At 42.2% G+C, this 115,343-nt stretch carries 126 protein-coding genes, 1 tRNA gene and 2 pseudogenes (2 of these 129 only partly in view); 7 read left to right on the top strand and 122 right to left on the bottom strand.

All coding sequences use genetic code 11. The annotated features are described in order from the left end of the window. Positions 1 to 776: the 5' portion of an HsdM family class I SAM-dependent methyltransferase gene (locus WD019_RS02420; RefSeq protein WP_425710532.1), read on the bottom strand. 469 nt of this gene lie to the left of the window's left edge; the window shows 776 of its 1,245 coding nt (coding positions 1-776); it begins with the start codon at positions 774 to 776; its stop codon lies off the left edge, out of view. Positions 777 to 1,164: 388 nt separating this feature from the next. On the opposite strand from WD019_RS02420, the gene WD019_RS02415 reads away from it, so the two are divergent. Further along, positions 1,165 to 1,539 carry a hypothetical protein gene (locus WD019_RS02415; protein ID WP_425710531.1) on the top strand — a complete coding sequence of 125 codons (375 nt, stop codon included), beginning with the start codon at positions 1,165 to 1,167 and terminating at the stop codon, positions 1,537 to 1,539. Between the two features lie 174 nt (positions 1,540 to 1,713). Here WD019_RS02415 and WD019_RS02410 read toward each other — a convergent pair whose 3' ends face one another. From WD019_RS02410 to WD019_RS02280, 27 genes are all read right to left on the bottom strand, one after another. Further along, positions 1,714 to 2,238 (bottom strand): dephospho-CoA kinase, encoded by a 525-nt coding sequence (locus tag WD019_RS02410; RefSeq protein ID WP_425710530.1) that lies wholly within the window; start codon positions 2,236 to 2,238, stop codon positions 1,714 to 1,716. 41 nt (positions 2,239 to 2,279) lie between these two features. After that, complete coding sequence (locus tag WD019_RS02405; RefSeq protein WP_425710529.1) at positions 2,280 to 2,870, bottom strand: HNH endonuclease; 591 nt, start codon at positions 2,868 to 2,870, stop codon at positions 2,280 to 2,282. After that, positions 2,870 to 3,061, bottom strand: coding sequence for a hypothetical protein (locus WD019_RS02400; protein WP_425710528.1), 192 nt, complete (start codon positions 3,059 to 3,061; stop codon positions 2,870 to 2,872). The genes WD019_RS02405 and WD019_RS02400 overlap by 1 nt, the downstream gene beginning before the upstream one ends. Further along, positions 3,061 to 3,756, bottom strand: coding sequence for a hypothetical protein (locus WD019_RS02395; RefSeq protein ID WP_425710527.1), 696 nt, complete (start codon positions 3,754 to 3,756; stop codon positions 3,061 to 3,063). The genes WD019_RS02400 and WD019_RS02395 overlap by 1 nt, the downstream gene beginning before the upstream one ends. Positions 3,757 to 3,876: 120 nt before the next feature. Next, positions 3,877 to 4,671 (bottom strand): FAD-dependent thymidylate synthase, encoded by a 795-nt coding sequence (thyX, locus tag WD019_RS02390; RefSeq protein WP_425710526.1) that lies wholly within the window; start codon positions 4,669 to 4,671, stop codon positions 3,877 to 3,879. Beyond that, positions 4,672 to 4,857 carry a hypothetical protein gene (locus WD019_RS02385; protein ID WP_425710525.1) on the bottom strand — a complete coding sequence of 62 codons (186 nt, stop codon included), beginning with the start codon at positions 4,855 to 4,857 and terminating at the stop codon, positions 4,672 to 4,674. Next, positions 4,854 to 5,351, bottom strand: coding sequence for a dUTPase (locus tag WD019_RS02380; protein ID WP_425710524.1), 498 nt, complete (start codon positions 5,349 to 5,351; stop codon positions 4,854 to 4,856). Before WD019_RS02380 ends, WD019_RS02385 begins: the two co-directional genes overlap by 4 nt. A gap of 118 nt (positions 5,352 to 5,469) precedes the next feature. Further along, complete coding sequence (locus tag WD019_RS02375) at positions 5,470 to 6,192, bottom strand: PhoH family protein (protein ID WP_425710523.1); 723 nt, start codon at positions 6,190 to 6,192, stop codon at positions 5,470 to 5,472. A 60-nt stretch (positions 6,193 to 6,252) separates the two neighbouring features. Then, positions 6,253 to 7,179 (bottom strand): hypothetical protein, encoded by a 927-nt coding sequence (locus WD019_RS02370; RefSeq protein ID WP_425710522.1) that lies wholly within the window; start codon positions 7,177 to 7,179, stop codon positions 6,253 to 6,255. 358 nt (positions 7,180 to 7,537) lie between these two features. Next, positions 7,538 to 8,773, bottom strand: coding sequence for a hypothetical protein (locus WD019_RS02365; protein WP_425710521.1), 1,236 nt, complete (start codon positions 8,771 to 8,773; stop codon positions 7,538 to 7,540). Continuing rightward, positions 8,770 to 8,991 carry a hypothetical protein gene (locus tag WD019_RS02360; RefSeq protein WP_425710520.1) on the bottom strand — a complete coding sequence of 74 codons (222 nt, stop codon included), beginning with the start codon at positions 8,989 to 8,991 and terminating at the stop codon, positions 8,770 to 8,772. The genes WD019_RS02365 and WD019_RS02360 overlap by 4 nt, the downstream gene beginning before the upstream one ends. Beyond that, on the bottom strand, positions 8,991 to 9,350 hold the full coding sequence (locus WD019_RS02355) for a hypothetical protein (RefSeq protein ID WP_425710519.1): 360 nt from the start codon (positions 9,348 to 9,350) through the stop codon (positions 8,991 to 8,993). Before WD019_RS02355 ends, WD019_RS02360 begins: the two co-directional genes overlap by 1 nt. A gap of 7 nt (positions 9,351 to 9,357) precedes the next feature. Then, positions 9,358 to 9,942 carry a crossover junction endodeoxyribonuclease RuvC gene (locus WD019_RS02350; protein ID WP_425710518.1) on the bottom strand — a complete coding sequence of 195 codons (585 nt, stop codon included), beginning with the start codon at positions 9,940 to 9,942 and terminating at the stop codon, positions 9,358 to 9,360. Beyond that, on the bottom strand, positions 9,935 to 10,144 hold the full coding sequence (locus WD019_RS02345; RefSeq protein WP_425710517.1) for a hypothetical protein: 210 nt from the start codon (positions 10,142 to 10,144) through the stop codon (positions 9,935 to 9,937). Before WD019_RS02345 ends, WD019_RS02350 begins: the two co-directional genes overlap by 8 nt. Beyond that, positions 10,141 to 11,226 carry a hypothetical protein gene (locus tag WD019_RS02340; RefSeq protein ID WP_425710516.1) on the bottom strand — a complete coding sequence of 362 codons (1,086 nt, stop codon included), beginning with the start codon at positions 11,224 to 11,226 and terminating at the stop codon, positions 10,141 to 10,143. Before WD019_RS02340 ends, WD019_RS02345 begins: the two co-directional genes overlap by 4 nt. Beyond that, entirely contained in the window at positions 11,223 to 11,720 is a 498-nt protein-coding gene (locus tag WD019_RS02335; protein WP_425710515.1) for an AP2 domain-containing protein, read from the bottom strand. The genes WD019_RS02340 and WD019_RS02335 overlap by 4 nt, the downstream gene beginning before the upstream one ends. Further along, positions 11,674 to 13,815, bottom strand: a complete 2,142-nt coding sequence (locus WD019_RS02330; protein WP_425710514.1) for a DNA polymerase — start codon at positions 13,813 to 13,815, stop codon at positions 11,674 to 11,676. The genes WD019_RS02335 and WD019_RS02330 overlap by 47 nt, the downstream gene beginning before the upstream one ends. Before the next feature lie 5 nt (positions 13,816 to 13,820). Further along, complete coding sequence (locus WD019_RS02325) at positions 13,821 to 14,507, bottom strand: HNH endonuclease (protein WP_425710513.1); 687 nt, start codon at positions 14,505 to 14,507, stop codon at positions 13,821 to 13,823. Further along, the gene (locus WD019_RS02320) at positions 14,507 to 14,929 is read right to left on the bottom strand and encodes a hypothetical protein (RefSeq protein ID WP_425710512.1); all 423 of its coding nucleotides are present in this window, start codon (positions 14,927 to 14,929) and stop codon (positions 14,507 to 14,509) included. The genes WD019_RS02325 and WD019_RS02320 overlap by 1 nt, the downstream gene beginning before the upstream one ends. After that, the gene (locus WD019_RS02315) at positions 14,930 to 15,931 is read right to left on the bottom strand and encodes a hypothetical protein (RefSeq protein WP_425710511.1); all 1,002 of its coding nucleotides are present in this window, start codon (positions 15,929 to 15,931) and stop codon (positions 14,930 to 14,932) included. Then, a complete protein-coding gene (locus WD019_RS02310) occupies positions 15,932 to 16,111 on the bottom strand; it encodes a hypothetical protein (protein ID WP_425710510.1) in 180 nt (59 codons plus the stop codon). Further along, a complete protein-coding gene (locus tag WD019_RS02305) occupies positions 16,112 to 16,261 on the bottom strand; it encodes a hypothetical protein (protein ID WP_425710509.1) in 150 nt (49 codons plus the stop codon). It lies immediately after the preceding gene. 12 nt (positions 16,262 to 16,273) lie between these two features. After that, entirely contained in the window at positions 16,274 to 17,008 is a 735-nt protein-coding gene (locus WD019_RS02300; RefSeq protein WP_425710508.1) for a hypothetical protein, read from the bottom strand. 526 nt (positions 17,009 to 17,534) lie between these two features. Continuing rightward, positions 17,535 to 17,705 carry a hypothetical protein gene (locus tag WD019_RS02295; protein WP_425710507.1) on the bottom strand — a complete coding sequence of 57 codons (171 nt, stop codon included), beginning with the start codon at positions 17,703 to 17,705 and terminating at the stop codon, positions 17,535 to 17,537. Between the two features lie 177 nt (positions 17,706 to 17,882). Further along, the gene (locus WD019_RS02290) at positions 17,883 to 18,509 is read right to left on the bottom strand and encodes a sigma-70 family RNA polymerase sigma factor (RefSeq protein ID WP_425710506.1); all 627 of its coding nucleotides are present in this window, start codon (positions 18,507 to 18,509) and stop codon (positions 17,883 to 17,885) included. A gap of 265 nt (positions 18,510 to 18,774) precedes the next feature. After that, the gene (locus WD019_RS02285) at positions 18,775 to 18,909 is read right to left on the bottom strand and encodes a hypothetical protein (RefSeq protein WP_425710505.1); all 135 of its coding nucleotides are present in this window, start codon (positions 18,907 to 18,909) and stop codon (positions 18,775 to 18,777) included. Between the two features lie 22 nt (positions 18,910 to 18,931). Beyond that, a complete protein-coding gene (locus WD019_RS02280; RefSeq protein WP_425710504.1) occupies positions 18,932 to 20,065 on the bottom strand; it encodes an AimR family lysis-lysogeny pheromone receptor in 1,134 nt (377 codons plus the stop codon). Between the two features lie 120 nt (positions 20,066 to 20,185). Between WD019_RS02280 and WD019_RS02275 the strand changes: the two genes are divergently transcribed. After that, the gene (locus tag WD019_RS02275; protein WP_425710503.1) at positions 20,186 to 20,383 is read left to right on the top strand and encodes a helix-turn-helix domain-containing protein; all 198 of its coding nucleotides are present in this window, start codon (positions 20,186 to 20,188) and stop codon (positions 20,381 to 20,383) included. A 41-nt stretch (positions 20,384 to 20,424) separates the two neighbouring features. Beyond that, complete coding sequence (locus WD019_RS02270) at positions 20,425 to 20,673, top strand: helix-turn-helix domain-containing protein (RefSeq protein WP_425710502.1); 249 nt, start codon at positions 20,425 to 20,427, stop codon at positions 20,671 to 20,673. Here WD019_RS02270 and WD019_RS02265 read toward each other — a convergent pair. The 15 genes from WD019_RS02265 to WD019_RS02195 form a co-directional block, all read right to left on the bottom strand. Next, entirely contained in the window at positions 20,670 to 21,704 is a 1,035-nt protein-coding gene (locus tag WD019_RS02265; RefSeq protein WP_425710501.1) for a toprim domain-containing protein, read from the bottom strand. The genes WD019_RS02270 and WD019_RS02265 overlap by 4 nt on opposite strands. A gap of 116 nt (positions 21,705 to 21,820) precedes the next feature. Continuing rightward, complete coding sequence (locus tag WD019_RS02260) at positions 21,821 to 23,152, bottom strand: AAA family ATPase (protein WP_425710500.1); 1,332 nt, start codon at positions 23,150 to 23,152, stop codon at positions 21,821 to 21,823. 40 nt (positions 23,153 to 23,192) lie between these two features. Next, positions 23,193 to 23,408 carry a hypothetical protein gene (locus WD019_RS02255; protein ID WP_425710499.1) on the bottom strand — a complete coding sequence of 72 codons (216 nt, stop codon included), beginning with the start codon at positions 23,406 to 23,408 and terminating at the stop codon, positions 23,193 to 23,195. A 3-nt stretch (positions 23,409 to 23,411) separates the two neighbouring features. Beyond that, complete coding sequence (locus WD019_RS02250) at positions 23,412 to 24,011, bottom strand: hypothetical protein (RefSeq protein WP_425710498.1); 600 nt, start codon at positions 24,009 to 24,011, stop codon at positions 23,412 to 23,414. Between the two features lie 61 nt (positions 24,012 to 24,072). After that, on the bottom strand, positions 24,073 to 24,255 hold the full coding sequence (locus WD019_RS02245; RefSeq protein WP_425710497.1) for a hypothetical protein: 183 nt from the start codon (positions 24,253 to 24,255) through the stop codon (positions 24,073 to 24,075). After that, positions 24,252 to 24,638, bottom strand: coding sequence for a hypothetical protein (locus WD019_RS02240; protein WP_425710496.1), 387 nt, complete (start codon positions 24,636 to 24,638; stop codon positions 24,252 to 24,254). Before WD019_RS02240 ends, WD019_RS02245 begins: the two co-directional genes overlap by 4 nt. Further along, positions 24,635 to 25,459, bottom strand: coding sequence for a DNA replication protein (locus WD019_RS02235; RefSeq protein ID WP_425710495.1), 825 nt, complete (start codon positions 25,457 to 25,459; stop codon positions 24,635 to 24,637). The genes WD019_RS02240 and WD019_RS02235 overlap by 4 nt, the downstream gene beginning before the upstream one ends. 17 nt (positions 25,460 to 25,476) lie before the next feature. Then, positions 25,477 to 26,367 carry a hypothetical protein gene (locus WD019_RS02230; RefSeq protein WP_425710494.1) on the bottom strand — a complete coding sequence of 297 codons (891 nt, stop codon included), beginning with the start codon at positions 26,365 to 26,367 and terminating at the stop codon, positions 25,477 to 25,479. A gap of 27 nt (positions 26,368 to 26,394) precedes the next feature. Next, positions 26,395 to 26,808 (bottom strand): hypothetical protein, encoded by a 414-nt coding sequence (locus tag WD019_RS02225; protein ID WP_425710493.1) that lies wholly within the window; start codon positions 26,806 to 26,808, stop codon positions 26,395 to 26,397. A gap of 201 nt (positions 26,809 to 27,009) precedes the next feature. Continuing rightward, positions 27,010 to 27,393 carry a hypothetical protein gene (locus WD019_RS02220; RefSeq protein WP_425710492.1) on the bottom strand — a complete coding sequence of 128 codons (384 nt, stop codon included), beginning with the start codon at positions 27,391 to 27,393 and terminating at the stop codon, positions 27,010 to 27,012. 148 nt (positions 27,394 to 27,541) lie between these two features. Beyond that, positions 27,542 to 27,955, bottom strand: coding sequence for a DUF1642 domain-containing protein (locus WD019_RS02215; RefSeq protein WP_425710491.1), 414 nt, complete (start codon positions 27,953 to 27,955; stop codon positions 27,542 to 27,544). Between the two features lie 13 nt (positions 27,956 to 27,968). Next, on the bottom strand, positions 27,969 to 28,193 hold the full coding sequence (locus tag WD019_RS02210; RefSeq protein ID WP_425710490.1) for a hypothetical protein: 225 nt from the start codon (positions 28,191 to 28,193) through the stop codon (positions 27,969 to 27,971). A gap of 98 nt (positions 28,194 to 28,291) precedes the next feature. Beyond that, positions 28,292 to 28,570 (bottom strand): hypothetical protein, encoded by a 279-nt coding sequence (locus tag WD019_RS02205; RefSeq protein ID WP_425710489.1) that lies wholly within the window; start codon positions 28,568 to 28,570, stop codon positions 28,292 to 28,294. A 280-nt stretch (positions 28,571 to 28,850) separates the two neighbouring features. Then, positions 28,851 to 29,264 (bottom strand): helix-turn-helix domain-containing protein, encoded by a 414-nt coding sequence (locus tag WD019_RS02200; RefSeq protein ID WP_425710488.1) that lies wholly within the window; start codon positions 29,262 to 29,264, stop codon positions 28,851 to 28,853. A 3-nt stretch (positions 29,265 to 29,267) separates the two neighbouring features. Next, entirely contained in the window at positions 29,268 to 29,735 is a 468-nt protein-coding gene (locus WD019_RS02195; RefSeq protein ID WP_425710487.1) for a group I intron-associated PD-(D/E)XK endonuclease, read from the bottom strand. Between the two features lie 286 nt (positions 29,736 to 30,021). Between WD019_RS02195 and WD019_RS02190 the strand changes: the two genes are divergently transcribed. Next, positions 30,022 to 30,104: transfer RNA gene (locus WD019_RS02190), tRNA-OTHER, on the top strand. Positions 30,105 to 30,154: 50 nt separating this feature from the next. Further along, on the top strand, positions 30,155 to 30,580 hold the full coding sequence (locus tag WD019_RS02185) for a DUF2621 domain-containing protein (RefSeq protein ID WP_026677758.1): 426 nt from the start codon (positions 30,155 to 30,157) through the stop codon (positions 30,578 to 30,580). Positions 30,581 to 30,601: 21 nt separating this feature from the next. On the opposite strand, the gene WD019_RS02180 is transcribed toward WD019_RS02185, so the two are convergent. The 12 genes from WD019_RS02180 to yneA form a co-directional block, all read right to left on the bottom strand. Continuing rightward, positions 30,602 to 31,093 carry a CcdC family protein gene (locus WD019_RS02180; RefSeq protein ID WP_051291449.1) on the bottom strand — a complete coding sequence of 164 codons (492 nt, stop codon included), beginning with the start codon at positions 31,091 to 31,093 and terminating at the stop codon, positions 30,602 to 30,604. Positions 31,094 to 31,145: 52 nt separating this feature from the next. Next, the gene (locus WD019_RS02175) at positions 31,146 to 31,856 is read right to left on the bottom strand and encodes a cytochrome c biogenesis CcdA family protein (protein WP_026677760.1); all 711 of its coding nucleotides are present in this window, start codon (positions 31,854 to 31,856) and stop codon (positions 31,146 to 31,148) included. Between the two features lie 111 nt (positions 31,857 to 31,967). Further along, a complete protein-coding gene (locus WD019_RS02170) occupies positions 31,968 to 32,771 on the bottom strand; it encodes a M15 family metallopeptidase (RefSeq protein ID WP_322786407.1) in 804 nt (267 codons plus the stop codon). A gap of 139 nt (positions 32,772 to 32,910) precedes the next feature. After that, positions 32,911 to 34,689 carry an ABC transporter ATP-binding protein gene (locus WD019_RS02165; RefSeq protein ID WP_026677762.1) on the bottom strand — a complete coding sequence of 593 codons (1,779 nt, stop codon included), beginning with the start codon at positions 34,687 to 34,689 and terminating at the stop codon, positions 32,911 to 32,913. 2 nt (positions 34,690 to 34,691) lie between these two features. After that, entirely contained in the window at positions 34,692 to 36,440 is a 1,749-nt protein-coding gene (locus tag WD019_RS02160; RefSeq protein ID WP_425710486.1) for an ABC transporter transmembrane domain-containing protein, read from the bottom strand. A 343-nt stretch (positions 36,441 to 36,783) separates the two neighbouring features. After that, the gene (locus WD019_RS02155) at positions 36,784 to 36,996 is read right to left on the bottom strand and encodes a YneF family protein (protein ID WP_026675782.1); all 213 of its coding nucleotides are present in this window, start codon (positions 36,994 to 36,996) and stop codon (positions 36,784 to 36,786) included. A gap of 80 nt (positions 36,997 to 37,076) precedes the next feature. After that, a complete protein-coding gene (sirA, locus tag WD019_RS02150) occupies positions 37,077 to 37,517 on the bottom strand; it encodes a sporulation inhibitor of replication protein SirA (RefSeq protein ID WP_425710485.1) in 441 nt (146 codons plus the stop codon). 134 nt (positions 37,518 to 37,651) lie between these two features. Then, positions 37,652 to 39,649: a transketolase gene (gene tkt, locus WD019_RS02145; RefSeq protein WP_425710484.1), complete on the bottom strand. Its 1,998-nt coding sequence runs from the start codon at positions 39,647 to 39,649 to the stop codon at positions 37,652 to 37,654. Positions 39,650 to 39,805: 156 nt separating this feature from the next. After that, a complete protein-coding gene (locus WD019_RS02140) occupies positions 39,806 to 40,090 on the bottom strand; it encodes a HesB/YadR/YfhF family protein (RefSeq protein WP_425710483.1) in 285 nt (94 codons plus the stop codon). A 131-nt stretch (positions 40,091 to 40,221) separates the two neighbouring features. Continuing rightward, positions 40,222 to 40,461: a DUF896 domain-containing protein gene (locus WD019_RS02135; protein WP_026675785.1), complete on the bottom strand. Its 240-nt coding sequence runs from the start codon at positions 40,459 to 40,461 to the stop codon at positions 40,222 to 40,224. A 47-nt stretch (positions 40,462 to 40,508) separates the two neighbouring features. Beyond that, on the bottom strand, positions 40,509 to 41,165 hold the full coding sequence (locus tag WD019_RS02130) for a YneB family resolvase-like protein (RefSeq protein ID WP_026675786.1): 657 nt from the start codon (positions 41,163 to 41,165) through the stop codon (positions 40,509 to 40,511). Positions 41,166 to 41,174: 9 nt separating this feature from the next. Next, positions 41,175 to 41,459: a cell division suppressor protein YneA gene (gene yneA, locus WD019_RS02125; RefSeq protein ID WP_026675787.1), complete on the bottom strand. Its 285-nt coding sequence runs from the start codon at positions 41,457 to 41,459 to the stop codon at positions 41,175 to 41,177. Between the two features lie 156 nt (positions 41,460 to 41,615). Here yneA and lexA point away from each other — a divergent pair, with 156 nt between their 5' ends. Beyond that, entirely contained in the window at positions 41,616 to 42,236 is a 621-nt protein-coding gene (lexA, locus tag WD019_RS02120) for a transcriptional repressor LexA (protein WP_026675788.1), read from the top strand. Between the two features lie 62 nt (positions 42,237 to 42,298). Here the strand turns inward: lexA and glnA are convergent, their stop codons facing one another. The 6 genes from glnA to WD019_RS02090 all read right to left on the bottom strand — a co-directional run bounded on the left by glnA (position 42,299) and on the right by WD019_RS02090 (position 48,483). Beyond that, positions 42,299 to 43,633, bottom strand: a complete 1,335-nt coding sequence (gene glnA, locus WD019_RS02115) for a type I glutamate--ammonia ligase (RefSeq protein WP_026675789.1) — start codon at positions 43,631 to 43,633, stop codon at positions 42,299 to 42,301. Positions 43,634 to 43,667: 34 nt separating this feature from the next. Continuing rightward, positions 43,668 to 44,069, bottom strand: a complete 402-nt coding sequence (locus tag WD019_RS02110; protein WP_026675790.1) for a MerR family transcriptional regulator — start codon at positions 44,067 to 44,069, stop codon at positions 43,668 to 43,670. A gap of 116 nt (positions 44,070 to 44,185) precedes the next feature. Beyond that, the gene (locus WD019_RS02105) at positions 44,186 to 45,454 is read right to left on the bottom strand and encodes an aminotransferase class I/II-fold pyridoxal phosphate-dependent enzyme (RefSeq protein ID WP_425710482.1); all 1,269 of its coding nucleotides are present in this window, start codon (positions 45,452 to 45,454) and stop codon (positions 44,186 to 44,188) included. Between the two features lie 23 nt (positions 45,455 to 45,477). Then, a complete protein-coding gene (gene hflX, locus WD019_RS02100) occupies positions 45,478 to 46,710 on the bottom strand; it encodes a GTPase HflX (protein WP_425710481.1) in 1,233 nt (410 codons plus the stop codon). A gap of 81 nt (positions 46,711 to 46,791) precedes the next feature. Next, positions 46,792 to 47,709, bottom strand: coding sequence for a stage V sporulation protein K (gene spoVK / locus WD019_RS02095; protein WP_035349815.1), 918 nt, complete (start codon positions 47,707 to 47,709; stop codon positions 46,792 to 46,794). Positions 47,710 to 47,913: 204 nt separating this feature from the next. Continuing rightward, the gene (locus WD019_RS02090) at positions 47,914 to 48,483 is read right to left on the bottom strand and encodes a YhcN/YlaJ family sporulation lipoprotein (protein WP_425710480.1); all 570 of its coding nucleotides are present in this window, start codon (positions 48,481 to 48,483) and stop codon (positions 47,914 to 47,916) included. A 105-nt stretch (positions 48,484 to 48,588) separates the two neighbouring features. Between WD019_RS02090 and WD019_RS02085 the strand changes: the two genes are divergently transcribed. Next, on the top strand, positions 48,589 to 49,575 hold the full coding sequence (locus tag WD019_RS02085) for a tyrosine-type recombinase/integrase (RefSeq protein WP_425710479.1): 987 nt from the start codon (positions 48,589 to 48,591) through the stop codon (positions 49,573 to 49,575). 51 nt (positions 49,576 to 49,626) lie between these two features. On the opposite strand, the gene hfq is transcribed toward WD019_RS02085, so the two are convergent. The 61 genes and pseudogenes from hfq to WD019_RS01780 all read right to left on the bottom strand — a co-directional run. Continuing rightward, complete coding sequence (gene hfq / locus WD019_RS02080; protein WP_026675796.1) at positions 49,627 to 49,857, bottom strand: RNA chaperone Hfq; 231 nt, start codon at positions 49,855 to 49,857, stop codon at positions 49,627 to 49,629. Between the two features lie 38 nt (positions 49,858 to 49,895). Then, a complete protein-coding gene (gene miaA, locus WD019_RS02075; RefSeq protein ID WP_026675797.1) occupies positions 49,896 to 50,831 on the bottom strand; it encodes a tRNA (adenosine(37)-N6)-dimethylallyltransferase MiaA in 936 nt (311 codons plus the stop codon). Positions 50,832 to 50,932: 101 nt separating this feature from the next. Beyond that, positions 50,933 to 52,780, bottom strand: coding sequence for a DNA mismatch repair endonuclease MutL (gene mutL, locus WD019_RS02070; protein ID WP_425710478.1), 1,848 nt, complete (start codon positions 52,778 to 52,780; stop codon positions 50,933 to 50,935). 11 nt (positions 52,781 to 52,791) lie between these two features. Continuing rightward, a complete protein-coding gene (gene mutS, locus WD019_RS02065) occupies positions 52,792 to 55,359 on the bottom strand; it encodes a DNA mismatch repair protein MutS (protein ID WP_026675799.1) in 2,568 nt (855 codons plus the stop codon). 101 nt (positions 55,360 to 55,460) lie between these two features. Next, on the bottom strand, positions 55,461 to 56,033 hold the full coding sequence (locus WD019_RS02060) for an outer spore coat protein CotE (protein ID WP_026675800.1): 573 nt from the start codon (positions 56,031 to 56,033) through the stop codon (positions 55,461 to 55,463). Positions 56,034 to 56,222: 189 nt separating this feature from the next. Next, positions 56,223 to 56,660, bottom strand: coding sequence for a RicAFT regulatory complex protein RicA family protein (locus WD019_RS02055; protein WP_051291162.1), 438 nt, complete (start codon positions 56,658 to 56,660; stop codon positions 56,223 to 56,225). After that, positions 56,657 to 58,180 carry a tRNA (N6-isopentenyl adenosine(37)-C2)-methylthiotransferase MiaB gene (miaB, locus tag WD019_RS02050; RefSeq protein WP_035349707.1) on the bottom strand — a complete coding sequence of 508 codons (1,524 nt, stop codon included), beginning with the start codon at positions 58,178 to 58,180 and terminating at the stop codon, positions 56,657 to 56,659. The genes WD019_RS02055 and miaB overlap by 4 nt, the downstream gene beginning before the upstream one ends. Before the next feature lie 88 nt (positions 58,181 to 58,268). Next, entirely contained in the window at positions 58,269 to 59,135 is an 867-nt protein-coding gene (locus WD019_RS02045; protein WP_425710477.1) for a 2-oxoacid:ferredoxin oxidoreductase subunit beta, read from the bottom strand. Beyond that, positions 59,136 to 60,872: a 2-oxoacid:acceptor oxidoreductase subunit alpha gene (locus WD019_RS02040; RefSeq protein WP_026675803.1), complete on the bottom strand. Its 1,737-nt coding sequence runs from the start codon at positions 60,870 to 60,872 to the stop codon at positions 59,136 to 59,138. Positions 60,873 to 61,014: 142 nt separating this feature from the next. Continuing rightward, the gene (locus tag WD019_RS02035) at positions 61,015 to 61,938 is read right to left on the bottom strand and encodes a dipeptidase (protein WP_026675804.1); all 924 of its coding nucleotides are present in this window, start codon (positions 61,936 to 61,938) and stop codon (positions 61,015 to 61,017) included. Positions 61,939 to 62,071: 133 nt separating this feature from the next. Then, positions 62,072 to 62,332: a stage V sporulation protein SpoVS gene (gene spoVS / locus WD019_RS02030; protein WP_010193268.1), complete on the bottom strand. Its 261-nt coding sequence runs from the start codon at positions 62,330 to 62,332 to the stop codon at positions 62,072 to 62,074. Between the two features lie 93 nt (positions 62,333 to 62,425). Next, complete coding sequence (locus tag WD019_RS02025; protein ID WP_425710476.1) at positions 62,426 to 63,220, bottom strand: TIGR00282 family metallophosphoesterase; 795 nt, start codon at positions 63,218 to 63,220, stop codon at positions 62,426 to 62,428. An 89-nt stretch (positions 63,221 to 63,309) separates the two neighbouring features. Then, the gene (rny, locus tag WD019_RS02020; RefSeq protein ID WP_026675806.1) at positions 63,310 to 64,875 is read right to left on the bottom strand and encodes a ribonuclease Y; all 1,566 of its coding nucleotides are present in this window, start codon (positions 64,873 to 64,875) and stop codon (positions 63,310 to 63,312) included. A gap of 257 nt (positions 64,876 to 65,132) precedes the next feature. Beyond that, positions 65,133 to 65,567 (bottom strand): annotated as a pseudogene (locus WD019_RS02015) (recombinase RecA); the annotation flags it as partial. Positions 65,568 to 65,836: 269 nt separating this feature from the next. Then, entirely contained in the window at positions 65,837 to 66,034 is a 198-nt protein-coding gene (locus tag WD019_RS02010) for a hypothetical protein (protein ID WP_035349711.1), read from the bottom strand. An 82-nt stretch (positions 66,035 to 66,116) separates the two neighbouring features. Then, positions 66,117 to 66,725: pseudogene (gene recA / locus WD019_RS02005) on the bottom strand (recombinase RecA); the annotation flags it as partial. A gap of 117 nt (positions 66,726 to 66,842) precedes the next feature. Beyond that, complete coding sequence (locus WD019_RS02000; protein ID WP_425710475.1) at positions 66,843 to 68,087, bottom strand: competence/damage-inducible protein A; 1,245 nt, start codon at positions 68,085 to 68,087, stop codon at positions 66,843 to 66,845. Between the two features lie 59 nt (positions 68,088 to 68,146). Next, on the bottom strand, positions 68,147 to 68,725 hold the full coding sequence (pgsA, locus tag WD019_RS01995) for a CDP-diacylglycerol--glycerol-3-phosphate 3-phosphatidyltransferase (RefSeq protein WP_425710474.1): 579 nt from the start codon (positions 68,723 to 68,725) through the stop codon (positions 68,147 to 68,149). Between the two features lie 34 nt (positions 68,726 to 68,759). Further along, on the bottom strand, positions 68,760 to 69,641 hold the full coding sequence (locus WD019_RS01990) for a helix-turn-helix domain-containing protein (protein ID WP_425710473.1): 882 nt from the start codon (positions 69,639 to 69,641) through the stop codon (positions 68,760 to 68,762). Positions 69,642 to 69,666: 25 nt separating this feature from the next. Continuing rightward, on the bottom strand, positions 69,667 to 70,440 hold the full coding sequence (locus WD019_RS01985; protein ID WP_026675810.1) for a DUF3388 domain-containing protein: 774 nt from the start codon (positions 70,438 to 70,440) through the stop codon (positions 69,667 to 69,669). Between the two features lie 221 nt (positions 70,441 to 70,661). Further along, entirely contained in the window at positions 70,662 to 70,907 is a 246-nt protein-coding gene (locus tag WD019_RS01980; RefSeq protein WP_026675811.1) for a DUF3243 domain-containing protein, read from the bottom strand. Positions 70,908 to 70,986: 79 nt separating this feature from the next. Next, positions 70,987 to 71,715, bottom strand: a complete 729-nt coding sequence (ymfI, locus tag WD019_RS01975; RefSeq protein ID WP_026675812.1) for an elongation factor P 5-aminopentanone reductase — start codon at positions 71,713 to 71,715, stop codon at positions 70,987 to 70,989. Positions 71,716 to 71,765: 50 nt separating this feature from the next. Next, the gene (yfmH, locus tag WD019_RS01970) at positions 71,766 to 73,055 is read right to left on the bottom strand and encodes an EF-P 5-aminopentanol modification-associated protein YfmH (protein WP_026675813.1); all 1,290 of its coding nucleotides are present in this window, start codon (positions 73,053 to 73,055) and stop codon (positions 71,766 to 71,768) included. Next, complete coding sequence (gene yfmF, locus WD019_RS01965; RefSeq protein WP_425710472.1) at positions 73,036 to 74,337, bottom strand: EF-P 5-aminopentanol modification-associated protein YfmF; 1,302 nt, start codon at positions 74,335 to 74,337, stop codon at positions 73,036 to 73,038. The genes yfmH and yfmF overlap by 20 nt, the downstream gene beginning before the upstream one ends. A 142-nt stretch (positions 74,338 to 74,479) precedes the next feature. Further along, on the bottom strand, positions 74,480 to 75,442 hold the full coding sequence (locus WD019_RS01960) for an ABC transporter permease (protein WP_026675815.1): 963 nt from the start codon (positions 75,440 to 75,442) through the stop codon (positions 74,480 to 74,482). After that, the gene (locus WD019_RS01955; protein ID WP_026675816.1) at positions 75,442 to 76,503 is read right to left on the bottom strand and encodes an ABC transporter permease; all 1,062 of its coding nucleotides are present in this window, start codon (positions 76,501 to 76,503) and stop codon (positions 75,442 to 75,444) included. Before WD019_RS01955 ends, WD019_RS01960 begins: the two co-directional genes overlap by 1 nt. Next, on the bottom strand, positions 76,494 to 78,023 hold the full coding sequence (locus WD019_RS01950) for an ABC transporter ATP-binding protein (protein WP_425710471.1): 1,530 nt from the start codon (positions 78,021 to 78,023) through the stop codon (positions 76,494 to 76,496). Before WD019_RS01950 ends, WD019_RS01955 begins: the two co-directional genes overlap by 10 nt. Positions 78,024 to 78,123: 100 nt before the next feature. Then, positions 78,124 to 79,188, bottom strand: coding sequence for a BMP family lipoprotein (locus WD019_RS01945; RefSeq protein WP_425710470.1), 1,065 nt, complete (start codon positions 79,186 to 79,188; stop codon positions 78,124 to 78,126). Between the two features lie 102 nt (positions 79,189 to 79,290). After that, entirely contained in the window at positions 79,291 to 80,016 is a 726-nt protein-coding gene (locus tag WD019_RS01940; RefSeq protein ID WP_026675819.1) for a GntR family transcriptional regulator, read from the bottom strand. 183 nt (positions 80,017 to 80,199) lie between these two features. Beyond that, entirely contained in the window at positions 80,200 to 82,524 is a 2,325-nt protein-coding gene (locus WD019_RS01935) for a DNA translocase FtsK (RefSeq protein WP_425710469.1), read from the bottom strand. A gap of 83 nt (positions 82,525 to 82,607) precedes the next feature. After that, entirely contained in the window at positions 82,608 to 82,841 is a 234-nt protein-coding gene (locus WD019_RS01930; RefSeq protein ID WP_425710468.1) for a YlzJ-like family protein, read from the bottom strand. Then, on the bottom strand, positions 82,838 to 83,575 hold the full coding sequence (locus WD019_RS01925; RefSeq protein ID WP_026675822.1) for a ClpP family protease: 738 nt from the start codon (positions 83,573 to 83,575) through the stop codon (positions 82,838 to 82,840). The genes WD019_RS01930 and WD019_RS01925 overlap by 4 nt, the downstream gene beginning before the upstream one ends. Positions 83,576 to 83,683: 108 nt before the next feature. Next, the gene (locus WD019_RS01920) at positions 83,684 to 85,354 is read right to left on the bottom strand and encodes a ribonuclease J (protein WP_026675823.1); all 1,671 of its coding nucleotides are present in this window, start codon (positions 85,352 to 85,354) and stop codon (positions 83,684 to 83,686) included. Between the two features lie 190 nt (positions 85,355 to 85,544). Next, entirely contained in the window at positions 85,545 to 86,414 is an 870-nt protein-coding gene (dapA, locus tag WD019_RS01915; protein ID WP_425710467.1) for a 4-hydroxy-tetrahydrodipicolinate synthase, read from the bottom strand. A gap of 43 nt (positions 86,415 to 86,457) precedes the next feature. Then, a complete protein-coding gene (gene dapG, locus WD019_RS01910) occupies positions 86,458 to 87,681 on the bottom strand; it encodes an aspartate kinase (RefSeq protein WP_026675825.1) in 1,224 nt (407 codons plus the stop codon). A gap of 18 nt (positions 87,682 to 87,699) precedes the next feature. Then, positions 87,700 to 88,749: an aspartate-semialdehyde dehydrogenase gene (asd, locus tag WD019_RS01905; RefSeq protein ID WP_425710466.1), complete on the bottom strand. Its 1,050-nt coding sequence runs from the start codon at positions 88,747 to 88,749 to the stop codon at positions 87,700 to 87,702. 127 nt (positions 88,750 to 88,876) lie between these two features. Next, positions 88,877 to 89,464 carry a dipicolinate synthase subunit B gene (dpaB, locus tag WD019_RS01900; protein WP_026675827.1) on the bottom strand — a complete coding sequence of 196 codons (588 nt, stop codon included), beginning with the start codon at positions 89,462 to 89,464 and terminating at the stop codon, positions 88,877 to 88,879. Continuing rightward, complete coding sequence (dpaA, locus tag WD019_RS01895; RefSeq protein WP_425710465.1) at positions 89,461 to 90,363, bottom strand: dipicolinic acid synthetase subunit A; 903 nt, start codon at positions 90,361 to 90,363, stop codon at positions 89,461 to 89,463. The genes dpaB and dpaA overlap by 4 nt, the downstream gene beginning before the upstream one ends. A 394-nt stretch (positions 90,364 to 90,757) precedes the next feature. Beyond that, positions 90,758 to 91,996, bottom strand: coding sequence for a M16 family metallopeptidase (locus WD019_RS01890; RefSeq protein WP_425710464.1), 1,239 nt, complete (start codon positions 91,994 to 91,996; stop codon positions 90,758 to 90,760). Between the two features lie 90 nt (positions 91,997 to 92,086). Next, positions 92,087 to 93,076 carry a polysaccharide deacetylase family protein gene (locus tag WD019_RS01885; protein ID WP_026675830.1) on the bottom strand — a complete coding sequence of 330 codons (990 nt, stop codon included), beginning with the start codon at positions 93,074 to 93,076 and terminating at the stop codon, positions 92,087 to 92,089. 113 nt (positions 93,077 to 93,189) lie between these two features. After that, positions 93,190 to 95,307, bottom strand: a complete 2,118-nt coding sequence (gene pnp, locus WD019_RS01880) for a polyribonucleotide nucleotidyltransferase (RefSeq protein WP_425710463.1) — start codon at positions 95,305 to 95,307, stop codon at positions 93,190 to 93,192. A gap of 129 nt (positions 95,308 to 95,436) precedes the next feature. Continuing rightward, the gene (gene rpsO / locus WD019_RS01875; protein WP_026675832.1) at positions 95,437 to 95,706 is read right to left on the bottom strand and encodes a 30S ribosomal protein S15; all 270 of its coding nucleotides are present in this window, start codon (positions 95,704 to 95,706) and stop codon (positions 95,437 to 95,439) included. Between the two features lie 126 nt (positions 95,707 to 95,832). Continuing rightward, a complete protein-coding gene (gene ribF, locus WD019_RS01870) occupies positions 95,833 to 96,768 on the bottom strand; it encodes a bifunctional riboflavin kinase/FAD synthetase (RefSeq protein WP_425710462.1) in 936 nt (311 codons plus the stop codon). A 26-nt stretch (positions 96,769 to 96,794) separates the two neighbouring features. Further along, positions 96,795 to 97,706, bottom strand: coding sequence for a tRNA pseudouridine(55) synthase TruB (gene truB / locus WD019_RS01865; protein ID WP_281172138.1), 912 nt, complete (start codon positions 97,704 to 97,706; stop codon positions 96,795 to 96,797). 77 nt (positions 97,707 to 97,783) lie between these two features. Then, the gene (gene rbfA / locus WD019_RS01860) at positions 97,784 to 98,152 is read right to left on the bottom strand and encodes a 30S ribosome-binding factor RbfA (protein WP_026675835.1); all 369 of its coding nucleotides are present in this window, start codon (positions 98,150 to 98,152) and stop codon (positions 97,784 to 97,786) included. Between the two features lie 66 nt (positions 98,153 to 98,218). After that, positions 98,219 to 100,420: a translation initiation factor IF-2 gene (infB, locus tag WD019_RS01855; RefSeq protein WP_425710461.1), complete on the bottom strand. Its 2,202-nt coding sequence runs from the start codon at positions 100,418 to 100,420 to the stop codon at positions 98,219 to 98,221. A 4-nt stretch (positions 100,421 to 100,424) separates the two neighbouring features. Continuing rightward, a complete protein-coding gene (locus tag WD019_RS01850; protein WP_026675837.1) occupies positions 100,425 to 100,739 on the bottom strand; it encodes a YlxQ family RNA-binding protein in 315 nt (104 codons plus the stop codon). Between the two features lie 6 nt (positions 100,740 to 100,745). Continuing rightward, positions 100,746 to 101,006, bottom strand: a complete 261-nt coding sequence (gene rnpM / locus WD019_RS01845; protein ID WP_026675838.1) for an RNase P modulator RnpM — start codon at positions 101,004 to 101,006, stop codon at positions 100,746 to 100,748. 18 nt (positions 101,007 to 101,024) lie between these two features. Continuing rightward, positions 101,025 to 102,185, bottom strand: a complete 1,161-nt coding sequence (nusA, locus tag WD019_RS01840; RefSeq protein WP_026675839.1) for a transcription termination factor NusA — start codon at positions 102,183 to 102,185, stop codon at positions 101,025 to 101,027. A gap of 18 nt (positions 102,186 to 102,203) precedes the next feature. Continuing rightward, positions 102,204 to 102,677, bottom strand: a complete 474-nt coding sequence (gene rimP, locus WD019_RS01835; protein ID WP_026675840.1) for a ribosome maturation factor RimP — start codon at positions 102,675 to 102,677, stop codon at positions 102,204 to 102,206. 139 nt (positions 102,678 to 102,816) lie between these two features. Next, positions 102,817 to 107,118: a PolC-type DNA polymerase III gene (locus WD019_RS01830; RefSeq protein ID WP_425710460.1), complete on the bottom strand. Its 4,302-nt coding sequence runs from the start codon at positions 107,116 to 107,118 to the stop codon at positions 102,817 to 102,819. 65 nt (positions 107,119 to 107,183) lie between these two features. Beyond that, entirely contained in the window at positions 107,184 to 108,458 is a 1,275-nt protein-coding gene (gene rseP / locus WD019_RS01825) for an RIP metalloprotease RseP (RefSeq protein WP_425710459.1), read from the bottom strand. Positions 108,459 to 108,473: 15 nt separating this feature from the next. Beyond that, positions 108,474 to 109,622, bottom strand: coding sequence for a 1-deoxy-D-xylulose-5-phosphate reductoisomerase (gene dxr / locus WD019_RS01820; protein ID WP_026675843.1), 1,149 nt, complete (start codon positions 109,620 to 109,622; stop codon positions 108,474 to 108,476). A 55-nt stretch (positions 109,623 to 109,677) separates the two neighbouring features. Continuing rightward, on the bottom strand, positions 109,678 to 110,475 hold the full coding sequence (locus WD019_RS01815) for a phosphatidate cytidylyltransferase (protein ID WP_026675844.1): 798 nt from the start codon (positions 110,473 to 110,475) through the stop codon (positions 109,678 to 109,680). A 46-nt stretch (positions 110,476 to 110,521) separates the two neighbouring features. Further along, positions 110,522 to 111,280, bottom strand: a complete 759-nt coding sequence (locus WD019_RS01810; protein WP_026675845.1) for an isoprenyl transferase — start codon at positions 111,278 to 111,280, stop codon at positions 110,522 to 110,524. Between the two features lie 134 nt (positions 111,281 to 111,414). Beyond that, a complete protein-coding gene (frr, locus tag WD019_RS01805) occupies positions 111,415 to 111,972 on the bottom strand; it encodes a ribosome recycling factor (RefSeq protein WP_026675846.1) in 558 nt (185 codons plus the stop codon). Continuing rightward, positions 111,972 to 112,697, bottom strand: coding sequence for a UMP kinase (gene pyrH, locus WD019_RS01800; protein ID WP_026675847.1), 726 nt, complete (start codon positions 112,695 to 112,697; stop codon positions 111,972 to 111,974). The genes frr and pyrH overlap by 1 nt, the downstream gene beginning before the upstream one ends. Positions 112,698 to 112,782: 85 nt before the next feature. Continuing rightward, positions 112,783 to 113,670 (bottom strand): translation elongation factor Ts, encoded by an 888-nt coding sequence (gene tsf, locus WD019_RS01795; protein ID WP_026675848.1) that lies wholly within the window; start codon positions 113,668 to 113,670, stop codon positions 112,783 to 112,785. A gap of 85 nt (positions 113,671 to 113,755) precedes the next feature. Then, positions 113,756 to 114,481, bottom strand: coding sequence for a 30S ribosomal protein S2 (rpsB, locus tag WD019_RS01790; protein WP_026675849.1), 726 nt, complete (start codon positions 114,479 to 114,481; stop codon positions 113,756 to 113,758). 157 nt (positions 114,482 to 114,638) lie between these two features. Next, positions 114,639 to 115,028 (bottom strand): DUF6115 domain-containing protein, encoded by a 390-nt coding sequence (locus WD019_RS01785; RefSeq protein ID WP_026675850.1) that lies wholly within the window; start codon positions 115,026 to 115,028, stop codon positions 114,639 to 114,641. Positions 115,029 to 115,056: 28 nt separating this feature from the next. Beyond that, positions 115,057 to 115,343, bottom strand: partial view of a FliA/WhiG family RNA polymerase sigma factor gene (locus WD019_RS01780; RefSeq protein ID WP_425710458.1) — the end only. The gene runs 481 nt beyond the window's last position; only the last 287 of its 768 coding nucleotides appear in the window; its start codon lies beyond the right edge, outside the window; it ends in the stop codon at positions 115,057 to 115,059.

The raw sequence follows: 115,343 nt of genomic DNA, 5'->3' as shown, positions 1-115,343 counted from the left end.
GAGCTCCATCGTTTTGTTGCCGGTTCTATTAAACGAGCGTTAGGCGTAACCTTTCGCAAAATAAGAATCTGCGTTTCTATTGTTGTGCCAACGTGTTGAAACGTTTCACCGGGCAACGTAATCGTGGCTACTTGCCAGCACGTTTCGTACATTAATCTGCGTAATTTAGCTGCGTACTGTGCGTAATTCAAACCTTTCGGTAGAACAAACGCAATGTAACCGCCAGGCTTTACGGTCTTGATCGCGAGTTCAATGAACGCTACTTCCGATTTACCTCCGTAAACTCCCTTCTTTTTAGTTAACGTCCACTCGTCATCAGATTCGAAACTAACCGAAACGCCGTACGGAGGGTTTCCGATTACTAGGTCATAGTAATCTCGCCGCAGGTGTGTCAGCGCATCCCCTTCGATTATTTCCGTGCTAGGATACAATAGCGAAGTTACTTTTGCGCTTGTTTGGTCGAGTTCAAGCGCTGTAATTTCGGCGTCTTGTGGCGCATGTTCGAGAAAAACACCTGCCCCGACCGAAGGCTCTAAGATCTTCGCATTCTGCGGCAACTTCGGCTTGAGTATGTCCCATATAAATTTCGCAACATGAGTCGGTGTGAAAAACGCACCACCTGAGAAAGCGTTCGGTAATAACCCGCCTGCTGACGTGTAGTTTTGACGCAAAAACTCAACATCTTCTGCCGTTATTTGTTCGCGTGGCTTTGCGATAATTTCCATTGATTTAACGTTGCCTTCCCACCGTTTACGATCTGCTTTTCCTATAACCATCGCACCCTTTCGTTAAATTTGTTTTTATTTGTCGAATCATTTTCGTTTTATTTTTCGTGTTTTTTGCGTATAATGATAAATACCGATAAATAACGTTGGAGTCCGTTTCTTTATGGAAATCGAAATTTATCACGGATACGACCTCGTTTTAAGTCGTGAGTTCCTCGGTCATGTTTGGTACTTACATGCGTTTAATGATACGGTAAAGATTGCGCGAAAAGGCGATGTTAAGTTCGATTCGCGTTTATATCGTAGGCTTGACGCTACCCATTCGCGCTACTTCGAAATTTGGCGTTACGGCAAAGCGCAAAGCATAACCGTAGGACATTACGTATTTTCACACCGAGCGAACGGTTGGTACGTATTTAGAAAGGACGGTGAAGGAACGATGCCTTTAGTACCGATTTCTAGCGATCAATCCCGCAGTCGCGGTAAATATATAACGCTCGATAAGTTCGGACGCTTAATGCTATCGTCCGATTTGCGTAAGGAATTCAATATTAACGCAATGTATCCGTATTTACACGTTGCTTACGACGTTGAAAACCACCGTATCGGTATTCAGAAGCCGGACTTAGTGCGCAAGTCAGCTACGGGCATTGAACCGTTTAAGTTCGACAAACGCGGCTACACTTACGCACGAAATATCGTTGACAAGTCCGGGCTGCCGAAAAACCAAACGTTTAAGTTCGTTGATGCCGGACACGAGTTCGTTGAGGGCGAGCGTTGGCGATTGTTCGAATTGGTGCGTGACAAAAATTAACCCTCGCAGCGCTCGCAGTAGACCGTTAAGTTAATCGGTAACTCAACCCCGCATTCGATACAGCATTGCGGGGCTTCTTCGGGTTCAACCGTGTCGTCGTCGAATTGTAGTACGCGTAAGTCTTCGCCATCCGGCTCAAAACGTGCTAGTTCACGGAATTGGTACGTCACATCGTCACATCCCTTCGGCTTTAGATATGCCTAATTCCCGCATAATTACGTCAAATTTGCCGTACATTTCGTGTAATGTGCCGTCATTAACGATTTCGTAATCTACCGCAAAGCCATCGATATGCTGCTCGGTTTCATGTTCGAGGTCTTCCGGGTTGAACGCGTCGCCTGCCTGTCGCGCACGTTCTAGTCGGATTTCAAGCGGTGCGGTTACGCGAATAATCGTAAAGCCTTTTTGTCGCAAGACTTCGTACTCTCTCGGTTTCCTTAAATCCGTAATCATGACGCGGGATTCTCGGCAGCATCGACGTTCGATGTACGAATCTGCTTTTCGTAGAGTCGCATCAATCCAAACGTCTTTGGCGCCTTCTACGTCAAGTTTCGTGATCCCATCGATAACCTCTTGATAATATTTTCGAGGTTTGGGGCTTGACGGTAAATCCGGGAATAACTGATGTACTAATCGTTTACCTTCGTCTGCGAAAGCGAAAGGTTGGAAATCGTAGAACAATGTCGCGTATCCTGCCACCGTGTCTTTGCCGCTTCGGAGTTTACCGGTCAGGGCGAGTTTTAAAACCATACGTAATCCTCTCCTCTACAGAATTCCTCTTCGGTTAAGGATGAGTCCCTGTTTTGTGCCGTATGGAATGCGCGATGTGCTGCGTGTCCGTAAAAGATAAACAAATTACTAGGCTCGTTGTTCAAAGGGTTTCTATCTCGGTGATGAACTATCTCGTCTTCAGTAAGATATCTCCCTAGTAGTTTTTCACAAACCAATCGATGTTCAAAAACATAACCATTTGCGTCGCAGTAAGGATGTTCCGGCATTAGAAATTTCCGATAGCCTCTATTACCTTTTTCACTTACGCCGCCGCGATACCCAGGCGCATTCTCTCCGCGTTTAGTCCATTTCTGATAGTTTCCTTTCATTCCGTGATTCCATGTAGGCTTTCCTTTTGCTCGTTCTGATATATACTTACGTATGCTTTTTGTTATTTTGTTAGAGCCGTTTCGACGAGGAATATCAAATTTGTTCATATAGTATTGAATTGTCTTTTCAGATACTCCGCATAATTTACTAATCTGCATCATACTTAATTCTTCTATGGTATATTTATTGAACAACCATTCGCGATCTTTATAATCGCTTTTTACCTCCATTACTCCGCCTCCTTTACATCGATTAGTACCGCAACCATTCGGCGATACCCGTCTTTAGGGTTATGCCACGTTGATTTATCGTCCTGCCCCGCAAATCTGCGAATCTTTTTACCATTCGACCAAACATTTACTACGTTGATAACATCGAGTCCGGTTTCAGAAATCTTTTTCGTAATTTCACCCTTCGTCATCACTCCGCCTCCTTTATCGCTTGTTCGCGCTCACTCTGCAACCGTTCTGCTTCGACAATCAACGTAAACTTCACGTCTGTCGGCGCATCTGCCCGTAGGATTGCGAGTTGTAGCGGAGTAAGTTCGGATTCCAACCGCTGTTTGTCTAAGAACGCAATGTCATTCGTATTGGCTTCCGTTTGCTTTTCGAGTTCCGTTACTCTACGCGCAAGGTTCGCTACTAAATCGAGGACAGATTTCGGGTCGTCTGCACTGGCGTGCGGGCCTGGCGGTTCTTCGGTGGCGGTGTCGATTGGTTCGAGTACAACATACTCCTTTCGTTTAAGATAACCTTCTGTATTGTAGTCTGTTTTAGGCACTTCCCTAGAATATACACCGTTATGGTCTGTACCCGTAATTCGGAAAACGTCTCCGACCTTAAATTTTTCACATTCTGCAACTTCGACGAGAATAATCTTAACGAGATCCCCAATGTTAGCTTTTCGCTGGACTTCGCGATACAGCCGTCCTTCGTGCTCGATGACTGGTTCGCAGTCGTCATAACTTACAAAATGCTCATCGGTTGTCTCGTTCACTTTTACGAAACAGTCATTTACCATTTCTTTGGTCACTTCGAAAATTTCACCGATTCTGTCTGCGTACCAGTACGTTGGCATACTCGCCTTTGTAATACGAATCTTTTTAACGTCGCTCATTTTATCGCTCCCTTTTCGTTTTAGTCGTTTTTAACGCCAACGCTCCGCCTTCATAACGATCAGTTCCCGGTATAGACAGCGTGTGTTTCCCATTGCAGCGGAGTGTTTGCGTTGTTGTACTTAAACTTGCGCGAAAAACTGATCGGTCCACGGCTCGGCTTCAACGACTGCCTTCCGTAGTTCTTCCGCGAGTTGAGTGATTTCGTGCTGTGCTCCGTTGCCAGGCCGTCTTTTTTCATAAAAATCGAGCAAAGCCCGCAAGTTAGCCGTCATGACAAGGTTCGTGGCTGTGGCGTTTGGCAAGACCGCCCTGGCATCTTCGGCGGGTACGCCTGCTTTGCGAAGTTTATCGTAGGTAGACTGTGCTTCACGCATAAAGCTTTCGAACACCTCATATGCCTTGTAATTTATCCATTTACCGTCGTCAAACCATTGATAGTCCGGCACCTCGTTTTCCCCGATTTTTTCCGGCCTTACATAGTCGAATCCGCCACTCTTATCGTCACTTCCTAATTTGACGTACCGTTGACTCTGTACGCTAAAACTAAATCCGACCCGATGCCGTGTGAGTTGAGCCAACAGCGCACGACTGACGCCTTCTATCGCAAAGGTGAACGAAAGATGCTCGAGCGTGGACGTGTGGCCGCTGCGTACGATATGGCGAAACAATCGGTCAGCGTCCGTGCCTCCTTCGCCGTCTGTCGCTTGTGCGCCGAAATACTTTGCGCCTTCCTTTGCAACGATTTCCGTTGGGTTGTTTGCGCTGTAGCATGTGCGGATTGCGGTGAGAGCTACCGCTTGGCCGTCCGTTGGTTCTATTCGTTGTTCAAACGCCAAATTATCGAGAACCTGTCGGTAATTGTGAGTGACTTGCGTGTGTGCCAGTAAGGTAACGTTCATTTTGGTTTCCGCCATTTATTCGGCCTCCTTTACTTCGGTTACATTCGTCAACGTAAGCTCACCGATCTCCACTTTTAAGCCGTTTCTTACGAAACGCAACGATTCCTTTTCGGCTCGTTCGCGACTCTTATACGTCCGAATCGATGAATCACGCAGATATAAGTCGCCGTTTATGGTTACGATGAACAACTTTTCGATCATTCTGCGTTCACCTCGTACCCTTCTTTATCGCTTTTACCATCCTGCCGCGCATGGTTCTCCGCATTCTTTTCGCGATACACACGGTAAACATCTGCCGGCGTTAGCCCGACCTTTTGCGATAAACTAACGAGGAAGTGCCACATATCAATAACCTCGCCTTGCAACGCTTTACGATCGATTTCCTTCGGATTCTTCCACCATTTCCAATTGACTTCGCGTCTAATTTCATCTATTTCCGATTCCATTGCGAGTGTGATTCCGATAACCCATTCGTCTAGCCCTTTGTTAATACCGCGTTCCTCTATAATGCGTTTATCTAACGCGTACTGCATATCGAAAATGGCTTCGAGTCGGTCATCGTAATGGCTGGCGTCACCTGTTTTCGCTAGTTCACGAAATACTTCCGCGTGTTGTTCGCAAGTCTTTCGTATCTTTTCCTTTCGCCCGTCCTGTTCGTTAGCCCATCGCCATTGTTCTTCGTTTGAATACGTCATTTTATCGACTCCCTTTTAAAGTTTCGTCTAAACGTTTTATTATCGAGTCAAACCGTTGTCGGTAATCGTCTAGCTTTCGTTGACGAATGCGGTTGATTTCCTCCCACGTCTTTTCGTTTCAAGTTACCGCCTCCACACTTCCACGTGCCTCCAGTGCCTCGAACTCCGCAGCCATTTCGTGGTTACGCAAGATTTCTTCGACAACTTGAATCGCTGGGTGACGCACAACTTCTGCTAAATTGACGTGATCGAAGTATTCGTGTCTACCGGCTTCGTACAATCCGTTTAGCAATTGGTACAAACCGTTCCTTCGATGGTCACGCAGCTTCACGTTGTCAATTTGCGCAAAGTTTCCACAGAATATCATTTTCGTATTTTCGCCTAACCGAGTGGCTACACCGTGCATTGTTGCGACATCGAGATTTTGAACTTCATCAACGATGACGTATGATTGGTGAAACGTTCCGCCGCGCATCGTCTGAATCGGATCGAAGTAAATTTTCGATTTATCACCCGACATGAAATACGCGATCATTTGTTTTGCGCTGTCGCTCATGACTTCGAGATTGTCGAGGAACGGGCGGATAAACGGGTAAGTCTTTTCGTTAATGTCGCCAGGTAATGCGCCAACGTCCATTCCGAGCTGTGCTTGCAAACGGGTGTATACGAGTTTACGATACTTGCGTTCTTCTATCGTGTGTTCCAGTCCGACAGCTTGCGCGATTAACGATTTTCCTGTTCCGGCAGGACCCGTCAAGAATACGTATGGCTTATCGTTCATTAACACTTGCATCGCACGTTTTTGCGATTCATTGCGTGAAGTAATTCCGAAAAATGCCATATTATCGCTCCCTTTAGGCTAGTTTCGGGAAGGCCGCGCAAGCCCTCCCGTTTACTGCGATCATTTAATAGGACATTGTCCCCCGATACATTCGCCTACTACGTCTTCTATTTCGTCATCTTCCGCTTTTATCGCTCCGTCAACGACTTCCCACGGGCGAGCCTTGATTTTTGCGACCATCTGATCGTATTTTTCTTTTGCAATCTCTTCGTACGGCATTTGCGGGTAAGTATCGGTCGCGTGCGGTAATAGCGATGTCGATTTAATTACGCCTTTATAACGATCGAGTACATCCGTAATTTCTTCGATTACCGCGTCTTCGTCACGTTTATCGATTTTATATTCGGGTTGACCGAATTTATCGAGTAACATCGTTCCGTCTTCGAAATAAACCGGCTTCGGTTGCGCCTTCTTAAACGATAGAGTTGCGGATACCGCATTGTCGGACCAGTACGTAGCGAGTAGCGCTTGTAATGCCGCTTGTTCGCGAAGTGGCACGTCGCCGGCAGATTGGAAATTCGGATGTTCAGCGGTTGGCGCTTTAACCGGGAACTCTACGACAACCGTGTTGTAATCGTATTGGTAAGAGCCGTCTGCGTTCCAACCTTTAATTGCGGGCTCCATGTAATAACCGCATTCTTGTAAAACGGGTACTAACGGCGCATTAGCCGCCATTCTTACGCGACGAATCATGTAAGGCGCCCAGTGGTAATGTTGACCGGGCGATACGCCCATTAATAACGAAATGGTTCCCGAAGGTTTAACGGTGGTCACCTTTATCGAAGGATTAGCGTTAAGGTCTTTGGCTTGCGCAATATTCGTTTCTTTGACGTATTGGTACAGTTGATCGAGCGCAGTACAAACGTCAACGTTAAAGTATGGTGTTCCGTCAGGTGCGAAACCGGTTATCGCTTTTTCACCGAAATTCATGAGAACCCAATCGGTGATTCCCGTAATGCCAACGCCTAGCCTCCGGTGTCTGTACACAACGTCTCGCGTTACTGACCATTCGTACGGACGGAACGTCACGCGGTAAGCGTAACGAGCAGCTAGGTACGCCGCTTCTTCGTAAAGGGATGCCGGTTCGATCCCTTTTTCGATAAATTCGTGTATTCTCGGTAAATTAATTTCGAATAGATTGCACGGTGACCCGTTAGGTAACGTTATTTCTCCACCAAACTGTTAATCTCGTATTTCTACGAGTGTCGGACTATCGCATAACCTTTCGGTCCCGAATCGCTTAGTCTCTCACGCTGGCATTACCCTTGCGCCCTGTTGCCCTCGACTTTACGTTAGGGTTCCAAGTCAATCAGATTCGGTTTTAAATCCGCATGGCAACGTTAGCTTACGGATTAAACACTTCTACTTCGCCGTCGACGTCTTTTTGGAAGCCGTCTATGATACGCCCAAAGTTTCGCGATAATTCAACATTCACGTACCCAGGCTCACCGTTATAGTAGATATTGACGGCCATTCCGCGTAAGGTTTCACGGTCAGTATCTACGCCGATGTCTACGCTATTATTCGAAGCCCAACGCCACTGCGACGCCTCGGTATTCTGCGGTAGCGAATAATTCTTCGATTCTACGAATTCCTTGTCGTCTTGGTCACCGATTAAAATTAACGCAGTCCTGCGCACATTTCCGGCCACAACGCAAGTACCGATCAATTGAATAACATCGCCCCATTCGGTAGGAGTCACGTAATCTCCGACTCTACGATTAAGAATTGCGTTAACTTTCGTCAACATTTCGACTAACGGCGCTGGTCCTGATGCGACACCGCCGAAACCTTTAATATCGGAGCCACGTGGACGAATGTCGGAAATATCGATAACTAATTCGGTCTGCCCTTCGTAATGTGCGTCGATTACTTTTCCGAGCGCTTCCGCCCAGCCTTCGCGCGAATCGGGAACTACGTAAGCACGATCAAGTTCCGCCGACTGTTGTCCTGTTAAGTCGACCGTTTTCTTTCTGACTCCGGACTTTAGTTCTAAGAGTTCGTCAATATCACCGTGACGACCATCTACATAGAATTTTAAGCTTAGACGGTTGTTAACCTTCGGTATCTTCTTGACATACTTGCGTTGAACATTGACGCCAACCCCGCCGCCCTTCATCGCCTGATCGAACGTAAACACTGGCGCAAAACTCACTTTCGGCATACCGTCGCCTAATACGTATTCTTGCGGTCGCATCGATACGCCCCAGCAATTGTTTTCGGCATCCCCGACCTTTTCCGCGTAAGGTGTTCCGGACATCCATAATCCACGGCCAGGCGGTGTTAGTACGAGATTAAACGCAAGGTGATAAAACCGTTCCATTTCTTCGTTTAGTTGCTTCACGCGATCATCAGTTAGTTTTCCGATTTCTTCGAGTCGTTTCGCTTCAATTCGGAAATTACCCTCGGTAAATCTTCGAACGGTTTCCGACCAGTTTTCGAGCGTGCCGTCTTCTTTTTTACGCGCATAGGTTCGTAGATAAATAATGTAACCGAGTCCTCCGAATCCCCATTTCGGTTGCTTGCCGTTATATTGCGATAGGAATTTTTCTGATAATTTGACGTTGCTTATTTTCGTCAATCAACATCGCTCCCTTTTCGTTGTTCTTCGAGTTCCTTAACTGCCGATTTCCATTCGTCAACTTTACGTTTAGCTTCCGCAAGTTGCGCCTCGACCGCGTTAAGGCGACGGAGCGCCATTTTGCGGTCGTATTCGAGGCCTGCGACTTGCTCTTCGTAACCTTCTACGATTCGGTTGGCGCGAACCCAACGGGCAAAGTCGTAATCGAATTCGGTCATTATTTACCACCAAACGCGTCAAGTATTTCTTTAATTGCGTAGTATTCCGGGTTTATCAATTCGCCGATTCCGAAATATAGAGATATAATCGCGAGTGCAAATGCTACTAATCCGATAAACAATACGAATGGCGCGTAACTTTCAAACTCGAATGCCTCATCCGAGGTAGTTAACCATTTAGATAGTCGCACTAATCCGTATGTGACCGCTCCTAAAACTAACGCGAGAATTATATCTCTTATTCCGCTAACAATCGCATGTTTAACTAATATATCGTAAACATGTTCGGCAGCTACGCCGAGTTTCGAGGCAATAGCATCGATGTATTCCGTCGCTTTATCAACAAGTTTATCGTTCATTATCCGATCACTCCTTTTTCGTTTTCTTCCGTTTACTTTTCGCCTTCGGCTTTTTCTCGCGTTCAATCACATCATCAATCAATCCGTTTTCTAACGCCCAGCTTAACGCAATTCCCACGGCGTCGGATTCATCGTCTTTTTTAAACGCGAACCCAACGGGCAGCTCGATAAACTTACGTACGCCATCTTCGACTTGCTGTTTCGTTACTTTTCGCGTTTGATCCGTCATTAACCGTTTAACCGTCGTCGGCGAGATCGATTTTTCAACGATTACATAACCGAAGTCATACAACACGCGATCAACCGACGCCCAGGCGCTAAACACCGGATAATTTGAACTTTCGAATTTTGCGTTGAATCCTTCGCGAACAATTACGTCAAACGGGCGGTGTTGCCTTACGAAAAGATGTAGCCAGCTTTCGATGTGTTTCGTTCGCAAGACGTATGGTTCGTCTCCGCGGGGTTTAACGTGGTCGACGGCCACCAGCTTAGGTTTACGATTGCGTATTTCAACTACCGCAAAGCCTGGTGAGCTTAACGATGTGTCTATCGAGAGTATACGCAGGACTTCGGCGGGCTTGCGTTTAGTCATTGTCATTAATAACCTTTGTCTCCACGCTATTCGGAATTTCTAAGTAATCCAAGCCCTCGAAGAATCCCTCGATTTTAGAATCGATTTTGTTGTGGTACTCGTCGCCGCTCATAACGACATTGCCTTGCTCATCGTATAAAGTTACGATTTCCCCATCTTCTCCCCACTCTAAATCCCGTACAATTGTAAACTTTTTTATCATTCGCCCACCCCTTCACGTACTGATTTAATGTAATCGTAAGCATCCGTATAAATACGTTTCTTCCACTCAGGTAATCTCGACTTCAACGCCTGTTTCGCTTGGCCTTCGACTAACGCGAATTCTTCATCGGTTATTGACAACGCAATACTGTGTTTATAAGCGTTGTATGTCCACGTGGATAAATCTAGCGGCGGTGGCGTATTTTCACGGGCAGCCTTCGTTACTCTCGCGAATTTAGCTAGAATCTCATTTCGGTCATCTTGCGTAATATAGCGACCGAACGCTTTATTTCTAACGATGTCTTCGCGCTTCCAATCGACTCCATACGTAAGGTGATAAAGTATGATGTAATAATCGAGACCGTACATTTCCGAATACACTGTCGTTTGTAACACGTGATCCTCTTTCGGTTGGTTTAACGATTTGAACGCAGACCATCCTTTTTGAAACGACTTGACTTCGAGTCCAACGCGTAAAATTTCACCGTCGTCAGTTACGTAATGAAGAATACCGTCTGGCAGTCCGTTAAGTCCGAACTTCTCACCGTTGAAATCAACTTCGTGAATTACCTTTTTGAAATGTTCGAATGCCGGTTCGTTACGTTCCGTACGCTCAAACTTAAATCGTGGTTCTTTACCGGTTAATTTCTTGAAGTGACGTTCCGATAACATTATTTCGCGTTGAATATAACCTCCCACTTGCGATCCCAGAGCCGACCAGTTTCGCTGATTAATTGACGGCGGATTGTTGTCTGGTTTAGATCGTTTAATCTTTTCGTAAAGCTCCCGGTCTGATTTCGCTGCTCCACTTGGCGCGAAAGTAGGCCGGGGCGTTCCATCAGGTGCCGTCTTCCAATTAAAGTAACCCCACTCCGATTGTTCTCGTAAAATCCGCGCATATTGCTCGTAAAATTCTGCGTCCATTAAGTCGTCGTACGGCTGGCTATGCGAGTGGAATTCGTTTAGAAAATCGATAAAGTCATCGGCAATTTTTTGCGCCGTTGTGTACCCGGCGACTTCTGCGGTTTGTTGTCGTAGTTTTTGTGCTGCTGATTTGTTCGTGATATTTGTGATAATCCTCACGCTCCCCTTCTGTTATTATCAATTTCGTTTATTCTTGCGAATTCCCCGAATAATTCTAGCGCCTTTTTGTTGTATGCTAATGCTGCTTCTATTTCGCAATCGAATGTGCCTATGTGAATTTGTTTTCCTCCTGTGCTAATACAAGCCCGCCAACGCTGATTATTTCTAGTTCTGTAGACCCCTTTATATCCATTCTTTTTTCTTTGTACTGTATTTCTCGCATTTCCCTTGTAATCCGATATTCTTAAGTTCTTTTTTCTGTTGTCTAATCTGTCCCCGTTGATGTGGTCTACTATTTCACCTGCCTTAGCGCCAATTATTTGCCGATGAAGAAGGATAATACCTCGTTTGGGTTTCCAAATTGCTCTTGCTGCGTATCCCTCACCGTGTGTAAACCACTTATACCTCGACAATTTTTCATAATCTTCCTCATCAACTATTGCGACCTTACCTTTTGTTAATGGAATCTCTCGAAAACCACTCTTCGATTCCAACGCCATCCCCCCATCGTTTCATCAACTCTATATCGGTCTTGTTCTTTACGTTTCCGAACCGATAACTTTCGAGCATCACTTTCTCAAATTCCGCGACATCTTCACGTGTAATCGTATCGGGCACCAACAGAAGCGCTTCGTCATGGACCACGCACCACATGCGCCATCCTTTACGTTTACAAAGTTCGTGAAGTTTTATCATCGTGGCTTTCGTTTGTATTGCGCTAGTGCCCTGGATCACTGCGTTCGGCCCTTGCCGTAATGCGCGCATTATTTCTCCACGATTCTGCCATCCTTTCGGCTGTTGCTTCGCGTCGGGCAGTCGTCGCTTGCGCTGTTGTTTATCGAGCCAAACGAAGCCATTTTTACGGCAAAACTCTTTTGTTTCGTCAATCCACTTCTTAACGTTAGGTAGACGTTTGAAAAAGTCGGCAATGAACGCTTCTGCCTCGTCTTTTGTAATTCCGAGTTGTTGCGCAAGTGTTGTCGGGCCAGTACCGTACATGCACGAAAGCACCCCGACTTTCATCGCTTTACGTTCGAACGTACCATCGCCGCATTCTTCGTAAGGCTTGCCGTACACTTCGCTTGCCATCGATGCGTAAACGTCTTTTCCGTTCGCATAAGCCTCTAGTAACGTAGGTTCTTGCGTGAAATACGCTAAGCAACGGACTTCTTGTTGCGACCAGTCGCCGCCCATAATCGCCCACCCTTCGGGAGCTACGAATAATTTACGGGCTGACTTCGGTTGGTTTTGAAGGTTAACGCCTCCGCCTCCGCTAGAGAAACGGCCAGTACGTGCACCCATCGGATTAAACCGGCCGTGCAAACGTCCTGTCTTCGGGTGAATAAGCTCGGGCAGTACCGAAATGTAAGTCGAGTAAAGCTTCGTTAGTTCCTTATATTCGAGCAGTTCCGCGATAACCGGGTATTTGCCGGCTAACGGTTTTAACACTTTTTTCGCGTCAGTTGATTCAAGTTTCTGCTTCGTTACTTTTTCGAGTGCTGGCTTAAGTTGCGTGGGACTGTTTAAATTGATGTCGCCAAGTTGCGCAAGTATCGATTTCTCTTTCGTCTCAATGTCGCGTTTCATCTGCTCGCCGTACTCTTTCGCGTACTCTACGTCAATCACGAAGCCAGTACGTTCCATGTCAACCACTGCGTATAACAACGGAATTTCGATTTCCTCGCAGTACTTTAACACCGACGGCATTTTTTCCATGTGCATACGTTGAAACTCGTAAAGTCGCCAGGTTAAATCGGTGTCTTTTGCTGCGTAAACTAACGCAATGTCTAACGGTATCTCAGCGAATGCAGCGTTTTTTCCGAATAACTCCGAAAACGTATCTGACGGTTCTTTCAAATACTTGGTCGCGAGATTTTTTAATGCAAAGCTCGATTCGTTCTCGTTGAGTAACGACATAGCGATCTGCGTATCCCATTTCAATCCGTTAAGCATGATGTTGTAACGCAAAAACATGTGAATATCGAACACCGCGTTATGCAACACCTTACCGATGTTTTCGTCTTCAATAACCGGCCGTAATTTCGTTAATACATAATCACGGTCTAGTTGTTCGTCTTCAACGTGTCCGCACGGAATATAAACGTGATAGTTTGCGCGAGGTAATGTCAACGAAATCCCTACGATATGGTCCGAATAAACATCTACGCCAGTCGTCTCGGTATCAACCGCGATAATCGGTTCTTGCGCTAAGTCCCGTAATAATTGATCCAACGTTGCCGCGTCGGTAATCAATCGGTAGTTCTCCGGCGTCTTCTCGACTAGTTCCCGTAATTTAGCTTCGCGTTGTTGCTCGTTCAGTTGCCGCCAAATTCGGAGGGCTTCCGCCTTCGAAAAACGTTTGCCGGCATCGGACGGATGCCTGCCTGCCGCACCCGTCTCCATACAGCGTTTTACTTCGAGCAGTCTTTCGAGATCTGCTGGACTATTTTTCATTGCGAGAATCCGCAACCAGGCCTCGTCGAGAGTTTCGGTTGCTTTATTTTTCGCTTCTGTTGCGGCTTTCACGCGATCTTTGGCGCCGTTGTCCGCTGTAGGTTGTCTTATGTTTAGTTGTAGTTTAGGTGTCAACCACATCACTCCCCTACTATCTTATTAATCTTTGCGGATTCTCCAAATAACTCCAAAGCCTTACGGTTATAAGCTCGCGCAGCCTCCATCTCTGTCGCAAAATTTCCAATATGAATTCGTTTACCATATTGATAGATTCCGGCCTGCCATCGTTTCCCTTTTTTACTAACTCCTTTATACTTAGAAGAAAGCGGCTTTTTCTCAGGGATGCTAAATTCTTCATGATTTACATCATTTAATCTCGCGAAATCGCCAAACAATTCAAGTGCTTTTATGTTGTATGCTTTTGCGGCATCCTCTTTAGTTTTGAACACACCTATATGGATTTTCTCACTATTTAAATGAATGGATGCTCTCCACCCCTTTTTACTTTTTGTTACTCCTTTATATCCCGAAGTGTTATGAGAAGGTGTTTTTATGTTACGGCTGTTTTCTGCTCTATTGGCGATTCTAAGATTGTTCCGTCTATTATCTAATGAATTTCCGTTAATGTGATCTACTTCGTGTCGGGGATCAACTTGTAAAATTAATCTGTGCATCAAGACTGTTTTTCGTTTACCGTCTTCGTGGAAAAAGGAACTTCTGTTGATCGCATAACCTTTAGAGTAATGCCAGGGAAAATTCGATAAATACTCGTAATCACATTCATCAACAATTGCTACAAAACCTTTAGTTAAAGGAATCTCTGCCACTACACCGCCTCCTTGTTCTCCCCGTACACCGACCGATTCAACGCGATAGGTAGTTCGACCCATCGCTCGACCGCCCGCTGTTCCGTTGCCCAGTACTCGCGATTGCCCGCATTCTCGAACATGAAAACGCGCGGGGTTTCGCCTTCTGGCGCTAGCACGCCGATAAAATAGTCAACGTCATCTTTCGCGTAAGTCTTACCGCTGCCATTCGTAGCATAAACTACCCATTCGTTATTACGATCGCTACGCTTACGAATCGTCTTCACCTGTATCTTGTACTCGCAACCATTTACCGGGTCTTCCGCTTTAAAGTCGAAGGGTTCTGCGGTTCTCGTCCGAGATACCGTAAACCCGTTCGCCATTAGCGCTAGTTCTGCAACAAGTTCCGAGTACGTTCCTACTACATCCGTTATATGCGCCATTTAATCACGCTCCTTTGCGAGCCCTTTTCGTAATCCTTCGGCTATTTGTTGCGCAATCTGATCGATGTTGATGTCGTTAATATTGACGGTTACTGTGACGCTGATTGGTTGCGGGGCGGGTTCGAGTTCCGAAGGACTTACGTACCAGTGATCGCTCCCGTCGAGGTGTTCTACTCGATAGTTCCCGGTCACGTCACTCCGGTGAATGATTCGGACTTTCTCGCCGATTTCGAACTCGTGATTGCTTGTATTCGAGGTAACTACCGCTAAGTCTCCGATTTTGTATTCGTGATTTTCCGAATCCTCATTCTGTTTCACCGGAACAAGAACCATATACTCGTGATGATCCAACGAACAATTTTTTTCTTTTGTAATCGGCATTCCAAGACAACCTAGTCGTTTCACAGTATAGACGTTGTATAATCCGTGTTTGCCTTCATCTAAAATTGTGATAATCTTCTCGCCTACCCTCGCCTTTCGCGATTCTAACGTATATTCAACGCCATCAATCGTCAGTTTATCGCCGACTTTCGGTGTGTATGGTTCAAGGTGCTCTTTCTTAAAAATATCGCTAAGTGATCCGTTTTTTAATCTAATACCCCGATAAGGGTATCTAGCGCAACAATTGATTTTGGTGATGCGGATTATTTCACCGTTAGAAGCGTGATATTTTTGTATAACACGAACCAAATCCCCGACTTTAAACTTCGGCACTTCCGATTTATTTTTGGAAACGAGGGCGAAGACAATGAACATTTTTTCATAATAAGTAATAGTATGGTAATCGTTCAAATCGTCCTCGTACGCAAACCCAAAAGAATCAGTGTTTATTACTTCGTAAAATCTTCCTTTTGTTGTGTCTAAAAAATCTTCTATCGCCATTATTAAATAGCCTTCTCTCGGGCTTTGGTCAACCCTCTCGTACTGCTTACCGTCAACCTCAATTTTCGTAATCACACCGTCTTTCGCATCGATAACCTTAACGTTTTCTAATGCCGCCATTTATTCGTCCTCCTTCGATAATAAATAACCGAGTCCTGATAAAAACGTAATTGCTGCGATAAAGCTGTACGCAAGCCCAGCCGTAAAGGCGTCGACTTGTTTTCCGATGATAAGATTAACAAGGACAATCGTCCACAATATTGACGCAATGATTAACTTAACGCCCTGAATAATCCGCATTCACTCACGCTCCCTTTTCGCCTTAACAAGGAACAACACGCAAGCTACCGAAACCATTGCGTCAGCTATTCCGTAAAGTGTTTCGTTACCTACGAACGAAACGACCGCCATTATTGCGTAAAATATTGCTGCTACGCCCCAAAACGCCATTCTATCGCCTCCTTAAAACGGCAATTCTTCGTCTTCAATGTCGACTGTACCGTCTTTTTTCGGTGCTTCCAGCCCGATCAAACTTACGTCAAAGCCCGCCTTAGTCAATAATTCTACTTGCTCATCTTCGTCCGCTTCGTAAAGCAAGCCTTCAAATAGCGACATGTCGAACTGCTCCGGCGCTTTGTCGAAGTTTTTGCGCTGCTCAGGCGTTAAATCTTCGTCCATATCGATGATCGGCGTTAAAGTAACGGTCGTGCTTGTTCCGTTGCCGACTTTCGATAATTCGAACGCCAATTTGTCGAGCTTTTTCTCGTACTTTTTAATGACATCATGCACGCCCTGCGCTTGCTTTTTCGATAAATCAACGATAATCGGCTCGCCGCTTGTTAAATCGAAAAAGCCCATTGCGAAACGTTGCTTGCAGCGATATTTCGCGGCTTCTTGCGAATGTTCGTCGCCAAAATCTTTCGAACGGTCTTTGTGGTATTTCCAGGCTAAATCCCAAGGCGTTAGATCTTCGACTGGATAGCCGTTGCGCGATTTCTTTGACGGATTTTTCGCTACAAAACTATTTACTTGCTTATAGATTCCGTAAGAATAAAACGTGATAAGATCCGCGGTACCAAGCACTCTAACAACGTAAGTAGTGCCGGATTTAAAACTGGCAAATTCCGCGTTGCTACCTCCCTCATCGCTTGCATTTAGCGCGTTTAAAGCGTCTGCGCCCGCTTGATAGTTCGTCAATTGTTCGTTCCCCTTTCGGTTGATTAGTAGATTTCGAGCGCCGGATATTCGGAATCGGTGAGCGCTCAATTCGCCGGGCTATTACGCTCTCGTTACGAATTACGTTCCGATTCCTATTCCACCGTTCGCGATGCCAATATTTCGTTCCATAGGACTGGTGCGCCCAGAACGTTCCCTACCGTTCATCTATTCTCGGATACACCGAGGGGCGTTCCTATTTCCCTACTCTATCGACACGGCGGACTGTTCCCGCGCCCGTCGCAAGCTACCGAAACCGTCCCAGCCCGATAACCTCCGATGGGCGTGCGAATTACTTCGCAGCCGCTTTCGATTGCAACTCCATTTGTTCCGCAATAATTTTATCAATATTTTCTATTACCGCCACTTTCTCGGTTTAAGGACGTCCGAGTCGCCCTAATCGTTGGCGCCGTAAACTAGCGCCCCTTTCGCCTAATTTCGAAATTATCGATAAAACAACCGCCAGCTATTACGCATATTAACCACGCAAACATTAGCGTTATTACCGTCATGCCAGTCGTACCCCTTTCGGTAAGGCTTTCGTATAGTAATCGGCCGGGTCTTCGTCGGCTTGAAAGCCGCCGTTGTACGCTGCGTACGGGTTGATACGGTCTAGTTCGATTAGACGTTTAGATTTACGAGAATCGGGTATAATATTACGGGAATGTTTCAGTTTCATTTCAATTCCCACCTCCACACTTGAGTTCTGATCCGAATTTCGTTATTATTAAGACGAGCAGATTTACGAAATATCGTTAATTTGTTCGTTATTAAAACAACATGTAATCGCATATAATGTGATTAAGGTCCTGCCGCCAGGGTTTAATGCCTGAAAACCCCGACGGAGAATATAGACCTATTGCGCAACCAAATAGTCACGGTAATCGCCGAATCTATTTGCGTCAAACTTGCCGGCCAGGCGTTTGAGTGCGCGTATAACAGTTGAGTGGTGTAAGCCTAACTTTTCACCGATTGCCGTCGGTGTTGGTTTATCGCTTTCTAAGAACGCTTCAACGATTGCCGTCGTTTTTGCGTCCGCACCGCTCAGAAGGAAGTCGATCAGTTGCCGCTGGTCGTCTTCTTTTTTATTTACAATCGATGCAAACGTTGTGTCTTTCGTGTTTCCGATGTTTGCGATATGTTCGAAACTTACGTCATCTTCTAGTTGTTGTTCGTATAACTCGCGTTTTCTTCGCGTCTTCGTTTTTCTTAATAGATATGCTTTCGTTTTATTCATGGACCCTTGAACGTATTTTACTATATCATCGTTAGGGTTACGTGCTAACATCTTCACTCCATTCATCACTGCTTCATCGAATTGTTCGAGAACTTCTGACTGATCTAAGTCTTTGATTGATTGAAGTCTAACATTATTTTCTTTGGTGATCTTTTTTCGTAGCTCTACGTACATTTCGCTAAATACTTCGTCAGACTTCGTTTTGATGTACTCCAATGCCATGTTATTAATTCGTTGTTTTTCCATTAGTTCACTCTCCTGTTTTTCATCCTCACTATATACATTGCATTAGTGAATGGTTCCGCGCGCATTTTAATATTATTTTTTTATTTATGTAAAGTTCATCATTTGGCGTACTTTTAATATACATTAGAGGATTCGGTTTGTAAGGAAATTTGAATGAATTAATTTTTTTGAGAAATATTCAAATGCTTTACAATTACAAGTAATTTTTAACGATATAAAAAGGACGCCCCTAACAGACGTCCTTGATACTAAATTATGTTTTTGTTTATCCGATTGGTGGTCTAGGATCTGACATTATGCGCAGTTCGCTGCTGTTTTGTTTTGTCATATTAACAACTCCTGAAAACCCCGCAAACACTATGAAGGCAGAAGCCAAAATTACAATTAATTTTTTTTTCATCGTTTTCCCTCCAATAAAGTTTTTAGCAAAAAAAAGCATCAAGAATAAATGATTCTTCTCCCATTTTTTCTAACGCTAGTTTTGGAAGTTGTGCGAAGAAAAGGTCACCTTTGGCTCTGAATTCTCCAAGTGATGCGTACAAAGTTTTACGACACTTAAGAGCGATCCCTCTATAATATTTCTTAAATGCCGAATCTCCTTCAATTTTAACACACTCATCGAGTAACTTTAAAGCTTTTTCGGTATTTCCTTTCTTCGCTTCAAGATGCGCTCTTTCATCTAAATCATCAAGTTCAACCTCCTCGCCAAAATGAATTAGGGCAAAGTTTAGGTTGTGTTTTGCGACTTCGGCCTTTTCGTTCACCCCGTATTTATCGAGAATGTCGTAAGCTGCTCGTAAGTTGTCGATACATTTTCGTTTATCTTCGAACAGAAATGACATCCCTATAATATACATTGCGTTAGATGACAACTTCGCGCAAAAATTCTTATTCTTTATTTCTTCAGCTAATTCTCGTGCGTTATGTATCTTAAGTTTTAATAAAGAACAATGTGCTTTTACTTCGTTAACTCTTAGCTGGTAACATTCTTTGAAAAAACCATCTTCAATTGCCGAGAGATAATGTTCTAAAATATCCAAAAGTTGAAAAACTGTAGGATAGTTACCGCTTATAAAATGCGCATAGACTTCAAGCAGACTAAGCGCAGTAACGAGTTCTGGAGGCAGTTTGCTTTTAGTTTCTTTTACTTTTTTAAGTAAGTCATTACCTACAAGTGTGCCATTCTGAAAATCTAAATGCAACTTGTAAATATCTAACCATTTTCCTATCTTAATATTTTCTCTTTCTGCTTTTTCTAGAAGGAGTAAAGTAACATCATACTGCCCATTTAAAATTGTAAACTCTAATGCCATCTTAACATTCTTAGGTTTTTGAATCTTCTTACAAACTTCTCTTATTACACTGTTAAATTGGCTTTCTTGAAATAATACACTAATTAATTTTATGAAAGAATCAAACCCCAATTCGGTTCCTTTTTTAAAGTGAGTCAAAGAACCGCTTGAAATATTTATCTTTTTTTCAAGAGTAGTTAAATTCAACCCTTCCATCTCGCGTCTCTCGAGTTCATTAACTACCATTTTTACAATTGAGTCCATCCTCCGCACCCCTCTTTCAAAGAATGTTATTGAAACTTACTTTATGTTGATGTATTCTAATTATATAACATCATGTTCCCGTTTGTCCACATAATATTTTAAAAAAGGAGAAAAGTCCTAATGATTAGTTACGATCCACTACTAAAGACCTTAAAAGAGCGAAATATGACAATAAGTGATTTACGAGGTGTCGTTTTAGACGGAAAAACTATTGCTAAGTTTAACAAAGGTGAGTCACTCAAATTGTCTACAGTAGAACGCATCTGTAAGTTTTTAAAGGTTCCGATTGAAAAAGTAGTTTATATCGAGTATAAATAAATAAACGTAAAAAATAATTACATAATCGGAGGGACCCGATCATGCCGTTTAAAGTCGGCAGGTCCCGCCTCCGCGATTTACTGCGCGAAAAACGTATGACCCAAGTCGAACTTGCACGCCGTACTGGACGTAGTAAATCGCAAATATCCGATTTAGTTAACCAAAAGAACGCCGAAGCCATGTCGTTAAGGGTTGCGAAAGACATATCACATGCACTCGATTGTCATATCGAAGACCTTTTCGAATGGGAATGGTACGAATTGGATACGGAGGCGGACGAGGAAGATTAACTTCCCCTGCCGACCGAAAGTACGCAAGTTTGCGTACTAAATAAGTCAACGCGTCCCTCCACGGCTGCTTTAACCGCCTCAACTCCGTTACCACACCGCAATTCATTCGCATCTTTTGCATACACGCCGTCCCGATCAACTCCGAAAGGAACCACGCTCAATCGTTTATACCCGCGTAAATAATCGACTATTGACCGCTGCAACCGATAACCTGCCTCGTCATTGTCCGTCATGATCGCGATCTCTTCGACCGGCGCTCGTATCAATAAGTCCGCCTTTTTACGGTTGAATTTCGACCCGCCCGTTGCCACTGCGGCAAACCCACACGACATAACCGTCATCGCATCGATTTCAGCTTCCGTCAACACCGCGACTTTCGGCTTACGCCTGTAAATCACGTCAATCCCGTAGATCAACTCGCGTATCGGCACGCCTCCCTTTTCGTACCAAAACGCTTTGCCACGGGTTTTACGGTACTTTACGTTGGCCAGTAGGCCATTCGCAAGCCGGCCGTCGGGCAAGCGCCACGGTATCGTAACTGCCCCGTGTTCTTGCGAATACCCTACGCCTAACAACCGCTGCACTCGTTCATCAATGCCACGCTCACCTAAATACGGATGTCGAAACCGGTACTTATCGAGTATTCCCGCGTCAAGCGCCTGCCTGCCTCGCTCGACGATCGGTAGTCTAACGGTTAACTTCGGTGTATCTGTTGCCGTCTGTACACCGTACTGCTCGATTAAGTATTCGATTGTTTCTTCGGTTGTTTCTTCGCGCAAAAATGCGAGTAATTTAACGAAGCCACCTTTTGCGTAGTCCGGATCAACCGCGCCGGAGTCACCCCAGTTGCCGGCCTTTGCGGTCGGTGTGTCTTCAAGATAAACGTAAAAACTAGGCGAATGGTCGTATCGAAAAGGTGACGCACATAAAAGTTTTTCGGGATACCATTTTGCGCGAGTCCATTCGAATTGTTCGAGTTCTGCCTGGACGTCAACATCAATATCAATGCCATTTACGGAAATTACCGTCAATTTTTCCGTCACCTCCTAAAATAGTTTTAATTTATAGCTATTCGTGCGACAAATTAATTTTACGACTATTTTGTCGATTGTAAAAGGGGTATTTTTTGTCGAATGTGACATTTTTACTAAAACCCGAATTGTGCGGCCACTGCTTCGCCCGTTGGAAGTTCGCGTAAAACACCATAATCCAATAACGCCGTCAATTCTAACCGGAAGTCTTCCGCCCCATTGCGGCCTTTCTCAACGCCCAGTATTGCCGTACCGTCGTTAGAGTCAAACGCAAAGAGATTCGTTGCTATTTCGAGTAGCGCCTTTGACGTTTTTACCTGGTCGCGTGTCGGTAACTTTAACTCGCGATTGCCGTCTTCGTCTTGCGCTTTCTTGTCAGTTGACGCCTGCACCGCGTAAATACCGACAACATCGTGCCTTCCGACAATCTGTTCGAATTTCCGCGCAGCTTGTTCGGCAGCACCGCCCGCCGTCCTGTTCGCGTTCTTTCCATATACGTCGTCCAGTCCGTAAAACGGATCGACAACCACTGCGTCAATGTCCGGTCGCTGTGTCAATTCGCGGTCAAGGTCTTTTAAAGACCGCGTTAAGTAGTCGTCTCCTTTCGCTTGTAAAATGAGTTCACCCGGGTAGTACGAATTTAACGAATCAACCATCGACAGGAAAAACATTTCAAGCCCTTCGTTAAGTTTACCGGCCAGGATTTCACGGTTAGGCAGTCCGACTTTAACACCGCCGTCACCCTCGATTATTTCTTCGCGCGCAGTCAATACGGACATTAAGCGTGAAAGCCATAGATACGCCTTTAGTTCGTATGACTTAACGAGAACCTTTGCGCCTTGACGCAATAACTCGTCAATAAACGCGATAATGAGATACGACTTACCGCGACCGGACTCCGCCATTACCCCGTAAATATCACCGCTATACAGACCGCCGATTTCGTCATTTAACGCCTTAAACGGTGTTCGCCATAACTTGAACGATTTGCCGGCCTTACGCTTGTTGTACTCGTCGCGAAATTCGGTCTTTAGTTCGTCTAACGTTCGACCTATCGAAAGTATGTTCGTATTTCTTATTTTAATATCGTTTACATTTTCCGTCAACCATTCCGAAAATTTTTCGAAGGAATTATTTTCGAAGGCCTCGGAAAGTTTGTCGTTGACTAATTCCGCGAAACCTCTTTTCGCTGCTGCGTCCTTCAAACGCGAACACATATACGAAAAACTAGTGCCGTCATCGGCTACGTAATTGAATTCTGGGTGGTCCGCCACAACCACCGCATAGCCCGGTGCTTTCCCGCCGTTCTGCTTCGCGTATTCGTGAATGTAATCGTAGACTTCACGTTCGGCTTGCGTAGGGAAATGGTCCCTTTCGATGCCGTGCCGTTTGAGTAGGTCGACCGAATTTTCGTCGATCACTCTCGATAGTATAGCCTCGCCGTACAACCGCAACACCTCCCATGTCGTTCTTTATCCGTAGTGCGTATTATTCATTATGGTCAATGTAATAAAAGCGACCCTCTTTGTTGTATTTATAAGGTTCTTCAAAATCACAATCCATACAGCACCCTTGATACGTTCCATCATCTGGATTACCGTATTCATCAGTATTTAAAGGAAAATTCTTCACATTTTCACTTGCGCACTCTGGACATTTATAAAAAGCCATTTCCCCAACTCCTTTTTTTGTCGCTTTATCCATCTATTACGCATTATCCATCGTCAACTCCGCTATCTTCTTGTACTGTTCGCGCTCCTTCTCCCGAAACGCCTCGTCCCCGGTCTCCTCGTACTTTTTCCGATTCCAATTCGCAATGTCCAGCAAATTGTCGATGTCTTCCCGCTGTTGCTTGCGTTTCGCCTTTCGCTCTGCCGCCTCTTTTGCGGATTGTTCCCGTGCGTTTTCCTTCGCCATCTTTACCGCCTCCCCATTCGATTTTGTTGCGCTCGCCGGCGCAAGTACCGTTTCGTCCATTTCGATAATTTCGCCTGTCTCCACGTCTTGTAATTCGTAAACAAATTCCGGGTACATATCGATCACGCGGTAAACACTCGGAACGCCATCGATAGTGACCGACTCGCCAACGTCAAACATCGGTTCGAGTTCTACCGCAATAATGTCGTGATCTTCTTCAACGGGCTCTAACGTATCCTCCGCGTACAGTGACGTAGTCGGAGTGCCCTCGAGGTGGTAAACGTGACTACCGTTAATTAATTCGTAATCGTCAATACGGTAGATGGTTGGAATGCCTGCGATCCGAACCGACTGGCCTATGGTGTATTTCGGTTGCTTTGACGCGGTCATTTTGCGTAACCTCCTTCGTAATAGAACTAACGATGCGAGCGCTAAGATGCCGATTATGCGTTTAATTGTCCGACACCGCATTCGCTAAATCAAGTAACGCGAGAAACATGAACACAACGAGCCACAAACCGAAAGGTGTTAACGAAAAGCCTTCGACAATTTCGACTTTGCTTGCCATTCTAACGAGGAAATCGTAGTTTGTTGCGCATACAAAAATGAAAATTACCGTGAATAAAATACTCATTCGGACACCTCTTTCGCGATTGTAATATCGATTTGACCTTTACGATAAACTTGCGTCTTTTGGTGTTCGTTGTCATACTCGTTTTCGCCCCAGTAAACAAAGAACCATTCGTTATTTCCGGCTTCATCGAATAAATGAACTTGCGCAATATCTCGATAATCAAATACCCGTTTGTATTCCGGTTTATTCGTAATTATTAAACGGAAAAAATCCGCGTGTTTAAATCTTGATAATCGATCCGATTGTTTACGAAGTATATTATGAAAACGAACGCTTTCCGTAATTTCCGAAGCATACATAAAGTGAACGTCTTCTGCCGGAATATCGATACCTTCGCAGTTCTCGAATGCCAAGTGGATTTTTGCAACGCTTTCTAACTTCATCTTCGTATCCCCCTTTTCGATTCCCCTTCGAAATACAACGGTATACATTGATCGCGAATTCGGTCAACTAGCCGTTTTTCACCGAAAATGTCGTATAAATCATACGGATCGTAAGTGTCCTTTTCACCTTCGTACTTAATCGGCAGGTTCGACGTATAACACGTTGGCAGCCCGTTAGTCACTCGGTAATTAATCACGGAATGCAAGTCGCCTCTAAATCCATCGCTCGCCTCACGAACCCCGACGTCGTCAAGCACCGTGTATTTAGCATACTTGGCGTATTCCATTGAGCGATAATACTTAACGCTTGCTTTTTCGGCTATTTCTTCGGGCACCCGTGGCCTGTTAAATTCGTTGTATAGCGTCTGCCATTCGTTTACATCGAGGAAATAACACGGTCGGCTTATCGGAGTCTCGCCGCGCTTTAACGAGCCGACGTAATATTGCGCAAGAAACTCGTTAAGCAAACACGCAGCAGTCGTGGTTTTACCGGTACCTGGCGATTCGCTCCATAAATAAACGGATTTAATGCGGGCGTCAGACGCCTCAAATTGGCGTGTAAACGTCGATACGTACTTCGAAAGCCTTTCGTACACCTTCGTTTGATTCGTGCGTACAGGCGACGTTTTGAGCGTCAGAAGGGCGTAGTCAGCCGGCAAGTTAGCGTTGCCTGCACGTCCTCCTCTGCCGGTTGAACCCATGACGGCGTTATAATGCGGGCATAACCGCGTACAACTCGGCGTGCCAGCATGAGCGCAATTAGTAGCGAGCAGGCAACGGGATTCTAGCGTATTTAATTCGGTCAATGGCTCATTTTTCATACCACGTAATCCCTCCCTTATTCATCGCGCGAGTCGTCGATAATTTTTCCGTTCTTAGCTACGACTGAATCGATGGAGCACTCTCCTACGTTTGTCTCAGTAAAAATTTTGTCTACTACACGATAAAACTTCGGTAATTTACTTACGGATTGTACTACGTCACCAACGCGCGGTTCTTCCGGCTGTGGCGCGTTCAAATACTCCGTAGGCACTTCAAGTCCTAGCGCACGCCTTAACGCAATGGCCTTACCAATATGAACGTTGAAGCAATCGTCAGGGGCGCATTTTGCGATTCCTCGTTTAATTCCTCTAAATAAAACGGACACCACCGTTCTTTTTTCGCGATTGATGTAAAAATCGTTGACGAGTAATGGGCGTTCTTTTAATAGCCACGCAACATCACGCTTTGCCTTTTCGATGATTCGATCTCGATCTTTCTGCGGACTCCATAAACGTTCTTCTGACGTTGTACAAATTTCTGCTGTTACAGTTTCCTCGGATTCTATTCTCGCATCAAACTTGCCTTGTTCGTATCCTTCCTTGTATGCTCGCCGTCTTAACGCCTGCACCGCTTCCTCAATGTGCGCAATCAATTCGTCGTAAGGCATTTTATCGAAGTTCGCTTTGATATGCACTAACTCTACGCCTTTTGTACCGATTAAGAAACGCACGCCGTCAGTCGTTTCAACAACGTAAATTTTTCCGAAGCTCGCATGTTCGTGATCGCCGATTGCTAGAATACGTACATACTCACCGTTGCGTAGTTCTTCCCCATGATAAACCGCGTCTGGGTATCCCGCTGCCCCTGCGAATTTCATATACGTTTTATATACTAATCCATCGTTTGTAACTATCGCACTCATTCCGCGATCTACTAGATTCTCAATTTTAAATACGTCTTTTTTCATACCGTAATCCCTCCGTTTTCATTTTCGTTAAATCCATTCATCGAAATCTTCGTCACTTATTTCGTTCGCTTTCGCCTGTTCCGCCAGTTTTTTCGCCCTCACCTCCTTCGCAACGTCACTCGCTGCCCTCGGCAATTCATCGCGAAGATACGACCACATAAATCCGAAATTGATATGCGGAAAGGCTTCCGTAGGTTTATGGCGTTCCAGGCAACGATCAATGAACCGTTTTAACACCGCATTGCCATACGCCTCTTGCGCTTGTTTCAACTGGCCCTTTTCGGCAAGCCACCGTGAATGCAACGGGCCTTTTCCGAAAGGAACATATGGGGCACCGAATAGTTCCGTGTTGCGATCGGTTAAATACGAATGATATGTCGTCGTGTTCCACGTTTCTAGCGGGCGGTTGCGGTGGTCTTTTGCGGGTATTCGTTTAGTCATTCCGTGTCACCTCCGAGTACCAACGTTGCCTCGCCGTTGAGTGCCCGTCTTGCAAAATCTTTTGTATCAGCGCAAGTTGTTAAAATTTCTATAGTTCGTAAGTTACCACGTAATCGTTCAACCTCCGCAAGCAGGTCCTCTACATCCGCGCGAGCGTTAGCGTAAAATCCTGCCGTGTCATAAAACGCAAGGCTTCCGATCTCACTCGGGTAAAATATCGGGACCTTCTTCGCACGTTTCCGTATAGCTTCGATTTGTTCGTTGGTTAATCGTTGGACCATCACACAGCACTCCTTTCGTTAACCACTCGTTATCCGCGAATATTTGCGTTAATAGATTCGAAAACCTTCGCACAAATTCTTCGTCATCACATAAATCAAAGTCGCCTGTTTCGAATAATATAGCATGAGTCAATTCGTGGAATAGCGCATTAACTTGGCGTTGGTTACTTATATCATCAGCGATAATTATCGTTTGCTGACTGTAATTAACCTCTCCGTATAACGAGCGATGCTCGTGAAGTTTAGGTACGAGTTCGATTGAATAACGCATTGCCCCGATTTTAACTTCGGTTGGTAAGTTCATTTCGCATTCTCCCTCCGTAATCTCATAGTAAATATCGCAATACAACCGGCCGCAACGATAAAATCGAACGTGGCCCATTCGTAACTTTTCCGCAAAAGATCGCCTACAAACGTTCCTGCGAAAAAGGCTGCGATTACTAAGTATCGTTTCACTCGCTCACCCCGGCTTCGGGCGCGTTGATTCCCGGGATTTTGATTCCGAGGATGTTTAGTGTGTGAACTATCCCATATGATTCCGAATAAGCGTACGCACTTCCGGTCTCAACAAGTTCTTCGTAATACTCTCGCAATAGTTCTTCCGGGGACTTTTCGATTTCGTAACCGTTCAATATTGCTCGAGCATATATCGGCATATTTTTCTCGAAATCGTCCGATAAAAAGTCAGCGATAGTATAGCCGCTATGACTTCGATCAATTTGAAATATCAATGGGCTATCATCGTCAATAATTCCCGTGAAAAATTCTGTCCTGTCAAGAAGAGTCGCGTCATCCCAGCCAGATTTTCGTAATTTCTCAATTGCTTCCGCAACATCGCGGGGCAATATTACCTTTCCGTTTTCCATTCGTATTCCTCCTTTATATTGTGGTATCGGATTTTACGATTTCTAACGCTTCGTTTTCGCTAAATCCGTGCTTTATTAAATGCTCGTAATAATTCCGCTTTATCTCTGCGCGAGCATGTTGATACTGAATGAGCACGGAAAGGTTGCTTAACACTCCGTTTAACGCTTCAGCAGCAGGATTTGCGATTTCATCGTTCTTACCGCCTTTTACCGTTTTGAAATCGGTGATCTTTGACATCGTTATTCCTCCTTTAAAATTAACGTGTTTTAGCTTGGCGGGTGTAATCGGTCTAGCTTGCGGTGAAAGTCCGTTTTACGTACGCTAGCGCAACGGTTTTAGCCGTCAGAATCGATGTTAGACTTATTCCGCGCTTTACGAAGTGCTTCGCGTTGTGCTTCCGTTATCACCCGTTCCTTTTTCATCGTGACTTGTTTCGCGGTCAACGTACATTTTGCTGCCGATGGGTTGCCGTGTTCGTCAAATTCGAGAATGTTAACGTTAGTTAACGATTGCAATTTACGAATGTGCTTCGGTACTGTTGAATACGCGGACCATTCGTTGGTGACGGCATCGTAAACGAGTACCGTCTCTTGTTCCGTTCGTGGGTACGCCATGTTATCGTTCCTCCTTCGATTGGTTGCGGCTGGGCAGGGCCAAGCGATTTATTCTTTTTCTTCTTCGAATAAACTTCTTTGCGCAGTCATGTATTTATTACCTTTACCGCGTTATTTCTTTTAATAAATTATTTGCGCGGTCAATATATACATTAGGCGAGCCTTTAAAAAGGCGAGCAATGTTTTATATTCTTAAAGATAGTTATTCTTAAAAGATGGTTATTCTTAGTGTGATGTTGATCCGTGTTGGATAGACCCGTGTTGGATACACGACACATGGTTATTCTAACGACTCAACATCACCTTTAAATATAGCAATCTGACTAATCGGTAATATCGTATATCTCGTGTTATCCCACTTACCGTTTTGATGTCGTTTCCTTACCGCGGTAACCAACGGACGTCCCTGCCATGTATAATCAACTAACGCTTTTATACGTCTGTTTGCGGTCGATCTCGTTACACCTAACCCTTTTGCGATTTGGTCTTGCGTTGGAAAACATTCGCCTTTTTCGTTCATATGAAGCGCGATAACACACAACGTCTGCCACCGTTCTGCGCCCATGTCTGCGATAAGGCCGGCGTTTAGTGCTTCTTTATATAAACGAACGAATATTTTCGTTTTTTGCTTACCGTCGGTTAACGATGTTTCAACGGACGACTCGACGGTGACTAATCGTTGCTCTTCCGACAATGCTTACGACACCTCCTTTCCGTGATTGTTGCCGCAGTAGTTGGCGTTGGTTGAACGATTGCCTGTTTCGTTCAACGCGTAGGGGAATTTGGTGTAATCTTTCGCAAATCTAGTTAGTTTTGAAACGAATTTTTTCGGAGGTTCTGTACGCAACAGAATCGAAACTCTTCCGTCGACTTCTTCAATAGGTACAAAATAAACTCCGTTGGACTCTCGCTCGTGAATTATAATGAGATCTACGTCTTCCTTCGTGTAGCCTTTTCGATCGTTATTACCGCGAAGATTAACTTTCATTTCTCCATCGACCACTTTTGCGCTCTTTATTTGAGCGAAATATCTCCCGTGTTTGTTTTCGAAAAGAATGTCCCAGCGCGGATTACCTGTTGGAAAATTAACCTCGAAACCTAATTTAGTTAAATAGTAAGCAACGTAAAACTCACTTTCTCTACCGAATTGGTGTCTATCGTACAATCTACCACCCCGTTTCTTATCCGCCTTCATAATGTCATATGCACGACCGCGCTTTTGCGGACACGTTTTTCTTTCGTATATTAAATACATTGCAGCTACCGAAATTTCCGCGCGCATTTTTACGAAAATAAATAAAAAAAACGCCCACCTAATAGGTGAACGGTTGATTTAACGTATAATTTATCGGTATAATAAACTACGTGAGTTACGAGCGTGTCCACGTGGGATTTAACGTAAAAACTAGTGGTATGCGTCGAAAAACGTTGATTTAACGGGATGATTTAACGGAGATTGACTGACGCGAACTTCAAAACCTTTTGGGAGGCGCGTGCCGTCTCCGGTGGGTTCGATTCCCACATGGTCCCGCCAAACTGTTTAACAAATCATGTTTTTAATGCTAATGGCAAGAGGTGAGCAACATGTCGACAGGATTTTCCCTGTTTATTGTCGCCTGGACGATCTTTCTTGTTACAATGTTCGCGATCGGCGGATATTTTATGTTTCGCAAATTTTTAAAACGGCTTCCGAAAGAAGACGGGATGTCGATCCTCGACTGGCAGGATTATTACATAAACGAAACGAAACATCTTTGGAACGACGAACAAAAACAATTGTTAGAAGAGCTTGTAGCTCCCGTTCCCGAACTATTCCGGCCCGTCGCCCGAGAAAAAATCGCAGGCAAAATTGGCGAACTCGCTCTTAAAGAGAAAGCAAGTAGCATCAGTCAGGATTTGATCGTAAGAGGCTATATAATCGCCACCCCAAAACGAGACCATAAGTGGCTCATTAAAACATTGCAAAAGAAAAAAATCGATTTAACTCCTTATGAACAGCTCTTAAGTTAAAAACTCGTTTAACACATATGGTTAAACGAGTTTTTCTTCGCTATTTTTTACTTTTAAAAAGGAATATACCATTGCGATTCGCCATGGCAAGATCATGCCGAACGCAATAAGGAAAAACATTCCTGCAGTCTCTCCATAGGAAATTTTATGTCCAAAATAAATTTTCATCGCCATCCGGACGAGGAACAAACCGATTAATATGAAAATGAATGCTTTTGAACGAACAAGGTAAATTTGCCCATCTCTTTTTTCAAACTTGCTGGTGGCGATCAAAAAGATAGAAAAAAAGCATCCGAGAAGAAATGATTCTCCTACTTCGGCCCATGTTACGTGAAACTCCGGCAGCAAAAACATGCAAAATCCTGTTGCCATAAAAAACGGCGGAAGAGCTATTTTTTTCAAAGAAGCTGGTTTTTTTGTCGCCTTCAGTCGAACAACAATAATCGCCATAGCCATAAAAGCCGCAAAAATGGTGCTTATATAGACCAAGGTAGATCTTCCTTCCTTACTCATAATTACTCTTAATCATTAATTTATTTCTATTTTATCAAATGGTGAGTAAAATTTAAAATCCTTTAAACCCGCTAAACACACGGTTGACAAGAAATGATGTAAAATCGGTCATCCAGTTGAAATAAAGCATGACACCCATGGCGACCATTAAGACGCCGCCCGTTCTCATAAAGGCTAAATTGTATTTTTTTATGCTTTTAATGAGGCCGATGAAAAAGCTAAGCAAGAAAAACGGAACCGCAAATCCTAACACATAGCAAATCATATAAAGGATGGCCGCATTCGGATGGGTCACCGCCATTCCGAGCACCGCTGCCAGGATCGGACCTGTGCACGGCGTCCAGCCTGCCGCAAATCCAATTCCGATAAGAACGGAACCGAGATAACCTGCCGGGCGATTGTGGAACGCTACCCGTTTATCTTTTAATAAAAACGATGGCTTAAAGACACCGAGAACAACGAGCCCGAAAAAGACGATAACGACCGCCCCGAGTTCACGAAGCAAATCTTTATATTTCATAAAAAAGCTTCCGACAAATGAAGAGCTAATTCCAAGAACGATAAAAATGATAGAAAAACCGAGAAGAAAAAGGGAAGTATGTAAAATGGCGTTTTTCCTGAGCATGCCTTTTTCTTCTTTCAATTCATTTACGGACACGCCAGTTATGTAAGAAAGAAAAGCTGGATATAACGGAAGGCAGCATGGCGAAATAAATGACAACAGTCCTCCACCAAAGGCTAAAAAAACATTAATGTCGGTCATAGAGTAGGTGCTCCTTTTCATTGTTTCCTTCTACTACTATATTATATAATAACGTTTCATAAAACCAACCTTTTAAAAGAAAGAAAACTGCCTTACATTGGCAGTTTTCGCTTAGTTGAGGCCAAAATATTCTTCAAGCGTCTCGTTTTTTGCCGCGATTTCTTTCGCAACCTTCACTCCTACGTACCGGATATGCCACGGTTCATATTGATAACCGGTAATCTTCTCTTTTCCTTTCGGATAGCGAATAATAAAACCGAAATCCGCAGCATTTTGTTTCAGCCACTTTCCTTCTTTCGTTTCTCCGAATTGTTCATTTAAGTCAAAATTAACTTCAGGGCAAGTCACATCTAATGCAAGTCCTGTCTGGTGCTCGCTCTGGCCAGGGATGGCGCTCACTTGATTCGCCTTTTCTTCTCCCTTTTGTTTAGAATTAAATGCGAAAATGGACACCTGTCTTGCATACGAGCGATAGCCAGATTGACCATAGAGATCCATCCCGTCGGCTTTTGCCTTATGAAAAAGTTTTTCGACCGCAGCTGCCGCTTCTTTACGCAAGTGCTTTTTCTCTATATTTTCTTTAAATGGCCATGGAATTTTCGGGATTACAAGATCTTTTGGCGCATAATCAGAAGGCAGATTTCTTTTTTTATTCGCCACGACAAGGATATCGTCGGGATTGGTTACAATCGTTTTTCCATCAGGACCTACTTTTGTCGTTCCTTTAATCGATGGCTTCTCTCCCTGTGTGTTACTTGTAGATCGGTTGTCGGATTTGTTATTTTTCGTATGTTTTTGAGCCGTGTGCTGCGCATGATTTTCATTTTTTTCTTTATCAAATCCATTCGTAATGGAGCAGCCAGATAATGTTACGATAGAAGAAAGCAAGATCGCACATGTTGTTATTTTCATCATGATCAAATCCTTTGTTTACAAAAATACTCGCTTTTCTATCTTAATTTATTCAATGAAAATGTCAACTAATTTTGCTAAAACAAAAAGAAAACCCGGCCATAGGCGAATTTTGAATAAATGAGCCAGAAATTTCAGAGGATTAGCCAACATCCGCGGTTTGTTCATTCCCGTGTTGAAGGAGATACATTTTGTGGTACAGTCCTTTTTTTAGCAATAGCTCCTGGTGTGTACCGCGTTCAACAATTTCTCCTTTGTGCAGAACAAGAATTTGATCCGCATCTTGAATGGTCGATAGCCGGTGAGCAATCGCAATTGTCGTCCGTCCAGCACGCATTTTCCCAAGGGCCGTTTGTATCGCTTCTTCGGTTTGTGTATCAATGTTTGCCGTTGCTTCATCAAGGATCAAAATTTTCGGATTACAAACAATCGTTCGAGCAAAGGAGAGCAGCTGCCGCTGGCCGCTTGAAAAAGTACTTCCCCTTTCTCCTAACTCGTGATCATATCCGCCAGGAAGTTCTTCGATGAACGAATCGGCCTGGACGAAAGCTGCCGCTTCTTTTACCTCATCATCAGTTATCAAATGATTGTGTAGCCGAATATTTTTCTTGATATCGCAGGCAAAGATGAACGGATCTTGCAGGACAAGGCCCATTTTCCGACGCAATTCTTCATTCGTATAGTTTTGTATCGGAACTGAATCAATGAAAATTTCTCCTTGTGTGAAATCATAAAAGCGCATCAAAAGATTGGTGATTGAACTTTTTCCGCTTCCTGTATGTCCGACAAGCGCAACCGTTTCACCCGGGTTTGCTGTAAATGAGATATTTTTCAGCACGTCCTGTTTTCCATCATACGAGAAGGTAACATTTTTAAATTCGATCTTTCCTTCCGTAATTTCCGGTTTCCCCTCTCCCTTTGTTCCAGGAGCAAGCTCCGTTTCATCAAGCAGCTGAAACACCCTGCCCGCTGCAATAATCGCCTGTTGGAACATAGAGAGACGCTGTGTCATCGTATTGATCGGTTCAAAGAAACGTTCAATGTAGTTGACAAATGCATAAAGGACACCAATTTCAACAGGATTAGAAAACGACTGAATACCGAAAAAGGAAAGCACCATAATTAGAGCAAACATATAGATGAGGTCAACTGCAGGACGTAGCAAAAGTCCATTGTATTTAATATTTTTCATCCATGCCGCATTATGCGCCTGGTTGATGTTGGCAAATTCCTTTTTTAGCCGCTTTTGCTGGTTAAACGCCTGGATGATCGCCATACCCTGAAGCGACTCATTTAACTTTGCATTAAGCTCGCTTAATTTCTCCCTCATATTGAAAAACGAACGGGAGCTATAGCGTCGGTAGAGCCACATAACCGCAGCAATCATCGGGATAATGACAAGGCAAAATAGCCCGAGATTCACATTTAAATAAAACATGGCGGCAAATACGCCAATTAAAAACACCATATTTTGTACAAATGTTGATAAAACACTGACATATAAATCTTTAATTGCCTCGGTGTCATTCGTAATGCGTGAAATAAGGCCTCCGACAGGTGTTCGGTCAAAAAACTTCAGCCCGAGCGAATGGACTTTCGAAAACACATCGATTCGCAATGTTTGGATAATTTCCAGCGCTGTTTTTTGAAACAAAACAACCTGCAAATAGTGCATTGCCGCAGAAATCATGGTCAGCACGATATACATCAAGGCAAGAGCGGTAATTGCACGGGTATAAAAATGCCGGGGTGTTAAGTAGTCATCAATGAACTTTTTGATGATGATCGGTCCTAATAAATCGGCAACCGTCGCGACAATTAAGATTGAAAAAGCGAGTATCAATGTTTTTTTATGCGGTTTCATTAAACGAAGCAGCCTTTTGAAAACTTGCCATTGTTTCATTTTCTGCAATTCGTCCATCGTTATCCTCCCTGTGAAATTAACGATTCAAGTGCCTGGCGGTTATATGTATCTTTATACCAGCCATCCTCATTAATTAAAGTTTCGTGGGTGCCCATCTGAATGATCTTTCCATTGTCAAGAACGATAATTAAATCAGCGTGATCGATGCTTGATAACCGGTGGGCGGTAATAATCGTCGTTTTCCCTTTACGTTTCTCTTTTAAATTTTCTACTATTCGTTCTTCCGTTCTTGCATCGACAGCAGATAAGGAATCATCCAAAATTAAAATCTCACGGTCCAATAATAATGCCCGCGCAATCGATATCCGCTGTTTTTGCCCGCCGGATAACGTAACCCCCCGCTCTCCGACCATTGTTTCATATCCGTCTTTAAACTGAACGATGTCATCATGAATAGCCGCTGCTTTTGCAGCTGCTTTTATTTCTTTAAAGGACGCGTTATACTTTCCAAACGCAATATTTTCTAAAATCGTAGCAGAAAACAAAAAGTGGTCTTGCGGTACATAGCCAATAGATTCTCTTAACGAATGAAGCGCAAAACGATTGATATCTTTTTCGTCCAAATAAATTTGTCCGTTTTTCACCTCAAATTCCCGCAGCAAAAGTTTGCATAACGTCGTTTTCCCACTCCCGGTTTTCCCGACGATCCCGAGCGTTTTTCCTTTTTCAAGTTCAAAACAGATGTTCTCTAATGTGCTTTGCGCAGTTTGATCATACGAAAAATGCTCTAGCTGGAATCGGATAGAACCAGAAGGTACAATCTTAAGTCCAGTCTCATCTTCTTTGATGCTCTCGTCGACTTTTAATAATGCTGACACCCGATCATACGAAGCCCTCCCCCGCTCGACAATGTTAAAAAGCCATCCAAACGCGAGCATCGGCCAAATTAAGAGGCCAAGATATGTAGTAAAGGAAACGACCTGGCCGATCGAAAGTTCTCCTTGTACGACGAAATAAGAGCCGAACGCGACGGAAAGAAAGAATGAGAGACCGACAATAATAAAAATCGTCGGATCAAACAGAGCATCAATTTTCGCCACTTTTACGTTTTTCCGTACGACATCTTTAGAAAGTTCCTTAAATTCATCTACATCTTCCTCTTCTTGCCCGAACGCTTTGATGACACGGACGCCCGAAATGCTTTCTTGCACTTTATCGTTCATCATTGAGAAAGCTTCTTGTGCTTTATGAAACTGTTGATGCAGCATGGAACCATATTTGCTCGTCAGCCATGCCATCATCGGCATGGGAAGAAGGCTGATTAACGTCAGCTTCCAACTGATCGTCGCAAACATCGTAATGAGTGTCATTCCGCCAAGCAGAAGTGAATCAACAAGTGTTAAAATCCCTTCCCCGGCTGTCATTTCAATTGCCTGAAGATCATTCGTCGAATGCGCCATTAAATCTCCGATTCTTCTCTTTTGATAAAATTTTGGCGACATGTTCGTGAAATGATCATACAATCGGTTTCTAAGAAGCAAAGCAAGTTTCGTAGATGAGCCATAAATCATCACCCGCCAAAAGAAGCGAAGCACATACATCAATAGCGCAAGAGCAGCTAATACGCTAATATAAGTAACAAGCAATTGTTTTGATAACGTTCCTTTATTGATATGGTCAACTGTAAACCCGACGATTTTCGGAGGAACTTGCAAACAAAACGATACAATCGCTAATAGGAGAATGCCGGTTAAATACCGCCTCCACTCCATTTTGAAATACCACATTAAATCAATAAAAACTTTCACTTTTGCCCCCCCTAATCTTGCTAGAATCCATTCCCTTTTCTTAAGGGCCAACTTCTTTAAATCTTTCTGTCCCCTTCCGAGATTTGATCGTTTCTAATAGCGCACCTTTAATTTTATCAAAAAAAAAAAATTTCATAAAGAGTTAAAAATTTTGAGCTATTAAAAAAACGAAAGTCTTTTTAAAGTGGCTTTCGTTCAAACCCTTCCGTAAGCAAACATTGACAATTGAAAAACTTCCGGTTAACAACTCCTCAATTGAAACAACGTTTGGCAATTCATTCCTATGTAATCATCCTTTGATATATAAAAAGCACTCAACACATACGTATGAGTGCTTGTCCACCTATTTCATTTGCTTTTGCATCGCCTGCATCATTTGATTGATCTTTTTTTGCGACGGTTTTTGTCCCATTTGCATCATCATAACTCTCAGCATATTTTCATTAATTGGTGGATTTTTTTGCAGGTAATTCATCATATATTTGCGGGCAATAAAAAAGCCAAGGGCAACCCCGGCAATTAGTGCCACAATGATCCCAAGAATCCAATAAAACATATAAAAATTTCCTCCTTCATGTTGTCTAAAAACAGTTTACTATAAAAGGACAGCCGTAGACAAGAAGGTCAAGAAAATATTTATGATCCATATACGGAAGTTACTCTGAGCGGATTCAGCCAACCGTATCGATAATAATCAAATTCCATCGCAAAAAAGCATCGTTCATATTTTCTAAGCATTTCAAAAAAAATCGTTTCCGCTTCATAATTGCCGGCACTTTGAAGGACTAAATAATGTTTCGATAAATGCAAACGAGCGGAACTTTTCTCACATTCAAGTAAAAACGAGTGATTTTCAAACGTAAAGCCTTCCGTCGATTTCAACATCATAATAAGAAAAGCTTCAAGGCTGTCACACGAAATAGAAGACGTTATGTAATGGATTTGCTTAAGAAGGATCTCTTTCTTTGCTGAAAACGTTTTATATTCTTCTAGAAAAAGGTGAAAAAGTTTGCCTTCTTTACTGAAAAATTCACTGGCTACTTCTTCATTGATTTTATAAATATAGTACTCCCTCAAAGCCGCTCCTCCCGTCCATCTTTTTACAGTAGTATATATGATTTCTACTAAAATTTATGTCTTATACTGGAGCAAGACTTCACTTTTTTTGTCGAAAAAAACCCGGGGTTCATATTCCCCGGGTTTTGCGCTTACTATTTGTTTAATAATGCTTTTACTTTAGCAATCACATTTTCCACAGTAAAACCGTACTCTTCCATAATGCGATTACCAGGAGCAGAGGCACCGAATTGATCAATAGTTAAGGTGTCACCTTCGCTTCCTACATATTTATGCCATCCAAGCGATGCGCCTACTTCTATGCCGAGGCGAGCTTTTACATTAGATGGCAAGACACTTTCTTTATATTCTGCGGATTGCGCTTCAAAGCGATCCCATGAAGGCATAGAAATAACTGAAGCCTCAATTCCTTCATTTTTCAATTGTTTTTGCGCTTTAACCGCAAGACTCACTTCAGATCCTGAGGCAAGTAGCAAGACATCTGCAGTTCCTTCGGCAGGTGAAAGGACATAAGCGCCGCGTCTTACACCTTCAGCAGCAAGCTCTTTTGAGCCTTCCAATATCGGTAAATCTTGTCTTGATAAAACAAGCGCCGTTGGTGTATCTTTGCTTTCCAGAGCGGCTTCCCATGCAGCATTTGATTCATAACCGTCGGCCGGGCGAATAACGGAAAGTCCGGGCATTGCCCGTAATGAAGCCAATTGCTCGATCGGCTCATGTGTAGGCCCGTCTTCACCAACTGCAATGCTATCATGTGTAAACACATAAATAACCGGAAGTTTCATTAAGGCCGCAAGACGAATGGCCGGACGAAGATAATCAGAGAACACGAAGAAAGTTGCGCCAAATACTTTTAACCCGCCATGAAGCGCCATACCGTTTACCGCGGCACCCATAGCAAATTCTCTCACGCCGAACCAGATGTTTCGACCGGAGTAATCATCGCGGCCAAAGTTACGCTCACCTTCTAAAAGGGTTTTGTTCGATCCCGCAAGGTCGGCAGAACCGCCAAACAGCCATGGAACATTTTTCGCCAGGGCATTTAACGCTTTTCCTGAAGACGATCTTGTCGCAATCGCTTTGTTAAACTCTGGAAGATGTTGATTCCAGTTTTCAGGCAATTTCCCATTAATCGCTAATGTGAGCTCTTTGGCAAGCTCAGGATATTTTTCTTCATATTTTGAAAATAACGAGTTCCATTCTTGTTGTTTTTGCTCTCCCGCTCGTTTAAGCTGATTAAAATGTTCCCTCACTTCATCAGGAACATAAAAATCTTCCTCAAATACCCAATCGTACGCGTTCTTCGTTAACTTTACTTCATCAGGGCCAAGAGGGGCTCCGTGGGAAGCGGATTTTCCAGATTTATTCGGCGAACCATAGCCGATCACCGTTTTCACTTCAATTAATGTCGGACGGGTTGTATCCTCTTTGGCAGCGTGCAATGCTTTTTCAATTTCTTCAAGATTTGTCCCATCTTCGACATATAACACTTGCCAGCCGTATGCTTTAAAACGTTCTTGTACACTTTCAGAGAACGAAAGATGGAGATCACCGTCAAGTGAAATATCGTTTGAATCGTAAAGTACAACGAGTTTTCCAAGACGCAAATGGCCGGCTAGTGATGCAGCTTCACTTGCCACACCCTCCATTAAGTCCCCATCACCACAAATGGAGTACGTGAAATGGTCGACGACTTCAAACCCTTCTTTATTGTACGTTGCAGCAAGGTGTCTTTCTGCCATCGCCATCCCTACTGCCATCGCAATCCCCTGTCCTAATGGGCCTGTCGTTGCGTCAACACCCGGTGTATGGCCGTACTCGGGATGCCCCGGTGTTTTACTGCCCCATTGACGAAAACTTTTTAAATCATCCATTGAGACATCATATCCGGATAAATGCAATAAACTATAAAGAAGCATTGATCCGTGTCCTGCTGATAAAACGAAACGATCACGATTGAACCATTTCGGATCAGCCGGATTATGATTCATGAACTTCGTCCATAAACTGTATGCCATCGGTGCAGCACCCATAGGCATTCCCGGATGACCGGAATTTGCTTTTTCAATACTGTCGATTGACAATGTACGAATCGTGTTAATCGCTAATTGATCAATTGATTGTGTTGCCACTCCTTTATCCCTCCAATTATGTATTCACGATTTACTATATACATAAAGTGCATTTTTCTCAAGCACATTTGTCCATTTTAGCTTTCCAAATTTAACATTTTACATTACTAAAAAAGCTGTATTATAACATTTTTTGTTATAATACAGCTTTTCCAATTAACCCAATGCTGGAATTTCGCATATAAATTGATCGTTTTTATCGTCGTAATCGAGCTTCATATTATTTATAAGCCATTGATCATCAGGTCGTACAATAAAACGCAATCCGTTCATTTCTTGCACATAATCCCCTTCCCTGGGCTCATCAGGGCTAACACCAAGAGAAAAGCCGCCATTATTCGTACCGCCTGCATACCTGACAAACAACCGGAGCGCTTCCCCTGCATTTAACTCAATTTCTTTATATAGTTTTATAACAGACTCCGTCATCGAAAATGTCATTTCTCTCTCCCCTTTTCAACTTGTTGTATAACAGTATATCTTATTTTTGAAAATTTGCAACAATAAAAAGAGCCTAATTTGCAAAAAATACAAATCAGGCTCTTTTTCCCATAAAAGATTAGCTGATGTTTTTACTGCTTCAAATTCTTTTTGCTTTTCTGGCTTTCTTTTAGCTTCTCTGGGGTAACATCATTGCCCTCTGGATCAACGATTTTTATCGAATGCAACTTGTTTTCAAAAGAACGGCGTACATTCTTTAAATACTCTTCCCGAAGTTGTTTTTGTTCTTTCGCTTCTTCTATTGATAGTCCTTCTCTTTTTGATTTTTTAGAAAGATAATTAATCCGTTCAATCTTCTCAGGTGATAGCATGCAATTAACTCCTTACTCTATTTAAATTACTACTATATTAACGGAAATTAAGGAGAATTTCTAGCCTTAGAATCATTGCTCTCGATATACTCGATATACCGCCGGTGCACGGTCGCTTTTGATGCTTCATATCCCAGGCCTTTTAGTGTTGTCGCAATCTCCTTGAAGGTTAAATTCATTCGGCGCAATCTGATGATCTCATTGATGGGGAGTTCCTTTCGCTCCCTTCCGCCGTTCTGTCTATTTTTTAAATTGAGCTCAGGGTTGTACCCATTTTTAATCGCTTTTTGCATTCCACGCTTGATCTTCAAATTGTGCAACTTCCGTTGATACTCCTCGACCACCCCGACAATCTCAAGAACCATCGATTCCGCCTCTTGCAGCTTATATTCACCGTGAAACGTGAAAATTTTAATGTTATATTTCAGCAATTGATGAAGAAGCGCTATTTTCGCATTCCCTCTTCCAAGCCTCGTGTCATCAATAACGAGCAGTGTATCAAACCGTTTATTTTTCGCCATTTCCATAATGTCGAAAATTCCATCGCGATCAAGGTCGTAACCGCTCGCCTGCTCTTCAATGGTCCGCACAACGTCCATCGAGTATTGATGGGCAACGGCCATCAGCTCTTCTTTTTGCCGCTCTAAAGAGGAATATTGCGACTCTTTTTCCGTACTAACTCTGCAATAAATAACAGCTTTCATAATAGCCACCTAATCTTTTGTTGTTTTCACCGGTATCGTAATTTTCTGTCCTGGAATAATATTCCCGGCATAAATACCGTTTCTCTCCTCCACCCAGTGAATAAACTCCTCATTGGATAAATGATGTTTTGCTTTAAAATTTTCGGCAAGCTTCCACAATGAATCCCCTTTATGGACAGTAACTTGTATGTAATGCTGCCGATCTTCAGCAAGCGAATGGTGGACAAAGGTAAGGAAGAAACCGAATACAAGCGCTACCAATACTATAATATAAGATAATCCTTTACGTTGCATTAATAACCACCCCTAAACCGAATATTTGTTCTTGTTTATATTATAAAAAGAACATCCGTTCTAGTCAACGTTTTTTTTTCGAACTTATGTTTGTGGAAAACGAACGTTCATGTTATACTTTTTGTAAGATGATTCTGTAAAAAGAGGTGGAAAAAAATGAATAAATTAACAAAAAGGCAGCTCGATATACTGGAATTTATTAAGCAAGAAGTTCAAAAAAAGGGATATCCGCCATCCGTTCGTGAAATCGGAGAAGCTGTCGGGCTTGCATCAAGCTCTACAGTTCATGGGCACCTTTCAAGACTCGAGAAAAAAGGGCTCATCCGCAGAGATCCAACGAAGCCGAGAGCGATTGAAATTTTAGGGGAAAATAACAATGATCCAGTTCCAAAATACCGTACGGTCAATATTCCTGTCATCGGTAAAGTTACCGCCGGAACTCCGATTACGGCTGTGGAAAACGTTGAAGAATTTTTTACCTTGCCGGAACATGTTGTCGGAGATAATAATGTATTCATGCTTGTCGTTCAAGGGGATAGCATGATCGAAGCCGGAATCTTCGATAAAGATCTCGTTGTCGTCAAACAACAGCCAACCGCTGAAAATGGGGATATTATCGTTGCGATGACGGAAGACGATGAAGCGACGGTTAAACGCTTTTTCAAAGAAAAAGACCATATCCGCCTGCAACCTGAAAACTCTGCGCTCGCTCCAATTATATTGAAACAATGCACGATTCTCGGCAAAGTTATCGGCGTCTATCGCACCATTCAATAAACAAGCATACATAACAGCAAAAATCCCCGCACTTTTTAATGTGCGGGGTTTTTTTTCAATGTTTAATACATCGATAAATATTGTTCGCGCTCCCAAGGATGGACTTGCGTTCTGAACATATCCCATTCAATTTCTTTTGCTTCAGCAAAGTGGCTCACAGCATGGTCGCTCAATGCTTTGACAAGCACTTCGTTTTTCAACAGGCGGTCAAGCGCTTCTTTTAACGTTGCTGGAAGATCTAAAATTCCTTCTTCTTCACGCTCTTCTTTATCCATCACATAAATATTGCGGTCAACTGGTTTTGGAGCTTTCAACTTGTTTTTAATGCCATCAAGGCCGGCTGCAAGAAGGACAGCCATCGCAAGGTAAGGGTTTGCCGTCGGGTCCGGGCTGCGCACTTCGATACGTGTGCTTAAGCCGCGTGAAGCCGGAATACGGACAAGAGGGCTTCTGTTGCGCATGGACCAGGCGACGTAACACGGAGCTTCATAACCAGGCACTAAACGCTTATACGAGTTTACTGTCGGATTCGTAATTGCCGTGAAATCTTGGGCGTGTTTTAAAACGCCGGCAAGGAATTGCATCGCCGTTTCGCTTAAACCAGTATCTGAAGATGGATCGTAAAATGCATTTTCGCCATTTTTAAATAATGACATGTTGCAGTGCATACCGGAACCATTCACACCGAACAATGGTTTTGCCATGAACGTCGCATGCAATCCGTGTTTGCGAGCAATCGTTTTAACGACAAGCTTAAAGGTTTGAATGTTATCACAAGTCGATACGGCATCTGCATATTTAAAATCAATTTCGTGCTGCCCTGGAGCTACCTCGTGGTGGGAAGCCTCAATTTCAAAGCCCATATCTTCTAATTCAAGAACGATATCACGCCGGCAATTTTCGCCAAGATCTGTTGGGGCAAGGTCGAAATAGCCGCCTTTATCATTTAATTCTAGCGTTGGTTCGCCATGCTCATCATTTTTGAAAAGGAAAAACTCTGGCTCAGGTCCGATATTAAAATCAGTAAATCCAAGCTCTTCCATTTCTTTAAGAACACGTTTTAAAATGCCGCGCGGGTCACCTTCAAAAGGAGTTCCATCCGGGTTGTAAATATCGCAAATAAGGCGCGCCACTTTTCCTTTTTCGGCAGTCCAAGGAAAAACAACCCATGTATCTAAATCCGGATACAAATACATATCGGACTCTTCAATGCGAACGAAACCTTCAATTGAAGACCCATCAAACATCATTTTGTTATCCAATGCTTTTTTCAATTGTCCAATTGGAATTTCAACATTTTTAATAACTCCTAGTAAATCGGTGAATTGCAAACGGATAAAACGAACATGTTCCTCCTCAGCAATTCGCATGATGTCTTCTTTCGTATACTTAGCCAACGTCGTTCTCCTCCTCTAAATGATCAAAAATGAATTAATGAAAAAATCGTGATAACTCCCCTTGAATAAGGGACGTTTTTCCGAAACGGCCCGCATGCATCAACTCACGCTTTAAGCGGCGATGAATCGCCGAATCGGAAACCTCTTTTTTCGCCTGCATCTGGTGCCCTGCTTGTAGGATATTGACCGCCTGTTCGTTTAATTCGAACACTCTCTTAATCCCCGCCAGGTTTACACCCTGTTCTAGCAAAGCTTTAATTTCAAGCAATTTATCAACATCGTTGAAAGAAAATAAGCGGCGATTTCCTTCCGTACGTGCCGGATGGATGAGATCATGTTCTTCATAGTAGCGAATTTGACGTGCTGAAAGCTCTGTCAATTTCATTACAATACTGATTGGAAATAAAGGCATATTTCTTCTTGTATTGTCATTCACGATCAATTCCTCCTTTCAACTTATTTTTATCTTATGTCATAAAAGCTCACATGTCAATTAAATGTTATGTTTTTTAACATGATTTTTTCAAAAAAAAAGAAGACCGGGTCTTCTTTTTAAAAATCAATTAACTTTTTCTCTAATAAATGATCGACAGCCGTTAAAATGCCGATTTTTACATGTTCATAGGTTAAACCGCCCTGGACATATGCTATATACGGCGGCCTGATTGGACCATCCGCGGTAAGCTCAATGCTGGCTCCCTGGATAAACGTCCCCGCTGCCATAATGACATCATCTTCATACCCCGGCATATAACCCGGAGTTGGAATAGCATGACTATTTACCGGGGAAACGGTTTGGAGCGCCTGACAGAAAGCGATCATTCGCTCTCGGTCATGAAACGAAACAGCTTGAATTAAGTCCGTTCTTTTCGCATCCCATGACGGATTAGTCGTAAGCCCGATTTCCTCCAAAAAAGCGGCCGTAAAGACAGCCCCTTTTACCGCCTGTGCCGTCACGTGAGGGGCGAGGAAAAAGCCTTGATACATTTCCAATAAACTGTATAGGGAGGCTCCCGCTTCCGCTCCAATGCCAGGGGTTGTCAGCCGATAAGAACATCTTTCAATCAGTTCTTTCTTTCCAACAATGTATCCACCTGTTTTGGCAAGCCCTCCACCGGGATTTTTAATAAGCGAGCCGGCCATTAAATCCGCTCCAATGTTGCATGGCTCCATTTCTTCGACAAACTCGCCGTAACAATTGTCAACAAACACCACAACATCGGGTTTAATTTCTTTTACGAAACGGATCATTTGCTCGATTTCAGCAATCGTAAAAGAAGGCCTGTCAGCATACCCTTTTGATCGCTGGATGCCGATCATACGAGTATTCTTGTTAATGGCTTGGGATATCTTTCCCAAATCAACAGATCCATCAGGAAGTAAATCAACCTGGTTATAAGAAATGTTGTATTCTTTTAATGAACAAGATCCATCGCCACGGATTCCGATAATTTCTTCTAGCGTATCATACGGTTTGCCAGTTATATATAGCAATTCATCTCCAGGCTTTAAAACGCCAAATAAAGCGGTTGAAATCGCATGTGTGCCGTTAATCAATTGCGGTCTGACGAGCCCCGCTTCCCCGCCAAAAACATCAGCATATATCGCGTCAAGCGTATCTCTGCCCGCATCGTCATATCCATAGCCCGTAGAAAGGTTAAAATGATAGTCGCTCACTTTATGTTTACGAAAGCTTTTAAGTACCTTCAATTGATTAAATTCTGAAACTTTGTCAATTTCTTTATGTTTTTCGATAATCTTACATTCGATTTTTTCTACAAGTGGTTTTAATCTTTCGCCATTCGAAAATAATGAGTACATCTCCTGCTCCTTATCTTACTTTTTTAAAGGTTTAAAAATGGATGGGCATATCCTTTGCATTCATAAACTTGTTTTTCATCGTTGAAATTTCGCTCGATGAGAATAGTATGCTTCTTTAGAATAGAAAGCTTCTTGCCATCACTTGCCGGAACTTCAATATGATAATAATTTAATTGCTTAACGACTTCTTTTTCCATTTCCTCTTTTAATCGATTGATATCCTTTTGATCAAATGCAGAAATCGAAATGGATGTAGTAATCGGGGTAAACGATTCTGGAAAACGGTCCTTTTTATTATAAACCGTTAAAACAGGGACGTTCGAAGCCCCTAACTCACTTAAAATCGAAAGCACTGTCGCTTCGTGTTCGGCGTGATCTTCGTGGGAACCGTCGATAACATGAACGAGCAGATCCGCCTCAGCTACCTCTTCTAATGTTGATCGGAAAGCCGCGATAAGCGAAGTCGGCAAATCCTGGATAAATCCAACCGTATCCGTCATGAGCACGTTAAGCCCTTTCGGCAATTTTAATTGTCTTGTTAGCGGGTCTAATGTGGCAAACAGCTGATTCTCCTCAAAGCTATCCGCCTCCGTTAACCGGTTAAATATCGTTGATTTCCCAGCATTTGTATAGCCTACGAGAGCGATTTGAAAACAATAATTTTCTTTCCTTCGCTCCCTGTAACGCTCGCGGTGCTGGACAATGTTCTTAAGCTGACTTTTAATATCATTGATGCGTGAACGGATATGCCTTCTGTCTTTTTCAAGCTTCGTTTCACCTGGCCCTCTCGTTCCAATTCCTCCGCCGAGCCTTGAAAGGGCGATTCCCATGCCGCCAAGGCGCGGCAATAAGTATTGCAATTGAGCGAGCTCGACCTGGAGCTTACCTTCCTTTGACCTGGCTCTTTGGGCAAAAATATCTAATATTAATTGGGTTCGATCAATCACTTTTGCCTCAAAAAAACGGCTTAGATTACGATTTTGCGCCGGAGTAAGCTCGTCATTAAAAATGATGACATCGGCTTCAAGTTCAATTTCTAGGGCTTTTATTTCTTCAATTTTACCTTTTCCGATAAACGTGGAAGCACACACGCGCTCGCGTTTTTGTGTAACCTCAGCAACTGATAATCCTTTTGCAGTGTCTAACAACGATTTTAATTCTTCCATCGAATAAAAAAAGCGCTCGTCGGATTGCCCGACCAACTGGCAGCCAACGAGAATCGCTTTTTCCCGTGATCCTTGCGTGATTTCTTTCAATAAACTAACCTGCCTTTAGAGTCTACCTGATAAATGATTAATACCGCCTTTCCTGTCTTCATTTTATCAAATCTATTCCCGCTATTCTACCTGAAGGTCATCCGCTTCGATCGTCATTAACGCTTTTCGGTCGTTCCGATCTTCACGCAGAAGCCTGACGGATTGTTTTCTGACCGCCTTTTCAATCACATTGCGGATATAGCGGCCGTTACTAAACGATTTTTCAGGATTGGCGCATATTTTTTGAAGATGCTGGCGGAGTTTCCATTCGGATTCCTTCGTAAACATGTATTGGCGTTCAGTTATCATTTTTCGGGCGATTTCCATTAATTCATCCACTTTATAATCCGGAAAGGTGATTTTAATGGGAAATCTTGATGGCAAGCCCGGGTTTAAGCGGAGAAATTTGTCCATTTCATTCGAATAGCCCGCAAGTATTAAAATAAAGTCATGTTGCTGATCTTCCATCGCCTTTACAAGCGTATCGATCGCTTCCTTGCCGAAATCTTTTTCACCGCCACGGGCAAGAGAATACGCTTCATCAATAAAAAGAATTCCGCCGATCGCCCTTTTGATCAGGTCACGTGTTTTTTGCGCGGTATGGCCAATATATTCGCCAACCAGATCCGCCCTTTCCGCTTCAATTAGATGCCCTTTTGACAAGACATTCATCTCGTAAAACAAGTGGCCTAACAGCCTTGCTACAGTCGTTTTTCCCGTTCCCGGATTTCCTTTGAACATCATATGAAGCACTTGTTTCTCGACTTTTAAATTTTGTTCTTCTCTGCATTTATTGACATACAGCCATGCATAAATCTCTTTCACTATTTGCTTTAACTCTTCCATGCCAACAAGTGCGCTTAATTCTTTTTCCACTTTCTTTAGAGGCAAATGTTTATCAAGCTTTTCTTCTTTTACAAATAAAGCACTTTCCGTCTTCAACTTTTCCTTTTGCTGGTTCAATACGATATTAATTTGCGTTTTGTTTTTAACTGTCATTGAATCATGCAAGAGAAACACCTCTCTTTATCTATCTGACTTCATTATACGCATGACTCTAAAACTTGTGACAAATGCCTAAGTTCAAGTATCTTTACTAATGTATTCCGCTCGTCTTTATTTATTTCGCAGGAATCAGCAAAAGCCCGTTTCCGAAATAGAGAAAAAAGCTATTCATGCAAATATGAATAGCTTTTAACGGATTTAGTCATATAAATTTCTTCCTTGTCTTTCCTGTTTGCGGTTTAAATGAATGTCTTTTGGTTTTGTCGTTTTTGCCTGGTTCGGCAGTGGCGGGATTTTTCCGATTAAAGTTCCGAGTTCATCGAAAATAGTATGCTTTAATTGTTGATTGTGCCCTTTCATCGCTATAATGCCAAGTTCATTGATTTTTTTGACATATTCAGGGTTTGTTGTAATCGCGGCATTTCTTCCGTGAGAATCCGTTCTAATCGCATCGTAAACATTTTGACGAAGCCGTTCATCTTCATTTTTCGTCAATGCTCTTGTAGGCTCAATACCGACTGCTGTATAGATGCCGCTTACGATAACATGTGCATTTTTTACACCGTCAACCGTCTTTGCAAGAGCGACAATTTGCTTTGCGTTTTCAACCTCATAGCTTTTTTCTTTCGTATTCGGCGTGTGATGTTCAATGGAGCTCACTTTATTCGGCTCATTATCATTTGTCCTTGTTTCACTTCCCGCATTATTTTTCGTGCTGCAGGCCGAAATGGTAAGAAAAATACCTAATACAATGACTGCTTTTCGCATATGGAAACCCTCACTTTCTTATATTAGTTTTTAACATCAAAATGGAATTATTCATTTTTGTAAAAAAAGCGTTATAATGGGTTAAAAGGACACGTGGAGGGACGTATGAATCAGCTTATTAATACACTCCCCATATACGCACGCGATTATTTAGAGCAATTGATTCGAAAAGGAAGACAAGAAAGTACGGTCAAACGCTATTTTTACGATTTAAACGATTTTTTTGCATGGATGAAAGTGAAAAAAAATGCAGATACATACGACATGTTTCAATCATTGACAATTGAAGATTACCTTTCTTATTTCCACTTTTTATCAGAACAACGAAAATATTCTCCAAAAACATTAAAAAGAATTATGACCGTTTTGAAACAGTTCATTCGTTTTGAAATGATGAAAGGAAATCTTTCTTCAAATCCTGTTGATCAACTACATCTAGAATTTGATGATGAGGCACCGTTTTGTGAAACGGATTTTATGACAGAAGAAGAGGCCGAAAAGTTAGTACAAACACTCGCCTCATTGGACGATTTAACCGAAAATCAGCTGAAATACCGTTATCTTCTCATTGACCGGAATAAGGCAATTTTTACTTTGCTATACCATTATGGCTTAACATTGCAAGAACTTGTATCGATAACGATGAAACAAGTCGCTCTGACTTCTGGACGAATAAACGTTCATTCTGAGACGAGCGTGTCCCGTCCGATTTATTTAAACCGAAGTGATCAAACATTGCTTTTTTCGTATTATGAGACCATTCCAGAGTCGGTTCGGCCGAGACTGTATACGAACGATCCATTATTTGTGGCATTCGATTTTCAAAGGGGGACATTTCGTTGGGATTATAAGTTGGAATCTCCGAAGCCATTAACCGAAATAGCAGTGCAAAAAATGATCCGCCTTGAAGTTGCCCGCGCGAATTTACGGAAAGGGATCAGTGCTCAACATATGAGACGAACTTGCATTCTTCGACTGCTTAAGCAGGAGGAAAATGTGGAAAAAGTGCAAAAGCAATTTGGCTTTAAAACGCCATTAAGCCTGAACCGTTATATTAACTATCTTGAAAAAAATATAAGAAACCCGGAGTAATCATTGATTACTCCGGGTTTCTTCAGTCTGGCGTATGCAGGTTACGCATTCTCATTGGTTTTCAGCAGGTAATTCGACAGGGCGGTGTGGTGTAAATGTTGAGATCGCATGCTTATATATTAAATGTTGCTTTCCTTCAGACTCAAGGATAACCGTAAAATTATCGAACCCTTTTACCAAGCCTTTTAATTGAAATCCATTTAATAAATATACCGTTACATAAATATTTTCCCGACGGAGTTGATTCAAATATTGATCCTGGATATTGATTGGTTGCTTCATATAAACGTCCTCCTCTTTAGGCATTCCCCTTATTCATTCTACAATAGATTCAATTTCCCTTCTATGTAATGACGGATTTCCTTAAATTTTTCGTAAAATTTCAAGTCCGTCATATCAAACCATTTTACATCCATTTGATTTTTAAACCACGTGAATTGTCGTTTGGCATAGCGCCGGGAGTTTCTTTTTAAAAGTTCGATCGCTGTCTCGAGCGTAACCTCTCCTTTTAAATAGGAATAAATCTCCTTATAGCCAATAGCTTGCACAGACTGGCAATTTTGGACGCCTCTATCATAAAGGCGTTTTGCTTCATCCACTAAACCGAGCCGGATCATTTCATCCACCCGTTTATTGATTCTTTCATATAACAGCTCTCGTTCCATCGTTAAACCGATGATGCAATCGTCATATACATGTTCCGTTTCTTGGGCATTTAACTTTTCGGTCATCGTATTTCCGGTCACATGATGAATTTCGAGTGCACGAATGACCCGTCTTATATTATTTGGATGGATTCGTTTACCGCTCTCAGGATCAATGTTTTTCAGCCGCTCATGCAATTTATCAGCGCCATGCTCTTTAGCATAAGCTTCAAGCTCGGCACGATAGTTTTCATCATATCCAGCTGATGAAAATTCATAGTGATGGGTCACTGAGCGGATGTACAGCCCCGTGCCCCCTACAATAATCGGAACCTTTCCCCTTTTGTTAATTTCGTTGATAAGCTTTCGCGAACGTTCCTGAAATTCCGCCACGGAAAAAGGTTCTGTCGGATCTTTTATATCAATTAAATAATGAGGGATGCCTTGCATTTCTTCATGGGTAATTTTCGCAGTGCCAATATCCATCCCGCGATAAATTTGCATTGAATCACCGCTTATAATTTCACCATTTAACGCTTTTGCAAGTTCAACGCTCATCTTCGTTTTCCCGACGGCAGTTGGACCAACAATTACGACAAGTTTTTCTTTCATCGTTACTCCCTTGCATTTTCTTTTTAATTTATGAAAATATGTCGCCCATTCGACGGTTTCGGGATCTAGTCTTCGGACGTCGAGTTAGCTTTAGCCATTTTTTATTGCACCCGCTTGAACATTTTTTCCAGTTCATAAGTAGAAAAATGAATGATGATCGGCCTTCCATGCGGGCAAGTAAACGGATCGGATGTGTTTCTAAGATCTTCGAGCAATTGAAATATCTCATCATTTCGCAAATGGCGATTGGCTTTAATCGATCCTTTGCATGACATCATAATGGCCGCTTTTTCCCTCAATTTTTTTATATCCGCCCTTTTATCATCAATCACTTGCTGAATAATTTCCTCCATCGTTTCTTTTTCAAATCCTTTCGGAAACCATTGAGGATGTTCTCTTACAATAAACGTATTTTGGCCAAACGGTTCAAGAAACACGCCAACTTCCTGAAGCATTTCAATATGGTCGTTTATAATCATACATTCTTTGTTCGTAAATTGAAAAGTGTAAGGAACCATTAATGTTTGTAATTCAGATGCGACCTTGCCAACTTTTTCTTTAAAAAATTCGTATTTCATGCGTTCCTGGGCAGCATGTTGATCAATTAAATAGAGGCCATGCTCATTTTGTGCGCATATATACGTTCCGTGCATTTGTCCGATTGGATACATCGGCGGAATTTTCGGCTGTTTATTTTCCAGCTCATTTTCATCCGGCCATTCGTTATTTACGATAATTTCTTCTTCTCTCATCTCTTCCGCTGGTGTTTCAATTACTTTTTCTTCCCATTTTGGCGGTGAAGGCGGATAGGCAACTTTGCTCTTAGTCTCCGCCCGGGCTTCTTTATTTTCAGTTGGACGAAACTCTTGTTCTTTAGCCGGACCAAGATTGTGTTCGAAATGGAAGGACGGCTGTTCCGAAAAAGCGGTTTTCTTTTTCGGCTTTAGCGGCTCTGGAATTAATGTTTGCTTTCGAATCGTGTTTCTGATGGCGTCTTGAACTAACTGGCAAAGTTCGGGCTCCTTGCTTAATCTCGCTTCTAGCTTTGAAGGATGAACATTTATGTCAATAATGGTTGGATCCATCGTGATTGATAAAATAACAACAGGAAATCTACCAATTGGCAGAAACGTATGATACGCATTTAAAACGGCTTTTTGCACCACATAATTTTTAATATATCTTCCATTCATAAACAACGAAATATAATTTCTTGACGCTCTGTTCAATTCTGGCTTTCCAATAAATCCGCGAATTTCATAATCAAGCGATTGTGCTTGAAACGGTATCATATTTTTCGCGATTCCCATTCCATACACGGCGGCAATCACGTGAAGCAGCTGACCGTTCCCGCTTGTTGAAAGCATCTCTTTATCATTATGTTTCAATCGAAACGAAATGTCGGGATTCGCAAGTGCCAGGCGGTTGACGGCGTCAGTAATGTTGCCAAGTTCAGTGTTTACCGTTTTCATATGCTTTAAACGTGCCGGAGTATTATAAAACAAGTTGCTGACGGTAATGTCTGTTCCTTTTCGAGCTTTTGCCTGAGAAATCGAGTCAATTTCACCGTTTATTATTTTTACGGCGCATCCTGGTCCATCCCCTGTGCATGTTTTCATTTCTACATGAGAAACGGAAGCGATACTCGGAAGAGCTTCCCCTCTAAATCCCATCGTCCGAATCTGGAATAAATCATGTTCATTTTTTATTTTACTCGTTGCATGACGGCTAAAGGCAAGCCTGACATCATCGGCTTCGATACCGTCTCCGTTATCAATAACGCGAATAGATGAAAGCCCGCCTTCTACAAGTTCAATTTCAATTCTTGTTGAATTCGCATCAATTGAATTTTCGACAAGCTCTTTAACCACCGATGCCGGCCGTTCAACGACTTCACCTGCCGCGATTTTGTTAGAAAGGAGATCATCCAACTGGACAATTTTTCCCACTTGACCACTTCCTATTTTACTTTCTTTTGCAATTCATATAATGCATTTAATGCAGCAAGAGGAGTCATTTCAAGGATATTCATATTTTTTAAAAGAGAAATGACTTCGGAATCTCTTTTTCTCCTTTTTGGAACTTCCTCTTCTTCAAATAAGGAAAGTTGAGCCGGCTCTTCCTTCTTTGTTTCAGCTGCTGATTGGGTGATAGAACCCGCTTCTAACTCATTTAAGATGCTTTTCGCCCGTTCAATAACCGTATCCGGCATATCCGCAAGCTGTGCGACATGAATCCCGAAGCTTTTATCAGCCTGTCCATCGATCACTTTATGAAGAAATACGAGTTTCCCGTCCTCTTCAACCGCAGAGACAAATACATTTTTCAACGTTTTTAACTCTTTTTCCAGCACCGTCAATTCGTGATAATGTGTGGAGAATAATGTTTTTGCTCCAATATGATCATGAATGTATTCAATGATGGATTGGGCAAGTGCCATCCCATCATAGGTAGATGTACCCCTGCCTATTTCATCAAGCAATATTAAACTATTTTCGGTCGCTTTGTTCAAGGCATAGTTCGTCTCAAGCATTTCAACCATAAACGTGCTCTGACCGCCAACAAGATCATCAGCGGCACCGATTCTCGTAAAAATTTGATCAAAGAGCGGCAATTCCGCTTCATCTGCAGGGACAAAGCAACCGATTTGCATCATAACCGCCGTTAAAGCTAATTGCCTCATATACGTACTTTTACCTGCCATGTTCGGCCCGGTAATTAGAAGCATGTTTCTTTTTTCATTCATGAAAATATCGTTGGCTACATATTCCTGTGCATTCATTACTTTCTCGACAACAGGATGGCGGCCGCCTTTAATGCGAATCGTCTTATTTTTTGAGATGACTGGTTTTGTGTAATGCTGTTCCTCACTGATCGTCGCAAAGCTTTGAAGCACGTCAAGCTCGCTAAGCTGTTTTGCAAGCAATTGCAAACTTGCAATATAGCTTTTTACTTGTTCGCGAACAGAAAGGAAAAGTTCATATTCAAGATCAACAATTTTTTCTTCAGCTTCCACGATAAGTTTTTCTTTTTCCTTCAATTCCGGTGTAACGAACCGTTCGGCATTTGCCAATGTTTGCTTCCTTTCATAACGGCCTTCCGGAACAGATGATAGATTCGCTTTCGTCACTTCAATAAAGTAGCCGAAAATTTTATTATAACCGACTTTCAGAGAGCGAATTCCCGTTTCATTTCGTTCTCTTTGTTCCAGTTTTGCAATCCACGTCTTTCCATTTATTGAAGCATCCCGATACTGGTCAAGTTCCTTATGATAGCCATCTTTAATAATCCCTCCATCTTTAATCGAAAGTGGCGGGTCATCATGAATCGCCTTTTCAAGAAACTCGCACAGCTCCTCGTGTGGATCCATTTCTTCCGCTAGCCTTTTTGAGTACGGATCATTTAATTGAGCGACGAGAGAACGGATAGCCGGTACGCTCTGGAGAGATAATTTAAGTTGAATCAAGTCTCTTGCCGTTACGTTGCCGAATGAAACTTTGCCGGAAAGCCGTTCCATATCGTAAACGTTTTTTAACTGTTCCCTTAATTCCTGGCGAATAAACAGTTCGTTCAGTAATTCTTCCACTACATTTAATCGTCTCTCAATCAATTCAGGGACGAGAAGCGGTTGTTCAATCCATTGTTTCAACCGGCGTCCGCCCATCGCGGTTACCGTTTTATCAAGCAGCCACAATAACGAGCCTTTCTTTCCTTTTGAACGGATGGTTTCAACTAATTCAAGATTCCGTTTTGAAAAACCATCAAGTTTCATATACTCTTCCATTTGTTGGACGACAACGGGTTGAAGATGGTCCAGTGACCGTTTTTGTGTGTGAATGAAATAATGGAACAGTCGTCCGCACGCTTTTAGTAACAACGGATCGCCAACTTCTTGTACAAGCTTAGCAAAAGGATCCGGAATGGTTGCTTCTTCTATCTGAGAAGAGATAATGCCATACTGCTGTTTTAACGCGGGACCCATCTCGTCAAATAACGGTTTAGACAACAGTACTTCCTTTGCATGATGCGTATATAATTCCTGCATCAATTGGGACGTGTCGCCGCTTAATATGTACCCTTTCATTTCACCGGTTGATAAATCGCATAAAAGAATCGCAAATTTGTTATCTCTAGCATCCGCTGCTGCAATATAATTATTTTCGGTTTCGTTTAACAGACTATTTTCCATAACTGTTCCCGGGGTGATAATTTGAACGACTTCTCGTTTCACAACCCCTTTTGTCGCTTTTGGATCTTCCGTCTGTTCGCAAATGGCTACTTTATGCCCTTCTTCGACGAGACGCTTTATATAATTTGCGGCTGAATGATGAGGAACTCCGCACATCGGAATTCTCCCGCCATCTCCGCCGTCCCTGCTTGTTAACGTAATTTCAAGTATTTGTGAAGCTTTAATGGCATCCTCAAAAAACATTTCATAAAAATCGCCTAAGCGAAAAAATAAAAAGGCATCTTGATGGGCTGCCTTCACTGATAAATATTGTTGAATCATTGGTGTGTATTGTGCCATGTTTCCACCTAACCTCTTTATTCTACTTCAATTATTCATTATAACACAGCCATTTTTAACTTAAAGAAAAAACAAGGAAGAAAAGGTTTCTTCCTTGTTGATTATTCTTCCAGTTCTCCAATTAGGAAGTTAGGATCTAAATCTTCAAAATCCTCATCTTCCACTTCATACTCCCAATCTTTTTCCTCTTCCGCTTCAACACAACCTTCTGGATTCACATAAACGCATACTTTCGTTTCACCAATAATTTCACAAATAAATTCACGTTCGACCTGTACAATAATTTTATTCCCGTTTGGCGAAATGGTCGCCTCTAATGTATTCGGTTGTTGAATGGCACGGGCAACTACCTCATAATCTTCCCCGACTGCATTTTCATCTTTTACAGAAAGTACAACGACATCTTTATATTTTACAGTGTCCGTTACAACTTCTGTTTTCGTATTGTTATGGTGAGAATACCATACGTTAATGTCATACTGTCCTTCCACTTCGACCGTATCATCGATTTTTTTCGCCTTATACTGATGATTAATAATCCAGCAACCTAATATGCTGGTAGGTTTGTGAGGCGGTGCAATCGTATGTGTCGCTTGAGAGAATTTTCGCCCTTTTCCACAAACAGCCTTACAAATAATCTCTCTGTAATTAAGACCATGATCTATGTTTGACATAGACTTAATCCCTCCTCTTCCAATCTTCATTTCATCCTATGCAGGGCAAATAATGATTGTGCCTAAAAAAGTGCATTTCATAAACTCATTACTACAGTTTATGTAATTGGATAAAATGGTGACCAATTTTTATAGAGGGATTACTATTTTTTTATTCAATATGTAAAAAAAGACGCATAAAGCGCCTTTTTAGCGTTCACAGCCATCGGTAGGACAGCTGCCGGGAAAAGTAGCCGATCCGGTCGTTCCTGCGAGGACATCCCCGCCAGTAGAAACAATAATTTCCTCTGTTACCGTATTTGTGATCGTATGAGAAACCATTTGCAAAATGTCGTTCACTTCAAGCTGGGATTGCTTAAATTCCTGGACAATCGGAATATCGTCAAGTTCCTTCATTAATTGATCAATTTTCGCTTCTGTTTCTTTTAACGCCTCATGTTTGCCATAATGCCTTAGATTAACGGCTTCTTTTTGCAAGTTTTTAATTTTGCCCATCAATGCGGCTACTTTTTTGTTTTCATTAATTTGCTCTTCCGCCCGTTTGAAAAAGGCAACCTCTTCTGTATTGGCAATCATCTTTGCAAGTTCTTCCGTTTTATCTAAAATCTCTTTTCTCGTATACGTCATCCGCCAATCACTCCTAGAGTTTCTTCAACCAATTCTCCATTTAACGTCCACGTTTTCGGATCTGTTATCTTCACTTTTACGATTTTTCCAATTAACGATTTTGGCCCTTTAAAGTTAACAAGTTTATTACCCGTCGTATGGCCGGAGAGAACATCAGGATTTTTTTTACTTTCGCCTTCAACAAGTACTTCAACGACTTTATCTTTGTAAGCAAGATTTTTTCGCAGTGAAATTTCATTTAATACATTGTTTAAGCGAGCAAGGCGATCCCGTTTTACTTCAAGCGGTACATTATCGTTCATTTTTGCCGCAGGTGTCCCTTCTCTAGGTGAATAGATAAACGTATAGGCAGAGTCGTATTCTACTTCTTTCACTAATGATAACGTATCCTGGAATTGCTCTTCTGTTTCATTTGGATAGCCAACGATAATATCCGTCGTTAAGACGACATTCGGAATCGCTTTTTTAATTTTACGGACGAGCTCAAGATAGTGCTCACGCGTGTATTTGCGAGCCATTATTTTCAAAATATCATTATTTCCGGACTGAACAGGCAAATGAATATGTTCGACAAGGTTTCCGCCTTTTGCGAGCACTTCGATCAGGCGATCATCAAAATCACGTGGATGGCTCGTTGTAAAACGGATTCTCGGAATATCGATTTTGCGGATTTCATCCATTAAGTCGCCAAGACCATACTCGATATCTTCCAAATCTTTGCCATATGCATTGACGTTTTGTCCGAGCAGGGTAATTTCTTGATAGCCCTGGGCTGCAAGATGGCGAACTTCCTGAATAATATCCTCCGGTCGGCGGCTTCGCTCTTTACCGCGCGTATATGGGACGATGCAATACGTACAAAACTTATCACAGCCGTACATAATGTTCACCCAGGCTTGAATATTTCCTTTTCGGACACGAGGAAGGTTCTCAACAATGTCTCCTTCCTTCGACCAGACTTCAACAACCATCTCTTTGGCGAGCATTGCTTCTTTAATGATTTGCGGCAGGCGATGGATGTTGTGTGTGCCGAAAATCATATCGACATGTTGATGTTTTTGTAAAATTTTATTAACGACCGATTCTTCTTGCGACATGCAGCCACACACGCCGAGAAGAATATCTGGCTTTTCAAGCTTTAACGGTTTCAAATGGCCAAGCTCGCCAAACACTTTATTTTCCGCATTTTCTCGAATAGCGCACGTATTTAAAAGGATGACGTCGGCACATTTAACATCGGTTGTCGGTTCATAGCCCATTTCGGTTAAAATACCCGCCATAACTTCCGTATCATGTTCATTCATTTGGCAGCCATATGTGCGAATATAAAACTTTTTCCCAGCACCGATTGATTTCATATCTTCGGGAATGGAGAAGTCCTTTAAAAACTTCACTTCTTCTTTTCCGCGTTTTTTGGCATCTTTTAAAGATGGAGGCTGGTATGTCGTTTGAAAATATTGTGAGTAATCTTTCGTTTCATTTTTATTTATAACAGGAGTTGTTTTATCACTCATTGTCATACCTCCTTGCAAGTAACCTATTGTCAACTTTACTATTATAGCAGAAAATAGCTTGAAATAAAACAACCCTCCAGGACGGAGGGTTGTTTTACATAAATTCAGCAACGAGTTCGTTAAATTGCTCTTCCGAAATGGACAGATCGGCTGTCGCGAGTGCTTCTTTGCTGTAACCGTGTAGGAGATCTTGATAAGAAGGCTTCTCTTTATCTTGATAAATGATCCCTTTGACAAGCCCATTATGTTCCATTAAGGTTTGCATCGCCATCATCCGGTTGGAAGAATCATAGCCTTCTATCGTGCTAAGGCTCGTCAAATGCTCTTTAAACCAATCATACGTATTTACTTTGTTGTATGTGACGCATGGCGAGAACACATTGATTAAAGAAAATCCTTTATGTTTAATTCCTTCCTCAATTATGGAAGTCAGTTCTTTTAAATCGGTCGAAAAGCTCTGGGCAACGAATGTAGCCCCGGCTGTTAATGCCAGTTCCATTACACCGATCGCTGGCTCGACGGAACCTTGCGGCGTGCTTTTCGTTTTAAAGCCAACTTCAGAACGAGGAGAGGTTTGCCCTTTTGTTAATCCATAAATCTGATTGTCCATGACAATATACGTAATATCGATATTTCGGCGAATCGCATGAACAGTATGGCCCATTCCGATTGCAAACCCGTCACCGTCACCGCCTGAAGCGATTACTGTCAAATCGCGGTTTGCCATTTTTACCCCCTGGGCGATCGGGAGCGCACGTCCATGAATTCCGTGAAGGCCATATGATTTAATATACCCGGAAATACGGCCTGAGCATCCAATTCCGGATATGACCGCTAAATTATCAGGTTCCAGACCGACATTTGCCGCCGCACGCTGGATGGCTGCTTGCACAGAGAAATCCCCACAACCAGGACACCAGTTAGGTTTCACATTATTACGGAAGTCTTTAAACGTTGCCAATTAGACCAGCTCCTTGCATTTGTTGAATACTTCTTGAGGCAAGAACGGGTTGCCGTCATACTTTGTAATGCTTGCCATTTTTTCATGCGAATTTAAATTCATTTTTAAAATGCTGGCAAGCTGACCTGTTGCGTTGTTTTCAATCACGATGACTTTTTTCGCGCGATCGACAAGCGGTTTCATTTCATCTACCGGGAACGGGTGGATTAAACGAATATGGGCATGATTGACTTTTAAGCCTTCCGCTTCTAAGCGAGGGATCACTTCTTCAATGACGCCCCTTGTCGAGTTGAATCCAACTAACAGGACATCCGCTTCTTCATGTGGAGCGTTTTTATAAACAGGCGTATTGAATTTGAGATTCGCCAATTTACGAAGCCGCTTGTCCATTTGCGCCTGGCGGTTTGCAGCTACTTCAGACGGTTTTCCTGTCTCATCATGTTCAACACCCGTTACATGGTGGACGCCATTTTTCATTCCTGGAATCACACGAGGGGAAATGCCGCTCTCTGTTACTTCATACCGCTTAAAATAATTCCCTTCAAGGTCCGGGAGCTCTCGATTAATATCTAACGTCCCGCGGCGAATTTCAATTTTGCTATAATCAAACGGCTCAACGGTTTGTTTGCCTAAAGACAGCTGTAAATCTGATAAAAGAATAACCGGGCACTGGTATTCTTCGGCAATGTTTAATGCTTCAATGGCATCGTAAAAGGCTTCTTCGGCCGTACTTGGAGCCATAACAACTTTCGGGATTTCCCCATGTGTACCATAAATCATTTGCATCAAGTCGGATTGTTCCTGTTTTGTTGGAAGCCCCGTACTTGGACCTCCACGCTGTGTATCGACAACGACGAGCGGCGTTTCCGTCATGCCGGAAAGCCCGATCGATTCCATCATTAAAGAAAGGCCAGGACCTGCGGAAGATGTAATCGTGCGCACACCTGCATAGTTAGCGCCAATCGCCATCGTGCACGCCGCAATCTCATCTTCTGTTTGAATAACAGTCCCCCCGAATTTCGGCAGTTTTTTGATTAAATATTCCATAATTTCAGAAGCCGGGGTAATCGGGTAAGCAGCCATAAAACGAACACCGCCCGCGATAAATCCGAGAGATATCGCATCATTTCCGATCATAAACATGCGCTTTTTCCCATCCGCCTTGTTTAGCTTAAATCCTTCGATCGGACCTCCTGCGATTTCGTTAAAATATTCGGCGCCTTTTCGAATCGCTTCCATATTCTTTTCCACAACTTTTGCGCCTTTTCTTGAAAAGATCTCTTCAACTACTTCAGCATATCCTTCAGCAGGCAGACCTAAAACGGCGCTCGTTGCACCAATCGCAACCATGTTTTTCATTAAAGACGTTCCAAGTTCATTGGCGATTTCAGTAAAAGGAACGGCAAATAGTCTTACGTTTGCATCATCCGGAACGGTTGGATTGAATTTCGCATCCCCGATAACGATCCCGCCATCCCGCAATTCATGGACGTTCACATCAATCGTTTCCTGGTCAAATGCAACTAAAATGTCTAAATCATCAGAAATCGAACGCATCTCTTTCGTGCTTACACGAATTTTATTGTTCGTATGTCCCCCTTTAATACGCGAAGAAAAGTGACGATAACTATACAGGTAATAGCCTAACCGGTTTAATACGCTTGCAAAGATTTCTCCGGTGCTATCAATACCTTCACCCTGTTGTCCGCCAACTTTCCATGAAAGTTGATCAATCATGTCTCCACCCCTTTGATTCATTCAAACATTCGTTCATTTAAAAATTCCATATCATATTGTAAAAATCCTATTAAGAAAGGAAAAAAATACGTCTAAACGCCTTCAATTCTAGACCTAACTTTATAAAATTGCAAGTATTCTTTTATTCGGGAAGTTGGCGGGCAAAATGGTCGAAGCAAAATCCTTTTACTAACGTTTCATTATAGTGTTTCAAGAGTTCATTAATTAATTTCTCATATTTCCCGTAATGTTCAAGCTGGGCAGGTGTATCGGTAATGCCATCGAAATCCGAGCCGAATCCAATGTTCTTTTCCCCGCCTAAAGAACAAATATGCTCGATATGGCGCAGGACATCTGTCAGGCTCGCTTTTTGTTCACTTGCAAGAAATTTCGGCACAAAGGTAACGCCAATGATGGAGTCACGCTTGATTAAACTTTTGATTTGTTCATCGGTTAAGTTTCTTGGATGAGGACAGAGCTTTTTGCTATTTGAATGAGAAGCGATAACGTATTTCCCTTCCTCCATTACATCCCAGAATCCTTTTTCCGAAAGATGGGACACATCGGTCCACAATTTGAGCTCATTGTTCAGCCGGACAACTTCCTTCCCGAAAGTGGTGAGCCCGGCTCCTCTTTCCTCCATAATGCCGTCCGCAACCAGATTGGCATGGTTCCATGTCAATCCGATGCTCCTTACGCCAAGGCGATGCAAAATGCGCAGCTTCGATAAATCGTCCCCAATCGAGTCGCAGCCTTCAAGCGTCAAAAACGCGCCAATCTCGCCACTTTCGAGCGCCTCTATTTCTCGTTTTGATGTCACTAACTTCATTTCATCATACGCTTCAACAATTTTGGAGTAGAAAATATCAACCATTTGCAATGCGACATGAAACTTCTCAGGCCCGCTCACATGATCGGGGACAAAAATGGCAAAACATTGGACTTTTGCTCCGGTTTTTTTCAAATGGTCTAACGTAATATGTAAGGATTTCTCATTCTCAAAAGCGATCTGTGGGTTGAGCCACATTTTTAACAGGACATCGCAATGCGCATCAAATATCTTCATCTCCTTGCCCCCCATACTTTGCCTTTACTCTTAGGATAACAGGTAGAATCTCTTCACGCCATTTTTCTGCACGGAAAAAGCCTGTTTACTCGAACTTGAAGTAAACAGGCAGCTAATTCACTATATTTTTCATTTAACGCGGTTCTACAATTAATTTAATGGCGGTACGTTCTTCCCCGTCAATCAAGATGTCGGTGAATGCAGGAATACAAATGAGGTCAACTCCACTCGGCGCTACAAACCCTCGTGCAATCGCTACTGCCTTAACGGCTTGGTTTAATGCACCGGCCCCAATCGCTTGAATTTCCGCGCCCCCGCGTTCACGGAGAACACCGGCAAGTGCACCAGCTACAGAGTTGGGGTTGGACTTTGCTGAAACTTTTAATATTTCCATTATTTTGTACCTCCTTAGAGATATTATACCAATTCTACTATATTCACTCTAAACGGCTCGTATTCCTGCCAACCGGATAAGAAACTCTATTTTTTATTCAAAAAATGGATGATCTTCATTAATGACGAATGGTTGGATGGAAACAGCGAGTCCGGTTTTATCATCGCAATCTATAATGACCCCACTTAACTGTTCCCTTCCGCTGGCCACTTCAAACCTCACCGGAAGGCTTGTTAAAAATTTTTTTAACACGGCATCGCGATCCATTCCAAGTATACCGTCATACGGCCCTGTCATCCCTACATCTGTCAAGTAGGCGGTTCCTTTAGGCAAAATGCGATGGTCGGCCGTTTGTACGTGCGTATGTGTTCCGACGACGGCCGATACTTTCCCGTCTAAAAACCATCCCATCGCCTGTTTTTCACTCGTCGCTTCCGCATGAAAATCAACAAAGATAAATGGCGTTCTTTTTTTAAGTTCAAAAACAAGCTGTTCTGCCTTTTCAAACGGGCAATCGAGCGGCGGCAAAAACGTCCGCCCCTGCAAATTAATAATGCCAATTTCAAGCTTATTTACCTTGACGATCATCGCTCCTTTACCGGGAGTCCCTTTCGGAAAATTAGCGGGGCGAACCATTTGCGGGATGCTATCAATGATTTCAAAAATTTCTTTATTGTCCCAGGCATGGTTGCCAAGCGTTATTGCCTGTGCACCATCCTCAAGAAACCCTTTCGCTATTTTTTCCGTAATTCCTCGCCCGTGTGCGGCATTTTCACCATTGACAATGGTAACGGTCGGTTGAAATTTCTTTTTCAGTTTTGGCAAATATGTATGGATCATCTTTCTTCCCGGTGCACCAACCACATCACCAACAAACAATATTCTCATGAAAATCTCCTTTTCTATCCTTCTTGCAACTACTAGCATTTCCTAAAATTTCTTATATAAAAACAAAATAAAGTGGTGACTGGACCACTTTATTTTGCGTACTCAACAGCTCTTGTTTCACGAATTACAGTTACTTTTATATGTCCCGGATAATCCAGTTCATTTTCGATTTTCTTCGTGATATCACGAGCTAAACGATATGAAGCTAAATCATCAACCATGTCAGGTTTGACCATGATACGAATTTCACGTCCGGCCTGGATTGCAAATGATTTTTCCACACCTTCGAATGATTCCGAGATTTCTTCCAATTTCTCCAAACGCCTGATGTATGTCTCGAGCGTTTCTCTTCTTGCGCCCGGTCTTGCAGCAGACAATGCATCAGCCGCTGCTACTAAAATTGCGATGATCGAAGTCGGCTCGGTATCTCCATGATGAGAGGCAATGGCATTGATGACAACAGGGTGTTCTTTATATTTTGTCGCTAGTTCGACACCAATGTCAACGTGGCTCCCTTCAACTTCATGGTCAATTGCCTTTCCGATATCATGAAGCAATCCTGCTCGTCTTGCTAAATGAACATCTTCCCCGATCTCCGCAGCCATTAAACCGGCAAGATACGCAACTTCCTTCGAGTGGTTTAATACATTTTGGCCATAGCTTGTTCGGTATTTTAAACGTCCTAAAATTTTAATTAAATCCGGATGCAAACCGTGAACGCCAACTTCAAATGTGGTCTGTTCACCAACTTCCCGAATGTATTCGTCCACTTCACGGCGAGATTTTTCAACCATTTCCTCGATTCTCGCAGGATGAATGCGGCCATCTTGAACCAATTTGTCCAGAGCCATGCGGGCGATTTCTCTTCGTATTGGATCGAATCCTGATAAAATAACCGCTTCAGGCGTATCGTCAATAATAAGATCGATACCTGTTAATGTTTCAAGTGTTCGAATGTTACGGCCTTCACGACCAATAATACGACCTTTCATTTCGTCATTTGGAAGGTTAACGACGGAAACGGTCGTTTCAGCAACGTGGTCAGCCGCGCATCGCTGAATGGCTAGAGAAAGGATTTCTTTCGCTTTCTTATCCGCTTCTTCCTTCGCGCGAGTTTCGATTTCCTTCACCATCATCGCCATTTCATGTGTCGTTTCTTTTTCCACTTCATTCATGATGATGACTTTTGCTTCCTCGCGTGTAAATCCGGAGATGCGTTCCAATTCTCTTTGCTGCTCGTTAAGCAGTTCCTCCACTTTGCTTTCCATCTCTTCAATTTGTCGTTGTTTTTTGGTGAGAGACTCCTCCCTCTTGTCCAATGTTTCTTCTTTTTTGTCAAGGGTTTCACTTTTTCTGTCGAGAATCTCTTCTTTTTGAACCAATCGTTGTTCTTGTTTTTGAAGCTCATTTCTGCGATCGCGAATGTCTCGCTCGGCTTCTGTTCTTTGTCTGTGAATTTCATCCTTCGCTTCTAGAAGGGCTTCTTTTTTGCTTGCTTCCGCTTCGCGTTTCGCTTCTTCAACGATTTGAGCAGCAGCAGTTTCCGCGCTCGAAATTTTCGCTTCAGCAATAGACTTTCTAACAAGATATCCGACAACTGCACCGACACCTAGTGAGACAAGCAAACTGGAGATGAATACGAAAATGTTGTCCATTTTTCCACCTCCTCTTGCTATCTACTTTTTTTACTGAGTCAAGAACGTCTTCGTGTAACAAAGTGTTGTGCACAAGTCTTGCCGTAAACATGTTAATGGTATATTTTTTAATTTCATAGGAAATCAAAATATAATTTTATTTTATAGTTGAAAAAATGCGTTGTCAAGAGTTGTCAAAACTATCATGATAGAACGTTCCCTAAAAAATAGCAAGCATTAAAATGGCCGAAGAGTCAAGCGACTCTTCGGCCTATCATTTATTCAGTTAACTCGAGTTGTTCTTCCTCCGCACCCGGTGTTTCAACAACTACTTCCGTGCCGAGCTGATGGTAGTTTCTGATCTGGGCAATGATTTCATCCGCGATTTCCGGATTTTCTTTCAAAAATTGCTTGGCGTTTTCACGGCCCTGGCCGAGTCGTTCTCCTTCAAACGAATACCACGCTCCGCTCTTTTGAACGATGTCGATCTCGGAGCCGATATCGAGAATTTCTCCTTCGCGGGAAATTCCTTCCCCGTACATAATGTCGACTTCCGCCTGTTTAAATGGAGGAGCCACCTTGTTTTTCACGACTTTAATCTTCGTCTTGTTACCAACCATATCCGTTCCTTGCTTCAATTGTTCGGCACGGCGCACTTCAAGTCTTACTGAGGAATAGAACTTCAAAGCTCGACCGCCGGGGGTTGTTTCTGGCCAACTCTATAGATTTACCATTTCTATAGTACGGACTATCTCTTCATCTCAATAATTTGAGAGCCTTGCACTTCCAACAGTAGCCTATCCTCTGTTGTACCCTACTCGGTTAGCCAAACGGCTCTTTTCGGTAGTCTCTACACCTTCCTCATCAAAATTAATGAGGCTTGGCACGGTATTACCCTAAAAATTGGAGGGCTTCACCGTTAGCAGTTTTTTAACTACACCCTTAGGCAATAAGGTTCACAAGGTTTTTTAACTTGCTATCGCTAGCAAGGGAAACCCAGAGTAAACTCCTTAATCTTCTTCTTTACATTATCAATATCTAATAACTCGTCTTCATAAACAACCAAGTATTTAATCTCGTCTCCAACTTCTTTTAACTTTCTGTGAGAGTTTTTCACAATATAATCAACTTGCCATTGTTCAATATTTTTATATACTCGATTGCCAACTTTAACCGCCATCTTTATCCCCTTAATTTAATTTCTAAAGATAGCAAATCTTGAGTTGTTAGATATTGTTTAACGATTAAGAAGCTTTGTGTTGATTTCCAAACATGATGCCCACTTTTTCCCTTATTTGGTTAATAAACACAGCGATCGTCTTTGATTTATTAATCGCACCGGACAGCTTGCGAAGGGCCTGAGACATTAGGCGAGCTTGAAGCCCGACATGGGAGTCTCCCATTTCACCTTCAATTTCCGCTTTCGGCACGAGTGCAGCGACAGAGTCGATGACAATGATGTCCACCGCTCCGCTGCGAACGAGCGCTTCGGCAATTTCAAGCGCCTGTTCACCCGTATCCGGCTGTGAAAGCAATAATTCATCAATATTGACCCCGAGCTTTTGCGCATAAACAGGATCGAGCGCATGTTCGGCATCGATAAACGCCGCTTGTCCACCATTTTTTTGCACTTCAGCAATAGCGTGAAGCGCTACGGTTGTTTTACCAGAAGATTCAGGCCCGTATACTTCTATAATCCGCCCGCGGGGATAGCCGCCGACGCCAAGCGCGATGTCAAGGGCCAATGAGCCGCTTGAAATCGTTGAAACACGCTGTTCCGCCTGCTCGCCAAGCTTCATGATAGAGCCTTTGCCAAATTGCTTTTCAATGTTCCGCAACGCTTGCTCTAATGCTGCTTTACGGTCACTCATGAAATCACTCCTTATATATTTAAAATTGTTGCGTTGACAAAAATTTAAGTATGTCTACACTCTTATCATAACTGTTTTTTCACCATTTGCCAATCATTTTCACGAACGTTTATTCGATTATTTTTTCATTCCTTTTACCGTTTGTAGCAAATAAAACAAACCGTTATAAACCGTTCTCTCTCTTACGCCTTGCCTGCTTCCAGAAAGAGTGAGCGAATGAACAACGCTATCTGCTTCTGTTGAGACTCCGATATAAACGGTCCCTGGCTCTTTTCCTTCGCTTTGTCCCGGACCTGCAACTCCGGTAAAACTAATGCCGATATTGGATGCAGTCATAGTCCGGACATTTTCAGCCATTACTCTCGCGCATGCCTCGCTTACCGCGCCATCACTGGCCAATAACTCCTGCGGTACGTGAAGAAGCTTGTTTTTCACTTCATTCGTGTAAGACACGACAGAACCGTTAAAACAAGCGGAGCTGCCTGGAACATCAGTTATGCTTTTGCCGAACATGCCACCCGTTAAACTTTCAGCCGCTGCGACCGTCAAGCTTTTTTCCTTTAATAAAGAAACTGCGGCATCCGCAAGTGTCATATCATTATAGCCATACAAAAATTGTCCGACGCGCTCCCTTATTTTTTCTTCCAGCAAATCAAGTTCTCGCGCCGCCATTTTTTGATCCGCAAATTTTGCCGTTAGCCTTAACGTTACATCATAATTGCCGGCAAGCGGAGCGATCGTCGGATTTTGTTGCTCGTCAATTAAATCTTCTAATTCCGCTTCAAGCAATGACTCGCCAATCCCGAAAAACCGCAAAACCCGTGAATGAATGATCTGCTTGTCAGGCAACTGCCTGAGCAAAAAAGAGCGTCCGTAATTGCTGAACATCGGCTCCATTTCTTTGGGCGGTCCCGGCAATAACATGTACGTCATCCCGTTATCATAAAGAGCCATTCCCGGCGCCATTCCGAAATCATTATCCAGTACCTCGGCTCCTTCGATGACGAGTGCCTGCTTCCGGTTATTTTCAGACATCACCCGGTTCGTTTTCCGGAAATACGCCTCGATGTTATCCATCGCCTTTTGATCATAAACGAGTTTTCTGCCGAGGCTTTTTGCAATCGTTTCCTTCGTTAAATCATCTTTTGTCGGTCCGAGTCCGCCGGTAAAAATAATAAGATTGGACCTGTCTTTCGCATTTTCAAACACGGCTTCGAGCCGTCCCGCATTATCCCCGACAACAGTATGGTAAAAAACATTGATGCCGAGTTCGGCCAACTGCTCAGAAATAAACTTCGCATTCGTATTGGCGATTTGACCGAGCAGAAGCTCACTTCCTACTGCGATTATTTCAGCATTCATAAACTGCCCCTCCTTATTTAAGCCGAAAAAAAACAGGAGATGAGCTCCTGTTTTCTCTTCTATTTTGATTTTAACATGACTTCTTTGTTTTTAATAAAATAATCCCATCCCGAATAAAGGGTAATAGCCGTCGCTATCCAGAGGCTGATTTGGTCAAACGGGATCCCGATAAAAACAAATGGGAAATTGTGCAAGAGAGTAACGCTAATCGCAATAATTTGAATCCACGTTTTTACTTTGCCGGCCTGGCTTGCTGCAATGACAACCCCTTCTGCTGCAGCGATCGTTCGAATGCCTGTGACCGCAAACTCACGGCTTATAATAATGATGACCATCCAGGCCGGGGTGAAACCGAGCTGTACGAGGGATATAAAAGCCGCAGTTACAAGCAATTTATCCGCAAGCGGATCAAGAAATTTCCCAAGGTTTGTTACTAGATTGAATTTTCTCGCGTAATAACCGTCAATCCAATCTGTACATGATGCCACAATGAAAATAAGCGCAGCAACAAAATGGTTCACTGGAAGCGACCATGAACCGATTGTTAAAGTTCCCCAATGAAAAGGCACGAGCAATACGATTAAAAAAATGGGAATGAGCATGACCCTGGAAATGGTTATTTTGTTCGGTAAATTCACTGTAATTCCTCCAATATAGGCCTTCTCTTGTACGTTATGGCTGTGTTGATTTCGTAAATTTAATAATAATATGTTGATGCATCATTGAACTCGGTTCAACCGGGTATGTGATCGGCTGACCGTTAATTTTCAGATCGGTCATATGGCTCTTGGCGATGTTAAAATCGACTTCTTTTTTATCGCTAAGATCACGTTTTACTTTATCGCCTTTTTTGATCGTCGTATTGACGATAAATGCCCCATCGCCTTTAATTCCGATGTAAGCATCGTCCCGCATCGTAACCTCAGCTTTGAATTGATCTGTATTTTTCAATTCATAGGTCGTTCGATTTCCGACGGTTGAAATCTTTGATAATGTCCCTTTTGGCTTATCCGCATCTTTTTTCGCTTTTTCCTTCTCCTTATTTACTTTCGCTGCTTCTTCTTCCTTTTGCTTCTTCAGGCGATCCGCTTCTTTTGCTTTTTTGTCTTTTTCCATTTCAATTCCCGTTTCCGGGTTTTTTTGCTCCACATGATCCGCTGCACTAAAATGTTGATATAACTTCCAAATGCCAAGAAACAGCGCAAGAACAACAACGACAATGACGACAGACGGAAGAAAACGAATGAAGATCGCGTCTTTCGTTTCTACTTGCCTGGTTTTCTCCGAGCGAGGAGTATACTCGGTCACTTCCTTAACCGACTTTGGTAGATCGTTCTCATATTCTTCAAACACTTCTTCATAGTTTAAATGAACTGCTTCACAATAATTTTTAATAAATGCTCTGGCATAAAATGAACCGGGCAGCACATCGTACCGTCCTTCTTCAATTGCCTGCAAATACCGTTTTTGAATTTTCGTTATCGTTTGAAGTTCCTCTAATGAAAGTCCTTTTTCTTCCCGCTTCTGTTTTAAAAAGTTTCCTAAATCAGACAACCTTACCACCTACCACTGTAAAAAATCATTCAAATCCGGAAAAACCTTCATCTTCATCAATCACTTCATATGTAATTTCTTCATCCCGATCATTTCGAAGTTCAATAATATAATCAAAATCGTCCATCGTATATTCCGTTTGCATGACAAAAATATCAGGGTGTTCAACCACTTTCGTAGAAGGCAATCGCATCACTTCACGAATGAGTTGCCAGTGTCTTTCATTCGCACGTTTTGTAGACACCACCCCGTCTATAATATAAACATGGTCCGAACTATACTCATCATCTGCAAGAGTCGTCCTTACGGTTTGGCGCAAAAGAGTTGAAGAGACAAATACCCACCGTTTGTTCGCACAAACACTGGATGCAACAATGGATTCCGTTTTTCCCACTCTGGGCATTCCGCGAATGCCAATTAATTTATGGCCATCAACTTTATAAATTTCTGCCAGAAAGTCAACTAAAAGGCCAAGCTCATCGCGGATAAATCGGAACGTCTTTTTATCGTCCGCATCCCGTTCAATATAACGTCCATGCCGAACAGCTAAACGGTCTCTCAATTTCGGGACACGAAATTTCGTCACTGTAATATTATCCATGGATTGGAGAATGGATCCAAGACGTTCTATTTTTTCATGGGTGTCGCTGACAAGCAGCATGCCTCTCCGTTTATTATCAACACCGTTAATGGTTATTATGTTTATGCCAAGCATCCCTAATAGGGAAGAAATATCCCCCATTAATCCAGGCCGGTTTTTATGTATTTCATACTCCAAATACCATTCTTGCTTTTCCATTACTCATCTCCTTCTTTCATATAAGAAAAGCGCGGGGCGCCTCACCTCGCTCTTGCAAGCCCTGAGCTAGAAACACCCGCTTGCTATTCTTTTAAAATAGGGCGAAATCAGTTGTCAGACAAATGCTGTGTCCATCTATTAATTAATAATATATGATTTCAATTTATTATGAAAGAAAAAATAAAAGGATGTTAAGAATTTTTCTTAACATCCTCCGGGTCTTATTTTTGAACAAGTTTAACCATCATATTAGCAATAGCATGTTTTTCCTGATCATCAGCAACTTGCCATAATTCTTGAAGCACTTTTTCTTCCGGATTTTTCGGCTCCACATGTGAAGCAAGGTAACCGCCGATTTCAGTCGCTAAATTAGAAATAGAAGATTGATCCATTCCCTGGCTTTGTGCATGCTGCAAGCGGTTAGAAAGGAAATCTTTCCATTGGCCGAAATTATCTAATACAGACATGTTATTTCCTCCTTAAAATAGGGTACATCGATTAATATTTCAAGAAGAATGCCCAATTATTCATCATCCTGCAAATTAATTACGAATGCCAGCCACCACTCGCTGTAATGATATGGCCATTAACATAAGAAGACTGCTTGGTACAAAGAAAAGAGACAATATCCGCTATTTCTTCCGGCCTTCCAAGCCTGTTCATCGGAATTTCTTCTTTTATCAGCGACTTTTCTTCTTCGGTAAAAAGCGAAAGCATATTTGTGTCGACCGCGCCCGGTGCAATGCCATTTACGTAAATGCCACTCGGCGCCACCTCTTTTGCCAGCGCCTTGACAAATGTATTAAGGCCGCCTTTCACGGCTGAATAGACGACTTCACACGATGCGCCAGAGTGTCCCCAGATCGAAGAAATGATAATGATACGCCCGCTTTTTCGCGCAATCATTCCCGGCAATAAATGTTTCGTAATCGTGATCGGACTTGTAAAATTCACCTGGATCATTTTCTGAATATCTTCATCCAGCATTTCTGTAAATAGGCCGTAATAGCTTAAACCGCTATTGTGAACGATGCAATCGATCGGGTTGTAAATACCCGAAAGCAGGGAGGAAGCTCCCTCTTTCGTTGATAAATCAGCCTTGAGGCAAATAATTTCATTGTTATATGTATCCATTAATTTCTTTTGTAAGTTAAAAATGCGCTCATCCGCCGAATGGTAGTGCATGATTAAATGGTAACCAAGGTTCGCGAGCCGTTCACTAATTTTTGAGCCGATCCCCCCACTTGCACCGGTAATTAACGCCCACTTTTTCATTTGTCTCCCCCAATTAAAAACATCCCATGAATGGGATGTTTTTAATTGTATTATGCCTCTTTTTTGCGCACTTGACAAACGGTCGCCTGCTTTTCATCAAAATGATTTTTCATGACATCGAGAAGATCGGATTCTGTTATTTGTTCAAATGTCGGAATCACGTCAAAAAGATTCATTTCGTTAAATTCATAGCGTGTAAATTGGTTGGCGATAAATTCAGGTGAATTAAGCGCCCTTAAAAAAGAGCCAATCTTCTTTTTCCTCGTTCGTTCAAGGTCTTCTTTTGAGAGCGGTTTGGAAATAAAATCTTGAACCATTTTCATTAGTGTTTCAGAAAGGCGGTCAGGATCTTTCGTATCTCCGCCGATCATGGAAAAGCCAAAGCCGAATTCCTCCGTATAGTCGAACGCGAACGTTTGATCAATTAATCCTTCGTTATAAAGCTTTTCATAGTTTTCCGTACTTTTGCCAAACATCATTTCTAATAGCAAATTGACGGAAAGCTCATGTTTTAAAAGCGCTTCTCCTTTTCGCTCTGGCTGTTTCTCTTTAAAGCCAATGTAACATTTCGGTGTTTGCACCGGCATCGGAACAATTTCCTTTTTCGTCCGTGGCGCTGAAGGCTCTTCATCAAAAAAGCGCTCAATCGGCGGCTGGTCTTTATAATCCTTACTCGCCTGGTTTGTTTCAATCAGCTCCATCATCTCTTTTGCGTCAACTGGACCGACGACGAATAATATCATGTTGCTTGGATGATAAAAGGTTTCATAACATTCATAAAGATCATCTTTCGTGATTTTAGCAATCGATTCTACCGTTCCGGCAATATCGATTTTCACAGGATGATGGTGGTACATATTGGAAATTAATCCGAAATATGCGCGCCAGTCAGGATTATCATCATACATGCGGATTTCCTGGCCGATAATTCCCTTTTCCTTTTCTACCGTTTTTTCCGTAAAATAGGGATCCTGAACAAAATCGATTAACGTTGTTAAATTTTTCTTTACTTCATTCGTAGTCGAAAACAAGTAAGCCGTCCGTTTAAACGATGTAAAAGCGTTCGCAGAAGCCCCTTGCTGATTAAATTGTTGGAACACATCGCCATCTTCTTTTTCAAACATTTTATGCTCGAGGAAATGGGCAATACCATCCGGGACTTTCACCGGTTCATTTTTGCCAAGCGGCGTAAAATGGTTGTCAACCGAACCGTAATTAGTTGTAAAAGTGGCATACGTTTTGTTAAATTCTTTCTTTTCAAGAATAAACACTTTCAACCCATTTTGCAAAGTTTTAAAATATAACGTTTCATTTAATTGATCAAACTGTTTTTGTTCCATTTTCGTTCCCCCTTCCTTTTAAGAAATAAATCGTGTCAAGCTTGATTTTTTTCGCAACTTCAACAACCTCATCCTTCGTTACGCGGTCAATTCCATTGATCCATTCTTCGATGCTTCGTTCATATCCGGAAATTATTTGATGATACAACACTTCCACAAGCCCCGCGGCATCGTCAACCGTTTCTAGTATTTGGTTTTTAATCATCGCTTTCGTTTTTGCCATTTCATCGTCTGTAATGTTACCGTTTCTCATATCTTCGAGTTGCTCTTTAATAATCGAAACTGTTTTTTCATAGTTCGCTGTTTCGATGCCGGACATTACGAAGATAGATCCTTTATGGCTTTCAAAACGGGAAGCTGCATAATACGCAAGACTATGCTTTTCTCGAACGTTGATAAACAGCTTGGAGTGCGAAAAGCCGCCAAAAATGCCATTACATACTTGAAGCGCCAAATAGTCAGGGTCAGCATATGTCGTATACGTTCTGAGCCCCATATGCAATTTCCCTTGCTGAACATCCTGCTCCTCAATCACTTCGTTGACTTTTGTAACTTCCACCGCTTCATTTTTTTCGATCGACTGGCCTGCCGCCCTTTTTTCGTTAAAGACAAAAAATTGCTTCGCTTTATTTACAATCTCATCATGGGAAATATCACCCACAACGTAAAAGTCGAATTCATCATTTGCTAAAACTTCCTGATAATATGCATATAAATCTTGCGGTGTGATTTGATCCACTTCGTTTTCATTTCCATACACATTAAGATGGTACGGATCGCCTTTAAACATTTCTTCAATTAAACGCTTGTTCGCATATCGCATTTTATCATCATAAATTGATTCAATTTGCTGCTTTAATGAACGTTTTTCCTTTGAAACAATATCCTCTTTAAAAGCGCCGTTTTCCGTTACCGGCCTTAACAGGACGTCGGCTAATAGCGCAATCCCTTGATCTAACAGTTTCGACTGATCGGATAAAAATTTCTCGTTCGCAATATCCATCCGAAAACTAATAATTTGATAGTTGCCTTTTTTCGAAAGATCAACGTTCAATGTCGCCCCGTATAAATCATCCAGAGCCCCGCGCAATTGTTTGCTTGAAGGATATTTTTCCGTGCCGCTTTGCATGACATTAGGTAAAAGAGCCCGTTTTGTCACACTGTCTTCTTTGATCAAGTTTTTAAGCTGCAGAACGATTGTATTTGTTTTATACTTTTTCGTTTCAACACTATGTATTCTCATTCCGGGAATTTCCGTCATTCGATGTTGAACATATGCCATTTTATAACCTCCTTATCATACCACTCATCATAGTTTACCCCTCTTCGATACGAAACATGACTTTTCCTGCTTATAAAAAAAGTTGGAGGGACAAATCCTCTCCAACTTTTTGCAATGTGTCCCGGACATATTGGACTTCCTTTTATCGTTTGCCTTTCTCATAAGGCTGGCCACTCGCCTTAGGCGCGTCTGCCCGGCCGACAAAACCAGCAAGCGCGAGGATCGTCAATACATATGGAGCGATCAATAGCCAGACTGACGGGATATCTTTAAAGAACGGCAGTGATTCTCCCGTGACGCTTATGCTTTGTGCAAGTCCGAAAAACAGGGCCGCGCCGAGCGCGCCGAGCGGATGCCATTTACCGAAAATCATCGCAGCCAACGCCATAAACCCCTGACCAGAAATGGTCGCATGAGTAAAGTTACCGCTAATGGAAGCAACGTACACTGCTCCCCCGAGACCTGCAAAACCACCGCTGATAAGTACGGCAACATACCGCATACGGACAACGTTGATGCCCATCGTATCAGCAGCCATTGGGTGTTCACCGACGGAGCGGAGACGCAGGCCAAAAGGTGTTTTATAAAGCACATACCAGACGACAACACTTAAGAAAATAGCAACATATGAAGTGGCGTATGCATTTGAGAAAAACCAGTCGCCGATAATTGGAATATGAGAGAGAACTGGAACATCTTGTTTTGAGATCCGCTCATGAATCATCGGTGTTTCCCCTGCATCAAAAATCTTCTTTGTCAAAAAGAGGGCAAGACCAGACGCTAAAAAGTTTAGCGCAACACCGCTAATGACTTGATCGGCTTTAAATGAAATGCTCGCCATCGCATGAAGCAAAGAAAATAAAGCTCCAGCAACAATTGCTATAAGAAAGCTGAGCCATGGAGAAGCAGCACCCAAATGCATTTTTTCAAAAAAATGCATGCATACCGCGCCAACGAATGCTCCAAATAGCATCATACCTTCCAAACCGATATTAACAACACCGGATCGTTCACAGATAACGCCGCCGAGAGCAGTAAATATAAGGGGTGCTGCCGAAACGATTGCGGCAGGAATTACAATTGCCAAAATGTCTAAAAAACTCATTATAATTTACCCCCTTTATTCACCCGGTTAGAGAGCCAGTGAATGATATAGCTTGATGCAATAAAGAAAATAATAAGTGCGATAATAATATCAACTAATTCGATCGGAACAAAGGCAACGGAAGACATGTTGGAAGCGCCAATTTTTAATCCTCCAAACAAGGCGGCTCCGATAATAATGCCAATGGCATTATTTGCCCCGATCAGGCTGACAGCGATTCCATCGAACCCAACTCCAGTGAATGCCGCATTAATCATCATATACCCGTAAGTTCCGAGTCCTTCCATCGCTCCGGCAATGCCGGCAAAAGCACCCGAAATCGCCATCGATAAAATAATATTTTTAGAGACGTTCATTCCGGCGTACCGGGAAGCGTGCTGGTTAAATCCGACAGCGCGAAGTTCGTATCCCATTGTCGTTTTCCAGAGGATAAACCACATAATAACGGAACAAATAAGCGCTACAATGATTCCATAATGAAGACGGGAGCCGTCCGTAATCGTTTGCAAGAAATCCGAAGCGAGTGAAGCCGTCGGTTTTACATCCTTTGTCCGCTCGCCAGGTGCAAGCATGTAAGCACGAATAATGGCATTCGTCATATAAAGGGCAATATAGTTCATCATAATGGTCGTAATGACTTCATGAACTTTGAAACGAGCTTTTAAAAAGCCCGGAATAACCCCCCAGAGCGCACCCGCTACGGCAGCGGTTACAATCGCAAATGGAAGATGAATGATTTTCGGCAGATCAAATGAAACGCCGACATAAACCGAAGCAAGCCAGCCGACAAGCACTTGACCTTCCACACCAATGTTGAACAGCCCGGCGCGAAAGGCAAAGGCAACGGCAAGACCTGCCAGAATGAGCGGCGTCATTTGCCTGACCGTTTCACCAATATTGTAGCTGTTACCAAATATCCCTTCAAAAAGGCTTGTATATGCAAGTATCGGTTGATAGCCGCTCGCAAGCATCACAATCCCGCCAATGATTAAAGCGAGCACAACAGATATTACCGGAATTAAAATTGAAAATAAGCGCCCTTTTAGTAAATTCACTGAAATCCACCTACTTTTTCTTTCTTGCCGCCTGCCATAAGTAAGCCTAGTTCTTGTTCGTTCGTTTCTTTCGGGTTGACAATAGAGACGATTTTCCCTTCGTAAATGACGGCAATCCGGTCACTAACATTCATAATTTCATCGAGTTCAAAAGAAACAAGCAGGACCGCTTTTCCTTTATCCCTTTCTTGGATCAGCTTGGAGTGAATAAATTCAATCGCCCCTACATCTAAACCGCGGGTCGGCTGTGCCGCAATAAGAAAATCAGGGCTGCGATCCACTTCACGGGCGATGATCGCCTTTTGTTGGTTCCCGCCGGATAACGCCCGGGCCGGTGTAAACTCGCTAGGTGTACGAACATCAAATTCTTGAATAAGGGATTTTGCTTTTTCATAGATTGTCTTGTAATTCAAAATGCCAGCTTTTGAATAAGGAGATTGATAGTACGTTTGCAAGGCCATATTTTCTCCAATTGTAAAATTAAGAACGAGACCGTGTTTATGGCGGTCTTGCGGAATATGGCCGAGCCCTGACTCCGTTACTTTCCGCGGTGATAATTTCGTAATGTCTCTCCCGTTTAACATAATTTTACCTGATGAAACTTTTGCGAGGCCGGTAATGGCTTCTAAAAGCTCGGTTTGCCCATTGCCGTCAACCCCCGCAATTCCAACAATTTCTCCGGCTTTTACTTCAAGATTTAAACCGTTAACGACGTTTACTTTCCTGGCGTCTTCGACAACAAGGTCTTTAATTTCAAGAACGGTTTCTTTCGGCACGCTATCTGTTTTCGCCACTTTAAAATTAACTTCACGACCAACCATCATAGCGGCAAGCTTGTCCGGGTCTGTATCAGCGACATTGACAGTGCCGATACCTTTTCCCCTGCGAATGACGGTGCAGCGATCACAAACTTGCATAATTTCTTTTAATTTATGTGTAATTAATATAATCGACTTTCCTTCACGAACGAGCTTTTTCATAATTTGCATGAGCTCGCTAATTTCTTGTGGTGTAAGCACAGCTGTCGGTTCATCAAAAATAAGAATGTCTGCACCGCGATAGAGGGTCTTTAAAATTTCTACCCTCTGCTGCATTCCGACTGAAATATCTTCGATTTTCGCGTGCGGATCAACGGATAATCCGTATTGGTCGGAAAGCTTTTTGATTTCGTTTGCAGCCGATTTGATATCCACTCTTCCACCACGGGTAGGTTCTTTTCCAAGAATAATATTTTCTGTAACGGTAAACTTTTCGACAAGCATAAAATGTTGATGCACCATCCCGATGCCAAGATCGTTGGCAACGTTTGGGTCATTGGCAGTGACTTTCTTTCCTTTAACAAAAATTTCTCCTTCCTCTGGCTGGTAGAGGCCGAAAAGGACATTCATTAAGGTTGATTTTCCCGCCCCATTTTCCCCGAGAAGCGCATGAATTTCCCCTTTTTTCACTTGAAGTGTTATATTATCATTGGCAACAATTCCGGGAAATTCTTTTCTAATGTTTCGCATTTCAATCACGTAATCCATGAGTGTTTCCTCACCCCTTAGATCTTTTCTGGTGTCAGAAGTCTAACCTTTTTTCATCATAAATAAAGGCTAGTATTCTACTAGCCTTTATTTATTTCCATTATTTTACCTTAAAATTCTTGAATTCAGCATCCGTTCCCGGAACTTTCACTTCACCTTTAATAATTTTTTGCTTGTATTCTTCAACGAGTTTTAATGCTTTATCCGTCACATGATCTTTATGGCTGGAAATTCCTACTCCGTTTTCTTTAAGACCGAAGTTTAGAACTTGTCCTCCCGGGAATTTGCCGTCCATCGTTTGTTTGGATACATCAAAAACAGCCTGGTCTACTTTTTTCACCATCGAAGTAAGTGTTACATCTTCTGGCAGACCTTCTTCATATTGATCGCGGTCTACACCGATCACCCATACTTTTTTGCCATTTTTCGCACGGTTTTTCGCTTCAGTGAATACACCATTTCCTGTCGCTCCGGCAGCCGGGAAAATAATATCGACACCTTTGTCATAGAACGTGTTGGCAATTTGCTGGCCTTTTTCCGCTTTATCAAACGCTTCAGCATATTGGACTTCGACTTCCGCTTTTGGATTGGCCGTTTTAACGCCCGCCTTAAATCCATTTTCAAAGCGTTTAATAACCGGTCCTGTTACCCCGCCGATAAATCCGACTTTACCCGTTTTTGTCTGGCTTCCGGCAATTAATCCGACAAGGAAGGAACCTTCTTGCTCTTTAAATAAAATGTTAGCGACGTTCTTTTGATTTTCAACAACGGAATCAACAAGCGCAAGATGTGCATCCGGCTTTTGTTTTGCTACTTTTTGCACATCAGCCTGCATTAAATAGCCGATTCCGTATACAAGGTCGTAATTTTCACGCACGAGCCGCTGCAAGTTCGGCTGGTAATCACTTGCGGATTGAGATTGCAAATATTTGTAGTTTCTATCTTTAGCAAGCCCATTTTCTTTCCCGAACCGCTGGAGCCCTTCCCATGCCGATTGGTTGAATGATTTATCATCAACACCGCCGACATCTGTAACCATTGCTACTTTAAAATCTTTCTTATCTTTTCCGCCTTTTGCTTCTTTAGAAGTATCGCTGCCACAGCCAGCAAGCATTACGCTTGCTGCAAGACCTACGCTCAATAAAGCTCCAAATTTCTTCTTCATTCAAATTCCCCCTGTTTTTTTAAAAAAATTTAAAACTAAGACCGATTGTTACTTACCGTTACAGTAGTCAATCACCCCCTAAATATGGATAGACGTCAGACCTTACATCCGCCTTCTAACGACTGTAAAATTGAACTTGTCCGCTTTAAAATAATTGCACGAATAAAGAATCGGATCATCGTGTTGATCGTAATGCATTTGTTTTAACACGAGAATGGCCGACTCCGGTGGACATTCTAAAATACCGGATATACGATCATGAAAGCCGAGCGGTTCAATTTTCGTTACCGCGTACATAATCCGGCGGTTGGCTTCCTTTTCAAGCAATTCGAGCAATGACTCATACTGGTGATGAACCATTTTATTCAAGTACATTTTTGGAATATGGTCCAAACAATAAACAACCGGTTCTCCATCTGCCGTTCTTACCCTTTCAATGACATGAATGTCGTCGCTTCCGCTCAAATTGAACTTCGTTATGATTTCATCCGTTGCCTGTTTTACACTCGAAGAAATAAACGTTGTTCCTGCTTTTTTCCCAGCTCTTTCAATCATATCGGTCACACTGAACAATTCTTCAATGCCCGATGAAAATAAGGCGCGAGTCCGAACGAATGTGCCGACTCCATGTTTCCGAATGACAACGTTTTCATCTTCGAGAATACGGAGCGCTTCCCGCAATGTCGCGCGACTGATTCCTAACTGTTTCGACAATTCAAATTCGGATGGAAGCTTTTCCCCTTCCTCGTAATACCCGCTTTCAATGTCGTCCTTAATTTTTTCAATTACTTTTAAGTACAATAGTCGATGATCTGTTTTAATAGACATTCGGGATACCACCTCTGGCCTGTTACAAAAACATTATTAATTTGTACGTTTTTTTAAATTTGTATCAGAATTTAGACATATTAGTAATATAACTGACAATTACTATATCATTTTTATGAAACGAAATAAATACTTTTTTTAAAAATATTAAAAAGACGAGTTCAATTATTTTTTGAACCCGTCTTATGAAGCGTCATGGTCTTCGGGCAGTGAAGAGACTAATACTTCTCTCGGTTTGCTGCCTTCATATGGACCAATGATCCCTTTTGCTTCCATCGCGTCTACTAGTCGGGCGGCCCTGGAATAGCCGATCCGAAATCTCCGCTGGAGCATGGACACAGAAGCGGTTTGCATATCGACAACAAGCTTAACCGCGTCTTCAAATAAATCATCTTCGATTTCAACGGTTTTTTCCGTTTCTTCCGTCGGTATCATCTCTTTTTGATATTGCGCCTTTTGCTGTGAAATGACAAATTCAACGACATTTTCAACTTCTTGATCAGATAAAAAAGCACCTTGAATGCGAGTTGGCTTCGATGCCCCTGACGGATAAAAGAGCATATCTCCGCGGCCGAGCAGCTTTTCTGCTCCCCCCATATCGAGAATCGTTCGGGAATCGGTTTGTGAAGACACGCTGAACGCGATCCTTGATGGAATATTTGCTTTAATAACTCCTGTAATGACATCGACAGAAGGCCTTTGTGTCGCGATGATCAAATGAATACCTGCAGCCCTTGCCATTTGCGCAAGCCTCGTGATAGCATCTTCAACATCACCTGAGGCAACCATCATTAAATCCGCTAACTCATCGACAATGACAACAATATAAGGCAATGTCGGCTGTTTTGCCTCACTTTCGCTATTGGCTCTCCGTATGCTTTCATTGTATCCCTCGATATTGCGCGTACCGCTATGAGAAAAAAGTTCATACCTTCGCTCCATCTCGCTGACCACCCGTTTTAAGGCCTGTGCGGCTTTTTTCGGCTCAGTGACGACCGGCGCTAATAAATGCGGAATCCCATTATACACATTTAATTCGACCATTTTCGGGTCAATCATCATCATTTTTACTTCATGTGGTTTCGCCCGCATTAATATGCTTGTAATAATTCCATTAATACAAACACTCTTCCCGCTCCCTGTTGCCCCTGCAACAAGAAGGTGCGGCATTTTTGATAACTCGGCGAAAATGGGCTCGCCTGAAATATCCCGTCCAAGCCCGATCGCCAATTTTGACGTTTGTTTTTTGAATTGTTTTGATTCAAGTACTTCCCGGAGTGTCACCATTGCGACTTCCTGGTTAGGCACTTCGATTCCAACCGCCGATTTTCCAGGTATCGGCGCTTCAATTCGAATTCCTTTTGCCGCCAGAGCAAGTGCGATATCGTCCGTTAATCCAACGATTTTACTTACTTTAACGCCAACATCGGGATACACTTCGTATTTCGTAACGGCAGGCCCCAGATGGACTTTAAGCACTTTTGCTTTTACACCAAAACTTTCAAATGTTCTTTCAAGTTTTTTCGCGTTGTGTCGGCTTAAAGCATATTGTTTATCTTTATGCTGGCCATTCGCAACCGGCGATTGAAGGAGATCAAATGAAGGCAATTCATAATTTTCATTTTGTTCAACGGCATCCTCAAAATTCTCCAATAGTTCTATTGGCTCCTCTTTCGCCTTGCCATTGTCCGATGAAGACTCTTCATCAAAGCCGTGGGAAGAAAATTTAAGCTGTCCAGTTTGCTCATCATGATCAAGATGTTTTGAAAAATCCTCAATAATCGGTTCATGCTCGTCCACTAAAACAATGGAAGAATCATCCTCTGATTCATCTTCTTTCTTTTTCTTATCTTTTATTTTAACGGATTGCTTTCGATTTTTCGTTGCTCTCTTCATGTTCTCGTATGTATGTTGCAACTTCTGCGCTGTCCCCTGAATCGCTTTAGAAAACACATCAGAAACCGATTTTCCTGTGATTAAAATAAATGAAATGATCATGACAAAAGCGATAACAATCGTCGTTCCTTTAACGTCAAATAAAAAATGGCAAAATGCAAATCCGATGGCGCCAATCATTCCACCGCCAAGGTCGGCTCCCGACGTTTTTCCAGAAAGCTGCATCCAATATAAATCCCATGTATTGCGAATAACTGAAGGATCGGCCCATCTTCCGCCTTCTGATAAATTGTTAAATAATTTAATATGGCTTAAAATCAATAACGATAAAAATAAAAGATAAACACCCGCAAGCCTTCTAGACCAAAAAACAGGCATTTTTCGCTTAATAATAATATATACGGAAACGATGAGCAGTCCGATTAAGAAAAGGCCGTACCATTGGCCGCCAAAAAAGCGCAAAAACTCGACAAATGCAAGGCCGACTTTCCCCATCTTTGAAAAAGCGAGCATCGTTAACGCGAGCATTAATAAACCGATCAGTTCATACGTTATTTGCTCTTTCCACTCTGCTTTTTTTTTCGCTGATTTTTTATTTCTTTTTTTTGCCATAGCCTCACCTCATGCAAACAGTAAAACTAAGTAAAGCAGCCAGAGGCTGCTTTACTTACGTTATCTTTCATTATAACATAATACTAACTTTTCATGTTCGGCATTGGAAAGCTTATTTTTTCTCCAGGTTGAAAGGATTGATCAAGAAAATGATTCGGATCCGTGCTTAAAATCCGAACGATGCGGCATTCACCCATTGAGAGATGTTCAACTAAAACAGGTACGTCATTATACACCATAACTGAATGGGTTTCCCGGTCATTTGTTTGGTCAAACGGAAAGATCAATTCACGTGGCATCATCGTATAGAGAATCATTGAACGACCTCTAATCCCTTATTTTTATTCTTGTCAATCAATTCATTCAGCTTGGCAATCGCCTGGCCGACGCCACCAACTTCATCAATCAATCCATCTTCAACCGCATGTTTTCCAATGACATTTGTCCCGATATCCCTTGTTAGATTTCCTTTTGAAAACATTAATTCTTTAAACTTTTCCTCTGAAATTTTTGAATGGCGAATAACAAAGCTGATGACTCTCTCCTGCATTTTATCCAAATATTCAAAGGTTTGCGGTACGCCTATGACAAGCCCCGTCAAACGAACAGGATGGATCGTCATCGTTGCCGTTTCTGCGATAAAAGAATAATCGGCACTTACGGCGATTGGAACACCGATTGAATGCCCTCCGCCAAGAACGAGCGATACCGTCGGCTTTGAAAGTGATGCGATCATTTCGGAAATGGCAAGGCCTGCTTCCACATCGCCGCCAACAGTATTTAAAATGATGAGCAACCCTTCAATTTTTGGATTTTGCTCAATCGCGACCAACTGAGGAATTAAATGTTCATATTTTGTCGTTTTATTCGTTGGCGGCAGTTGGACATGTCCCTCGATTTGACCGACAATCGTCAAACAATGAATATTAGAAGCTTCCATTTGCGGAATATTCGTTTGACCGAGCGATTGTATTTTATCAACAACTTCTGATTGCTGCCCGTTTGGACTTTGCGACTCTTGCTGTTCTTCATTGTTAAATTCGTTATCCACAACAAAACTCCTCTCATTTTTTTATAGTTTGAGCTTTGTTCATAAAAAAAATGCCCGCAATTTGCAGGCATTTTTTTTAGTCAAAGTAAAGCCAGGGTTAAAGCATTTTTATATCTCCATGATGATCGGCATGATCATTGGACGGCGTTTCGTTTTTTCAAATAAATAATAGCTTAAAGAATCCCGTATATTTGATTTTAATGAAGACCAGTCTTTCACTTTTTCGGTCATGCATTTTTCTAAAACTTCTTTTACAAGGGTGCCCGCACCTTTTAACAATTCTTCGCTTTCACGAACATATACAAAGCCACGAGAGATGATTTCTGGACCTGAAACAATTTGATTCATTACTTTACTAATGGTAACTACGACGACAAGAATGCCATCTTGAGATAAAAGCTTGCGATCGCGCAATACAATGTTTCCAATGTCGCCGACGCCAAGCCCATCTACTAACACATTACCCGCAGGAACCTTTCCAAATCTCTTTGCTTCTCCATTTGTAAATTCGACAACTTCCCCTTTTTCCAAAATAAATATATTTTCCGGTTGAACTCCGACTTCAATGGCTAAAGACTGGTGGGCTTTTTGCATGCGGAATTCTCCGTGAACGGGGAGAAAATATTTTGGCTTAATAAGATTGATCATTAATTTAAGTTCTTCCTGGCTGCCATGTCCGGACACGTGAACTTTTCGCTGTCCAAAAACGACTTCTGCGCCGGTACGCATCAGGCGATCAACAATTTTCGAAACAGCCATTTCGTTGCCTGGAATCGGAGTAGCAGCAATGATTACCGTATCCGTCTTTTTAATGGATACTTGTTTATGACTATTTGACGCCATTCTGGACAGTGCTGCCATCGGTTCTCCCTGGCTTCCGGTTGTTAAAATGACTACTCGTTCATCGGCGTAATTATTAATGTCGTCAATTGAAACAATGATGTCTTTCTCTACTTGCAAATAGCCTAAATCGATGGCTATATCGACATATTTGACCATGCTTCTGCCTGAAATGGCAACTTTTCTGTTTGTTAATATAGCGGCGTTCATCACCTGTTGAATGCGATGAATGTTTGATGCAAACGAAGCGATAATAATTCTTCCTTTTGCCTTATAAAAACAGTCGTTAATTTCAATTCCTACGGTTCTCTCAGACCCGGTCATTCCCGGTCTTTCCGCATTGGTGCTGTCAGAAAGGAGACAAAGCACCCCTTTACTAGCAAGTTCCGTTATTTTGCTAAATTCCGTATGAGACCCGTCGATCGGCGTATGGTCAATTTTAAAATCACCAGTATTCACTATAACCCCTTGTGACGTGTGAACAGCAATTCCTACGGAGTCCGGAATACTATGATTTGTGCCGAAAAATGAAATTTTAGCATGGTTAAATGTTAAGACCGTATTGGAATCAATCAATTGAAGCCGAGACGTTCGAAATATTCCCGCTTCTTTTAATTTGGATTCAACAAGTCCGAGAGTGAATTTTGTACCAAAAACAGAAACCGGCAATTTTTTTAATATGAAAGGAAGTGCACCGATATGGTCTTCATGTGCATGTGTTAAAAAAATACCCTGAACCCGGTCAAGATTTTCAGTAAGGTATGTAATATCGGGAATGACGATATCAATTCCAAGCATTTCCTCATGTGGAAACATTAACCCCGCATCAAGAACAAAAATATCTTCATTAACCTCCACCACATACATGTTCTTGCCGATTTCGCCCACTCCGCCCAGGGCGAAAACCCTGACTTTTTCTATATTTTGTTTTATTGTCAATGTTAAGATCCTCCCAGATGAATGAATAAAATAAAATCCGTTAATCCGTTCACGTCACTTGCATTTATTATAGCCTAAGTTGGAAAGGGAAGACAAGAAACAAGGGAACAAAATTGCTAATTGCAATTCTGTTCCCTTGTTCACATCGGCCAATAGCCGATTACAAAAAAGAAAGGATTCACCCTTCCTATTAGAGAGCTTGCATGACTTTAGATAACGAGGTTCTTTCCGCTTCATTTAGCGGCAATAGTGGCATTCGCACACCGCCGACATCCAGCCCTTTCATCTGCAGCGCAGTTTTAACAGGAGCCGGACTAGGAGCCTTGAATAATTCATTCATGAGAGGAAGTAGACGTCTATGAAGTTTTGCCGCCTGATCATTTTTACCATTAAGGAATAATGAGATCATCTCTTGCATGCTGTTGCCAATCACATGTGAAGCAACTGAAATAACACCTGCGCCTCCAATCGACAAAACCGGGAGTGTCACGCCATCGTCTCCACTGTACAATAGAAAATCGTCTGGCGTTTCTTCAATGATCCGGCTCATCTCATTTAGATCACCGCCGGCATCTTTAATAGCGAACACATTCGGAATTTTTGAAAGCTCAATGACCGTTTCCGCATTCATTCGGACAACTGTTCGTCCAGGGACATTATACGCCAAGATCGGTAATCTCGTTGCTTCACTAATTGCTTTAAAATGTTGTATAATCCCTTCCTGGCTCGGTTTGTTGTAATATGGAGTGACAATCATAATGGCGTCCACGCCAATTTCTTCTGCCTTTTTCGTTAATTCGATCGATGCCTTCGTATTGTTGCTTCCCGTACCGGCAATTACCGGTACGCGACCGTCCACGATTTTTACAACATGCTTAAATAATGCAACTTTCTCTTCTGTTGTTAACGTCGGGGATTCGCCCGTTGTCCCTGAAACGACGAGACTATCGGATCCATTATCGATTAAATAGTTTATAAGTTTTGTCGTTTTCGAAAAATCAATGTTTCCTTTGCTGTCAAATGGAGTCACCATCGCCGTACTAATCCTGCCGATATCCATTTAATTCACTCCTAAAAAACAATCGTATGAATAAGCAAGTCTCTTATTCATCTATTTTCTTATTAAGCTCAAAAGCTTGATGAAGGGCGTTTACCGCTTCTACTAATTTTTCCTGTTTCACAAGAACCCAGATGGTTGTATGCGAGTCTGCCGATTGCAGAATTTGAATATTTCTGGATACTAAAGCATCCACAATTTTTGCCGTTACACCAGGGACACCGGCAATTCCGGCTCCTACCGCAGAAACTTTAGCACAATGTCGCGTTACTTCTGGATGATATCCAATCCGCTTTAACGTTTCAATCGCTCGATCGGTCATTTCACCCATTACCGTATAGACAACACCTTTTGGGCTAATATTGAAAAAGTCAACCGAAATTTGCTCCCTGGCCATCGCCCGGAAAACATTTGTTTGCAGATCGTATTGGTCGTCTTTTGCCGTCACTTTAATTTGCGTCACATTAGAAACATGTGCGATCCCTGTAATAATCAGGTCTCTTACATCTCTTCCTTTCATGCCAGTGCCTGAAGTGACAAGCGTACCCGGTGAGTCTGAATAAGTGGAACGAATCCTCAAAGGAATTTTCGCCTGTTGGGCGATTTCAACGGCCCGCGGATGAATGACTTTTGCCCCTTGATATGCCATGTTGCAAATTTCCGTATATGTTACGACAGATAATGAACGTGCTTCACTGACGATTCTTGGGTCGGCCGTCATCACACCTTCTACATCTGTAAAAATATCAATATATTCGGCATTTAATGCAGCACCTAATGCAGAGGCTGATGTATCACTCCCACCTCTGCCAAGAGTAGCAATATCACCGATTGGCGTTTGACCTTGAAAACCGCTGACAACAACGACGTCGTTCGTTTCAAGTTCTTTTAACAATCGCTCACACTTCATATCGATAATTCTGGCATTCGTGAACTCATCATTCGTTCGAAATCCTGCCTGAGGTCCCGTCATGGCAATGGCCTTTAATCCTGACTGATTGAGAAGATTAGAAAAGACGACAGCTGAAATAATTTCACCACAGGAAAGAAGAAGGTCATGTTCCCTCTTCGTCACAAATGATTCCGATCCGCCTATTAGACTAAGGAGTGTATCAGTAGCGTACGGATCGCCGTTTCGTCCCATGGCCGAGACGACGCAAACAACTTTGTAGCCTTCTTTTTTTGCCCGCTCAACATGCTCAATTGCTTTCTCTCTGCCAATAGCGTCTTTTACGGATGTGCCTCCGAATTTTTGTACGATTACTTTCATTTAAAAAAACACCTTCTTTTACGCTTTCAGTAACCCTAGTTTAAGCAAACTTTCAGCAATTTGTACGGAATTCCATGCTGCACCTTTTAACAAATTATCAGAGACGACCCACATATGAAAAGCGTTATTGCGGTCCAGGTCTTTTCGGATTCTGCCGACAAACACGTCATGTTTTCCAACACAATTTGACGGCATCGGATAGATTTGTTCTTCCGGTGCATCCTCTAACGTTACGCCGGAAGCATTCGCCAACAAATTCTTGACTTCAGCGACATCAGGGCTTCCATTTTCTAATTCTACATAAACAGATTCGGAATGTCCTGTAATAACACCTAATCTTACGCAGGTTGCCGCTACTTCAAGGTCTGGCAAATGCATAATTTTTTTCGTTTCGTTAATCATTTTCATTTCTTCAAACGTAAATCCATTCTCCTGGAATTTATCGATTTGCGGAAGGGCATTAAAGGCAATCTGGTAATGCTTTTCGTCGCTTGCACATGGCAAGATTTCCGGAGTAAATGGCTCTCCTTCTAAAATCGCTTTCGCCTGGGCTTTCAATTCTTCAACCGCTTTTGCCCCCGCGCCCGAAACGGCCTGATATGTTGAAACGATAACCTTTTTAATGCCATATTTATCCGCCAGCGGCTTTAAAGCGACAACCATTTGTATTGTTGAACAGTTCGGGTTCGCAATAATCCCATTATGTTTCAATAAATCATCTTCATTCACTTCTGGCACAACAAGCGGTACTTCCGGATCCATCCGAAAAGCGCTTGTATTATCAATGACGATTGCCCCTCTTTTCACGGCTTCAGGAGCAAGTTCTTTAGAAATTGAGCCGCCTGCTGAAAACAAAGCAACGTCTACGCCTTCAAATGCTTCGGGCGTCGCTTCTTGGATCATTACCGGTTCGCCTTTAAATAGAACTTCTTTGCCACTGGAACGTTTACTTGCCAATAGGGATAATTTTCGAATCGGGAAATCTCTTTTTACCAATGTTTCTAACATTTGTTGTCCAACAGCGCCTGTTGCACCAACTACTGCTACATGTAAACCGTTTGATGTCATCTGTTATAACCCCTTCTTCTGTTGAAATGAATGGCATAAGGAGAAACTTCATCCGTTTCTCCTTGATTCATTATTTTTAATTCACATTGTATCATAATCTGCTATAAATGAAAGAAAATTTTTATCTTTACAGGCTCATTCTCAACACTGGTTGGAGCTGTTTGCCTTCTAGAGCGGCTTCAACCGTCTCGAGAAGATAATCCATATGGGCGACGAGAGAGTTCTGTTTTTTATATGGATCGTCCTGGCCAAATGGAACGAAATAAATGTTCTTCGCTGCCATAAGGCGCATAATATTGACTCCATTCAAGCCGAGCCCATCATTTGTCGATATGGCGAGAACAACCGGCTTTTGATTTCTCATCGTTGCTTTAGCGCCCATTAATACCGGCGAATCCGTCATCGCATTGGCAAACTTGCTGATTGAATTTCCTGTCAATGGAGCGATAACCATACAGTCCAGTGGAGTTTTCGGTCCAAACGGTTCAGCCTTCACAATCGAATCAACAGGTTCTTTCCCCGTAATTTCGATAATTTTTTGAATCCACTCGCCGCCTTCTCCAAAACGGGTCGTTGTGTTTTGAACGGTATGGGTAACAAATGGTGAAACATCGGCTCCAGCGTCAACTAACCGCTGAATTTGCGGAACGACTTCATGATACGTGCAATGAGATCCAGTTAATCCGAAACCAATGTGTTTCCCCTTCACATTCATGTTATTTTCCCCTTTCTCGAGAGAACATCTTCTTTTATTAATTGGGAGAGTACATTTGCGATAATTTTGCCTGCCGTTTTTGGGGCAACAATTCCGGGCAGTCCGGGTGCTAACAGCGCTTTTATGCCTCTTTTTTCCGCATAACGGAAATCCGTTCCCCCGGGTTTTGATGCGAGGTCGACAACCAGCGTATGTGATGGCATTTTCGTAATCACTTCCGCTGTTACAATTGGTGCGGGAATGGTGTTAATACAAACATCGGTATTGGCCACTTCATGTTTTAAATCATCAATATGAAAAGGCGTTAGACCCATTTCCGTAATTCTTGCAAAATGTTCCGACTTCCTCGCTCCAACTTTCACTTTCGCTCCAAGAAGGGCAAATGTCCGTGCGACACTCATTCCAACTCTACCAAGGCCTAGGACAATCGTATTTGAACCATGAATGGTAATGTCCGTATGTTGGATAACCATCATGATCGTCCCTTCAACTGTTGGAATGCTGTTATAAATCGCAACGTCATCCCGTTCAAACAGCTTTGTAAATCTCCTGTTGCTATTTTTTATACAATTGTCTAAATAGGAATTGCTTATCCCGCTATAGACATGGCAATGTGGCGGTGTTTGCTTTAAATATTCAGGTTTAAGAATTATTTTTTTATTGGAAAAGATCGTTTCAACCTCTCCGCTTAACCCTGTTCCACTCGTAGGCAGAATGATGCTATCCATAATCGAGAAGTTCACTTCATCAATATTGCGTTTAGAAGCCCCGGTGAATCCATGGTCCAATTGGTCATAGCCAACGAGTGTTAAGATGGCGTCTTCTTCTGTCAATTTGCGAATGACTTCCAATGTTCTAGCATCACCACCGACGATGGCAATTTGTAAATCAGTTAACATCCTTCCTCCCCTTTCTCCGTTGTTCCATTTTCAAAACAGGGGGAATCTTTAGTTGTTGAACATCTTATGTGATAAGTGCCTATTTGGTGACTGGTGCCCTGTCTATAAACAACGGTACATCCCGTTTTCTTTCTCTTCTTTAGTTAATTTCTTTATTTTCACTTGATCATTATATTCACTACGCAAAAACTGGTTAGAGTACACTAAACAAAGCAGCGCCTATTTTTTGTAAAAGGAACAAAATTGCTTAACAACTTTGTTCAGAAGTGGAGAAGTGAGATGTTGGATTTGTCGGAATCGGCGAATAGCCGATTCCAGTTATCCACTTGTTTTAACAAACTATAGTTTCCTAAAACACAAAAAACCTGAGTGGATTTCTACTCAGGTTTACTAATTATTGCAATCCTTTTGGCAAGACTCCGCCAGGGCTGACGAGAGAAGCGGAGCATTTATGAGAGAAGATTTGCCGGATTAATTGATTAACGGAGTCTTTCGAAACGGCGTCAATAAGTTCAACCATTTCATCAAGCGTTCGGTGTTCATTTAAAATCAATTCCTGTTTTCCGTTACGGCTCATCCGGCTGTTCGTGCTTTCAAGGCTCAACATGAGACTGCCTTTAATTTGTTCTTTCGAATTCGCAAGTTCCTTTTCCGTAATTCCTTTTTCTTTTAAATCTTCGATGATATGTTGAATCGTTTCATACAGTTCATCAAGTTGATGTGGCGCAGTGCCACCATAAATGGTAAACAGTCCTTTATCACGGTAAGCGGAATGATAAGAAAAAACAGAATAAGCTAATCCGCGTTGTTCACGGACTTCCTGGAATAAACGGCTTGACATGCTTGAACCGAAAATGTTGTTAAGCACAACTAAACTGTAATTTTGTGACTCCTTTAAGGATAATCCCGGAAAGCCAAGGCAAAGGTGCGCCTGTTCTGTTTCTTTTTTTCTTGTTAAGCGGCCGCTCTCGAAATTCGGCGTTTGCAAACTTTTTTTAGTTTTGGCACCTTCATACGAGCCGAAAAGATTTTCCACTTCTTTAATGAATTTCTCATCTACATTTCCAGCTACTGAAATGACGACATTTTCAGGTGTATAATACTCTTTCATATAGTGCCTTAATGTTTCATCAGTAAATGTATTCAACGTGGATTCCGTACCAAGTATCGGATATCCAAGGGAATGTCCTCCAAAACTGGCGCGGCTTAACAAGTCATGCACGATGTCATCAGGAGTATCTTCATACATTTTTATTTCTTCTAAGACAACATTTTTCTCTTTTACAAGTTCCACCTTATCAAATGTTGAATGAAAGAACATATCACTAAGTACTTCAAGAGCATATGCGGCATGGGTATCTAAAACCTTGGCATAATAACAAGTGTATTCTTTTGAAGTAAACGCATTCACTTGACCGCCAATGCTGTCAAATGCTTCAGCAATTTCACGGGCATTCCGGGTCTTTGTTCCTTTGAAAAACATATGTTCAAGGAAATGCGAGATTCCGTTATTTTCAGGTACTTCAAAACGTGAACCAGTACCGATCCAAATGCCAATGGCTACGGATCTTACAGTAGGTATTTCTTCAAGAACGATTTTTACCCCGTTCCGACAAGTATGTCTTGTAATCAAAACTTGTTTCCTCCTAAGCTGTGTTTCATCATTCTACATCTATTCTCATAGGAACAATATACCATTAACCATACATACATACAACAAAACTTATTTTAAGTGATTAACTTTATTTGAAAGGATTCGCTTTTCATCCATTAGCTCCGACACCGTACCAATTTGATAGCCATTTTTCTTTAACCCTTTGATTAATGAATCTAGCCCCTTTGCTGTAGCATTTGTCGGATGCATTAAAATCATCGCGCCAGGATGAACTTTACTTAACACGGAGTTGACCATTGTGGTTGGATCCGGCTCTCGCCAATCAATTGTATCCACTGACCAGAGAATCGTTTTCATATTCATCTGTGCTGCGATTTTGACGACGTCATCTCGGAAACTGCCACTTGGGGGAGCAAACCATTTCGGTTTCTTATTCAATGTTGCTTGAATAATATGATTGGTGCTTTCTAATTCATCTGTTATCCGGGCTTTTGTTAATCGTTTTAAGTCGGGATGGGAATAGGCGTGGTTGCCTATTTCATGACCTTCGTCAACAATCATCTTTGCCAGGCTCGGATTTTTCTTCACCCATGTTCCATCAAGAAAATACGTGGAGTGAACCCCGTGCTTTTTCATCACTTTCAACAATGTCGGCAAGTACTTCTCACCCCATGAGACATTAACTAAGAGAGTTACCATGGGCTTTTGTGGATTCCCTTTATAAATGGGAGAAGGCGGCAGGTCATCCAATGATACTTTTGGCTTGATTTGTTTAAACTCAAGCTCTTTTTCATCAATCTTTTTTAATTTTAACTGTTTCATTTTTTTAAAGGAAGCCTCGACATCCAGTTCCAGCCCGTTATAGCCTGGAATCGCCTTCCAGACTCGATCGACAACGGCATCTTGCGGCTTGCGGTAATATTCTTTCGCTTTTTCCTCTAGTTGTTCATACAAATCACCGGTTTGCATTTTCGCTACCGCCATCGTTTGACTTTTTAATTTTGCAACATATGTGGAAGTATACTTATTTTGGACAATCATAACACTCGCAATCATGATGGCGAAGAGCAATACGTATTGCAATCTTATTCTTTTCACGCTACTTCCCTCCCCATAACACATTATGTCCATAGGAGACAAGTTAGAACAAGGTTGCTTCAGCAACTTTCAAGGAATCGGCTAGCTGATTCCTCTAACAAAAAAACAACCGTTTACCGGTTGTTTTCTACTTCTTCTTGTTGTTTTTGCTCTTTTAGAACAACTTTGCGCGATAAATTGACACGTCCGTGATTGTCGATTTCCATTACTTTTACAAGAATTTCATCGCCGATCTTCACGACGTCCTCAACTTTGCCGACACGTTCTTCTGCAAGTTCAGAAATATGAACGAGGCCGTCTTTGCCGCTGAATAGTTCGACGAACGCTCCGAATTTTTCAATCCGTTTTACCTTGCCAAGATAATACTCTCCGACTTGCACTTCTCGAACGATATCTTCAATGATTTTCTTCGCTTTTTCGTTCATTTGCTGGTCGCTTGATGCAATGAATATCGTTCCATCCTGTTCGATATCAATCTTGACGCCTGTTTCCTCAATGATCTTGTTGATAACTTTCCCGCTTGGTCCGATGACGTCACGGATTTTATCTGGATTGATCCTCATCGTCAAGATTTTTGGAGCGTATTCGGAAAGTTCTTTTCTAGGCTCAGACAATGTGGCAAGCATCGAATTTAAAATGTGCATTCGGCCTTCTCTCGCCTGAGTTAACGCTTGCTCTAAAATCTCGCGATTAATTCCGGAAATTTTAATATCCATTTGCAAGGCGGTTACACCGTTAGCCGTTCCTGCAACTTTAAAGTCCATATCGCCGAGGTGATCTTCCATTCCTTGAATATCTGTCAAGACCGTTACATCTTCACCATCGCTGACTAGTCCCATGGCAATACCCGCAACAGGCGCTTTAATTGGAACTCCCGCATCCATTAAGGCAAGCGTGCTTGCACAAATACTCGCCTGGGAAGTAGAACCGTTCGATTCAAGCACTTCTGAAACAAGGCGAATCGTATACGGAAATTCTTCTTCTGAAGGGATGACGACTTCAAGCGCCCGCTCCCCTAGTGCGCCATGTCCAATCTCCCTGCGGCCGGGACCACGCATAAACCCGGTTTCACCTACGCTAAAAGGCGGGAAATTGTATTGGTGCATAAACCGTTTTGATTCCTCGACGCCTAACCCGTCCAACACTTGAACATCGCCGAGTGCCCCGAGTGTACAAACGCTCAGCGCCTGTGTTTGCCCTCTCGTAAAGAGGCCGGAGCCATGAGTTCGGGCAAGCAAGCCGACATCAGATGAAAGAGGCCGGATTTCATTAATCTTTCTTCCATCCGGTCTAATTTTTTCTTTTAAAATTAAGCGGCGAACTTCTTCTTTAATCAATTTTTGCAGAATTTCTTTTGCCTCTTCAATCGTTTCTTCATCTTGCTCTTCAAATTGGGCGACAACCTTTTCCTTCAACGCATCAAGGGCATCTTGCCGGGCATGCTTTTCAACGACGCGTACAGCGGCCTTCAGTTCATCTTCGACCAAAGTTCTGATTTGCGCCGTTAATTCCTCGCTAACTTTATGTAGCTCAACTTCCATTTTTTCTTTTCCAATTTCAGCGACGATTTTTTCCTGGAATGCGATGATTTTTTTAATTTCTTCATGGCCAAACATAATCGCTTCCAACATGATTTCTTCAGGCACCTCATTCGCACCTGCTTCAACCATATTTATCGCATGTTTCGTTCCTGCGACAACGAGGTTAATGTCGCTTTTCTCATGTTGTTCTACCGTCGGATTAACAATAAATTTCCCATCAACCCGGCCGATCGTCACACCGCCAATTGGTCCTTCAAATGGAATATCTGAAATCGATAAGGCAAGTGATGAACCGATCATTGCAGCCATTTCGGAAGAACAATCCTGGTCAACACTCATTACAGTGCTGACAACCTGGACTTCATTTCGAAAACCGTCTGCAAATAACGGGCGAATGGGACGGTCAATCAGGCGACTTGCAAGAATCGCTTTTTCGCTCGGCCGACCTTCGCGTTTAATAAATCCCCCTGGAATTTTACCAACGGCATATAATCGTTCTTCATAGTTTACGGTTAAAGGGAAAAAGCTTAAATTTTTCGGCTCTTTTGATGCTACAGCGGTCGATAGAACTGCCGTATCTCCATACTTAACGAGCACGGCTCCGTTTGCCTGTTTAGCCAGCCTTCCGATCTCAAAAGATAGTTCTCGTCCCGCCCAGTCCATCGAAAAAACTCGTTTTTCTTGTTCCATTTTCTTCGGGTACTCCTCTCAACAAAAACAAAATAGTTATATTTTATTATAGCCTAAACTTTTTAATTCTAAAAAGATATGTAATTCGTATACACCAAAAAAAGCGGGAAAACATCCCCGCTTTTTTGACTAACGACGTAAACCAAGCTTTTGAATAAGCTCACGGTAACGAGTAACGTCTTTATTACGCAAATACGTTAACAAGTTACGACGTTTACCGACCATCTTAAGAAGACCACGACGTGAGTGATGATCTTTCTTATGCGTACGTAAGTGATCATTTAACGAATTAATTTGCTCTGTAAGGATAGCGATTTGTACCTCTGGAGAACCAGTATCGGTATCGTGTGTTTTAAATTCATTAATTAATTCATTTTTGCGCTCTTGAGAAATTGCCATCCTGTTCACCTCCTTTTAAATTAACCCCGATTACTCCAGCAAACGTCGGTGAATCGTTTTGCCAGGTAACGGTTTAAAAAATCGTACATTTAATAGAATACATTGTTTTATAAGAGAAAGCAAGGGTTATGAAAAATATTTCAGGCCAATTTCTTTATCCTTATTCAGCTGTTTAATCAGGGCATCAACTGAAGCAAATTTTTTTTCTTCCCTTAATCGTTTCAGCCAAAAAATCTCGACTGCCTCTCCATATATTTGTTTATTAAATTCAAACAGATGAACTTCGATGGTCGGCCTTGACTTTTCTTCATGAAATGTCGGCTTAAAGCCAATATTGGCAATACCATTAAACCGTTCACCGTTAAGTTTCATTTGAACGATATAAACCCCGACTTGAGGAAGCAAATAATCATCTGAACATTGAATATTCGCGGTTGGGAAGCCGATTGTCGCTCCTCTTTTCTCGCCATGAACGACTTTCCCCTTTATGGAATAATAGCGATTTAAAAATTTCGGAATTTTTTCTACCGCTCCATCTTTTAAGAGCAGCCTTAACATTGTCGAACTTACTTTTTCACAGTCGATTTCCACTTTTTCGATCATCGTTTGAAGAAAGCGACCCCTGGCATGCTCCGCTAACGTTGCCATATTTCCTTTTCCAAATCGACCGTATGTAAAGTCGAAGCCTGCGACAACATGTTTTGCATTTAAACCGACAATGTATTGTTCAACAAACTCTTCAGGCGGGAGAGAGGCAAATTCTTCATCGAATTGCACGATGTAAAATAGATCGATTCCCATTTCCTCGAGCAATTTTTCCTTTTCTTCCAGAGGTGTCAAATACGATACATGCTTGATTTCCGACCCAAGCACGACGGATGGGTGCGGGTGAAAAGACATGACGGCAGAAGCCCATCCTTTCACCTCTGCAATTTCTTTTGCTTTTTTAATGACTCGTTGATGGCCGAGATGAATTCCATCAAAGTAGCCTAAGGCTAAAACGGTTTGAGGCAATTCTTCTTTCTTCAGTTGATGTGGATGTGTTAATCTAATCGTCTTCAAAACTCCACCTACTAACTTTGATCACATTATTGTGCATTTAATATTTTTTCCGGCTTCATTAAATACGGTTTCGTCGGATGTTTTTGATAGAGCGCTAAGCATGCCCCTTTTTCATTATAAACGGCAAAAGGGCTATGTTCCACTTCTTTACTTAATGGCAATACGGCACCGTTTCTTATTTTCGCTTCGATTTCTCTATTTACAATGAGCTTTTCAAACGCCTCAAGCCCTTTTTCAATCGGGAACAGCGCCTTATCGACCTCTTCTTTTTTTATGAGCGTCTCAAGTTCTTCAAATGTTACGCAATCATTAAGCTGAAAAGGTCCTGACGCCGTCCGGACAAGCCGAGACATATGTGCAGGGAAGCCTAATTTCTTGCCGATGTCGACTGCAAGTGTCCTGACATATGTGCCTTTACTGCACGTCACTCGAATTGCAAAGGATGGAAACGGCGGCTCAAAACGCCCTTCCTTCGATATAAGATCAATCGAATAAATGTGGACCGTTCTTGCCGGACGTTCGATCTCAATCCCCTGGCGAGCATATTCGTATAATTTTTTCCCATTTATTTTCACGGCGGAATACATTGGCGGCGTTTGTTCAATATCGCCTACAAAAGATCGGAGAACGGCTTCTACCGTTTCCCTTTCAAGAGGTTCTTCTACCTTTCTCGTTTCAACAATCTCCCCATGTCGATCTTCCGTTGTTGTTGATTGGCCGATCGTCACTTCCGCTTCATAACTTTTTGCATAGTCCGAAAGATATTGAGCGATTTTAGTCGCCCTTCCAACACAGATAGGCAATACGCCGGTCACTTCCGGATCAAGCGTCCCGGTATGGCCAATTTTTTTTGTTCTGAGGAGTTTTCGCAATTTCATGACACAGTCATGGGATGTCATCCCCGCAGGCTTTAATAATGGTAAAATTCCTTCTATCAAGTAGACTCCTCCTTTTTTAGAGAAGGAATGGAACAGAAGAAAAGATAGACATTTGCCTATCTTTTACTTTTTATTGTTCATTCATTTGCATCTTCGTTTTGTTCTTTGCGCTGAATATCTGTCAGCAATGTTTCGATTCGGTTTCCATATTCAACCGATTCGTCAAACTTAAAGAAAATTTCTGGAGTTTTTCGCAAACGAATTCGCTTTCCGATTTCCGTACGAATAAAACCAGATGCTTTCGCAAGACCGTGCAATGTTTGCTGTTTTTGCTCATCATCGCCGAATACTGAAATATAAACGGTCGCTTGTTGAAGATCACCCGTCACTTCCACTCCCGTAACGGTTACGAAACCTACGCGCGGGTCTTTTAATTTTCGGCCAATAATATCGCCGAGTTCTTTTTTCATTTGTTCACCAATTCGATTGGAACGCAAATTGCCCATTCTACCACCCCATTTCATGTACCAACAAGAACAATTTACGATAGTAAACGGTCAAGGACGTTTAGATCATGTACGTTTAATTTCCTCCATAATATATGCTTCAATGACATCGCCTTCTTTAATATCATTGAATTTTTCAAGGGTAATTCCACACTCGTATCCTGCACTAACTTCACGGACATCGTCTTTGAAACGTTTGAGCGCATCAATTTTTCCTTCATAAACAACGATGCCATCACGAATTAGGCGAACGGTTGAATCACGTGTTACTTTACCATCTGTTACATAACAACCGGCAATCGTTCCTACTTTTGATACTTTGAAGGTCGTACGTACATCGACCTGGCCGATTACTTTTTCCTCAAATTCCGGATCAAGCATCCCCTTCATGGCCGATTCTATTTCGTCAATTACATTGTAGATGACTCTATGCAAACGGATATCGACTTTTTCAGTTTCAGCCGTCTTTTTCGCATTATTATCCGGACGAACGTTGAAGCCGATAATGATTGCATTGGAAGCTGAAGCCAGCATGATATCATATTCAGTTATTGCACCGACACCTGTATGGAGAATTTTAACTTTAACCCCTTCAACATCAATTTTTTGCAATGATCCGGCAAGTGCTTCAACCGATCCCTGGACATCGGCTTTAATAATGACATTAATATCTTTTATGTCGCCTTCTTTAATCTGGTTGAAAAGATCTTCTAAGTTTAGCTTGGATGAATCTTTTCGTTGCGCTTCTTGCTGTTTCTTTCCGCGCGCTTCCCCAATTTGGCGAGCTTTCTTCTCGTCGGCAAAAACCATGAACTGATCGCCTGCTTGAGGCACTTCGTTTAAGCCGGTAATTTCAACCGGTGTTGAAGGCGGAGCTGTTTTTACTCTTCGTCCAAGATCATTAACCATTGCTCGAACGCGTCCATATGTGTTTCCGACAACAATTGGATCTCCAACATGTAATGTTCCGTTTTGAACAAGAAGCGTTGCTACAGAGCCGCGGCCTTTATCGAGCTGTGCTTCGATAACCGTGCCTTGTGCCATTCGATTAGGGTTAGCCTTTAATTCTTCAACCTCAGCAACAAGTTGAATCATTTCAAGCAAATCATCGATCCCTTCACCTTTTAAAGCAGAGACGTGAACAAAAATCGTGTCGCCTCCCCAATCTTCCGGTATCAAACCATGTTCTGTCAATTCTTGCATGACACGGTCAGGATTTGCCGTTTCTTTATCCATTTTATTAACAGCAACAATGATTGGGACTTCCGCTGCTTTCGCATGGTTGATCGCTTCCACCGTTTGCGGCATCACTCCATCATCAGCTGCAACTACGATGATCGCAATGTCTGTTACTTGCGCCCCGCGAGCGCGCATTGTTGTAAATGCGGCATGGCCCGGAGTATCGAGGAACGTAATTTTTTTTCCGTTGTTTTCAATCTGGTAAGCACCGATATGCTGGGTAATTCCACCTGCTTCACTAGCCGTAACTTTTGTATGGCGGATGGAATCAAGCAATGTCGTTTTACCATGGTCAACGTGTCCCATAATGGTAACAACTGGCGGACGAACTTCTAAGTCTTCCTCTTTATCTTCGATTTGATAATTTTCGAATTCAGTTTCATCAATGGTGACTTCTTCCTCAACTTCAACGCCATATTCCCCGGCAATCAGCTCAATCGTATCTTTATCGAGCTCCTGATTAATGGTTGCCATAACACCTAAAAACATTAATTTCTTAATAATTTCGGTCGATTCTTTATGAAGCTTTTTTGCTAACTCGCCGACAGTAAGCGTTCCTTCGAACGTAATTTTCTTCGGTAATGGTACAGTTCTTTTCTCATGTTGTGTTGTTTGTGGCATAGCATTTCCTTTTTTATTTTTATTTTTTTTATGAGTTTGATGCTTATTTGGGCTTTGATGTTTATTTTGGTTTTGATTTTGGTGCTTATTTTGGTTTTGGCTATGATTTTTGCCCTGGGTGTTATTTTTGCCCTGACTGTTATTTTTGCTCTGGCGGTCTTCTTTTTTATGCTCTTTTTTATTTGATCCGGAATTGGAGTTGTCCGGTTTTCTACGTTCATCTTTTGAGTTTAGAGGCTTTTGCGATTTGCCCGATTGATAGGCGTCATTCAGCTTTTGAATCGCCTCCTCATCAATCATCGACATATGATTGGAAACATTCACGTTGATTTTTTTTAACTTATCGATAATATCCTTGCTTTGCACATTTTTCTGTTTAGCGTATTCATATACTCGCATTTTACTCATATGTTCACCCCCAAGTGTAGTGATCAAGTAATGTTTTTAATTTTTTTGAAAAACCTTGATCCGTTACTGCAACAACGACTCGTCTGTCTTTTCCAATCGCTTCCCCTAGAACATCACGATTTTCGACCCATTTTAGATCAACGTGATAATACGAACATTTATCCATTATTTTTTTTTTCGTATTTTCGGAAGCGTCTAGAGATAACAAAACTAATTGAACCGTTCTCCTCTGTATTGCCTTAACAACCAGTTCTTCGCCTGAAATGCACTTGCCTGCGCGATGCGCCAGACCTAAAAGGGAAGCCCATTTTTCAGCCATATGAATTTATTGAACTCCTTTTTCCAATTCAGCATACACTTCTTCAGAAATGGTTGTCTTTAATTGGTTGCCTAAGCTGTTTTTCTTTTTGGCGAGGACAAAACAAGAATGTTGATTGCAAAGATAAGCTCCTCTTCCCGATTTCTTGCCGGTTGGGTCGACTGAGACTTCCCCTTCTGGAGATCGAACGATGCGCACTAATTCTTTCTTCGGCTTCATTTCCTGGCAGGCCACACATTTTCTCATAGGAATTTTACGGGTTTTCATTCGTCTCCCCCTCACACGTTACATGTCTTCGTTTAATTTTTCGTCTGAGTGTTCTATTAAATCTTCATGATCGGTCGTATCACCTGGCAGTTCTTCAGTAGAATCGATGGCCTCCTCATGGCTATCCTCTGAATAAATACCTGCCTGGCGAGCTTCAGATTCCGCTTTAATATCAATCTTCCATCCCGTTAATTTCGCAGCGAGTCTAGCATTTTGTCCCCTTTTTCCAATGGCTAATGATAACTGGTAATCGGGAACGATAACAGTTGTCATCTTTTCCTCTTCGTTTACGAGCACTTCAAGGACTTTTGCTGGACTAAGTGCATTTGCGACATAAACGACAGGGTCTTCGGACCAGCGGACAATGTCAATTTTTTCACCGTTTAATTCGTTCACAATCGTTTGCACACGGCCACCCTTTTGACCTACGCAAGAACCGACAGGATCAACTTCCGGGTCTTCTGCGTGCACTGCAATTTTTGAACGATCGCCAGCTTCACGGGCTATCGACTTAATTTCAACGGTTCCATCATAAATTTCAGGCACTTCTAATTCAAACAACCGTTTTAAAAGGCCAGGATGCGTACGGGATACCATGATTTGCGGACCCTTAGTCGTTTTTTCCACTTTCGTAATATACACTTTTATACGGTCATTCGTCGTATAGTGTTCACCCGGCATTTGCTCACTCGCCGGTAAGAGTGCCTCTACACGGCCGAGATTTACGTAAATGTAGCGGTGATCCTGACGCTGGACGATACCGGTAATGATATCTTCCTCGCGATCGATAAATTCAGAAAAAATAATTCCGCGTTCTGCTTCCCGAACACGCTGTGTCACAACTTGTTTTGCCGTTTGAGCAGCAATCCGGCCAAAATCTCTTGGTGTCACTTCAAGTTCAACAATATCATCCACATCAAATTGCGAATTAATTTTATGAGCTTCATCAAGTGAAATTTCTTGTCTTGGATCTGTTACTTCCTCAACTACATTCTTTCTGGCAAAAACACGGATGCTGCCGGTGGCAGGATTGAAATCGACACGTACATTTTGTGCTTGATGGAAATTTCGTTTATAGGCGGAAATCAATGCAGCTTCAATAGCATCAATAATGACTTCCTTACTGATTCCTTTTTCCTTTTCCAACAATGTAAGTGCATCCAATAACTCGCTACTCATTTTTTTCTTCTCCCCTTTTTAATTGAAAACAACAGCAAGCCTCGCACTTGCTATTTTGCTATACGGCAGTTCTACTTTTGTTATTCGTGTCTTAATTTTCACTTCAAGCGTGACCGTTTCGCCGTCAAAGTCGAGTAAAAGCCCTTCAAATTCCTTCGTACCATTAATCGGTTCATACGTCTTTACGTGAATATTTTTGCCAATGGCCTTCTTCACATCTTCAGGCTTCTTTAATGGACGTTCAACACCCGGAGAAGACACTTCAAGGAAATATGCCTGCTCAATTAGATCAATCGCATCTAATTTTTCGCTTAATTGTTCGCTAACTACACCGCATTCTTCAATATCTACGCCTTTTTCGCTGTCGATAAACACCCGGAGAAACCAGTTTTTCCCTTCTTTCACAAATTCAACATCCACTAGTTCGAGATTCATTTCTTCAAGAATGGGAAGAACAAGTTCTTCGGTTTGTTCAATGATTTTCTTGCTCAAAAAGGTCCCTCCTTTCTAATTTTTAGAGAACGCAGAAAGAGTGGGATTTCCCCACTCTTTCTTTAAAAACTATACACTAGTGTTTCCAAATTTATCTTATCATAAACTTCATTCTAGTGCAACTAAAGCCTAAATTCCGCTAAAAGAGGGAGAGTTGGTTTGCTTCCGGCAAACCCGCCAGACAGCCGTGGTCATCCAAGTATTCAACGATTGTTTTTGATAGCCTTGCCCGCTGCTGCAAATCTTCCTTCGAAAGAAACTCCCCTTCTTCCCGGGCTTTCACGATGTTTAAGGCCGCATTTGTTCCGAGTCCCGCGATGGAGTTAAATGGAGGAATTAGCTTGTCCCCATCAACGAGAAACTCTGTGGCGCTTGAGCGATATAAATCTACTTTTCCGAATGAGAAGCCTCGCTCACACATTTCGAGCGCCAATTCAAGCACGGTTTGCAAGTTCTTTTCTTTCGTTGAAGCATCAAGGCCTTTGGCAGAAATCTCTTCAATTTTCGAACGAATGGCTTTTGAACCGCGAATCATTGTATCGATGTCAAAATCATCCGCCCGAACTGTAAAATAAGCGGCGTAAAAATAGATCGGATAATGCACTTTAAAATAGGCAATCCTTACAGCCATGAGCACATAAGCGGCGGCATGGGCTTTTGGGAACATATATTTGATTTTCAAACATGAACCAATATACCAATCCGGTACATTGTTTTTCTTCATTTCCTCAATCCATTCTTCCGTCAGCCCTTTTCCTTTCCGGACGCTTTCCATGATCTTAAATGCGACGGATGGTTCTAGCCCTTTATAAATTAAATAAACCATAATGTCATCACGGCAACCAATAACGTCTTTTAATTCGCATGTGCCGTTTGCGATTAATTCATTGGCGTTGTTTAACCATACATCCGTTCCATGGGACAGCCCGGAGATTTGGACAAGTTCGGAGAAAGTCGACGGTTTCGTTTCTTCAAGCATTTGTCTAACAAATTTTGTACCGAATTCCGGGATGCCGAGCGTTCCCGTTTTGCACATAATTTGTTCTTCGGTTACGCCTAACACTTCTGGTCCGCTGAATATTTTCATGACTTCAGGATCAGATGCAGGAATCGTTTTTGGATCGATGCCGCTTAAGTCTTGAAGCATCCGAATCACGGTCGGATCATCGTGTCCGAGTATATCAAGCTTTAACAGGTTATCATGAATGGAGTGGAAATCAAAGTGTGTCGTTTTCCATTCTGAATTTTTATCATCGGCCGGAAATTGAATCGGGCAGAAGTCAAAGATATCCATATAATCCGGGACGACGATTATGCCTCCCGGGTGCTGGCCTGTTGTTCTCTTGACACCCGTGCATCCTGCTACTAATCTGTCAACTTCAGCTGAACGGAAATTGATGTTATGGTCTTGAGCATATCCCCTGACATACCCATATGCCGTTTTATCGGCTACCGTTCCGATTGTCCCTGCCCGGTAAACGTAATCTTCACCGAAAAGCACTTTCGTGTAATTGTGCGCTCTTGGTTGATATTCACCCGAAAAGTTCAAATCAATATCGGGTACTTTATCTCCTTTAAAGCCAAGGAATGTTTCAAACGGAATGTCCTGGCCGTCTTTTTTGTAAAGGACATGGCAGTTCGGACACTCTTTATCCGGCAAATCGAATCCGGAACCGACAGACCCGTCATCGAAAAAGATGGATTCCTTGCATTCCGGGCAAACATAGTGGGGAGGGAGCGGATTCACTTCTGTAATTTCCGTCATTGTCGCAACAAATGAAGATCCGACCGATCCCCGCGAACCGACAAGATAACCATCGTCAAGCGATTTTTTAACGAGCTTATGCGAAATTAAGTAAATAACGGCAAAACCATGGCCAATGATGCTGTTCAATTCTTTTTCAAGACGTTTTTCAACGATTTCCGGAAGGTTCTCGCCATAGATGCTTTTTGCCCTTGAATAACTCATCTCGCGGATTTCATCTTCGGCCCCCGGAATTTTTGGCGTATACAAATCATCGGGGATGGGTTTAATGTCATCTATCATTCTCGCAATCTTTTGCGTATTGCTGACAACCACTTCAAACGCCTTTTCCTCCCCGAGGAAAGAGAAGCAATCAAGCATTTCATCGGTCGTCCTGAAGTGAACAGCAGGCAACTCTTGCTTATTTAACGGATTCGCCCCTCCCTGGCTCGAGATTAAGATTTTTCGGTAAATGGCATCCGTTTCATTAAGATAATGAACATTTCCTGTTGCAACGACAGGCTTATTTAACTTTTCCCCTAACTTGACGATGTTTGTTAATATTTCTCTTAATGCCAGCTCATCTTGAACGAGCTCTTTTTCAATTAAATGATAGTAATTGGATGGAGGCTGGATTTCCAAATAATCATAAAAGGCTGCGATTCCTTCTACTTCTTCCGCTCCTTTTTGCATCATGCCTTCGAACACTTCGCCCTTATCACAGCCGGAACCGACCAATATTCCTTCCCTGTATTTCGAAAGCCGTGATCGGGGAATGCGCGGCGTTCTGTAAAAATAATCGATATGGGATTCCGATACGAGCTTGTACAAGTTTTTAAGCCCCTGCTGCGTCTTTGCGAGCAAAATGCAATGAAAAGGACGTGAGCGCATAAATCCGCCCTTGCCCATATTGTCATTTAAACGATCATGGTATTCTATCCCGCGTTCAACCGTCTCTTTTAATAGTTTCCAAAGCAAAGAACCTGTTGCCTCTGCGTCATAAATGGCGCGGTGGTGTTGGGTTAATTCGATATCGAATTTTTTACAAAGCGTATTCAAACGATGGTTTTTTAAGTCCGGCAATAAAAATCTGGCAAGTTCAAGCGTGTCAATGACAGGATTTTTCGCTTCTCCTAAGCCCAATTTACGGAATCCTTCGTTTAAAAAGCCCATATCAAAGCTTGCATTATGGGCAACTAAAATCGAATCGCCGATAAATTCATGGAAATCTTTCAATACATCTTCAATTTCAGGTGCATCCTTTACCATATCATCCGTTATTCCCGTTAAGTTGATCGTAGTATCAGATAATGGTTCGTGCGGATTAGCAAAACGTTCGAAACGATCGACGATTTCGCCGTTGATCACTTTGACAGCGGCAAGCTCGATAATTTTGTTATAAACGGCGGAAAGACCTGTCGTTTCCACGTCAAAGACGATATACGTATCATCGATCAACTTTCGATGCTGTTCGTTGTAAGCAATTGGAACGCCGTCATCGACAAGATTCGCTTCCAGGCCATAAAGCACTTTGATTCCATGTTTTTTGCTTGCTGAATAGGCTTCAGGGAACGATTGGACAACCGCATGATCCGTAATCGCAATCGCTTCATGCCCCCACTTTTTCGCCTGCTCGATTAAAACTGACGCAGATGTTACTGCATCCATTTGGCTCATCGGAGTGTGCAAATGAAGCTCGACGCGTTTTTTCCCTTCTTCCGCTTTATCAGCCTTGCTTACAGGTGTGATTTGATTAATATCATTTGCGATCATGACAAGGTCCCGGACGAATGTATCGTTTTGAATGCCGCCGCGCACTTTAAGCCAGACGCCCTTTTTAATCGATTGCAAAATAGGTACATCTTCCTTATCCCTTGAGAAAATCTTGACCATTATCGAATCCGTGTAATCGGTTATTTTAAACGTTAATAACGTACGGCCACTTCTTAACTCTCTTGTTTCGGCATCAAAAACATACCCCTGGATCGTAATTCTCCGCTCCTCGTCAGAAATCGTTTCAATCGGAACCGGGTCATCCTGGATTTTATAGCCGACCATAATTTCGGTTTGAGCGGGAGCGACTTCCGATTGTTTCTTATCCGCTTTTTCTTTTTCGATGAGAGCGGCCAATACTTTATCACGGTCTTCTTGTTCTTTTTGTTCGATGAATTTTTGTACTTCTTCCTCACACTGCTGTACGTTTAGTTCAAACTGGACATGGTCAAAGCCAAACGTTTGATAGACGCCTGACAAACTAGAGAGAAGCTTCCGTTTGACCAGCTCTTCTTCGGCAGCATTTCGAACCGTGAGCATTAGCTTTTTGCCATTAATCGCTGGCTTCTGAGATTCTAAAAGGGGAGCCAGTGAACCAGCCTTCTCTTTCATCCGTGTGCAGCAAATCGGCCAATAGTGAACGAGTAGCTCGTCATCAAACGTTTTATTTTCCGTTGTGATCGAAAAAGAAACGGTTGCAATATGTTGAAAGGTTTCCATCAGCCTGGTGGAAAGCAGCTCAAAAATAGAGACAGGAAGCACTTCATCCAATGAAAAATGAAAATGCCACCTCCGGCTATTTTTCTCAATAATAAGCTTTACAATTTTCCCGTTCCTGAAATAATCCATATAATCATCCGGAATGGAAATTTGCTGTAATAATAATTCAAACCGCTCTTTTCTAATGTTCTCATCAATGTTCATAATGGCCACCTCCCATATATAAGGGTACCTCTATGCTGCTAAAGAGGTACCCTCGTGTACGCAAATTAATGATCAATTTTATTTAAAAAGAATTTATGGATATCGTTCCATGTAACAACTAACATGAGCAACATTAAAAACGCAAATCCGATAAAATGGACAAGCCCTTCCTTCTGAGGATCAACCGGTTTGCCCCTTAGCGCTTCAAGGAGCAAAAACATCAACCTTCCGCCATCAAGTGCCGGAAGCGGCAATAAATTGAAAATGGCAAGGTTCACACTTAATGCAGCAGCCCAGCGCATAAGAACAAAAATCCCTTGTTGTGTAGCCTGGCTTGTAAATTGAAAAATGCCTACGGGTCCCGATAATTGTTCAAATCCGTGCTTTCCGGATATTAATTCGCCCAGCCCTTTAAAAATCATCGTTGTCATCATCCATGTTTCTTTGGCACCATACGAAATAGAGCCGATAATCGAAAAATTCGTTGGCTGGAAAGATCCGATATAACCTTCCGAATGTTTCTTGTCCACTTGACGTTCACCAGGCACGATAGGAACCGTCATGATTCGCCCATCCCTATTAATTTTAAACTTTAGCTTCTCTTTCGGATGCTGCTGGATCGTTGAAACAAGCTCATCCCAGCTATTGACCGACTCACCGTTGATGGAGAGCACTTTGTCCCCTTTTTGAAGCCCTGCTTTTGCGGCAGGATCATTCGGGTTGATTTTTCCGAGTTTTGCTTCATTGGAAGGAATGCCTTGAATGAGGGCAAAACACATTAAAATGACAAATGCAAGTAAAATGTTTGCAAATGGACCAGCAAAAATAGCAAGCGTCCGCTGCATCAAAGTCTTTGAGCCAAATTGCCTGTTATATGGAGCGATTTGCGTTTCCTGGTAATCGGCTACATAAAATGCTTTTTCGTTCACTTTGAAACGCGTAAGGTTTCCATCTTCATTTTCATACCCTTCAATGTACAATTCATGCTCTAAGTCGGCCGACTCCACCGTAATTATTTTTTGCACAGGGTATTTTTCCTTATGATTAACAATGATTTTCTCGACTTTTTGCTCCGTGTCAAAAATAAGGCCTACCCGATAGCCCGGCTTTAACTCGATTCCTTCAGGGTCCTCCCCTGCCATCCGAACAAACCCCCCTAACGGCAGGAGACGAATCGTATAATTTGTCTCATTTCTTCTAAAAGCAAATAACTTTGGTCCAAATCCAATGGCAAACTCACGGCATAAAATTCCTGCTTTTTTTGCCAGGAGCAGATGGCCTAATTCATGAAAAAAGACAAGAGCCCCTAATATAATCACAATGGCAATCACGGTATCCATACGCTTTACCCACCTTTAATTTACTAGTGACAGTATTAACTTCCGGGTTTCTTTATCAACATGCTGAATTTCTTCAAGCGATGGAGACTGAATGACTTCATGTTGATTCAATGCTTCTTCAATGAGATCATCAATGGTTAAAAACGCGATTTTTCTCTCAAGAAAAAGACGTACGGCGATTTCATTGGCCGCATTCAAAACTGTAGTCATCGTTCCACCAATTCGTCCCGCTTCATAAGCCAATTTTAAACATTTAAACCGTTCAAAGCTTAGCTTTTCAAAATGAAGCTTTCCTGCTTCCCATAAGTTTAACCTTTTTACCTCATGTTGTTCAAGTCTTAAAGGATAGGATAATGCGTACTGAATCGGCACTTTCATATCTGGATTTCCAAGATGGGCAATAGTGCTTCCATCAATAAACTCAATCATTGAATGGATAATGCTTTCTTTATGTAAAAGTACGTCAATTTGAGAATATGGGATATTAAACAACCAATGCGCCTCAATCACTTCTAATCCTTTATTCATCATCGTTGCCGAATCGATTGTGATTTTTGCCCCCATTGCCCAGTTCGGATGCTTTAGGGCATCTTCAACTGTAACATCCTTCAGCTCTTTTCGTGTCAGGTCACGGAAGCTTCCGCCTGAAGCAGTAATAATGAGCCGTGATATTTCACTCTTTCTTTCTCCATTTAAACATTGAAACAACGCTGAATGTTCACTATCGACGGGCAACATCTGCACGCCATACTTTTCTACATGCTCCATCACGATATGCCCTGCAGTAACAAGTGTTTCTTTATTAGCCAGGGCAATTCTCTTTCCCGCTTCGATCGCTTTTAATGTCGGCACAAGTCCGACGCTTCCCATAACGGCATTGACAAGAACATCCGAGTCGCTATATGCCGCAACTTCAATTAGCCCTTCCTCACCGTGAACAATTGTAATGCTTGATGGCAGTTCTGTCCTTAATTTCTCGGCATCCTCTTTATTTTGCACACTTACGAGCTGCGGTTGAAATTTAGCAATAATGCGCTTCCCTAATTCAATATTTTTACCAAAAGAAACCGCTGCTAATTGGAATTCTTCCGGGTGTGCGGCGATCACTTCTAACGTTTGTGTCCCAATCGACCCGGTGCTGCCAAGAATACTGATTTTTTTCATAAAAAACTCCTTTTAAGTCCAACTTATTCATCGTTTTACATTTTTAGTCTAACGGTTATGAAAGTAAATGAAAAATATGCAAAATCGGGAAAGCAAATAGCCAGCTGTCACAACGATCTAATATCCCGCCATGGCCCGGCAGTATATTTCCTGAATCTTTTACACCGTATACCCGTTTAAAAGCGGATTCGCAAAGGTCTCCTATTTGTCCAAAAACGGCGACTAAAATAGCCATTAAAATAACAGATAGATAGGAATAGTCAACAAATCCGAGTATATTGAAAATCGTTCCGACAACGATGCTGCTAATAATCCCGCCAAGAGAGCCTTCAATTGTTTTATTCGGGCTGATCATTGGCCACAATTTCCGTTTCCCGATTGCTTTACCAACAAAATAAGCACCTGAATCAGTCGCCCAGATCATAAATAATACAAAAAATAAGATATGCATGCCGCCTTCTAACATACGTGTCGCATTGATGTAATAAAACCCATACCCCACATACAATGCCGATAAAACAATAAAACCCGCATCATCAAAGGTAAACTGATTTTTCGTAATCACCGTTGCAAAAAGGACTAGCAAAACCGCAAGAACTACCCCATCGCTTTTTTCGAACGAAAATCCGAATAATTCATGCACCCAATGGTTCGGCATAGCGATGAGTATCGTTAGCAAAAATGCGATAGCCCCCTGAACGGAGAGATGAGGGATTCCTTTCATTTTTAACAACTCATAAATACCAACTGCAGCTAGCAGCATAACGACAATTGTAAATGGAAGCTTACCATAGATAATAACAGCTATAAATAGAACTGCCGCAATAAGGCCAGTAATAATCCGCTCTTTCATAAATCCTCCTTTAAGCCATCCTTTTCTTTAGGATAGCTAAAAACCGTCAGACCCCGCCGTAACGTCGTCCTCGATGTTGATAATCATAAATGGCCTGTATAAGATGCTCGCCTTTAAAATCCGGCCATAATACATCCGTAAACCAGAATTCGCTATAAGCAAGCTGCCATAACATGAAATTGCTTAATCTTACTTCTCCGCTTGTCCGAATCAACAGATCTGGATCGGGCAAATCAGCACTCATTAAATATTGATTAATAAATTCTTCATTAATGATACTACTCGTTATTTTGCCGCTTTGAACGTCTCCGATAATTTTTTTTACCGCTTCTGTAATCTCATTTCTGCTGCCGTAATTTAAAGCGAAATTTAAAACGAGACCATCATTATATTTCGTTCGCTCAATCGCTTCATTGACGGCATTTACCGTGTGTTCCGGCAGAACATCTTTGTTTCCCATAATTCTTACTTGAACATTTTCTTCAATTAATTCCGGTAAATAGCTATTTAAAAATTCTCCCGGCAACTTCATTAAAAAGTTCACTTCATCACGAGGTCGCTTCCAGTTTTCCGTTGAAAATGCGTATAAAGTCAGCACCTTTACCCCGATTCGATTTGCTTCCATTACAATTTTTTTCACGACTTTCATTCCCTCATGATGTCCGGCGATACGAGGCAGCCCTCTTTTTTTCGCCCATCGGCCGTTTCCATCCATTATAATGGCAACATGCCTCGGAATGTGATTTTCTTTTAATTCAACGTCATCTTTATTCTCTTTTTTCCAGAAAGTCATTCTGCCAAGCATGGCAAAGCCCCCAATTATTACAGACTTGATTCAAATGCAGCTTTCGATCGTCTTCATGTTAATTACTATAATAGTGCAAAAAAAACCCCCTGTAAAAAGAGGGCTTTTTTTATTTTATTTTACATCGAAATCGATTATACTTCCATGATTTCTTTCTCTTTCGCACCCGCAATCGAATCAACTTCTGAAATGTATTTGTCCGTCAGCTTTTGAACATCATCGTTGTAACGACGAAGCTCATCTTCCGTAATTTCTGACTCCTTCTCCAGCTTTTTAAGCTCATCGTTTGCTTCGCGGCGGACGTTCCTGAGTGCCACCTTGGCTTCTTCAGCAAACTTTTTAACCAATTTAACAAGTTCTTTTCTTCTTTCTTCCGTTAGAGGAGGAATCGTAATTCGGATGACCTGACCATCGTTAGAAGGAGTAAGCCCAAGATCCGATTTTTGAATGGCTTTTTCAATATCAGCTAATGCGGATTTATCATATGGTTGAATAACGAGCAAACGTGCTTCAGGAACAGTAATTCCGGCTAACTGATTGATAGGTGTCGGTGCACCGTAGTAATCGACTTGAATTCGATCGAGCAAAGAAGGATTGGCACGTCCAGCTCTTATTGTTGCAAGTTCACGTTGGAAGGCGCTAATCCCTTTTTTCATTTTATCCTCAGCATTTGACAATACTTGCTTGCCCATTAGTTTCTCCCCCTTATAATCGTACCGATTTCTTCGCCCAGAATGGCCCGTTTAATGTTTCCTTCTTCCATGATTGAAAAAACAATGAGTGGGATATCATTATCCATACATAAAGAAGAAGCAGTTGTGTCCATGACTGCAAGACCTTCTTTTAGAAGATCCAAATAGGATAAATGATTATATTTTACAGCGGTTTGATCAATGGTAGGATCTGCGGAATACACGCCATCCACATTATTTTTCGCCATTAAAATAACTTCCGCTTCAATTTCGGCAGCTCTGAGGGCTGCCGTCGTATCGGTTGAAAAGTAAGGATTGCCTGTTCCGGCAGCAAAAATAACGACACGTTTTTTCTCAAGGTGACGAATGGCTTTTCGACGAATGTAAGGCTCTGCTACTTGACGCATTTCAATAGATGTCTGTACTCTCGTTTGCACACCAATATTCTCTAAACTATCTTGAAGAGCAAGGGAATTCATTACTGTGGCGAGCATACCCATATAATCAGCAGAAGCACGATCCATGCCCATCTCGCTTCCTGTTTTGCCTCTCCACAAATTGCCTCCGCCAACGACGACGGCAACTTCCACATCAAGATCAACAATATCTTTAATTTGTCCGGCAATCGATTGAATCACACTCGGGTCAATTCCGATTCCTTGTTTGCCTGCTAATGCTTCTCCGCTTAGTTTAAGGACAACTCGTTTGTATTTTGATGTCTCCATAAATTCCCTCCGCACATCACCTTTTTTGTTCCATTACTACTGTAAAAAGAGGGAACACACCGTGCCCCCTGACCAACACTTACGATTATTTATTTTTAACTTGAGACATTACTTCTTCAGCGAAGTTTTCTTCGCGTTTTTCCATGCCTTCGCCGACTTCATAGCGGACAAATGATTTTACGACAGCACCTTTTGAGCTTACGTATTTACCTACTTTTTGATCCGGATCTTTAACGAAAGATTGGTCGTTTAAGCAAATTTCTTCAAAGAATTTTCCAAGACGGCCTTCGACCATTTTTTCAACGATATTCTCCGGTTTGCCTTCATTTAATGCTTGTTGCTTCAATACTTCACGTTCGTGGGCTACTTCTTCCTCGCTCACTTGATCACGGGAAATATATTTAGGATTTACAGCAGCTACATGCATGGCGATGTCTTTCGCCAAAGCTTCGTCGCTTGTTCCTTCAAGAACAGTAACGACACCGATGCGTCCACCCATGTGCAAATATGTTCCAAATACGCTATTGTCACCTTTTTCGATGATTTCAAAGCGGCGAAGAGAAATTTTCTCTCCGATTTTAGCAATCGCATTGTTAATATAATCCGTTACAGAAACGCCTTCAGCTTTAATTTCAGAGCTTAACGCTTCTTCTAAAGATGAAGGAGAAGTTTCTAATAAATGCTTCGCTAAAACTGAAATCAATTCTTTGAAGCCTTCGTTTTTTGCTACGAAGTCTGTTTCGGAGTTCACTTCGAGAATAACCGCTTTATTTCCTTCAACGATGACGGAAGTAAGTCCTTCAGCCGCAATGCGGTCCGCTTTTTTCGCAGCTTTAGCGATTCCTTTTTCACGAAGGTAATCAATCGCCTTATCCATATCTCCGTTCATTTCAGTTAATGCCTTTTTGCAATCCATCATGCCTGCGCCCGTTTTTTCACGCAGTTCTTTTACCATTTGTGCTGTAATGGCCATTAGTTTTTTTCCTCCTTATAAATTATGTAACAGTTAAAAAGGTGATAAAGGGTTTTCCCCTCTATCACCCTTAATTGTTTACTTATTATGCAGATGTTTCTTCGTCGTTTAGCTCTTCAGGTGCATCTGTCCCCTGGTTAGATTCCATGATTGCATCCGCCATTTTTCCAGTAAGAAGTTTAACCGCACGAATCGCATCATCGTTACCAGGAATTAAGTAGTCTACTTCATCCGGATCGCAGTTTGTGTCCACAATTGCAATGATCGGGATGTTCAGCTTACGAGCTTCTGCAACCGCAATGCGCTCTTTGCGAGGGTCTACCACGAATAAAGCGTCAGGTAGTTTGTCCATTTCCTTTATACCGCCAAGGAATTTTTCAAGACGTTCCATTTCTTTTTTAAGAAGAATGACTTCTTTCTTAGGAAGAACTTCAAATGTACCATCTTCTTGCATTCTTTCAAGTTCTTTTAAACGGTTGATACGCTTTCTGATCGTACCGAAGTTTGTTAATGTTCCACCTAACCAGCGTTGGTTAATGTAGTACATTCCACTGCGTTCAGCTTCTTCCTTAACAGAATCCTGTGCTTGTTTTTTCGTTCCGACGAAAAGAACTTTACCGCCGTTTGCCGCGATGTCTCTCATCACGTTGTAACATTCTTCAACCTTTTTCACTGTTTTTTGAAGGTCGATAATGTAGATCCCGTTACGTTCAGTAAAAATGTAACGAGCCATTTTTGGATTCCAGCGACGAGTTTGATGTCCGAAGTGTACGCCGGCTTCCAACAATTGTTTCATTGAAATAACTGCCATAATGGCACCTCCTATGGTTTTTTTTCCTCCGAACGCCTCATTTTTAACCGGGACTGCATGTAAACAGCACCACCTGATTAAATCAGCGAACGTGTGTGATTAACACCAAAAGTAAATATACCATATGGGTATCTTTTATCGCAAGAGCTTTTAAGAGTTATCGGTAAAATTTTAATAATAATTCTACTTCACCTTTACCTTTATTCAGTTTTTTTGCGATTTCAGTTGCATTATACCCTTTTTCGGCAAGCTTCATAACATCTTCGTATTCTTCCCGAAGATCAACTTTCTGATCTACTTGATTTTCATTTCGTTCTCGTTTCTCATGGGCATGCTCAAAATGTTCTTGAAGCGCTTTATAAAGCGCTTCATTTTCTTCTTTCATCTGGATGGTATAAGCTAAAAGTAGATCCTCGATTTCATTTTTAAATCTCTCATCCTCCTCAAGGCGGCTCGCACCGCGATTCATTTTTTGCCAGAGAATGACGATACAATAAAATGATAGAAGGTTTAAAACAAAACAGATAACGACTAAAAAAACGAGCATTGTATGATCCCCTTAAAGTTATCTCTTCTTACAAATAGCGTTTTAGAACCTGCCTTAGTCGGAATAACGCTTTTGAATGAATTTGTGAAATCCTAGATGTCGACAAACCTAAAACTTGTCCGATTTCCGTTAACGTTAATTCTTCGTAATAGAACAAGCTAATAACGAGCTGTTCTTTTTCGCTTAATTCACTGATGATAGATGCAAGTTCCGAATAAAGTTCTGACTCGATTAGCTTCGATTCAGGACTCTGCACCTTTTTATCCTCTATAGCGAATCCCGCTTTTTCTTTATTTTCATTTTCACGATTTTCAT

The organism is Fictibacillus sp. Mic-4 (assembly GCF_049843615.1).
In the GTDB taxonomy this organism is placed as follows: Bacteria; Bacillota; Bacilli; order Bacillales; family Fictibacillaceae; genus Fictibacillus_A; species Fictibacillus_A gelatini.
This window is presented reverse-complemented; position numbering and strand designations above follow the sequence as displayed.

Excerpts from the sequence above, each read along its gene's own strand:
- WD019_RS02415 (WP_425710531.1), top strand. The coding sequence starts at position 1,165 with ATGCCTTTAGTACCGATTTCTAGCGATCAATCCCGCAGTCGCGGTAAA.
- WD019_RS02405 (WP_425710529.1), bottom strand. The coding sequence starts at position 2,870 with ATGGAGGTAAAAAGCGATTATAAAGATCGCGAATGGTTGTTCAATAAA.
- WD019_RS02400 (WP_425710528.1), bottom strand. The coding sequence starts at position 3,061 with ATGACGAAGGGTGAAATTACGAAAAAGATTTCTGAAACCGGACTCGAT.
- WD019_RS02395 (WP_425710527.1), bottom strand. The coding sequence starts at position 3,756 with ATGAGCGACGTTAAAAAGATTCGTATTACAAAGGCGAGTATGCCAACG.
- thyX (WP_425710526.1), bottom strand. The coding sequence starts at position 4,671 with ATGGCGGAAACCAAAATGAACGTTACCTTACTGGCACACACGCAAGTC.
- WD019_RS02385 (WP_425710525.1), bottom strand. The coding sequence starts at position 4,857 with ATGATCGAAAAGTTGTTCATCGTAACCATAAACGGCGACTTATATCTG.
- WD019_RS02380 (WP_425710524.1), bottom strand. The coding sequence starts at position 5,351 with ATGACGTATTCAAACGAAGAACAATGGCGATGGGCTAACGAACAGGAC.
- WD019_RS02375 (WP_425710523.1), bottom strand. The coding sequence starts at position 6,192 with ATGGCATTTTTCGGAATTACTTCACGCAATGAATCGCAAAAACGTGCG.
- WD019_RS02360 (WP_425710520.1), bottom strand. The coding sequence starts at position 8,991 with ATGACCGAATTCGATTACGACTTTGCCCGTTGGGTTCGCGCCAACCGA.
- WD019_RS02355 (WP_425710519.1), bottom strand. The coding sequence starts at position 9,350 with ATGAACGATAAACTTGTTGATAAAGCGACGGAATACATCGATGCTATT.
- WD019_RS02350 (WP_425710518.1), bottom strand. The coding sequence starts at position 9,942 with ATGACTAAACGCAAGCCCGCCGAAGTCCTGCGTATACTCTCGATAGAC.
- WD019_RS02345 (WP_425710517.1), bottom strand. The coding sequence starts at position 10,144 with ATGATAAAAAAGTTTACAATTGTACGGGATTTAGAGTGGGGAGAAGAT.
- WD019_RS02320 (WP_425710512.1), bottom strand. The coding sequence starts at position 14,929 with ATGGCGCATATAACGGATGTAGTAGGAACGTACTCGGAACTTGTTGCA.
- WD019_RS02315 (WP_425710511.1), bottom strand. The coding sequence starts at position 15,931 with ATGGCGGCATTAGAAAACGTTAAGGTTATCGATGCGAAAGACGGTGTG.
- WD019_RS02310 (WP_425710510.1), bottom strand. The coding sequence starts at position 16,111 with ATGCGGATTATTCAGGGCGTTAAGTTAATCATTGCGTCAATATTGTGG.
- WD019_RS02305 (WP_425710509.1), bottom strand. The coding sequence starts at position 16,261 with ATGGCGTTTTGGGGCGTAGCAGCAATATTTTACGCAATAATGGCGGTC.
- WD019_RS02295 (WP_425710507.1), bottom strand. The coding sequence starts at position 17,705 with ATGAAACTGAAACATTCCCGTAATATTATACCCGATTCTCGTAAATCT.
- WD019_RS02290 (WP_425710506.1), bottom strand. The coding sequence starts at position 18,509 with ATGGAAAAACAACGAATTAATAACATGGCATTGGAGTACATCAAAACG.
- WD019_RS02285 (WP_425710505.1), bottom strand. The coding sequence starts at position 18,909 with ATGAAAAAAAAATTAATTGTAATTTTGGCTTCTGCCTTCATAGTGTTT.
- WD019_RS02280 (WP_425710504.1), bottom strand. The coding sequence starts at position 20,065 with ATGGACTCAATTGTAAAAATGGTAGTTAATGAACTCGAGAGACGCGAG.
- WD019_RS02275 (WP_425710503.1), top strand. The coding sequence starts at position 20,186 with ATGATTAGTTACGATCCACTACTAAAGACCTTAAAAGAGCGAAATATG.
- WD019_RS02270 (WP_425710502.1), top strand. The coding sequence starts at position 20,425 with ATGCCGTTTAAAGTCGGCAGGTCCCGCCTCCGCGATTTACTGCGCGAA.
- WD019_RS02255 (WP_425710499.1), bottom strand. The coding sequence starts at position 23,408 with ATGGATAAAGCGACAAAAAAAGGAGTTGGGGAAATGGCTTTTTATAAA.
- WD019_RS02250 (WP_425710498.1), bottom strand. The coding sequence starts at position 24,011 with ATGACCGCGTCAAAGCAACCGAAATACACCATAGGCCAGTCGGTTCGG.
- WD019_RS02245 (WP_425710497.1), bottom strand. The coding sequence starts at position 24,255 with ATGAGTATTTTATTCACGGTAATTTTCATTTTTGTATGCGCAACAAAC.
- WD019_RS02240 (WP_425710496.1), bottom strand. The coding sequence starts at position 24,638 with ATGAAGTTAGAAAGCGTTGCAAAAATCCACTTGGCATTCGAGAACTGC.
- WD019_RS02235 (WP_425710495.1), bottom strand. The coding sequence starts at position 25,459 with ATGAAAAATGAGCCATTGACCGAATTAAATACGCTAGAATCCCGTTGC.
- WD019_RS02230 (WP_425710494.1), bottom strand. The coding sequence starts at position 26,367 with ATGAAAAAAGACGTATTTAAAATTGAGAATCTAGTAGATCGCGGAATG.
- WD019_RS02225 (WP_425710493.1), bottom strand. The coding sequence starts at position 26,808 with ATGACTAAACGAATACCCGCAAAAGACCACCGCAACCGCCCGCTAGAA.
- WD019_RS02220 (WP_425710492.1), bottom strand. The coding sequence starts at position 27,393 with ATGAACTTACCAACCGAAGTTAAAATCGGGGCAATGCGTTATTCAATC.
- WD019_RS02215 (WP_425710491.1), bottom strand. The coding sequence starts at position 27,955 with ATGGAAAACGGAAAGGTAATATTGCCCCGCGATGTTGCGGAAGCAATT.
- WD019_RS02210 (WP_425710490.1), bottom strand. The coding sequence starts at position 28,193 with ATGTCAAAGATCACCGATTTCAAAACGGTAAAAGGCGGTAAGAACGAT.
- WD019_RS02205 (WP_425710489.1), bottom strand. The coding sequence starts at position 28,570 with ATGGCGTACCCACGAACGGAACAAGAGACGGTACTCGTTTACGATGCC.
- WD019_RS02185 (WP_026677758.1), top strand. The coding sequence starts at position 30,155 with ATGTCGACAGGATTTTCCCTGTTTATTGTCGCCTGGACGATCTTTCTT.
- WD019_RS02180 (WP_051291449.1), bottom strand. The coding sequence starts at position 31,093 with ATGAGTAAGGAAGGAAGATCTACCTTGGTCTATATAAGCACCATTTTT.
- WD019_RS02175 (WP_026677760.1), bottom strand. The coding sequence starts at position 31,856 with ATGACCGACATTAATGTTTTTTTAGCCTTTGGTGGAGGACTGTTGTCA.
- WD019_RS02170 (WP_322786407.1), bottom strand. The coding sequence starts at position 32,771 with ATGATGAAAATAACAACATGTGCGATCTTGCTTTCTTCTATCGTAACA.
- WD019_RS02165 (WP_026677762.1), bottom strand. The coding sequence starts at position 34,689 with ATGGACGAATTGCAGAAAATGAAACAATGGCAAGTTTTCAAAAGGCTG.
- WD019_RS02155 (WP_026675782.1), bottom strand. The coding sequence starts at position 36,996 with ATGTTTTATTGGATTCTTGGGATCATTGTGGCACTAATTGCCGGGGTT.
- WD019_RS02140 (WP_425710483.1), bottom strand. The coding sequence starts at position 40,090 with ATGACATTTTCGATGACGGAGTCTGTTATAAAACTATATAAAGAAATT.
- WD019_RS02135 (WP_026675785.1), bottom strand. The coding sequence starts at position 40,461 with ATGCTATCACCTGAGAAGATTGAACGGATTAATTATCTTTCTAAAAAA.
- WD019_RS02130 (WP_026675786.1), bottom strand. The coding sequence starts at position 41,165 with ATGAAAGCTGTTATTTATTGCAGAGTTAGTACGGAAAAAGAGTCGCAA.
- yneA (WP_026675787.1), bottom strand. The coding sequence starts at position 41,459 with ATGCAACGTAAAGGATTATCTTATATTATAGTATTGGTAGCGCTTGTA.
- lexA (WP_026675788.1), top strand. The coding sequence starts at position 41,616 with ATGAATAAATTAACAAAAAGGCAGCTCGATATACTGGAATTTATTAAG.
- WD019_RS02105 (WP_425710482.1), bottom strand. The coding sequence starts at position 45,454 with ATGTACTCATTATTTTCGAATGGCGAAAGATTAAAACCACTTGTAGAA.
- spoVK (WP_035349815.1), bottom strand. The coding sequence starts at position 47,709 with ATGACAGTTAAAAACAAAACGCAAATTAATATCGTATTGAACCAGCAA.
- WD019_RS02090 (WP_425710480.1), bottom strand. The coding sequence starts at position 48,483 with ATGCGAAAAGCAGTCATTGTATTAGGTATTTTTCTTACCATTTCGGCC.
- WD019_RS02085 (WP_425710479.1), top strand. The coding sequence starts at position 48,589 with ATGAATCAGCTTATTAATACACTCCCCATATACGCACGCGATTATTTA.
- hfq (WP_026675796.1), bottom strand. The coding sequence starts at position 49,857 with ATGAAGCAACCAATCAATATCCAGGATCAATATTTGAATCAACTCCGT.
- miaA (WP_026675797.1), bottom strand. The coding sequence starts at position 50,831 with ATGAAAGAAAAACTTGTCGTAATTGTTGGTCCAACTGCCGTCGGGAAA.
- mutS (WP_026675799.1), bottom strand. The coding sequence starts at position 55,359 with ATGGCACAATACACACCAATGATTCAACAATATTTATCAGTGAAGGCA.
- WD019_RS02060 (WP_026675800.1), bottom strand. The coding sequence starts at position 56,033 with ATGTCAAACATAGATCATGGTCTTAATTACAGAGAGATTATTTGTAAG.
- WD019_RS02055 (WP_051291162.1), bottom strand. The coding sequence starts at position 56,660 with ATGACGTATACGAGAAAAGAGATTTTAGATAAAACGGAAGAACTTGCA.
- miaB (WP_035349707.1), bottom strand. The coding sequence starts at position 58,180 with ATGACAATGAGTGATAAAACAACTCCTGTTATAAATAAAAATGAAACG.
- WD019_RS02040 (WP_026675803.1), bottom strand. The coding sequence starts at position 60,872 with ATGATTGATCAACTTTCATGGAAAGTTGGCGGACAACAGGGTGAAGGT.
- WD019_RS02035 (WP_026675804.1), bottom strand. The coding sequence starts at position 61,938 with ATGAAGATATTTGATGCGCATTGCGATGTCCTGTTAAAAATGTGGCTC.
- spoVS (WP_010193268.1), bottom strand. The coding sequence starts at position 62,332 with ATGGAAATATTAAAAGTTTCAGCAAAGTCCAACCCCAACTCTGTAGCT.
- WD019_RS02025 (WP_425710476.1), bottom strand. The coding sequence starts at position 63,220 with ATGAGAATATTGTTTGTTGGTGATGTGGTTGGTGCACCGGGAAGAAAG.
- rny (WP_026675806.1), bottom strand. The coding sequence starts at position 64,875 with ATGGACAACATTTTCGTATTCATCTCCAGTTTGCTTGTCTCACTAGGT.
- WD019_RS02010 (WP_035349711.1), bottom strand. The coding sequence starts at position 66,034 with ATGGCGGTTAAAGTTGGCAATCGAGTATATAAAAATATTGAACAATGG.
- WD019_RS02000 (WP_425710475.1), bottom strand. The coding sequence starts at position 68,087 with ATGAATGCTGAAATAATCGCAGTAGGAAGTGAGCTTCTGCTCGGTCAA.
- WD019_RS01985 (WP_026675810.1), bottom strand. The coding sequence starts at position 70,440 with ATGGAAAAGCAAGAATGGTATTTGGAGTATGAAATACATAAAAACCGG.
- WD019_RS01980 (WP_026675811.1), bottom strand. The coding sequence starts at position 70,907 with ATGTCTGTATTAGATAATTTCGGCCAATGGAAAGATTTCCTTTCTAAC.
- ymfI (WP_026675812.1), bottom strand. The coding sequence starts at position 71,715 with ATGAAAAAGTGGGCGTTAATTACCGGTGCAAGTGGGGGGATCGGCTCA.
- yfmH (WP_026675813.1), bottom strand. The coding sequence starts at position 73,055 with ATGGAACAAAAACAGTTTGATCAATTAAATGAAACGTTATATTTTAAA.
- yfmF (WP_425710472.1), bottom strand. The coding sequence starts at position 74,337 with ATGGCATATGTTCAACATCGAATGACGGAAATTCCCGGAATGAGAATA.
- WD019_RS01960 (WP_026675815.1), bottom strand. The coding sequence starts at position 75,442 with ATGAGTTTTTTAGACATTTTGGCAATTGTAATTCCTGCCGCAATCGTT.
- WD019_RS01950 (WP_425710471.1), bottom strand. The coding sequence starts at position 78,023 with ATGGATTACGTGATTGAAATGCGAAACATTAGAAAAGAATTTCCCGGA.
- WD019_RS01945 (WP_425710470.1), bottom strand. The coding sequence starts at position 79,188 with ATGAAGAAGAAATTTGGAGCTTTATTGAGCGTAGGTCTTGCAGCAAGC.
- WD019_RS01940 (WP_026675819.1), bottom strand. The coding sequence starts at position 80,016 with ATGTCTATTAAAACAGATCATCGACTATTGTACTTAAAAGTAATTGAA.
- WD019_RS01935 (WP_425710469.1), bottom strand. The coding sequence starts at position 82,524 with ATGGCAAAAAAAAGAAATAAAAAATCAGCGAAAAAAAAAGCAGAGTGG.
- WD019_RS01930 (WP_425710468.1), bottom strand. The coding sequence starts at position 82,841 with ATGATTCTCTATACGATGATGCCACGTGAATTGATCTTTCCGTTTGAC.
- dapA (WP_425710467.1), bottom strand. The coding sequence starts at position 86,414 with ATGGATATCGGCAGGATTAGTACGGCGATGGTGACTCCATTTGACAGC.
- dapG (WP_026675825.1), bottom strand. The coding sequence starts at position 87,681 with ATGAAAGTAATCGTACAAAAATTCGGAGGCACATCCGTAAAAGACGCT.
- asd (WP_425710466.1), bottom strand. The coding sequence starts at position 88,749 with ATGACATCAAACGGTTTACATGTAGCAGTAGTTGGTGCAACAGGCGCT.
- dpaB (WP_026675827.1), bottom strand. The coding sequence starts at position 89,464 with ATGAATGTGAAGGGGAAACACATTGGTTTCGGATTAACTGGATCTCAT.
- dpaA (WP_425710465.1), bottom strand. The coding sequence starts at position 90,363 with ATGTTAACTGATTTACAAATTGCCATCGTCGGTGGTGATGCTAGAACA.
- pnp (WP_425710463.1), bottom strand. The coding sequence starts at position 95,307 with ATGGAACAAGAAAAACGAGTTTTTTCGATGGACTGGGCGGGACGAGAA.
- rpsO (WP_026675832.1), bottom strand. The coding sequence starts at position 95,706 with ATGGCAATTTCTCAAGAGCGCAAAAATGAATTAATTAATGAATTTAAA.
- rbfA (WP_026675835.1), bottom strand. The coding sequence starts at position 98,152 with ATGGGCAATTTGCGTTCCAATCGAATTGGTGAACAAATGAAAAAAGAA.
- infB (WP_425710461.1), bottom strand. The coding sequence starts at position 100,420 with ATGAGTAAAATGCGAGTATATGAATACGCTAAACAGAAAAATGTGCAA.
- WD019_RS01850 (WP_026675837.1), bottom strand. The coding sequence starts at position 100,739 with ATGGCTGAAAAATGGGCTTCCCTTTTAGGTCTGGCGCATCGCGCAGGC.
- rnpM (WP_026675838.1), bottom strand. The coding sequence starts at position 101,006 with ATGAAAACCCGTAAAATTCCTATGAGAAAATGTGTGGCCTGCCAGGAA.
- nusA (WP_026675839.1), bottom strand. The coding sequence starts at position 102,185 with ATGAGTAGCGAGTTATTGGATGCACTTACATTGTTGGAAAAGGAAAAA.
- WD019_RS01830 (WP_425710460.1), bottom strand. The coding sequence starts at position 107,118 with ATGAACATTGATGAGAACATTAGAAAAGAGCGGTTTGAATTATTATTA.
- rseP (WP_425710459.1), bottom strand. The coding sequence starts at position 108,458 with ATGGATACCGTGATTGCCATTGTGATTATATTAGGGGCTCTTGTCTTT.
- dxr (WP_026675843.1), bottom strand. The coding sequence starts at position 109,622 with ATGAAAAAAATCAGTATTCTTGGCAGCACCGGGTCGATTGGGACACAA.
- WD019_RS01815 (WP_026675844.1), bottom strand. The coding sequence starts at position 110,475 with ATGAAAGAGCGGATTATTACTGGCCTTATTGCGGCAGTTCTATTTATA.
- WD019_RS01810 (WP_026675845.1), bottom strand. The coding sequence starts at position 111,280 with ATGCTTGGCAGAATGACTTTCTGGAAAAAAGAGAATAAAGATGACGTT.
- frr (WP_026675846.1), bottom strand. The coding sequence starts at position 111,972 with ATGGGCAAGCAAGTATTGTCAAATGCTGAGGATAAAATGAAAAAAGGG.
- pyrH (WP_026675847.1), bottom strand. The coding sequence starts at position 112,697 with ATGGAGACATCAAAATACAAACGAGTTGTCCTTAAACTAAGCGGAGAA.
- tsf (WP_026675848.1), bottom strand. The coding sequence starts at position 113,670 with ATGGCCATTACAGCACAAATGGTAAAAGAACTGCGTGAAAAAACGGGC.
- rpsB (WP_026675849.1), bottom strand. The coding sequence starts at position 114,481 with ATGGCAGTTATTTCAATGAAACAATTGTTGGAAGCCGGCGTACACTTC.
- WD019_RS01785 (WP_026675850.1), bottom strand. The coding sequence starts at position 115,028 with ATGCTCGTTTTTTTAGTCGTTATCTGTTTTGTTTTAAACCTTCTATCA.